Origin of the sequence: Pseudomonas grandcourensis (assembly GCF_039909015.1) — a bacterium.
Taxonomy (GTDB): Bacteria; Pseudomonadota; Gammaproteobacteria; order Pseudomonadales; family Pseudomonadaceae; genus Aquipseudomonas; species Aquipseudomonas grandcourensis.
Window position 1 is genome coordinate 2677948 of sequence record NZ_CP150919.1, and the last position, 111587, is coordinate 2789534.

General features: G+C 61.4%; 109 protein-coding genes and 1 pseudogene (2 of these 110 only partly in view). 54 read left to right on the top strand and 56 right to left on the bottom strand.

Features of this window, described 5'->3' with window-relative positions:
* The 11 genes and pseudogenes from AABM52_RS12045 to AABM52_RS12095 form a co-directional block, all read left to right on the top strand.
* Positions 1 to 240 carry the end of a spermidine/putrescine ABC transporter substrate-binding protein gene (locus AABM52_RS12045; RefSeq protein ID WP_347911961.1) on the top strand. 816 nt of this gene lie to the left of the window's left edge, so only the last 240 of its 1056 coding nucleotides appear in the window; its start codon lies off the left edge, out of view; it ends in the stop codon at positions 238 to 240.
* Positions 241 to 322: 82 nt separating this feature from the next.
* On the top strand, positions 323 to 1183 hold the full coding sequence (locus tag AABM52_RS12050) for an ABC transporter permease (RefSeq protein WP_046042463.1): 861 nt from the start codon (positions 323 to 325) through the stop codon (positions 1181 to 1183).
* On the top strand, positions 1180 to 1986 hold the full coding sequence (locus tag AABM52_RS12055; RefSeq protein WP_347911963.1) for an ABC transporter permease: 807 nt from the start codon (positions 1180 to 1182) through the stop codon (positions 1984 to 1986). Before AABM52_RS12050 ends, AABM52_RS12055 begins: the two co-directional genes overlap by 4 nt.
* On the top strand, positions 1979 to 3058 hold the full coding sequence (locus tag AABM52_RS12060; protein WP_347911964.1) for an ABC transporter ATP-binding protein: 1080 nt from the start codon (positions 1979 to 1981) through the stop codon (positions 3056 to 3058). The genes AABM52_RS12055 and AABM52_RS12060 overlap by 8 nt, the downstream gene beginning before the upstream one ends.
* Positions 3059 to 3090: 32 nt before the next feature.
* Complete coding sequence (locus tag AABM52_RS12065) at positions 3091 to 4374, top strand: glycosyltransferase (RefSeq protein ID WP_347911965.1); 1284 nt, start codon at positions 3091 to 3093, stop codon at positions 4372 to 4374.
* Positions 4367 to 4735 (top strand): cupin domain-containing protein, encoded by a 369-nt coding sequence (locus tag AABM52_RS12070; protein WP_347911966.1) that lies wholly within the window; start codon positions 4367 to 4369, stop codon positions 4733 to 4735. The genes AABM52_RS12065 and AABM52_RS12070 overlap by 8 nt, the downstream gene beginning before the upstream one ends.
* A gap of 24 nt (positions 4736 to 4759) precedes the next feature.
* Positions 4760 to 5104: a cupin domain-containing protein gene (locus tag AABM52_RS12075; RefSeq protein ID WP_007976122.1), complete on the top strand. Its 345-nt coding sequence runs from the start codon at positions 4760 to 4762 to the stop codon at positions 5102 to 5104.
* Between the two features lie 5 nt (positions 5105 to 5109).
* Positions 5110 to 6183 (top strand): phosphotransferase, encoded by a 1074-nt coding sequence (locus AABM52_RS12080; protein WP_347911967.1) that lies wholly within the window; start codon positions 5110 to 5112, stop codon positions 6181 to 6183.
* Positions 6164 to 7672 carry an aldehyde dehydrogenase family protein gene (locus AABM52_RS12085; RefSeq protein WP_347911968.1) on the top strand — a complete coding sequence of 503 codons (1509 nt, stop codon included), beginning with the start codon at positions 6164 to 6166 and terminating at the stop codon, positions 7670 to 7672. The genes AABM52_RS12080 and AABM52_RS12085 overlap by 20 nt, the downstream gene beginning before the upstream one ends.
* 27 nt (positions 7673 to 7699) lie before the next feature.
* A pseudogene (locus AABM52_RS12090) lies at positions 7700 to 8176 on the top strand (NTP transferase domain-containing protein); the annotation flags it as partial.
* A gap of 297 nt (positions 8177 to 8473) precedes the next feature.
* Positions 8474 to 9952: an aldehyde dehydrogenase family protein gene (locus tag AABM52_RS12095; protein WP_347912619.1), complete on the top strand. Its 1479-nt coding sequence runs from the start codon at positions 8474 to 8476 to the stop codon at positions 9950 to 9952.
* Between the two features lie 1048 nt (positions 9953 to 11000).
* On the opposite strand, the gene AABM52_RS12100 is transcribed toward AABM52_RS12095, so the two are convergent.
* A complete protein-coding gene (locus tag AABM52_RS12100; RefSeq protein ID WP_048392538.1) occupies positions 11001 to 12167 on the bottom strand; it encodes an MFS transporter in 1167 nt (388 codons plus the stop codon).
* Positions 12168 to 12261: 94 nt separating this feature from the next.
* On the opposite strand from AABM52_RS12100, the gene AABM52_RS12105 reads away from it, so the two are divergent.
* Positions 12262 to 13155, top strand: coding sequence for a LysR family transcriptional regulator (locus tag AABM52_RS12105; protein ID WP_347911969.1), 894 nt, complete (start codon positions 12262 to 12264; stop codon positions 13153 to 13155).
* A 781-nt stretch (positions 13156 to 13936) separates the two neighbouring features.
* On the opposite strand, the gene AABM52_RS12110 is transcribed toward AABM52_RS12105, so the two are convergent.
* Both AABM52_RS12110 and AABM52_RS12115 read right to left on the bottom strand, forming a co-directional pair.
* Positions 13937 to 14896 (bottom strand): biotin/lipoyl-binding protein, encoded by a 960-nt coding sequence (locus AABM52_RS12110; protein ID WP_347911970.1) that lies wholly within the window; start codon positions 14894 to 14896, stop codon positions 13937 to 13939.
* 3 nt (positions 14897 to 14899) lie between these two features.
* Positions 14900 to 15271 carry a DUF3302 domain-containing protein gene (locus AABM52_RS12115; RefSeq protein WP_347911971.1) on the bottom strand — a complete coding sequence of 124 codons (372 nt, stop codon included), beginning with the start codon at positions 15269 to 15271 and terminating at the stop codon, positions 14900 to 14902.
* A gap of 151 nt (positions 15272 to 15422) precedes the next feature.
* Here AABM52_RS12115 and AABM52_RS12120 point away from each other — a divergent pair, with 151 nt between their 5' ends.
* Together AABM52_RS12120 and AABM52_RS12125 are read left to right on the top strand one after the other, a co-directional pair.
* Positions 15423 to 16085, top strand: coding sequence for a hypothetical protein (locus AABM52_RS12120; RefSeq protein WP_347911972.1), 663 nt, complete (start codon positions 15423 to 15425; stop codon positions 16083 to 16085).
* Positions 16086 to 16162: 77 nt separating this feature from the next.
* Positions 16163 to 17245, top strand: a complete 1083-nt coding sequence (locus AABM52_RS12125) for a sterol desaturase family protein (protein ID WP_347911973.1) — start codon at positions 16163 to 16165, stop codon at positions 17243 to 17245.
* A 144-nt stretch (positions 17246 to 17389) separates the two neighbouring features.
* On the opposite strand, the gene mug is transcribed toward AABM52_RS12125, so the two are convergent.
* The gene (mug, locus tag AABM52_RS12130; protein WP_347911974.1) at positions 17390 to 17911 is read right to left on the bottom strand and encodes a G/U mismatch-specific DNA glycosylase; all 522 of its coding nucleotides are present in this window, start codon (positions 17909 to 17911) and stop codon (positions 17390 to 17392) included.
* Positions 17904 to 18530, bottom strand: a complete 627-nt coding sequence (locus AABM52_RS12135; protein ID WP_347911975.1) for a TetR/AcrR family transcriptional regulator — start codon at positions 18528 to 18530, stop codon at positions 17904 to 17906. Before AABM52_RS12135 ends, mug begins: the two co-directional genes overlap by 8 nt.
* Before the next feature lie 260 nt (positions 18531 to 18790).
* On the opposite strand from AABM52_RS12135, the gene AABM52_RS12140 reads away from it, so the two are divergent.
* The 5 genes from AABM52_RS12140 to AABM52_RS12160 all read left to right on the top strand — a co-directional run bounded on the left by AABM52_RS12140 (position 18791) and on the right by AABM52_RS12160 (position 24892).
* On the top strand, positions 18791 to 19927 hold the full coding sequence (locus AABM52_RS12140; RefSeq protein WP_347911976.1) for an HlyD family secretion protein: 1137 nt from the start codon (positions 18791 to 18793) through the stop codon (positions 19925 to 19927).
* Positions 19927 to 21423 carry a DHA2 family efflux MFS transporter permease subunit gene (locus tag AABM52_RS12145; RefSeq protein WP_347911977.1) on the top strand — a complete coding sequence of 499 codons (1497 nt, stop codon included), beginning with the start codon at positions 19927 to 19929 and terminating at the stop codon, positions 21421 to 21423. The genes AABM52_RS12140 and AABM52_RS12145 overlap by 1 nt, the downstream gene beginning before the upstream one ends.
* Before the next feature lie 19 nt (positions 21424 to 21442).
* Positions 21443 to 22921: an efflux transporter outer membrane subunit gene (locus AABM52_RS12150; protein WP_347911979.1), complete on the top strand. Its 1479-nt coding sequence runs from the start codon at positions 21443 to 21445 to the stop codon at positions 22919 to 22921.
* Between the two features lie 23 nt (positions 22922 to 22944).
* Entirely contained in the window at positions 22945 to 23895 is a 951-nt protein-coding gene (locus tag AABM52_RS12155) for an aldo/keto reductase (RefSeq protein ID WP_347911980.1), read from the top strand.
* A gap of 64 nt (positions 23896 to 23959) precedes the next feature.
* On the top strand, positions 23960 to 24892 hold the full coding sequence (locus AABM52_RS12160) for a LysR family transcriptional regulator (protein ID WP_347911981.1): 933 nt from the start codon (positions 23960 to 23962) through the stop codon (positions 24890 to 24892).
* 56 nt (positions 24893 to 24948) lie between these two features.
* Here the strand turns inward: AABM52_RS12160 and AABM52_RS12165 are convergent, their stop codons facing one another.
* Positions 24949 to 25221, bottom strand: a complete 273-nt coding sequence (locus AABM52_RS12165) for a DUF2790 domain-containing protein (protein WP_347911982.1) — start codon at positions 25219 to 25221, stop codon at positions 24949 to 24951.
* A gap of 475 nt (positions 25222 to 25696) precedes the next feature.
* On the opposite strand from AABM52_RS12165, the gene AABM52_RS12170 reads away from it, so the two are divergent.
* The 3 genes from AABM52_RS12170 to AABM52_RS12180 all read left to right on the top strand — a co-directional run bounded on the left by AABM52_RS12170 (position 25697) and on the right by AABM52_RS12180 (position 28003).
* Positions 25697 to 27061, top strand: coding sequence for an OprD family porin (locus tag AABM52_RS12170; RefSeq protein ID WP_347911983.1), 1365 nt, complete (start codon positions 25697 to 25699; stop codon positions 27059 to 27061).
* Positions 27062 to 27139: 78 nt separating this feature from the next.
* Positions 27140 to 27673, top strand: a complete 534-nt coding sequence (locus AABM52_RS12175; protein ID WP_347911984.1) for a molybdopterin-dependent oxidoreductase — start codon at positions 27140 to 27142, stop codon at positions 27671 to 27673.
* A gap of 33 nt (positions 27674 to 27706) precedes the next feature.
* Entirely contained in the window at positions 27707 to 28003 is a 297-nt protein-coding gene (locus tag AABM52_RS12180; protein ID WP_347911985.1) for a hypothetical protein, read from the top strand.
* A 12-nt stretch (positions 28004 to 28015) separates the two neighbouring features.
* On the opposite strand, the gene AABM52_RS12185 is transcribed toward AABM52_RS12180, so the two are convergent.
* The gene (locus AABM52_RS12185) at positions 28016 to 28774 is read right to left on the bottom strand and encodes a DUF899 domain-containing protein (protein ID WP_347911986.1); all 759 of its coding nucleotides are present in this window, start codon (positions 28772 to 28774) and stop codon (positions 28016 to 28018) included.
* A gap of 84 nt (positions 28775 to 28858) precedes the next feature.
* Here AABM52_RS12185 and AABM52_RS12190 point away from each other — a divergent pair, with 84 nt between their 5' ends.
* Complete coding sequence (locus AABM52_RS12190) at positions 28859 to 30079, top strand: helix-turn-helix domain-containing protein (RefSeq protein ID WP_347911987.1); 1221 nt, start codon at positions 28859 to 28861, stop codon at positions 30077 to 30079.
* A 35-nt stretch (positions 30080 to 30114) separates the two neighbouring features.
* Entirely contained in the window at positions 30115 to 30747 is a 633-nt protein-coding gene (locus AABM52_RS12195) for a PQQ-binding-like beta-propeller repeat protein (RefSeq protein WP_347911988.1), read from the top strand.
* A gap of 493 nt (positions 30748 to 31240) precedes the next feature.
* Here the strand turns inward: AABM52_RS12195 and AABM52_RS12200 are convergent, their stop codons facing one another.
* Positions 31241 to 32101, bottom strand: coding sequence for a CAP domain-containing protein (locus tag AABM52_RS12200; protein ID WP_347911989.1), 861 nt, complete (start codon positions 32099 to 32101; stop codon positions 31241 to 31243).
* A 183-nt stretch (positions 32102 to 32284) separates the two neighbouring features.
* Here AABM52_RS12200 and AABM52_RS12205 point away from each other — a divergent pair, with 183 nt between their 5' ends.
* Positions 32285 to 32644, top strand: coding sequence for a hypothetical protein (locus AABM52_RS12205; protein WP_347911991.1), 360 nt, complete (start codon positions 32285 to 32287; stop codon positions 32642 to 32644).
* Here AABM52_RS12205 and AABM52_RS12210 read toward each other — a convergent pair.
* The 3 genes from AABM52_RS12210 to AABM52_RS12220 all read right to left on the bottom strand — a co-directional run bounded on the left by AABM52_RS12210 (position 32641) and on the right by AABM52_RS12220 (position 34866).
* The gene (locus AABM52_RS12210) at positions 32641 to 33306 is read right to left on the bottom strand and encodes a MarR family transcriptional regulator (RefSeq protein ID WP_347911992.1); all 666 of its coding nucleotides are present in this window, start codon (positions 33304 to 33306) and stop codon (positions 32641 to 32643) included. The genes AABM52_RS12205 and AABM52_RS12210 overlap by 4 nt on opposite strands.
* 19 nt (positions 33307 to 33325) lie before the next feature.
* Positions 33326 to 33955 (bottom strand): hypothetical protein, encoded by a 630-nt coding sequence (locus AABM52_RS12215; RefSeq protein ID WP_347911993.1) that lies wholly within the window; start codon positions 33953 to 33955, stop codon positions 33326 to 33328.
* Positions 33956 to 34077: 122 nt separating this feature from the next.
* A complete protein-coding gene (locus tag AABM52_RS12220) occupies positions 34078 to 34866 on the bottom strand; it encodes an alpha/beta fold hydrolase (RefSeq protein WP_347911994.1) in 789 nt (262 codons plus the stop codon).
* Positions 34867 to 34991: 125 nt separating this feature from the next.
* Between AABM52_RS12220 and AABM52_RS12225 the strand changes: the two genes are divergently transcribed.
* Both AABM52_RS12225 and AABM52_RS12230 read left to right on the top strand, forming a co-directional pair.
* Positions 34992 to 35936 (top strand): aldo/keto reductase, encoded by a 945-nt coding sequence (locus AABM52_RS12225; RefSeq protein ID WP_347911995.1) that lies wholly within the window; start codon positions 34992 to 34994, stop codon positions 35934 to 35936.
* Positions 35937 to 36059: 123 nt separating this feature from the next.
* On the top strand, positions 36060 to 36713 hold the full coding sequence (locus AABM52_RS12230) for a peroxiredoxin (protein WP_056727305.1): 654 nt from the start codon (positions 36060 to 36062) through the stop codon (positions 36711 to 36713).
* A gap of 142 nt (positions 36714 to 36855) precedes the next feature.
* Here AABM52_RS12230 and yghX read toward each other — a convergent pair whose 3' ends face one another.
* From yghX to AABM52_RS12260, 6 genes are all read right to left on the bottom strand, one after another.
* Positions 36856 to 37743 carry a YghX family hydrolase gene (yghX, locus tag AABM52_RS12235; protein WP_347911996.1) on the bottom strand — a complete coding sequence of 296 codons (888 nt, stop codon included), beginning with the start codon at positions 37741 to 37743 and terminating at the stop codon, positions 36856 to 36858.
* A 54-nt stretch (positions 37744 to 37797) separates the two neighbouring features.
* Entirely contained in the window at positions 37798 to 38199 is a 402-nt protein-coding gene (locus AABM52_RS12240; protein WP_347911997.1) for a heme-binding protein, read from the bottom strand.
* 19 nt (positions 38200 to 38218) lie between these two features.
* Positions 38219 to 39436 carry a glycolate oxidase subunit GlcF gene (glcF, locus tag AABM52_RS12245; protein WP_347911998.1) on the bottom strand — a complete coding sequence of 406 codons (1218 nt, stop codon included), beginning with the start codon at positions 39434 to 39436 and terminating at the stop codon, positions 38219 to 38221.
* Between the two features lie 2 nt (positions 39437 to 39438).
* A complete protein-coding gene (glcE, locus tag AABM52_RS12250; protein ID WP_347911999.1) occupies positions 39439 to 40503 on the bottom strand; it encodes a glycolate oxidase subunit GlcE in 1065 nt (354 codons plus the stop codon).
* Complete coding sequence (glcD, locus tag AABM52_RS12255) at positions 40503 to 42002, bottom strand: glycolate oxidase subunit GlcD (protein WP_347912000.1); 1500 nt, start codon at positions 42000 to 42002, stop codon at positions 40503 to 40505. The genes glcE and glcD overlap by 1 nt, the downstream gene beginning before the upstream one ends.
* A gap of 226 nt (positions 42003 to 42228) precedes the next feature.
* A complete protein-coding gene (locus AABM52_RS12260; protein WP_347912001.1) occupies positions 42229 to 43992 on the bottom strand; it encodes an L-lactate permease in 1764 nt (587 codons plus the stop codon).
* A gap of 180 nt (positions 43993 to 44172) precedes the next feature.
* Here AABM52_RS12260 and AABM52_RS12265 point away from each other — a divergent pair, with 180 nt between their 5' ends.
* Positions 44173 to 44409 (top strand): hypothetical protein, encoded by a 237-nt coding sequence (locus tag AABM52_RS12265; protein ID WP_347912002.1) that lies wholly within the window; start codon positions 44173 to 44175, stop codon positions 44407 to 44409.
* A 38-nt stretch (positions 44410 to 44447) separates the two neighbouring features.
* Here AABM52_RS12265 and AABM52_RS12270 read toward each other — a convergent pair whose 3' ends face one another.
* Positions 44448 to 44708, bottom strand: coding sequence for a hypothetical protein (locus tag AABM52_RS12270; RefSeq protein WP_347912004.1), 261 nt, complete (start codon positions 44706 to 44708; stop codon positions 44448 to 44450).
* 332 nt (positions 44709 to 45040) lie between these two features.
* Here AABM52_RS12270 and AABM52_RS12275 point away from each other — a divergent pair, with 332 nt between their 5' ends.
* Both AABM52_RS12275 and AABM52_RS12280 read left to right on the top strand, forming a co-directional pair.
* Positions 45041 to 46105 carry a hypothetical protein gene (locus tag AABM52_RS12275; protein WP_347912005.1) on the top strand — a complete coding sequence of 355 codons (1065 nt, stop codon included), beginning with the start codon at positions 45041 to 45043 and terminating at the stop codon, positions 46103 to 46105.
* A gap of 17 nt (positions 46106 to 46122) precedes the next feature.
* Positions 46123 to 46476, top strand: a complete 354-nt coding sequence (locus AABM52_RS12280) for a DUF1428 domain-containing protein (protein WP_347912006.1) — start codon at positions 46123 to 46125, stop codon at positions 46474 to 46476.
* A 13-nt stretch (positions 46477 to 46489) separates the two neighbouring features.
* On the opposite strand, the gene AABM52_RS12285 is transcribed toward AABM52_RS12280, so the two are convergent.
* A complete protein-coding gene (locus AABM52_RS12285) occupies positions 46490 to 46684 on the bottom strand; it encodes a hypothetical protein (RefSeq protein WP_056727280.1) in 195 nt (64 codons plus the stop codon).
* Positions 46685 to 46806: 122 nt separating this feature from the next.
* Between AABM52_RS12285 and thpR the strand changes: the two genes are divergently transcribed.
* Positions 46807 to 47355 carry an RNA 2',3'-cyclic phosphodiesterase gene (gene thpR / locus AABM52_RS12290; protein ID WP_347912007.1) on the top strand — a complete coding sequence of 183 codons (549 nt, stop codon included), beginning with the start codon at positions 46807 to 46809 and terminating at the stop codon, positions 47353 to 47355.
* Positions 47356 to 47614: 259 nt separating this feature from the next.
* Here the strand turns inward: thpR and AABM52_RS12295 are convergent, their stop codons facing one another.
* The 5 genes from AABM52_RS12295 to AABM52_RS12315 all read right to left on the bottom strand — a co-directional run bounded on the left by AABM52_RS12295 (position 47615) and on the right by AABM52_RS12315 (position 52851).
* Entirely contained in the window at positions 47615 to 48712 is a 1098-nt protein-coding gene (locus AABM52_RS12295) for a polyamine ABC transporter substrate-binding protein (protein WP_347912008.1), read from the bottom strand.
* 224 nt (positions 48713 to 48936) lie between these two features.
* Positions 48937 to 49821, bottom strand: coding sequence for an ABC transporter permease subunit (locus AABM52_RS12300; protein WP_347912010.1), 885 nt, complete (start codon positions 49819 to 49821; stop codon positions 48937 to 48939).
* On the bottom strand, positions 49818 to 50732 hold the full coding sequence (locus tag AABM52_RS12305; RefSeq protein WP_347912011.1) for an ABC transporter permease subunit: 915 nt from the start codon (positions 50730 to 50732) through the stop codon (positions 49818 to 49820). Before AABM52_RS12305 ends, AABM52_RS12300 begins: the two co-directional genes overlap by 4 nt.
* Complete coding sequence (potA, locus tag AABM52_RS12310; protein ID WP_056727964.1) at positions 50729 to 51871, bottom strand: polyamine ABC transporter ATP-binding protein; 1143 nt, start codon at positions 51869 to 51871, stop codon at positions 50729 to 50731. Before potA ends, AABM52_RS12305 begins: the two co-directional genes overlap by 4 nt.
* 218 nt (positions 51872 to 52089) lie before the next feature.
* Positions 52090 to 52851: a gamma-glutamyl-gamma-aminobutyrate hydrolase family protein gene (locus tag AABM52_RS12315; RefSeq protein WP_223448666.1), complete on the bottom strand. Its 762-nt coding sequence runs from the start codon at positions 52849 to 52851 to the stop codon at positions 52090 to 52092.
* 281 nt (positions 52852 to 53132) lie between these two features.
* Between AABM52_RS12315 and AABM52_RS12320 the strand changes: the two genes are divergently transcribed.
* The 4 genes from AABM52_RS12320 to AABM52_RS12335 all read left to right on the top strand — a co-directional run bounded on the left by AABM52_RS12320 (position 53133) and on the right by AABM52_RS12335 (position 58349).
* On the top strand, positions 53133 to 54509 hold the full coding sequence (locus tag AABM52_RS12320) for a glutamine synthetase family protein (RefSeq protein WP_347912012.1): 1377 nt from the start codon (positions 53133 to 53135) through the stop codon (positions 54507 to 54509).
* Positions 54510 to 54710: 201 nt separating this feature from the next.
* Positions 54711 to 56201 carry an aldehyde dehydrogenase gene (locus AABM52_RS12325; protein ID WP_347912013.1) on the top strand — a complete coding sequence of 497 codons (1491 nt, stop codon included), beginning with the start codon at positions 54711 to 54713 and terminating at the stop codon, positions 56199 to 56201.
* Between the two features lie 52 nt (positions 56202 to 56253).
* Positions 56254 to 57552: an FAD-binding oxidoreductase gene (locus tag AABM52_RS12330; protein ID WP_347912014.1), complete on the top strand. Its 1299-nt coding sequence runs from the start codon at positions 56254 to 56256 to the stop codon at positions 57550 to 57552.
* 248 nt (positions 57553 to 57800) lie between these two features.
* A complete protein-coding gene (locus AABM52_RS12335) occupies positions 57801 to 58349 on the top strand; it encodes a cupin domain-containing protein (RefSeq protein WP_046042404.1) in 549 nt (182 codons plus the stop codon).
* Positions 58350 to 58445: 96 nt separating this feature from the next.
* Here the strand turns inward: AABM52_RS12335 and AABM52_RS12340 are convergent, their stop codons facing one another.
* Positions 58446 to 59153: a CatB-related O-acetyltransferase gene (locus AABM52_RS12340; RefSeq protein ID WP_347912016.1), complete on the bottom strand. Its 708-nt coding sequence runs from the start codon at positions 59151 to 59153 to the stop codon at positions 58446 to 58448.
* Between the two features lie 338 nt (positions 59154 to 59491).
* Here AABM52_RS12340 and yecR point away from each other — a divergent pair, with 338 nt between their 5' ends.
* The gene (gene yecR / locus AABM52_RS12345) at positions 59492 to 59962 is read left to right on the top strand and encodes a YecR family lipoprotein (protein WP_347912017.1); all 471 of its coding nucleotides are present in this window, start codon (positions 59492 to 59494) and stop codon (positions 59960 to 59962) included.
* A gap of 135 nt (positions 59963 to 60097) precedes the next feature.
* Here yecR and AABM52_RS12350 read toward each other — a convergent pair whose 3' ends face one another.
* Positions 60098 to 60391 (bottom strand): hypothetical protein, encoded by a 294-nt coding sequence (locus AABM52_RS12350; RefSeq protein ID WP_056727952.1) that lies wholly within the window; start codon positions 60389 to 60391, stop codon positions 60098 to 60100.
* A 471-nt stretch (positions 60392 to 60862) separates the two neighbouring features.
* Positions 60863 to 61771, bottom strand: coding sequence for an alpha/beta hydrolase (locus tag AABM52_RS12355; RefSeq protein ID WP_347912018.1), 909 nt, complete (start codon positions 61769 to 61771; stop codon positions 60863 to 60865).
* 216 nt (positions 61772 to 61987) lie between these two features.
* Here AABM52_RS12355 and AABM52_RS12360 point away from each other — a divergent pair, with 216 nt between their 5' ends.
* The 3 genes from AABM52_RS12360 to AABM52_RS12370 all read left to right on the top strand — a co-directional run bounded on the left by AABM52_RS12360 (position 61988) and on the right by AABM52_RS12370 (position 65236).
* Positions 61988 to 62434 (top strand): anti-virulence regulator CigR family protein, encoded by a 447-nt coding sequence (locus AABM52_RS12360; RefSeq protein ID WP_347912020.1) that lies wholly within the window; start codon positions 61988 to 61990, stop codon positions 62432 to 62434.
* Between the two features lie 120 nt (positions 62435 to 62554).
* Positions 62555 to 63067 (top strand): hypothetical protein, encoded by a 513-nt coding sequence (locus AABM52_RS12365; protein WP_347912022.1) that lies wholly within the window; start codon positions 62555 to 62557, stop codon positions 63065 to 63067.
* Positions 63068 to 63316: 249 nt separating this feature from the next.
* Entirely contained in the window at positions 63317 to 65236 is a 1920-nt protein-coding gene (locus AABM52_RS12370; RefSeq protein ID WP_347912023.1) for a tyrosine-protein phosphatase, read from the top strand.
* A 48-nt stretch (positions 65237 to 65284) separates the two neighbouring features.
* On the opposite strand, the gene AABM52_RS12375 is transcribed toward AABM52_RS12370, so the two are convergent.
* The 7 genes from AABM52_RS12375 to AABM52_RS12405 all read right to left on the bottom strand — a co-directional run bounded on the left by AABM52_RS12375 (position 65285) and on the right by AABM52_RS12405 (position 72623).
* Positions 65285 to 66232: an AraC family transcriptional regulator gene (locus AABM52_RS12375; protein WP_347912024.1), complete on the bottom strand. Its 948-nt coding sequence runs from the start codon at positions 66230 to 66232 to the stop codon at positions 65285 to 65287.
* A gap of 279 nt (positions 66233 to 66511) precedes the next feature.
* The gene (locus tag AABM52_RS12380) at positions 66512 to 66964 is read right to left on the bottom strand and encodes a hypothetical protein (protein ID WP_347912025.1); all 453 of its coding nucleotides are present in this window, start codon (positions 66962 to 66964) and stop codon (positions 66512 to 66514) included.
* Positions 66965 to 67174: 210 nt separating this feature from the next.
* Entirely contained in the window at positions 67175 to 68554 is a 1380-nt protein-coding gene (locus AABM52_RS12385; protein WP_347912026.1) for a DUF1329 domain-containing protein, read from the bottom strand.
* Between the two features lie 34 nt (positions 68555 to 68588).
* Positions 68589 to 69002, bottom strand: a complete 414-nt coding sequence (locus AABM52_RS12390) for a GFA family protein (RefSeq protein WP_347912027.1) — start codon at positions 69000 to 69002, stop codon at positions 68589 to 68591.
* 30 nt (positions 69003 to 69032) lie between these two features.
* Positions 69033 to 70421, bottom strand: a complete 1389-nt coding sequence (locus AABM52_RS12395) for an MFS transporter (protein ID WP_347912028.1) — start codon at positions 70419 to 70421, stop codon at positions 69033 to 69035.
* Positions 70422 to 70476: 55 nt separating this feature from the next.
* Positions 70477 to 71469, bottom strand: coding sequence for a flavin reductase family protein (locus tag AABM52_RS12400; RefSeq protein ID WP_347912029.1), 993 nt, complete (start codon positions 71467 to 71469; stop codon positions 70477 to 70479).
* A gap of 86 nt (positions 71470 to 71555) precedes the next feature.
* Positions 71556 to 72623 carry an LLM class flavin-dependent oxidoreductase gene (locus AABM52_RS12405; RefSeq protein WP_347912030.1) on the bottom strand — a complete coding sequence of 356 codons (1068 nt, stop codon included), beginning with the start codon at positions 72621 to 72623 and terminating at the stop codon, positions 71556 to 71558.
* Positions 72624 to 72706: 83 nt separating this feature from the next.
* On the opposite strand from AABM52_RS12405, the gene AABM52_RS12410 reads away from it, so the two are divergent.
* From AABM52_RS12410 to ppk2, 3 genes are read left to right on the top strand one after another with little or no spacing between them, the layout of a single operon-like run.
* Positions 72707 to 73621: a LysR family transcriptional regulator gene (locus tag AABM52_RS12410; protein WP_347912031.1), complete on the top strand. Its 915-nt coding sequence runs from the start codon at positions 72707 to 72709 to the stop codon at positions 73619 to 73621.
* Positions 73622 to 73665: 44 nt separating this feature from the next.
* Positions 73666 to 75387 carry a SulP family inorganic anion transporter gene (locus AABM52_RS12415; RefSeq protein ID WP_347912032.1) on the top strand — a complete coding sequence of 574 codons (1722 nt, stop codon included), beginning with the start codon at positions 73666 to 73668 and terminating at the stop codon, positions 75385 to 75387.
* A gap of 58 nt (positions 75388 to 75445) precedes the next feature.
* Positions 75446 to 76264 (top strand): polyphosphate kinase 2, encoded by an 819-nt coding sequence (gene ppk2 / locus AABM52_RS12420; RefSeq protein ID WP_347912033.1) that lies wholly within the window; start codon positions 75446 to 75448, stop codon positions 76262 to 76264.
* Between the two features lie 50 nt (positions 76265 to 76314).
* On the opposite strand, the gene speF is transcribed toward ppk2, so the two are convergent.
* Entirely contained in the window at positions 76315 to 78498 is a 2184-nt protein-coding gene (gene speF, locus AABM52_RS12425; RefSeq protein ID WP_347912034.1) for an ornithine decarboxylase SpeF, read from the bottom strand.
* Positions 78499 to 78926: 428 nt separating this feature from the next.
* Here speF and AABM52_RS12430 point away from each other — a divergent pair, with 428 nt between their 5' ends.
* Positions 78927 to 79709 carry a DeoR/GlpR family DNA-binding transcription regulator gene (locus AABM52_RS12430; protein ID WP_347912035.1) on the top strand — a complete coding sequence of 261 codons (783 nt, stop codon included), beginning with the start codon at positions 78927 to 78929 and terminating at the stop codon, positions 79707 to 79709.
* Positions 79710 to 79887: 178 nt separating this feature from the next.
* On the opposite strand, the gene AABM52_RS12435 is transcribed toward AABM52_RS12430, so the two are convergent.
* The 6 genes from AABM52_RS12435 to AABM52_RS12460 all read right to left on the bottom strand — a co-directional run bounded on the left by AABM52_RS12435 (position 79888) and on the right by AABM52_RS12460 (position 85222).
* Complete coding sequence (locus tag AABM52_RS12435) at positions 79888 to 81171, bottom strand: FAD-binding oxidoreductase (RefSeq protein WP_347912036.1); 1284 nt, start codon at positions 81169 to 81171, stop codon at positions 79888 to 79890.
* Positions 81172 to 81643: 472 nt separating this feature from the next.
* Complete coding sequence (chrA, locus tag AABM52_RS12440) at positions 81644 to 83002, bottom strand: chromate efflux transporter (RefSeq protein ID WP_347912037.1); 1359 nt, start codon at positions 83000 to 83002, stop codon at positions 81644 to 81646.
* 43 nt (positions 83003 to 83045) lie between these two features.
* A complete protein-coding gene (gene moaE, locus AABM52_RS12445) occupies positions 83046 to 83534 on the bottom strand; it encodes a molybdopterin synthase catalytic subunit MoaE (RefSeq protein ID WP_347912039.1) in 489 nt (162 codons plus the stop codon).
* A 3-nt stretch (positions 83535 to 83537) separates the two neighbouring features.
* The gene (gene moaD / locus AABM52_RS12450) at positions 83538 to 83789 is read right to left on the bottom strand and encodes a molybdopterin converting factor subunit 1 (RefSeq protein ID WP_046044028.1); all 252 of its coding nucleotides are present in this window, start codon (positions 83787 to 83789) and stop codon (positions 83538 to 83540) included.
* Positions 83790 to 83953: 164 nt separating this feature from the next.
* Positions 83954 to 84334, bottom strand: a complete 381-nt coding sequence (locus AABM52_RS12455) for a hypothetical protein (protein WP_347912041.1) — start codon at positions 84332 to 84334, stop codon at positions 83954 to 83956.
* A 36-nt stretch (positions 84335 to 84370) separates the two neighbouring features.
* On the bottom strand, positions 84371 to 85222 hold the full coding sequence (locus tag AABM52_RS12460; protein WP_347912042.1) for a CAP domain-containing protein: 852 nt from the start codon (positions 85220 to 85222) through the stop codon (positions 84371 to 84373).
* A 141-nt stretch (positions 85223 to 85363) separates the two neighbouring features.
* On the opposite strand from AABM52_RS12460, the gene AABM52_RS12465 reads away from it, so the two are divergent.
* The 5 genes from AABM52_RS12465 to AABM52_RS12485 all read left to right on the top strand — a co-directional run bounded on the left by AABM52_RS12465 (position 85364) and on the right by AABM52_RS12485 (position 89779).
* On the top strand, positions 85364 to 85984 hold the full coding sequence (locus AABM52_RS12465) for a cell wall hydrolase (protein ID WP_347912043.1): 621 nt from the start codon (positions 85364 to 85366) through the stop codon (positions 85982 to 85984).
* Between the two features lie 199 nt (positions 85985 to 86183).
* Positions 86184 to 87161 (top strand): NAD-dependent epimerase, encoded by a 978-nt coding sequence (locus tag AABM52_RS12470; protein ID WP_347912044.1) that lies wholly within the window; start codon positions 86184 to 86186, stop codon positions 87159 to 87161.
* A 49-nt stretch (positions 87162 to 87210) separates the two neighbouring features.
* Complete coding sequence (locus AABM52_RS12475; protein WP_347912045.1) at positions 87211 to 87951, top strand: glycosyltransferase family 2 protein; 741 nt, start codon at positions 87211 to 87213, stop codon at positions 87949 to 87951.
* A complete protein-coding gene (locus AABM52_RS12480) occupies positions 87948 to 88226 on the top strand; it encodes a lipid-A-disaccharide synthase N-terminal domain-containing protein (protein WP_347912046.1) in 279 nt (92 codons plus the stop codon). Before AABM52_RS12475 ends, AABM52_RS12480 begins: the two co-directional genes overlap by 4 nt.
* A 2-nt stretch (positions 88227 to 88228) precedes the next feature.
* A complete protein-coding gene (locus AABM52_RS12485; RefSeq protein WP_347912047.1) occupies positions 88229 to 89779 on the top strand; it encodes a glycosyltransferase family 39 protein in 1551 nt (516 codons plus the stop codon).
* Positions 89780 to 89833: 54 nt separating this feature from the next.
* Here the strand turns inward: AABM52_RS12485 and AABM52_RS12490 are convergent, their stop codons facing one another.
* The 9 genes from AABM52_RS12490 to AABM52_RS12530 form a co-directional block, all read right to left on the bottom strand.
* Positions 89834 to 90865 (bottom strand): NAD(P)-dependent alcohol dehydrogenase, encoded by a 1032-nt coding sequence (locus tag AABM52_RS12490; protein ID WP_347912048.1) that lies wholly within the window; start codon positions 90863 to 90865, stop codon positions 89834 to 89836.
* Between the two features lie 133 nt (positions 90866 to 90998).
* Positions 90999 to 91760, bottom strand: a complete 762-nt coding sequence (locus tag AABM52_RS12495) for a metallophosphoesterase (RefSeq protein WP_347912049.1) — start codon at positions 91758 to 91760, stop codon at positions 90999 to 91001.
* Between the two features lie 223 nt (positions 91761 to 91983).
* Positions 91984 to 93456 carry an aldehyde dehydrogenase family protein gene (locus AABM52_RS12500; RefSeq protein ID WP_347912050.1) on the bottom strand — a complete coding sequence of 491 codons (1473 nt, stop codon included), beginning with the start codon at positions 93454 to 93456 and terminating at the stop codon, positions 91984 to 91986.
* Positions 93449 to 94276 carry an ABC transporter permease gene (locus AABM52_RS12505; protein ID WP_015095519.1) on the bottom strand — a complete coding sequence of 276 codons (828 nt, stop codon included), beginning with the start codon at positions 94274 to 94276 and terminating at the stop codon, positions 93449 to 93451. Before AABM52_RS12505 ends, AABM52_RS12500 begins: the two co-directional genes overlap by 8 nt.
* A 1-nt stretch (position 94277) precedes the next feature.
* On the bottom strand, positions 94278 to 95195 hold the full coding sequence (locus AABM52_RS12510; protein WP_057715264.1) for an ABC transporter permease: 918 nt from the start codon (positions 95193 to 95195) through the stop codon (positions 94278 to 94280).
* Positions 95196 to 95226: 31 nt separating this feature from the next.
* Positions 95227 to 96369, bottom strand: a complete 1143-nt coding sequence (locus AABM52_RS12515; protein ID WP_347912051.1) for a spermidine/putrescine ABC transporter substrate-binding protein — start codon at positions 96367 to 96369, stop codon at positions 95227 to 95229.
* A 39-nt stretch (positions 96370 to 96408) separates the two neighbouring features.
* Positions 96409 to 97524 (bottom strand): ABC transporter ATP-binding protein, encoded by a 1116-nt coding sequence (locus AABM52_RS12520; RefSeq protein ID WP_347912052.1) that lies wholly within the window; start codon positions 97522 to 97524, stop codon positions 96409 to 96411.
* Between the two features lie 110 nt (positions 97525 to 97634).
* Positions 97635 to 98198 (bottom strand): RES family NAD+ phosphorylase, encoded by a 564-nt coding sequence (locus AABM52_RS12525; RefSeq protein WP_347912053.1) that lies wholly within the window; start codon positions 98196 to 98198, stop codon positions 97635 to 97637.
* Positions 98195 to 98671, bottom strand: a complete 477-nt coding sequence (locus AABM52_RS12530) for an antitoxin Xre/MbcA/ParS toxin-binding domain-containing protein (RefSeq protein WP_347912055.1) — start codon at positions 98669 to 98671, stop codon at positions 98195 to 98197. Before AABM52_RS12530 ends, AABM52_RS12525 begins: the two co-directional genes overlap by 4 nt.
* Positions 98672 to 98895: 224 nt before the next feature.
* Between AABM52_RS12530 and AABM52_RS12535 the strand changes: the two genes are divergently transcribed.
* Both AABM52_RS12535 and AABM52_RS12540 read left to right on the top strand, forming a co-directional pair.
* Positions 98896 to 100200, top strand: coding sequence for an IS4 family transposase (locus tag AABM52_RS12535; protein WP_347907447.1), 1305 nt, complete (start codon positions 98896 to 98898; stop codon positions 100198 to 100200).
* A 528-nt stretch (positions 100201 to 100728) separates the two neighbouring features.
* Positions 100729 to 101043 (top strand): DUF6124 family protein, encoded by a 315-nt coding sequence (locus AABM52_RS12540; RefSeq protein ID WP_347912056.1) that lies wholly within the window; start codon positions 100729 to 100731, stop codon positions 101041 to 101043.
* 79 nt (positions 101044 to 101122) lie between these two features.
* Here the strand turns inward: AABM52_RS12540 and AABM52_RS12545 are convergent, their stop codons facing one another.
* Positions 101123 to 101947 carry a LuxR C-terminal-related transcriptional regulator gene (locus AABM52_RS12545; RefSeq protein ID WP_347912058.1) on the bottom strand — a complete coding sequence of 275 codons (825 nt, stop codon included), beginning with the start codon at positions 101945 to 101947 and terminating at the stop codon, positions 101123 to 101125.
* 170 nt (positions 101948 to 102117) lie between these two features.
* On the bottom strand, positions 102118 to 103338 hold the full coding sequence (locus AABM52_RS12550) for an MFS transporter (protein WP_347912060.1): 1221 nt from the start codon (positions 103336 to 103338) through the stop codon (positions 102118 to 102120).
* Positions 103339 to 103472: 134 nt separating this feature from the next.
* Here AABM52_RS12550 and AABM52_RS12555 point away from each other — a divergent pair, with 134 nt between their 5' ends.
* On the top strand, positions 103473 to 104246 hold the full coding sequence (locus AABM52_RS12555) for a helix-turn-helix transcriptional regulator (RefSeq protein WP_347912061.1): 774 nt from the start codon (positions 103473 to 103475) through the stop codon (positions 104244 to 104246).
* Between the two features lie 41 nt (positions 104247 to 104287).
* Here the strand turns inward: AABM52_RS12555 and phnX are convergent, their stop codons facing one another.
* The 4 genes from phnX to psrA all read right to left on the bottom strand — a co-directional run bounded on the left by phnX (position 104288) and on the right by psrA (position 108647).
* Positions 104288 to 105115, bottom strand: a complete 828-nt coding sequence (gene phnX, locus AABM52_RS12560) for a phosphonoacetaldehyde hydrolase (RefSeq protein ID WP_347912062.1) — start codon at positions 105113 to 105115, stop codon at positions 104288 to 104290.
* 86 nt (positions 105116 to 105201) lie between these two features.
* The gene (locus AABM52_RS12565; RefSeq protein WP_347912063.1) at positions 105202 to 106074 is read right to left on the bottom strand and encodes a LysR substrate-binding domain-containing protein; all 873 of its coding nucleotides are present in this window, start codon (positions 106072 to 106074) and stop codon (positions 105202 to 105204) included.
* A gap of 54 nt (positions 106075 to 106128) precedes the next feature.
* A complete protein-coding gene (locus AABM52_RS12570) occupies positions 106129 to 107424 on the bottom strand; it encodes an MFS transporter (protein ID WP_347912064.1) in 1296 nt (431 codons plus the stop codon).
* Between the two features lie 131 nt (positions 107425 to 107555).
* Positions 107556 to 108647 carry an iron-containing alcohol dehydrogenase PsrA gene (gene psrA, locus AABM52_RS12575; RefSeq protein ID WP_347912066.1) on the bottom strand — a complete coding sequence of 364 codons (1092 nt, stop codon included), beginning with the start codon at positions 108645 to 108647 and terminating at the stop codon, positions 107556 to 107558.
* Positions 108648 to 108915: 268 nt separating this feature from the next.
* On the opposite strand from psrA, the gene AABM52_RS12580 reads away from it, so the two are divergent.
* The 3 genes from AABM52_RS12580 to AABM52_RS12590 all read left to right on the top strand — a co-directional run.
* A complete protein-coding gene (locus AABM52_RS12580; protein ID WP_347912067.1) occupies positions 108916 to 109539 on the top strand; it encodes an NIPSNAP family protein in 624 nt (207 codons plus the stop codon).
* A 231-nt stretch (positions 109540 to 109770) separates the two neighbouring features.
* Positions 109771 to 110151: a RidA family protein gene (locus tag AABM52_RS12585; protein ID WP_008021538.1), complete on the top strand. Its 381-nt coding sequence runs from the start codon at positions 109771 to 109773 to the stop codon at positions 110149 to 110151.
* Between the two features lie 231 nt (positions 110152 to 110382).
* Positions 110383 to 111587: the 5' portion of a U32 family peptidase gene (locus tag AABM52_RS12590; RefSeq protein WP_347912068.1), read on the top strand. Its footprint extends 784 nt past the window's final position; the window shows 1205 of its 1989 coding nt (coding positions 1-1205); it begins with the start codon at positions 110383 to 110385; its stop codon lies off the right edge, out of view.

Sequence of the window (111587 nt, forward strand, 5' to 3'; positions counted from 1 at the left end):
AAGTTCATCAACTTCATGCTGGCCAAGGAAAACCACGCCTGGGTCGCTGAAAACATCCTCTACAAAGTTCCCAACCAGGCGGCCATGGCCGGGTTGTCCGCGGACCTGCTCAAGCAATACCCCAACCTGACCATCGCCCCCGCCGAGCTGCTGAAAATGGAGCAATTGCGCGACCTGGGCGGCACCACGCAAAAGGCCTACACCCGCGCCGTCACCGAAATCATGGCGGCGCAGAACTAACGCCACGTCGATCCGAGGCATGCCCTGCATGCCTCGCCACGCTCGCAAGCCGCCTCTGTCCTGAGGCGGGAGGATAGGGTTAATGAGTGCTTTGCATGCTGACAGGCGTCTGTCGGCCTGGCTTCTTGCGCCCGGCTTCGGCTGGCTGCTGATGTTCCTGGTGATTCCGTGCCTGCTGGTGCTGGTCTACAGCTTCGTCGAACGTGGCGCCTATGGCGGCATCGACTGGTTGTTCACCTGGGAAAACTACCAGCGCGCGTTCGATCCGCTGTACCTGGGCATCCTGCTCAAGTCGGCGAAGATCGCCGGGCTGGCCACGGTGTTTGCGGTGTTGATCGGCTACCCGGCAGCCTATGCGATTGCCCGGGCGCCACGGCGGCGTCAGGCGGTGTATCTGTTCCTGGTGATGCTGCCGTTCTGGAGCAACTACCTGATCCGCACCTACGCCTGGATCGTCCTGCTCAACCGCGAAGGCCTGATCAACCGCCTGCTGCAATTGTTCGGCTACAGCGGCGAACCCATCAGCTTGCTGTACACCGAATCGTCCGTGGTGCTGGGGCTGGTCTACAACTACATCCCCTTTGTGATCCTCGCGATTTTCTCGTCGCTGTCGCGGATCAACAACGAACTGTGGGACGCCTCGAAAGACCTCGGCGCCTCGGGCTGGATGACCTTCCGCCGGATCATCCTGCCGCTGAGCGTGCCGGGTATCGCGGCGGGCGCGGTGTTTGTCTTCGTGCTGAGCATCGGCAACTTCATCACTGCCGACCTGCTGGGCGGCAAGCAGGTGCAGATGGTCGGCAACCTGATCTATTCGCAATTCCTCACGGCGCGCGACTGGCCGTTCGGTGCGGCGCTGAGCTTCTTCCTGATCGCGATCATGTTGATCCTGCTGTTCATCCAGGCACTGGTGGCCCGTCGTGCAGAAGGGGCGCGCTCATGAGTCAGTCTCGTTCTGTCAGCGGCACCGTGCTGGGTTCGCACCTGGGGCTGGTGTACGCCTTCCTTTATATACCGATCCTGGTGTTGATCCTGCTGTCGTTCAATAAGTCCGGATTGCCCACCGCCTGGGGCGGCGTATCGCTGAAGTGGTACGCGGCACTGGCGCACAACACGGCGATTCTGTCGGCGGCGCTCAACACCCTGATCGTTGCCTTGTCGGCGACCTTCATTGCCTGCGTGTTCGGGACGTTCCTGGCGCTGGGCATCGAGTTGCGCCGCAAGGGCAACGACAAGGGCCAGGTGGTCGATACCTTGCTGATGGCGCCGATGATCATCCCCGACATCGTGCTGGCGATTGCGCTGCTCAGCTTCTTCAACCTGCTCAAGGTCGGCCTGGGCCTGCACTCGATCATCATCAGCCACGCGGTGTTCAACATCGCCTTCGTCTGCGCGGTGGTGCGCACGCGGCTCAAGCACTTCGACTATTCGATCCTCGAAGCCTCGATCGACCTCGGTGCGAGCTGGTTCACCACCTTCCGCCGGGTGCTGTTGCCGGTGATCTTTCCCGGTGTGCTGGCGGGCGGTTTGCTCTCGTTCACCCTGTCGGTGGACGAATTCATCATCGCCTTTTTCAACTCAGGCTCCGGCCAGGCTTCGACCACGTTGCCCATGCAGATCTACGCCATGATCCGCTTCGGCGTCACCCCGGAAATCAACGCTCTGGCGACGCTGGTGATGCTGGTCAGCATCACCGCGCTGCTGGCTTCGCAGCGTCTCAACAAGGCTCCTCGCACCCATGAATAACTCTTCCGCGGTACTGATCCTGGATAAGGTCAGCAAGTCTTATGGCAACGGTCTGGCGGTCAACGAGGTGTCGTTGAGCATCCGCGAGAACGAGTTCTTCGCGCTGCTCGGGCCGTCCGGTTGCGGCAAGACCACGCTGCTGCGCATGCTCGCCGGTTTCGAGACCCCCAGCGGTGGCTGCATCTACCTGGACGGCAATGACATCTCGCCGCTGCCGGCGAACAAGCGTCCGCTGAACCTGATGTTCCAGTCCTACGCGCTGTTTCCCAACATGACCGTGCGCAAGAACATCGCCTACGGCCTGGAAATGGAACGCCTGCCGGAAAGCGAAATCCGTCGCCGGGTCGATGAAGTGCTGAGCACCGCGCAACTGGGTGAGCTGGCCGAGCGCAAGCCCGATCAGCTTTCCGGTGGCCAGCGTCAGCGGGTGGCTTTGGCCCGGGCGCTGGTCAAACGTCCGCGGGTGCTGTTGCTCGACGAACCTTTGGGTGCCCTCGACAAGAAGCTGCGGGAAAAGATGCAGCTGGAACTCAAGCGCCTGCAACACGAGAGCGGCATCACCTTCATCATCGTCACCCACGACCAGGAAGAAGCCCTGGTGATGTCCGACCGCATGGCGGTGCTCGATGGCGGCAAGGTGTGCCAGTGCGGCAGCCCGACCGAGCTCTACGAAAACCCCAACAGCCGTTTTGTCGCCAACTTCATCGGCGTCAGCAACCTGTTCGAAGGCGTGCGCTCGGGCCAGCACTCGGTGCGGGTCAACGGCCAGGAGCTGAGCGTTGAAACTGACGCGCCGCTGGTGACCGGCCAAGCCGTCGCCGTGGTGGTCCGCCCCGAACGCCTGCAAGTTCTGACGGAGCAGGGCGGCGATTGCGCCAATCAGGTCAGCGGCAAGATCGTCGAAGTCGCCTACCACGGCCTCGACACCAACCTGCACGTGCAGACCCCCCTCAGCGACAAACCGCTGATCGTGCGCGTGCCGTCCTCACAGTTTGAATTCGCCCATTTTGCAATCGACACGACCATCCGGCTGGGCTGGCAGGCCCGGCATGCCCGCGTATTGACGCGCTGAACAATAAAAAGACCAGGCAGGAGCAGCACTCGATGAAACAGAAAGTGATCGCATTCTTCCCCGAAGCCGCCTACGGCCCGGCCCTGAACTCAGTGGGTATCGCCCAGGCCTGTGAAGCCCTGGGGCACAAAGCGGTGTTCCTCACCGACCCGGGCATGAGCGGTGTCTACGCCGGTTATGGTTTTGAAGAGCACATGGTCAACATGTCGGCGCCGATGCCGGCCGAAGAGATGGCCCGCTACTGGGTGGATTTCATCAACGGCCACATTCCGAACTTCCGCAAGTCGCCGCTCGACCAGATCGACAACTACGTCAAGGAATGCTGGGCCGCCATTGTCGAAACCGCCAAGTGGGCGCAAAAGGACCTGCCGGCGGTGCTGGACAAGGTCAAGCCCGACCTGATCTGCGTCGACAACGTGATCCTGTTCCCGGCGATCAAGCAGTACGGCAAGCCGTGGGTGCGGATCATTTCCTGCTCGGAAAACGAGATCGAAGACCCGGATATCCCGCCGCACCTGTCGGGCATGAGCATCGACGACAAGGCCGGCCACGCGCAATTCCGCCAGCGTTTCGAGGAAGTGGTCGGGCCGATCCACGACGACTTCAACCAGTTCCTGAAGGCCCATGGCGAGCAGCCGTATCCGCTGGGCACCTTCTTTGAAGCCTCGCCGTTCATGAACCTGTTGCTGTACCCGGATGCGGTCAAGTTCGACCGCCGCCATCCGCTGCCGGCCGAGCGCTTCCATTACCTGCAGGGTTGCGTGCGCCACGACACGGCCTACGAGGTTCCCCAGTTTCGAGCGAACAACGACAAGCCGCTGCTGTACGCCAGTTTCGGCAGCCTCGGTTCCGGCGATGTCGAGCTGCTCAAGCGCCTGATCGAGGCGGTGGGCAAGCTGCCGTACCGGGCGCTGTTCAACGTCGGCGAGCACCTCGACGAATACCCGGACCTGCCGGACAACGTGCAGATTTCCAACTGGTTCCCGCAGCCGTCGGTGATTGCCCAGGTCGACGCGGTGATCCACCACGGCGGCAACAACAGCTTCACCGAGTGCCTGTTCTTCGGCAAACCGGCGATCGTCATGTCCTACGTCTGGGACGGCCACGACAACGCCATGCGCGCCGAAGAAAGCGGCCACGGCTTCAAGCTCGACCGCTATGAGTGGAGCGAAGAACAGTTCGCGGAAAAACTCCACGCGTGCCTCAACGACGAGGCGATGCGCCAACGCCTGCAGCGCACCAGCGCGCAGATGCAATCCCGCAAGGGGCCGCAAGACGCGGCCGCGATTCTCGACAAGGTGCTTAACGATGCCTGATTCATCCACCACGGCGGGTATCACGCCGTACCTCGAAGGCGTCAGCAGCCGCACCGACCTGGTGGACTGGGGCGTGCAGAGCGATGCCGTCGAAGGCGTCTCGCATTCCAGCGGCCGCTTGCTGTTCAAGGGCCCGAACAACAGCCCGGAAAGCGGATTGTGGGTGTGCACCCCCGGGCGCTGGCGGCTGTCGATTCCCCGGGACGAGCTGTGCCATTTCCTCGCGGGACTCGCCACTTACCGTAACGACAACGGCGAAGTGATCGAAGTGCGCCCCAACACCCTGGTGCTGTTCCCGGCCGGCTGGACCGGTGAATGCCACGTCCGGGAGACCCTGCGCAACGTTTACATGCTGGCTTGAGCCTGACTTTTTGGAGAGCAACACATGACTACCCCGTTTCTGTACGACCCGCTGAGCATCACCGACGTCAAGGATTGGGGCGTGATCCCGACCATGCTCGAAGGTGAATCCCGTGTTTCCGGCGTGGTGCTGCACAAAGGCCCCGAAGGCCAGTCCGAATGCGGTATCTGGATCTGCACCCCGGGCAAGTGGTTCTGCCATGTGACCAGCGACGAGTTCTGTCACTTTCTCGAAGGTCGCTGCACTTACGTCCACGAGTCCGGCGAGGTGATCGAGATCAAGCCGGACACCGCCGCCTTCTTCGGCAAGGACTGGAAGGGTGTGTGCACCGTCCACGAGACCATCAAAAAGGTCTACATGATCCGGTGACTGCCATGACAGATGCACTGGCGTCATTGCCAACCCGTGAGGACCAGCGCGCCGCCTTTCTGGCCCGCGCCGGTTTCGCCGGGGCCTTGCTGGTCGCCTTGCCGGCGGATGCTTCGACCCGTCGTTATTTCCGCCTGGAGGGCGCGGGCCTGTTGCTGATGGATTCGCCCCCCGACAGTGAGCCCATCGGCCCGTTCGTGCGGATCGCCCGGCAGTTGCAGGGACTGGGCCTGTCTGCGCCGGCCTTGCTGGAAGTGGACGAGGCGGCGGGGCTGGCGTTGATCGAGGATTTCGGCCACGACACCTACACCCGGCTGCTGCTGGCCGGGCATTCGGAGTCGGCGTTGTATCACCTGGCGGTCGATACGCTGGTGGCGTTGCATCGCGCAGCGCCAGCCACGGAACTGGCGCCTTACGACGGGCAGCGACTGGCGGACGAGTACGCGCTGTTTATCGACTGGTACGTGCCGCTGCTGATCGGCAAGGACGCGGCGCAGAACGTGCGCGATGAGTATCTGGCGTTGTTCGCCGACGCCTGCCGCGATGTCGCAAAACGCCGCGAAACCCTGGTGCTGCGCGACTTTCATGTCGACAACCTGATGCTGCTGCAAGGCCGTGAAGGCGTGGCGGCCTGCGGCTTGCTGGATTTCCAGGACGCCATGGTCGGGGCGGCGGCCTATGACCTGATGTCGCTGCTCGAAGACGCCCGGCGCGATGTGCCCGAAGCGCTGCGCAAGGCACTGATCAGCCATTACCTGTTGCAGCGCCCGGAGCTGGATGCGCCGGGTTTTCTCGAAGACTACCGACGCCTGGCCGCCCAGCGTCACGCCAAGGTGCTGGGGATTTTCGTGCGCTTGGCCGGCCGTGACGGCAAGCACGGTTACCTGGCGCACCTGCCGCGCACTCTCGGGTTGTTTGTCCGCGCCCTGGACGCCGAGGCCTTTGCGCCGCTGCGTCAGTGGCTCGACCGGCAGGTGCCGGGCTGGCGTGAAGAATTGCCCGCCGAGACCCTGGCGACGTTACGTGAAACCCCTTATCGATTGGTTCAAGGATCATCCCATGGCCACGTTCAACACTGACACCGCATTGCGTTTCATCAATTCCGAGTTCCTGCCGCTGACCGATGGCCGGGTGCGCGAAGTGCTCGACCCGGCGACCCTGCAAGCGGTCGGGCAAGTCGGCGTGTGTGGCGAAGCCGATGTGCAAGCCGCCACCGATGCCGCCACCGCCGCGCAAAAACAATGGCGCGTAGTGGATGCCAAAAGCCGCGCCGCGCGCCTGCATCAACTGGCCAATGCCATCGAGCAGAATGTGGCCTGCAACCGTGAAGTCGCCCGCCTGATGACCCTGGAAATGGGCAAGCCGTTTCCCGAAGCCATGGGCGAGCTGGCCAACTGCGCGCCGATCTTTCGCTACTACGCGGAAATGGCCCGGGACGATGCCGGCAAGGTCGCCGGCACCACGCAGATCGGCTCGTTCCAGCATGTACGTTACGAGCCGTACGGCGTCAGCGTGCACATCATGCCGTTCAACTTTCCGATCCTGCTGATGTGCTGGACGGTCGCCGCGTCGCTGGCGGCGGGCAATGCCTGCATCATCAAGCCGGCGGAAGCCACGACCCTGTGCACCCTCAAGTTCATGGAGCATTTCACCGCATTGCTGTCGGGGCTGGTGTCTTGTGTGCCGGGCGATGCGGTCACCGCGCAGTTGCTTGTGCAATCGGCGCAGACCCACGCAGTGGCGTTCACCGGCAGTGTGGCGGCGGGCAAGGCGGTGGCCGTGGCCTGTGCCGAGCGGATGAAACCATGTGTGATCGAGGCCGGTGGCAGCGATCCGTTGATCATCTCCCGACATGCGCCGCTGGAAGTGGCGGCGGCGGGTGCGGTGACGGCTGCGTTTCACTTGAGCGGGCAAATCTGCACGTCGGCCGAGCGTTTGTATGTGGTTGACGAGATCCATGACGAATTTGTCGCCAGGTTCGCCGAGCGTACCCGTGCGTTGCGCATCGGCCATGGCCTGGAACGCTCGGAGATCGGGCCGATGGTCAGCGAGGCGGCGCGCAACAAGGTCATGCGCCTGGTCGATGACGCCGTGGCCAAGGGCGCGAAAGTGATCTGCGGCGGACGGATTCCACCCGAGCACAGCATCGGCTGGTTCTATGAGCCGACCATCCTCACCGGCGTGACCGGCGACATGGCGATTGTGCAGGAAGAGTGCTTCGGCCCGGTGGCGGCGATCTGCCGGGTCAGCGATTTCGATGAGGCGGTGCGCTTGGCCAACGACTCGCCGTTCGGCCTTGGCGCCTCGCTGTTTTCCACCGACTTGGCCGAAGCCATGGAAGCCGCCGAGCGTCTGGAGGCGGGGATGGTCTGGGTCAACAATCCGCTGATCGACAACGATGCGCTGCCGTTCGGTGGCTGGAAGATGTCCGGTCTTGGACGCGAACTCGGGCGTCAGGGGCTGGAAGCGTTCCGTCGCTCGAAAATGGTCATCATCGACCACCAGCCGAAGATTCAGGACTGGTGGTATCCCTACGCCGACGACGTGTTCTATCGCGATCCGGCCTGAAGCCGGGATGCACACAGGAGGATCGCGATGAGCGACAACATTGGCTGGCCGACCCTGGCGGTGATTCTCGCAGCCGGGCAGGGCACGCGCATGCGTTCGCCGCTGCCCAAGGTCTTGCACCCGGTGGGCAACCAGCCGCTGCTCGGCCATGTGCTGGCGGCGGTGGAGGCGGCGGGCATCGAGCAACGGGCGGTGGTGGTGGGCGCCGGCGGCGGGCAGGTGGCCGGGTATCTGCAACAGGTGGCACCGACGGCGCAGGTGTTTACCCAGCACGAACAACTGGGCACTGCCCATGCGTTGCTGACGGCCCGGCCTGCACTGGAGGCTCACGAGCAGGGTTGTGTGTTGGTGCTGTTTGGCGATTCGCCGTTGATCACCCCGCAGACCTTGAACCGTTTGCGTCGGGCGCTGATAGACGGCGCAGCGGTGGCGGTGGCGGGTTTCCATACCCAGCAACCGGGCCCCTATGGGCGATTGCTGGTGAAGGACGGTCGTTTGCGGGCCATCCGCGAAGCCAAAGACGCCAGCCCGCAGGAACTGGACATCAACTTCTGCAACGGCGGCGTCATGGGCCTGCGCGCCGACACCTGCCTGTGGCTGCTGGAACGTATCGGCAACCGCAACGCCCAGGGTGAGTACTACCTCACCGACGCGGTGGCGGTGGCCAATGAAGCGGGGCTAACGGTGACGGCCGTGGAAGTGGATGAAATCGACGTGCTCGGGGTCAATGACCGCGAGCAACTGCAGGTCGCCGAGCAGCTGTACCAGCAGCGTCGAAACCGCAGGATCAAGGAGTGTCCCATGGGTGACTATCAACGGTTGTACATCGGCGGTGAGTGGGTCTCCCCCGTCCAGCGCGGTGTTTTTGAAACCCTCGATCCGAGTGACGAGTCGGTGCTGGCGCGGGTTGCCTCGGCGACCGCAGAGGACATCGAGCTGGCCGTGACGGCGGCGCGCAGGGCGTTTGACGAAGGTGACTGGCCACGCTGGTCCGGCAAACGGCGGGCGCAAGTGCTGAGGAACATCGCCGAGGGCATCCGCGCTCGCCAGGACGAACTGGCCGCCATCGAAGTGCGCGATAACGGTAAACCGCTACCGGAAGCGTTGTGGGACATTGCCGATACTGCCGGGTGCTTCGACTTCTATGCGGGACTTGCCGAGCAGTCGGACCAAGACAATGAGCAGTCGATCGAGTTGCCGGATACGCGCTTCACCTCGTCGGTGATCAAGGAACCGGTGGGTGTGGTCGCGGCGATCATCCCGTGGAATTTCCCGATGCTGATGGCCGCGTGGAAAGTCGCCCCGGCACTCGCGGCGGGTTGCACCCTGGTACTCAAGCCTTCCGAACTGACTCCGCTGACCGCCCTTGAACTGGCCGGCATCGCCGACAAGGCCGGGTTGCCGGCCGGGGTGCTGAATGTGGTCACCGGCCTGGGGCGCGAGGCGGGAGCGCCGTTGGCCGAACACCCGCAGGTCGACAAGATCGCCTTCACCGGCAGCGTGCCGACCGGACGCAAGATCATGCAGGCCGCCGCCGGCGAGATCAAAAACATCAGCCTGGAACTGGGCGGCAAATCACCTTTCGTGATCTTCGCCGACAGTGATCTGGAAGCGGCGGTGGAGTGGATTCTGTTCGGGATCTTCTGGAACCAGGGCCAGGTCTGTTCAGCCACTTCGCGGGTGCTGGTGGAACGCGGGTTGTACCCGGCACTGCTGGAACGCCTGATTGCGGCTACCGAGCAGATTCAGATTGGCCAGGGCTTCGAGGAAGGGGTGAAGCTCGGGCCGCTGGTCAGCCAGGGGCAACTGGACAAGGTGCTGGCGGCCATTGCAGCCGGTCAGCAAGAGGGGGCGCGGCTGGTTTCGGGCGGTGTGCGGCCGGGTCATCTGGAAAAGGGTTATTACCTGACGCCGGCGATTTTCGCCGATGTCCCCGAGGACAGCGCCGTGTGGCGCGAGGAGATTTTCGGCCCGGTGGTGTGCCTGCGCACCTTCGACACCGAAGCCGAGGCGATCCGCCTGGCCAATGACTCGCCGTTCGGGTTGGCGGCGGCCGTCATGTCCCGGGATATCCCGCGCTGCGAACGGGTCGCTCGCGGTTTTCGCGCGGGCATCGTGTGGGTCAACTGCTCGCAACCGACCTTCGTCGAGGCACCCTGGGGTGGCTACAAGCAAAGCGGCATTGGTCGCGAACTGGGTGAGTGGGGCTACAACAGCTACCTGGAAACCAAGCAGATCACCCGATACAACGGCAAACCCTGGGGGTGGTATCTGAAGTGACGGGAGCGCCAGAGCGGCCTGCCTCCGGACAGGGGGCAGGTCATTTTTCCCGATCTGTTTGCCTATGTGTGCAATTGCATCGAATTGACCACCCGTTTGCACGCGACCTGACCACCAATTGCATCGGATTTGACCAGCACGCTTTGTCACCATGATCGGCAGAGAACGGCCCTGGCTGTGTAAAAACGCGGACACTGTTTTGATGTCTGCGTCGCTACGTAAAATCTGCCAAAGATTGGTGAATCAGCGGACCTGAAATTTGCGTAGGAACGCGACTTTCGTTCCGGTTCTGACTGTCAAACCTGCTCTAAACCGTTTTTACACAGCCTCGGCCAGTAGCTGCCGTTTGCCAAAGGCAGAAGCCGGCCCGAAGCGGTCAGTCGCAAGACAAGCGTCTGCCTCAACTCGGCTTTTTTCGCGCTTCAGTCCCCCGCAGCCGTTTGAGAGGGTGCTCCTGGCAAACGCCCCCTCTCAATCTGTTTTGACCACGGCTGGCTGAATCAGACAATGCCGACAAACGACAGGATAAACAGGACGATCACGACGGCGCCAACGAGGTAAATAATATTGTTCATGACTTCACCGCTTCATTTGGATTGAGGGAAGAAACAGGGGGTGTTTAAACAGCTGACACCCTCGTTCGCGTTTACGTTCCGTTACCCTTGCAGCAAGAGCGATCCTGAGGCTATCGGCTAAAGCGCGTGGCCAGGCTGTGCAGGTAATCGGCCATGGCTTCGAGATCCTGGCTGATTGCCGCGCCTGGCCTGTCCGGCACTGTGATCAAAGAGTTGAGCGATACGTGTGATCTGTTGATTGGGCTTTCTAACTGAGCATGCCCATATCTAGTCGCCCTTGGGGGCCGTGGTTGTCGCTAAAGGTGAGCGCCACCAACGGATCGTTTTCTGCCTGTCACGAAGGGCAGAAGTCGACCCAAAGCTGCCGGTCAGCAATGGCTAAAATTGACCGATTGCCGCCCCTCGCCAAGGGCAGCAATTCTACTACTTGCCGCCACTCATCGATGGTAACGAACCACTCCCCCCCATCTTCGTCACACCACTGCTGCTTCAATCGTTCTGGAACGCCAGGCATAAGCCAACACCATCAGCAGCCCCAGAGCAGCCATCGCCGCTCCGGCCAGGGAAATCGCCGGATAACCCAGACCAGCGTTGATCACCGCTCCGCCCAACGCTGCGCCAATCGCGTTGCCAAAATTGAAGGCGCCAATGTTCACCGCAGAGGCAAGATTGGGCGCGTCCTTCGCTGCTTCCATGACGCGCATCTGTAGCGGCGGCACCAGGGCGAAACTGGCGATACCCCATATCAGGATGGCCAGAGCAGCCGGCACCGTCCAACGCATCAGCAGGGTGAACGCCAGCAAGACGAGAATCAGAACGCTTAGCGAGACGATCAAGGTGCGATCTATCGAGCGGTCGGCGGCCTTGCCGCCCCACATATTGCCCAGCGTCAACCCCACACCAAAAAGCACCAGCATGGCGGTGATGTAGGCGGTGGAACTATTGGTCTCGCTGCTGAGGATCGGCGCGATGTAGGTGAAGACGGTAAACATTGCACTCGATCCGACTACGGTCAGGGCCAACGCGCCCAGCACCGGACCACGCCCCAGTACCCGAATTTCGGCCATTACACCGACGCTTTGCGGCGTCTTCAGGTTAGGCAGGGCGAACCACAACGCGGCCATGGTCACCACGCCGAGGCCGGTAATTCCCCAGAAAGCGGTGCGCCAACCGAACAGTTCACCAAACCAGGCGGCCAGCGGCACACCGCCGATGGTCGCCAGGGTCAGGCCCATGAACATCGCCGCAACCGCCCCGGCACGTTTCTCCGGGGCGACCACGCTGGCGGCGACGATGGAGCCAACGCCAAAAAATGCACCATGGTTCAGTGAGGTCACCACCCTGGCGACCATGAGGCTGTAGTAATCGGTGGCCAGGGCTGACATCAGATTACCCAGGGTGAAAATCGCCATAAGCCCGATCAGCAGATAGCGCCGGGGAATCCTGCCGGTGGTCAGGGTCATCAGCGGTGCGCCGAGCAATACGCCCAGCGCATAAGCACTGACCAGCAAACCGGCGGCGGGAATGGAAACGCCCAGATCCGCAGCGATACCCGGCAACATGCCCATGGGGGCGAATTCTGTTACGCCGATGCCAAAGGCACCGATGGCGAGCGCGACAAGTGGTGGGTTGATACGCATGGAAGGCTCCTTATCTATGCCGCTAATGCTACGATCCAGTCTTTTCAGGCGGTAGATAGCATTTTTGGCAATCACCTTTGCGCAGGAGGCACAAGTGGATTTCAACGGCAGGTCAGGTGAAATGAGCGTGTTCACCACCGTGGCGCAGGAAGGCAGCCTGTCGGCCGCCGCGCGTGCACTGGGCCTGACACCCTCGGCAGTCAGTCGGATCATCGCGCGTACCGAGCAACGTCTTGGCACCCGCCTGCTGTTGCGCACCACCCGAGCGATCACCTTCACTGCCGAGGGCGAAGCGTTCCTGCGCGGCGCCCGGCGTATCCTGGCCGACATGGACGAGGTCGAAGAAGCCATCGCCGACCAGGGCGTACCCAGGGGGCGATTGCGGGTCAGTGCCGCCCTTGGCCATGGGCGGCTGGCCATCGTTCCCTTGGTCGCAGCATTCAGCGCCCGTTACCCGAACATCGTCGTCGACCTCACCCTCGGCGACGAAGTGGTCGACATTCTCGGCGGGCAGGCCGACGTCGCGGTCCGCTTTGGCCATCTGCCCGACAGCCCGCTGACCGCGCGCAGGATCGGCGACACCGGCCAGGTAGTGGTGGCATCGCCCGAGTATCTGCAGCGCCACGGCATCCCCCAGGAACCGGAAGACCTGCTACAGCACAACTGCCTGCGCTTCAACTTCCGGCGTGCCGAACCCAACTGGCCGTTCATCCGCGATGGAAAAGAGTTTTCCCTAAAGGTCAGCGGCAACATCGAATGCAGCAGTGGTGAAGCGCTGGCACAACTCGCACGAGTAGGTGCCGGCATTGCACGTATCGGTGAGTTCAGCGTGAGCGAGGATCTGCAGCGAGGCGACCTGATTCCGCTGTTGGAAGCCTGGAACCCCGGGGACCAGGAACCGATTCATGCGGTGTTCGTCGGCGGGGCGGCAATGCCGGCGCGGGTGCGATTGTTCGTGGACTTCTTGCTGGAACATCACCGGATGTAAACGGAGGCGTAAGCTGATATTTCCGGGTACTCGTGATGTTGAAGTGACCAAAACATTTTTGGGTGCACTATCAATAGGTGGTTTACCTTACTGGAACAATCGTGAGCTCTGGCATTGATGGGTCGTCCGCACGTCTTAAATGGCCGTCGTGAAAGACCGCTTTTGGCCGATTACTGCCTATGGCGAAGGGCAAAAATCGACTGTGGATTCAACCGGTCGATGCAACACAACTAAATTCTGCGCAGCATTGATCAATGTTTCGTCTGAGCGTTCTCTACCGGTTATGGTCACGAAGCGTGGTGGTCAAATCCGATGCAAATGACGGATCAGGTCGAATGCAAATGGGTGGGCAAGTCTGTGCAATTACCCAGCCTATGGAACTGCAAAGCATTCTGGCAATCGAAACCTATACGGGCGAGACGGACGTCGTAATGGTTACGCGTTGGCATTGAACGCCCTGTTTGGCTGTAAAGCCGGGAGGGTTGCATGGAAAGGGACGCGATGTTCAAGTTCCTTGCGGGCTACCTGTTGATGTGTGCCCTGTTGGCATGGGGGGTGATCCTGGCGTCTCACTGGATTGCTTCTCGCCTGCTGCTGTATTGGATTATTTAGCGCCGACCCTCGCTGCCACGCTCCTACATGTCGATTCTTCCAGCACCACAACGGTGCGACCCGCTGTCTGGCCTTCTTCCTCCGCTCCTTAGCCTGCGAAATCAGTCCGGTTCGCTGAACCGGCAACTGACCCAATTCAAGGATTGAGTCAGTTGCCGATGCTACCCGGTTAGTGGAACGGGAAGATGTAGTTCATCCAGGCGGCCATGCGCAGAAGGATTTTGCGCATCATCGCGATGTGATGGAAATGCTGGCTGTACAACGCCGCCTGGCCGTAGGCGCCGCCCGGCATCTGGCCGGCGTACTGGGCATAGTCGGGGTCGGTGATTTCAATGATCACCGGGACCCGGCCGGCCGGTGGTGAACCGGTGAAGCCGATCAGCGTGCCCGACGGTTGAATCTGGCCTTCGGCGATGACCGAAACGACGGTCTTGACCTTGCCTTCGAACACCTTGCCGGGAATGCCGTCGAATGCGACCTCGGCCTCGTCGCCCTCGGTCAGGCGCAACAGGCTGTTCTGGCGCATCCACGCCGAGAAGTAGTGCCCTTCGGCGGGAATGAAGACCATCGAAGGGCGCAGCGGCAACTTGGTCGCCATCATGCCCGGACGCAGCGACACATGGGTGACGAAGCCTTTGCTCGGCGCGCGGACCGTGGTGTTGTCGAGTTCGTACTGCGCGCTGTCCAGTTGTGCCTTCAGGTCATCACTGCGCGCGACCACCATGTCCAGTTCCCGTTGGGTACTGAAATTACGCTTGATCAGCTCGGTGATCCGCGCGCGATCGGCCTGGGCGGCAACCAGCTGTGCCTTGAGGGATCTGAGCCGGTATTCGAAAGGCGCGGGGTCGATGCGAAACAGCACATCGCCTTTTTCCAGGGGCTGGTTGGTCTTCACCGGCACATCGATCACTTGGCCGCTGACCACGGGTATCACCGGAACCGATACGAAATAGGAACGCGCCACCTCGGAGTAAGGGTGGTTGTAGTTCATGGTGAAAATCAGCGCGCCGATAATCACGATCCCGCCCAGCACCGCCGTGGGCACCGTCCATTTGTTCAGGGGGATGCGGAAGATCTTGAAGATGGCTACGCACAGAGCGGCATACGTCAGAATGAGTAAGAGATCCATGGCTCAAATGCCCTCGCCGAGATTGTCCGTTGGCACCCGGTTCTGTGCCGTGCCCGTCGCTGCCTCCAGGCGCTCGATCCGGCCTTGCAGCTCGGCGACCTGTTGTTCGAGGTGAACCACATGACTTTTGGGTGAATGTCCGTCACTGAATCCCCAGCCCCGATCCTCTCGATAGGCCATCGCCCAGATCCACAGGAACGGCCACAGCGCGTGCAGGGTGAACAGGCTGACCCAGCCGGTGGCGTGGATCGCATCCTGGTGAGGGTGGTTGCGGTGGACGGCAATTTCATAGGGGATGTCGTGAAGCAGGATGATCCCGTAAAACAGAATAAGCCCGACAAAAACGAGCAGGCCCAGGGCGAAGTAATCAAGCATGAACCACTCCTTTTGAAGCAGATAACGTGTGCGCATGAGTGTAGCCGTTCAATCTACACTTGACGGGGATGCGGATATCCAGCCTGGGCAACCGGTGCCTGGCCGAAGCGTGGACCGATATCGTGCAAGCACACTGCGACGGGGTGAATTCATGCCAAGCAATGGTCAGTTCGAGAGGGCGCCTGTCCTTGACCCTGTCGAGCGCATTACCGAGGTGATCTTCGGCCTGCTGATGGCCATGACGTTCACCGGCACCATCAGCGTGGCCACGGCAGACCAGGCAGCCGAACGCACGATGATGATTGCCGCACTCGGCTGCAATCTCGCCTGGGGACTGGCCGATGCGGTCATGTACCTGTTGCGCGCACTGGTCGAGCGCACGCGCAGGATCAAGTTGTACATGGCCTTGCGCAATGGCACGGACGCCGCGGCCGGTCAGGCGCTCGTTGCGCAGGTGTTGCCGTTGCAATTGGCGACGGCGGCCGGCAGCGAAGGCCTGGAGTTGTTGCGCCGTCGGCTGCTCGATCAGCCCTCCTTGCCGATCAGGGCGGGCCTGGGCTGGAGCGACTTCAGGGGCGCCCTCGGTGTTTTCCTGTTGGTCGTGGGCTCGACATTTCCGCTGGTGGTGCCGTTCATATTGCTCGATCAGACGGCACTCGCCATTCGCCTGTCCAACCTGATCGGACTCGTGGTGCTGTTCATCGCAGGCTGGATGCTCGCCAGATACGCTGGCGCCACGCAATGGCAGGGTGGGGTGATCATGGCCGCCTCGGGGGGTGTGCTGATCCTTGCGATCATTGCGCTGGGCGGCTGACAGCCGGTCATAAATCAACACACTAAAGACTCATTCTCATTTACAATTGCCCTTCCATTTACGTTGGGCAGCCCGGTATGGATGTTCTTGCCGCAATCCATCTTTATTTATCCCAGTGGGTGTTTGAGCCGGTCACCCGGCAGTTCCTGGGCATTTTCGACTTCAACGGCAGACTCGGTCTAGCCTTTCTCTGCATGTCTTACGGCGTCGCCTATTGCCTGTTCCGCCACCGAAAATCCCGGGGTCTGACCGATGCGCGCTCGTTCGGCCAGTTCATCGGCGGCCGCCGGGTGTACCTGCATCGCTCGGCGCTGCTCGACTACCGCTACTACTTCGTACTCGCCGTCCTCAAGGTTGCCCTGGTGCTGCCCATCGTCGGCCTGGTGGATCCGTACGTCTTGCGTTCAGCAGACTACATCGCGTTCTTCACCCAGCTGTGGGGCGCACGTACACAAGTGGAGGAGCACCTGGCGCTGACCCTGCTCTATGGGCTGGGGGTATTTCTGGTCAAGGACTTCAGCCATTACTGGGGCCATCGCGCTTTTCATTCGCGGTATCTGTGGGCCTTCCACAAGGTCCATCATTCGGCGCCCGTGCTGGTGCCGGCGACCGCCAGCCGCGTGCACTTTCTGGAAGAAGTGGTCGAAAAGCTCACGGACATCATCTGCGTCGGCGCGTTTGCCGGTGTTTTCTGGTACGTCTGTGGCGGGGAGATCAGCCGCTATACCTTGTTTGGCGTGACCTACATCGTATTCGTCTTCAATGCCCTGGCGGCCAACCTGCGTCACAGCCACGTCTGGTTTTCCTTCGGGCCGGTGCTGGAGCGGGTGCTGAGCAGCCCGGCGCAACACCAGATTCATCACAGCGACGCACCGCGACACTTCAACAAGAACTTCGGCATCAATCTGTCACTGTGGGACTGGATGTTCGGCACGCTCTACGTCACCCGGTCCAGACCCGAGTCCATTCACTTCGGCACCGGTGAGAACGATCACGAGCGTTACCTGACGCTGCAGGGGTTGATCGTCACGCCTTTCGTGGATATCGCCCGCAAATTCTGGCCTGTAAAACCCCGGAAAGCACAGCCTCAAAGCGGATCTGATCCGTATTTTTCAACGCAATCTGCCTCTGTAACGGATGCAGTCGCCAGCCCACAATAAGTCTTCGGTACAGCAACCCTCGGCACCGCTGTACCGCCAATTCATAGTGTGGGAGGCCCCATGGCCAAGATGACGATTTTTCTCGGCGGTTTTCTGCTGTTGACCATCCTGATCGGTATGCTCGCGACGATTCCGCCGACGTGATTACACCCGTTGCTGCGCGTCGACGGCCAGGCGCAGTTCACGGTAGGCCGTGACCAGTTGCTCGAGGCTGAACCCTCGATTTCTCCCGCTGGGGTTGGGCAGGACCCAGACCGAGGCATTGCCGAACGTCTTGGGCTGCAAGCCCCAGGCAATCTCCCGCTGACCGGTCAGCGCGCTCCACGCCGCCTTGCCCAGGAACGCCACGAAACGCGGCGCATGGCGGGCGATTTTCTGTTCGAAGTCGGCAGCGGCGGCGGTGAACTCGTGCAAGGACAACTGATCGGCACTGGCCGTCGGGCGTTCCACCACCGCGGTCAATCCGCAGTGATAACTCAAGATCGTCCGATCGTTTTCCGGTTGCACAAGCTCTGGGGTAAACCCGGCAAGATGCAGCGTGCGCCAGAAACGATTGCCGCGCCCGGCAAAATGGTGCCCCTGGGCGGCGGCCGTCATGCCGGGGTTGATGCCGCAAAAGATCACGGCCAATTGCCCGGCGAGGATATCTTCGAGCTTTTCACTCACCGCAGATCACTCTGATTGCATTGCGTGCCAGCTCCGTCAGGTCGGCTCGGGATTTACCGGCCCGGGCACGTATCGAAATGCTGTGCAGCAGGGACGAGGCGAGCACGGCCAGGGCGGCCGGATCTGCATTGTCTTTCAACTCGCCGGCCTCTTTCGCCGCTTGCAATCGAACTTCCAGATCGGCATCCAGCCGGCTCAACCGGTCGGACAGCACCTCGCGAATCTGCGGGTCCTCGACGGCTTCAGTAGTTGCCGTGCCGATGGCGAAGCAGCCGCGGGGCTGGCCGTCGCCCGAGAAGTAAATCGATAACTGCCCCTCGTAGAAACGCTGCAAGGCCTCGGCCAACGGCAGGTCCAGGTCTGTCAGCGCCTCGTGCATGGACGCCGCGGCAAACTCCCAATACTGCTCCAGCGCTTTGATATAGAGCGCGTGCTTGTCGCCGAATGCCGCATAGAGGCTGGGGCGATTCATGCCGGCGGCGGTGGCGATGCTGTCCAGCGACGCGCCGGAATAGCCGGTGTTCCAGAACACACCGAGTGCCTGCTGCAACGCTGTCTGCGGGTCGTAGGCCCGAGGGCGGCCGCGGCCTTTGCCCTCTGTCGATTTATTTTGTGCCATGTCGTACAAAATCCTTGTGGGAGGGTGGGTCGAGGGATATTCTTACAGAATGGCACAAAATTAAGGAATCAGAAATTCCTTGTTCCAGGGTTTGTGGTAGCCGAGCGCGAACTGAGTGTTGCGGCGACGAAACCGACGCGCCGGGAGCGATCCTCCCGGCCGCGCACGGGCTTGCTTCCTTACAGCAGTTATTGACTTCCGGGCCGCTGGCGCTTGCTGCCGATGCCGACCCGATTACCCGGCTAAAGGTGAACTCGATCATGACCAAACAGTTCGATATCCCCGCTTCGCAGACCTTCGAGCACCCTGGCCCAAACCCGGCTGACTCGCGTAACAGCAAACCACTGCAACAGAGGTTGCGTCCCTGGCTGATGGTGGGTGTTCCCATCCTCTTCGCGGCACTGGGCTATGCCCACTTTGTGTCGGGGCAGGCTTATGTTTCGACCGATAACGCTTACGCCCGGGTGGCGAAGGCCTCGATCAATGCGCGGATCTCCGGGCAAGTGGCAGAGATCGCCGTCGAGGACAATCAGCAGGTCCGCAAGGGCCAGGTGTTGTTCCGGATCGACCCGAAGCCGTTCCAGATCGCGGTCGACCGCGCGCAAGCACAACTGAGCGTGGCGCGGCTGCGTATCGACGGGCTCAAGGCCAGCTACCGCCAGCAACAGGCGGAACTGCAATCGGCGAAAGAGTCGGCTGACTTCGACCAAAAGGATTTTGCCCGCAAGAAGGCCCTGGTCGCTTCGGCGTTCGTGTCGAAGTCCATCTACGAACGCGCCGACACCGACGTGAAGGTGGCGCGGCAGCGGATCGCGTCCATCGAGCAACAGATCGCCAGCACCGTGGTCGCCTTGAACGGCAATCCGGACATCGATGCCGACAGTCACCCGACGGTGCGCGAGGCCAGGGCGCAGCTCGACGAGGCGCAGTTGTACCTTTCGTACACCACGGTGTATGCGCCGCAGGATGGCATCGTGGCCAAGGTCGACGACCTGCAGGTGGGCAACCATCTCAACAGCGGCGCGCCGGCCTTTGCCTTGTTGTCCGGTCACGAGATCTGGATCGAGGCCAACTTCCGCGAGACCGACGTGACCCACATGCGTCCGGGTCAGGAAGCCACCATCCGCATCGATACCTACCCGGATCGCGTGTTCAAGGCCCACGTCACCAGCATGAGCCCGGGGGCCGGGTCGGATTTCGCGCTGCTGCCGCCGGAGAATGCCACCGGCAACTGGGTCAAGGTGACGCAACGGGTGCCGGTACGGCTTGAGCTCGACGAAGTGGACCCGACGCTGCCGCTGTTCTCCGGGACCAGCGCCACGGTGCGGATCGACACCCGGTTTCAAAGCCCCTGGTGGCATCCGCTCAAGGCGTTGCTGAGCGCAGGTAACTCCTGATGAATACCCAATCGATGGTAAGTCCCGGTGGGGAGGGTGCGCGCTCGCTCAGGTTCGCCGCTTTGCTGGCGACCTATATGCAGTCGGCGAACCTGCCGCTGCCGAACTCGGCACTCAGGTTGATTCAGGGCAGCCTGTCGATGAGCGACGATCAGGCGGGCTGGATTTTCACCTCGTACCTGGCCGCGAGTGCGATCAGCATGCCGCTCGCGAATTGGCTGGCCGGGCGCTTTGGCTTGAAGTGGGTGTATCAGGCGGCGCTGGCGTTGTTTGTCCTTGGCTTGCTGCTTGCCACGTCGGCGACGACGCCACTGGAATTCGTCGGCGCGCGCATCGCTCAAGGCATCGCCAGCGGCGTGCTGGCGCCGTTGTCGATGGCGATCGCCATGGAAACCTTGCCGCAGGACAAGCGTGGGAAATTTGGCGCGAGCTGGACCGCCATCGTGCTGTTCGGCATCGTCAGCGGCCCGAGTATCGGTGGCTGGATCGCCGAGCATTTTGGCTGGCGGCCGATGTTCTACCTCAGCGTGCCACTGTCGGCGTTTATCTTCCTGGTGGCGGCGCTGTTGCTGACCGAGAAGAAGGCCGAGAAACCGCCGGCGTTCGATTTTTTCGGTTTCGGCACCTTCACCCTCGGCATGATCAGCCTGCAAATGCTGCTCGACCGGGGTGAGCGCCTGGACTGGTTCGCTTCGCCCGAGATCTGGCTGGAGGCCGTGGCGTCTGCGCTGGGGATCTACCTGTTCGTGGTGCATGTGCTGACCTCGAAGGTGCATTTCCTCAACAAGCGCCTGTTCAAGGACCGCAACTTCGTGTTGTCGACGGTGATCTTTTTCGCCCTCGGTTTCGTGCTGTTGTCGACCATGGCCCTGACCTCGCCGATGCTGGACGAGATTCTCGGCTACCCGCCTGACACCACCGGTGCCTTGACGATTCCCCGTGGCATGGGCCTGGTTGGCGCTTTTCTGCTGATGGGGCGGCTGCCCGAGCGTTTCGACCGTCGTCCCTTCGTGGCGGCAGGCGTGGCGGTGGTGGTTTATGCCAACTGGCTGATGCTCGGCTATTCGCCGCTGATGGACGAGTGGCCCGTGGCCGTCGCCGGTGCGATCCAGGGCGTGGGCCTGGGCATCCTGATGCCGGCGGTGAGCAAGGTCGCGTTCAGCACGCTCGACCCCACGCTGCGCCCCGAAGGCACCGGCCTGTTCAATCTGGCCCGGGTCTACGGCAGCACGCTGGGCGTGGCGATCGTGCAGCTGTTTTTCTTCAACAACACCCAGGCGATGCACATGGCGCTGGTCAGCAACCTGACGCCGTTCCGCGCCGCTGCGCATTCGCTGACCTCGGCGCCCTTGCAGGTGCTCGACGGGCTCAACGAAATGATCACCGGCCAGGCCGCGTTCATCGCCGTTATCGACCAGTTCAAGATCCTGATGGTGGTGATGCTGGTGGTGAGCCCGCTGGTGTTGTTTCTTCGCAAGCCCGTTGCGGCCAATTAGTTTTCGTGGAGTTTGCCTGATGAATGCTTATGCGCTGGTCCTCAACCGCTATCTGCTGCAAACGAAGTTCGCGGGGTTGTCGCTGCTTGCCTTCCTGACCGCCTGCACCGTTGGCCCCGACTATCAACCGCCGGCGGCGAGTGCGTCACAGCACTATGACCCACAGGCCGAGCAGCGTCTTGCCCAGGGTGATAACCCTCGCATCGACCTCGGCAACAAGGTCAATGGCGACTGGTGGTCGGCCTTTGGCTCGCCGAAACTCGACCGCGTGGTGCGGCGTGCCATCGACGGCAACCTGGATCTGGTGGCTGCCGATGCGACGATCCGGCAAGCCGCTTCTTCTGTTGCGGCGGCGCAGGGTACGCTGTATCCGCAGGTCGATTTCGCTGCCGTGGCCGGTCGTCAACGGCTGCACAACGCCAGGGAACCCGCCATCGCCAATTTCTACGCGATAGGACCGCGAGTGGGGTTCGACCTTGATGTGTTCGGCGGCAACCAGCGGCTGGTTGAACAACAGCAGGCGTTTACCGACCTGCAACGGCACCGCTACGAAGCGGCGTACCTGACCCTGACCGGCAACGTTGCCAGCCAGGCGCTGCTGGTGGCTTCCGCCAACGCGCAGATACAGGCCGTGGAAAAACTGCTGGCCAATGACGCGAAAAACCTTGAACTGGTGCGCATGGCCCAACTCAACGGCAGCACCACGCAGATCGATGTGTCACTGGCCGAGACCCGTCTCGCCCAGGACCGCACCTTGTTGCCGCCCCTCGCTCAGCAACGTGACGCGGCACGCCACGCATTGTCGATTCTGACGGGGACGGGGCCGGCGGACTGGATCGCTCCCGACTTCGATTTGAGCGAGTTTGCCCTGCCGTCGAACATGCCGGTGAGTCTGCCTTCGGAGATGGCCCACGACCGGCCGGATGTGCTGCAAGCCGAGGCGCAACTGCACATGGCCAGCGCGGCGGTGGGCGTGGCGACGGCCAACCTCTATCCCCACGTCACGCTGTCGGCGTCCCTGGCGCAGGCGGCTTCCGGCAATGGCGGCGCGGCACTCTGGGGTTTCGCTGCGGGGTTGGCCGGGCCGCTCTTCGATGGGGGCACGCTCAAGGCGCAGCAGCAGGCCGCCGTCGACGGTTACAAGGCGACGCTCGCCGGTTACCAGCAAACGGTCATTACCTCGTTCGGGCAGGTCGCCGACACCTTGCAGGCGATCAACCATGACGCCGAGGAACACCAGGCCCAAACCGATGCCTTGCGCGCGGCCGAATCCAGTTTGCAGTTGAACCAGCAAGCCTTTGCACAAGGCGAGAACAGCATCCTCCAGGTCCTGGAAGCGGAGCGTGCCTTTGAGCAGGCGCTGCTGGGACAGATCCGCGTGAACACCGCGCAGTACCTCGACACCGTGCAGCTGTTCGTTGCCCTGGGTGGCAATGCAGTCGGTGCGTTCGAGCAACGCGTGGCGTCCGGCGACGGGCAGAAACCTTCGTATCAATAACGGCTGCGGCCTGGAGTAATCACATGACTTATGAAGCCTTTCACGACGGACTGCGCGATACCGGATTCCTGCTCAACCATGGGGCGGTCGAGATGCCGGCGGTTGGATTCGGCACCTTGTTCCGTGATCTCGCCACCACGACTGAAGCGGTGAAGGAAGCGCTGGCCGCCGGTTTCCGCCACTTCGATTGTGCCGAGCGCTACAGCAACGAAGCGCAGGTGGGTGTTGCGCTGATGGAAGTGCTCAAGGCGGGCAAGATTCGCCGCGAGGAGCTGTTCATCACCACCAAACTGTGGAACACCAACCACCGCCCCGAGCGCGTCGAGCCCGCGTTCGAAGCCAGTTGCCAGCGCCTGCAAGTGGACTACATCGACTGCTACCTGATCCACACGCCGTTTGCCTTTCAACCCGGTGACAACCAGGACCCGCGGGACGAGCAGGGCAATGTCATCTACGACGACGGCGTGACGCTGATCGAGACGTGGCGGGCGCTTGAGCGGTTGGTGGATGAGGGGCGGGCGAGGTCCATCGGTGTGTCCGATATCACGCTGCAGGCGCTGAAAGCGCTGGTCGCCGTCGCCCGGATAAAACCCGCGGTGGTGCAGGTCGAGGCCCACCCTTATTTACCGGAGTGGGAGTTGCTCGAGTTCTGTAAGGAGCACGGGATCATCGTGCTGGCGTTTGCGCCACTGGGGCACGGCATGGAACCGAATGTGCTGGCAGACCCGGTGCTTGTCGGCATCGCCCGGCGCCTGCAGAAAACCCCGGCCCAGGTGGCACTGGCCTGGTCGGTACAACGTGGGGTGGCGTTCCTGACCACCTCGGCAACGCCGAGCCATATCCGGGAAAACATCGATATATCGACCTTGCCGCACAGGGCCATGATGGAGATTCAACAAGACATCACAACCCGTATACGCTTCAACTCGGTGGTTGAAACCGGTGTCCCCGGGTTCATTCCGCGCAAGCAGTAGTTGCCGACGCCAGGGCGGTCCGTCACGGGGCCGTCCTGCTTGCCTATCCCTTGAGGTGAAAACGATGGATGTGTTCCAGACCCTGCGCTGTTTCGCGGCGGTGGCCCAAAGCGGCAGCTTCACCGCGGCAGCCGCGATGTTGGACACCACCACGACCAACGTTTCAAAAGCCGTTTCCAGCCTGGAGGCCCGGCTGCAAACGCGGCTGATCAACCGCACCACCCGGCGCCTGGCACTGACCGAAGCCGGTGTGCGCTATTTGCAGCGCTGCGAGCGGATTCTGCAGGACATGCGCGAGGCCGACGAAGAGGCGGGCACCGCTCAGGTCATGCCCGCCGGCCGGCTGAAAATCCATGCCATGTCGGCCATCGGCAACCATTACGTGATCGGCGCCATTGCCCGCTACAGGGAAACCTATCCTTCGGTTCTGTTTGACCTGACCGTGACCAATCGGCTGCCGGATTTGCTCGAGGAAGGCTATGACATGTCGATTGTGTTGGCGCGGGACCTGCCCGATTCCGGGTTTGTCGCCCAGCGGTTGGGCATCACCTACAGCATTCTCTGCGCCTCGCCGGCCTACCTGAGCAAACGCGGGACTCCCGCGTCGCCGAGTGAGCTTGGCGGCCATGATTGCCTGCGAATCGTCAACACGGTCATGCCGGTCGAAAACTGGGTATTCGAAGGTCCGCAGGGGATAGAAACGTTCAGCACACCGGCGTCGCCCTTTCACGTCAACACGGCCGACGCCATGACATTCGCGATCAAGAACGGGATGGGGATCGGCATTCAACCGATTGCTTCGGCCGTCGAAGGCCTGAGGGCGGGGACTTTGGTGCGGGTATTGCCGGGGTATCGGCTGGAGGAGCTGAACCTGTTTGCGATCTACCCGTCACGCAAGTTCGTGGATGCAAAAATAAAAACCTGGGTGGAATTCCTGAAGCATTCCATTCCGGGGTTGCTGGCGTCTGATGAAAAAATTGTCGGTGCATCTGTGTAGCGATGTGGCTGGCGCTGTACCCATGGAGTGTCGACCCTCCATCGTCCATACAGTGCTCAACCGTTCGAGCACCCGCTGCCCATGACTTGATATTCGATGGTGCGGCGTTGACCCTGGGAATCTTCATAGGTCATGCGCGCCGGGACCGGTCCGCATTCATTGGCGATTTCCGAGACTTCGATGACGCGTTTGATATCCAGCCTGGTGCCATAGGTATAGGTTTCGACGGGTGTTTGGCTGGTGGCGGCAGTCGAGTGGCTGTCGTCTGCAAAGGCCTGGGTGCCAGCGGCGCCGAGGGCAACAAAGAGTGCGATGTTCAACAGTTTCATGGTCTTCACCTCGTGGTTTGGAATGTTGTCCTGCAAGGGGTGTTCAGCCTTGTGAGCGGGTTGCATCTGATTGGGTTTGCTCACTCGGGTAGAGCCGATATTAGGCGTTTGGAGGGGGCGCAAAAATCGGTCGGGGGGATAAACACTGTTGCCGGATTGCTCATGAATCGAGGGGAATTCCTAGACTCTTTCGGCCAAACAGAGCGTGTAGCAAGCGTGATCAAACGCTCTATACGCTTTTGTTAAATTTATTGACTTAAAAGTCAGCTTCTAGAAAGATGCAGGCCGCCAGACCTGTTTCGATCTTTTCCGAGCCTCAATCACGTTTCACTGACGGCGCTTGCAGACTTGCAGGCCTTAAATTTCGCCAATCGCTATATACAAAAATATATAGCGATTGGCGAAAACGTCAGGTCATGAGGGGATCAGGACCCTGGACGCCAAAAAACAAGAGACCCGCACCGGAGTAAACACAATGAAGCTGCAACCCCTGGCCCTGGCCATCACCCTGGGTGGTTTGACCCACCAGGCCATCGCCGCCGGTTTTATCGAAGACAGCAAGGCCTCGCTGAACCTGCGCAATTTCTATTTCAATTCTGACAACCGGGAAAGCCAGGGCAAGGTGGGCAATGCCGCCTACGCCAGCCAGGCCAAGGAGTGGGGGCAGGGGTTGCAACTCAATGTGATCTCCGGATTCACCCAGGGCACCGTCGGCTTTGGCCTGGACGCTATCGCCATGACGGGGCTGAAACTGGACAGCGGCGGTCGCGTGGGTAAGGCCGGTATCGACCGCACGCCGGGGGCGCTGTTTCCCACAGACAGCGACGGCCATGCGGTCGATGAGTATTCCAAGGGCGGCGTGACCGGCAAAGTGCGCATTTCCAAGACCGAAGCACGCCTGGGCACCCTGCAGCCCAAGCTGCCGGTGATCAACTTCAACGACGGTCGGCTGCTGCCGCAAACCTTCGAAGGCGGGCAGATCACCTCAAGCGAAATCAACGGCCTGACCCTCACCGCCGGTCAACTGCAGAGCACCAAGACCCGCAGCTCCACCGACGATATCGACCTGCGCATCGCCGGCGCGACACGTCCCGCCCGCACTCCGGCCAGCACGCCGCTGGCCGACTCGGACAACTTTGTCTTCGCCGGTGGCGACTACAAGATCACCAAGGACCTGACCGCCCAGTACTACTACGGCAGCCTCGAAGATTTCTACCAACAGCACTTCCTCGGCCTGATCCACACAATGGCCATCGGCCCCGGCGCGCTGAAGACTGACCTGCGCTATTTCAACAGCAGCGCCGATGGCAAGAACGGTAACGCCGCCGGGCGGGCCCTGGGCTACAAAAGCAGCGGTTTCTGGAAAGCGGGCGACACCCATGCCGGCGAGGTGGACAACAACACCTGGAGTGCCCTGTTCACCTATAGCCTGAGTGGTCATGCCTTCAGCGCGGGCTACCAGCAAGTCTCCGGTGACAGCGCGTTCCCGTTCGTCAACCAGGGTGACGGCGCCACTGCGTACCTGATCACCGACCGGCAGATCGGCAAGTTCCTCAGCGCCGGCGAGCGCACCTGGCTGGCCGAGTACGGGTATGACTTCGTCGCGCTTGGCGTGCCGGGGCTCAAGACCGTGGTCACTTATTTGAGCGGCGACAACATCGACTCCGCCGCCGGTGATCGCAAAGAGTGGGAGCGCGACCTGCGGATCGACTATGCGCTGCAAAGCGGTCCACTCAAGGGGGTGGGCATTTCCTGGCGTAACGCCAGCTTGCGTGGCAATGCCAGCAGCGACCTGGATGAAAACCGCCTGATCCTCAGCTACAGCCTGCCGCTGCTTTAAGCACGGGACCGGTCCTGGCTTGCCGGTGGGCAGCCCAGGACCGTCAGGTGATTGGTCAACCCCGACAGGAGCATCGCCATGCGTTCAATTTTTTCGACTGTGCAAAGCCTTGTTCGCCCCGGCGCCAAACCCGTGTTGTTGTCACGCCCGGTCATCAATGTGGCTGAGCAGACACTGGAGGTGGTCGGGCAAGTGCAGAACCCGCTGTGCCTGAGCGTGGCCGACCTGCACGCCATGCCGGGCTATGACTGGGTGAGACTGACCAGCAATACCTGCGAGGGCAATGCGCAAAAAGCACAAAAAAAGGGCTATCGCGGGGTGCTGCTGCGGGAAATTGTCCTCAAGGCCGGGTTGAAGAGTGATGACCCCAAAGGCTGGAAACGCGCCTATGTGGTGGCGCGTGCCAGTGACGGCTATGTCGCGTTGTTCAGTTGGAACGAACTGATCAATACCGACGTGGGCGATGCGGTTCTGGTGGTGTACCGACAACATTCCCACGAGCAGACGGAGCTCGGCGAGCATCTTTCATTGGTCTCGGGAAGCGATCGTCATTCCGGGGCCCGTCAGGTGAAGTGGTTGCGCAGCATTGAGCTGTGCAGCATCTTTGGCTGACTTCATCCACAACGCCTACCGAGGAATATGCCAATGCCAGTGTGCAATTCGCTTGGCTTTGATCGCCATTCTACGGTCGAGCAAGTGTTGGCCGGCGAACAATGGCCACCGGAATTCGAAGTGGCCCTGAGGGATCTGCTGGAGCAGATGGCCAACGCCGGCCATGACGTCACCCTGCACAACCTCGGCCGGTTCCTTGGCGACTTTGTGCCGCGCTACACCCTGGACCGTGCCGAGGAATGGCAGGAATGGTCGACCCGACGCTGGGTCTCGCAGACCAAGCCGGCGCTGGTGGACAAGCTGGCGGATGTCTTCATCGGCGGTCAGTGATACCGCTGGCGCTCACCGGTACTCATCATGCCGGCGCCACCAGGGCCCGGTCTCATTGCGGCCCTTCGGCGCGCGGTCGAGCCATTGGTACATGCTCCACAATCCGTCCAGGCCCCGCGCGTAGGTGGAGTAGGTGTGATAGATCTCGCCGTCTTCCAACACGAACGTACTCAACCCCGGCCTGTCGCGGGTGTAGGTCGGTGCATCGGTGCCACAGGTCGCGGCGAACTGTTTCACCGGTTCCGGGATCTGGCTGGCGTCCATGGCATGCCCGCCGCGCTGATAGTTGTACTCGACCAGCCCTTCACGCTGCTGCGCTTCGGTGAAGTAAACGTTGAAGTCGGCGGTGAAGTCGCTATCGGCGGCCGAAGCCCAGGGGAAAGTCCAACCCATTCGGCGCTTGTAGGCCTGCAGTTTCGCCAACGGCGCGCGGGATATCGCCATCAAGGTAACGTCGTGGTTCGCCAGGTGGACGACGATGGGGTCGAAGCCATCGGCGATGGCTGAGCAGGAAGGGCAGCCGGCCGTGTAGTCGGGGCCGAACATGAAGTGGTAGACCAGCAGTTGCGAGCGCCCTTGAAAGAGTTCGGCCAGGGTGGCGCTGCCGTTGTCGGTATCGAAGCGGTACGCCTTGTCGAGGCGAACCCAAGGCAATGCCTGGCGTTGCCTGGCCACTTCATCGCTGCGTCGGGTCAGGGCCTTTTCCGCTTCGAGCAGTTGCAGGCGTGCCGCCAGCCATTGGTCCCGGGACGCGGTTTTGTGGGTGTTCATCGTTGTACGCTCCTGGTGAAAGGTCGTGATTTAGACTAAACCCGGGTATCGAATGATGGGAGTGACAAGCGTGGCGGGATTTCGATGGACTCGATGATCGCGGCCGCCGCACAGGCGCTGGCGGCGGGCAATCCGCTGGGCGCACTGGACCGCGTGGCCTTGCGCGACGACGCACCGGCACTGGCCCTGCGCGGTATCGCTATGGCGCAACTGGGCGATCTGTTGCGGGCCAGGGCGCTGGTCAAGCGTGCGCAACGGGCCTTTGCACCCAGGGAAGTACTGGCCCGGGCGCGCTGTGTGGTGGCCGAGGCCGAAATTGCCCTGGCTTCCCGGGAGCTCGGCTGGCCGGTCAAGGCGCTCGAAACGGCGCGGGTCACCCTTGAACACCACGGTGACCGGGTCAATGCCGCCCATGCGCGTTATCTGCAAATCCGCCGTTTGCTGCTGATCGGGCAGCTCGACGAGGCGCAGCAGCTATTGGCTGAACTCGACCCCAACCCGTTGCCGCCAGCCTTGCGCGCAACCCATGAACTGGTGCTGGCGGGGATCGCCATTCGCCGCCTGCAATCGCACGAAGCGCGGGAGGCTTTGAACAGGGCCGGGCAGGCTGCCGGTCAAACCGGGATTGCCGCGCTGATGGCTGAGGTGGAACACGCTGCGCATCTGCTGGATGCCCCAGCGGCACGCCTGATTGCCCAGGGTGAAGCACGGCCGTTGTTGCTCGATGACGTTGAAGCGTTGTTCTGTTCAACGTCACTGGTGGTGGATGCCTGCCGGTACGTTGTGCACGGCTGTGGCATGTCGGTGCCGCTGGCGACGCGGCCGATCCTGTTCGTGCTCGCCCGTGCGTTGGCCGAGGCCTGGCCCGTCGATGTTGCGCGGGAAGTGCTGATCGCCCGGGCATTCCGTCTGAAGCTTTCGGATGAATCCCATCGCGCCCGGCTTCGCGTGGAAATCGGCAGGCTGCGCAAGGCGCTCAAGCCGTTGGCCGACGTCATCGCGACGGCCCGCGGTTATGCCCTGCAATCGTCGGTGTGCACGGAGGTGGTGGTGCTGGCGCAACCGGTCGAGGAGAAATTTGCCGGGGTATTGGCCTGCCTCGCCGATGGCGAGTCGTGGTCCAGTTCCGCCCTGGCACTGGCGCTGGGTACCAGCCAGCGCACGGTGCAACGGGCGCTCGATACATTGGCGGAGCAGGGCAAGGTGCAGTGGTTTGGCCGTGGTCGCGCACGGCGCTGGATGACGCCGCCCGTGCCGGGATTCGCGACGACCTTGTTACTCCCGGCACCGCTGCCCGGTGGCTAGGATGAACGCCACCAACCCCCATCGAGGAATGCCAGATGAAACACGCAACTGCTGAAATCATTCGTGAATATGGCCCGTTTACCGATGTCGACCACGTGTGCGGCGTCACCTGGGACGGCGAAAAGGTCTGGTTCGCAAGTAACAGCAAAATCAACGCCCTGGACCCGGAAAGCGGCAAGGTGCTGAGCTCAATCGATGTCGCTGCCCATGCCGGCACCGCGTTTGACGGAGAACACCTGTTCCAGATCGCCGAAGACCGCATCCACAAGATCGACCCCCGCAGCGGCCGTATCCTCTCGACCATTCCTGCCCCCGGCGCAGGCACCGATTCGGGGCTGACCTGGGCCGAAGGGACGTTGTGGGTGGGCCAGTACCGCGAACGCAAGATTCACCAGATTGACCCCGAGACCGGCAAGATCCTGCGCACCATCGAGTCCAACCGTTTCGTCACCGGCGTGACCTGGGTGGACGGTGCGCTGTGGCACGGTACGTGGGAAGGCGATGAAAGCGAGCTGCGCCGGATCGATCCGCAATCGGGCAAAGTGCTGCAGAGCCTGACAATGCCCGAAGGCGTGGGCGTGTCGGGGCTCGAGTCCGATGGCGGCGAGCGGTTGTTCTGCGGTGGCGGCGATAGCGGCAAGGTGAGGGTGGTGCGCCGGCCTTCGTGAGGCGCGTGGGAGCGGTGTGTCAGGCAGCATCAATGATGTCTGGCACACCGCCTTCGCGAGTAAGCCCGCTCCCACAAAGGCAACTGCCTTGGCGAAACTCATCCATTACAGTCATTTGCGTACCGATAGTATTTTTCCGTCCTGCCATGTTTTCTGCTGGTCGAAATCGGTCTAAAAGCCTGGTTGGCAATCGCTCCTGTTTTGCTATCCTCAAACCTGTAGGTGAAGACGCAGACTGATGCGCAAAAGGATAGCAAGGAGACGTGGGGCGCGTTCCGAAGGGTACACGGTTAGAAAGATCCCCGCGCTGGGATCCAGCCCTTATGCCGTGTGAAGCAGAAGAGTTCCATTACAGTTTTACGGCTCTTTTGTGGGAGGCCTGATAAACCTTGTAAGCCGGAGACCAGCGCCGGCCACCTACTTGTTACATTCACCCACGAAGCCCGCTCAGTGCGGGCTTTTTAATGCCCGCAAGGTGGGTCCGGCCGGCGGCTCAAGGCGCGCCAAACAGCATCGTCCAGTAAACACCGTTGTCGCTGCGCGCGTTGGCGGCGTACGCGGCGCCGACCTGGGTGAACATCGGGTTCATCAGGTTGGCGCAGTGCCCGGGGCTCGCGAGCCAGCCGGCCATGGCCTTGCTGGGGGAACCTTGTCCGGCGGCGATGTTTTCACCGATCTGCCGGCCACGGTAGCCGGCGGCCTTGGCGCGGTCATAGGGCATGTCTCCGTCGGGGTCCTGGTGGGCGAAATAGTTACCGTAGGCCATATCCTTGCTGTGGTTTTGTGCTGCGGAGCCCAAGGCTGTACTCCAGGACAGCGGCCGCGCGGCGGCGAACCGCTGGCGACCGCACAGGCGCGGCTTGGCCCGGGCTGCATTGACCTGCGCCAGCAACGCCTGTGCGGCACTGCGTGGATCGCCGGTTTTCCCGTCGAGTACCGGCTTGGCGAGTACCACTTGCCACTCACTCCCGGCGCGGCTGACGCCGATGTCGGCGTATTGGGTGTCGAGCAGCGCGGCGCAGTGCTCGTCCTGGAACATGTCGAAGGCTTCTTCGGCGTCCCGTGCACCCACCACGCGGATGGACCGCACCATGGTGGCCTGATAGCCGGAAGCCTTTAATCGGTCCCGCAATCCACCGCCATAGCCAACGGGCAGGGCCAGGTTCGACTTGAATGTCAGGGGGGATAAGCGTTGCGTCGGCCGCCGGTCGCAGCGTTGCGGATGGGCGCGATAGTCGTTGATGGCGTCTGCCAGTTGCCGTTGCCCATCGGCTTGGGCGGGGCTTGCAAAAACCGGGAGCAGGGAAAACAGGCACAGCGAAGAAAAGCGCAAGGCAACGACAGTTTGGCGCATGGACGGACAACTCTGATGAGATGACGACGAAGAAAGAGGGGAAAAGCGCTGGGCTATGACTGGCGCCTTGGAACAAGGTTCACGGCGGGCACCTGTCTATTTTCGGGCGAAGCCATGAGTCCGACGAAGGGTGTCGGCAGGTCTGTATGATGGGACTTTTTCGCCCCAGACAAGGATCAATCCATGGGTTTGAGCAAACGCGATCAGGCGCACATCGAGCGGCGCCTGGTCGCCACCCTGACCGAAGCGTGCGAGACGGCCAAAGCGGAAATCGTCGGGTTTCAGTGGTTGACCCATATCGCCGACTACGCCCTGTTTCCGGCCAGCCTCAAGGTGGTTTGGGTTTTCGATACCCAGGTCAACAGGGAGCAGGCGCTGGCCAAAGGGCAGGGCGAACGCATGGTCGAATTCACCGCCATTGCCTTGGGTGAGGCGCAGATTCAGCTCAGCCCGGTGGCGGCCCATGTGCTGTTCGATTCTGAAGAAGCCTGCCAGCGCGACAACGCCGGAAACTGGCAGCAACGGCTGTCACGCAAGCGTTAGGCTGGCCGATCGGTATCGGCTGGAGCAGCGTCAGTCGCGACGTCCGGAGTTTCACTCGGACGCAGCCTGAAGCGACAGACATGCCCGCCGCGTACCATGCACTCGCTGTGCTCGACTTCACCGCCGCCCAACGCGCCGATCAAGGCCAGGTCCAGTTCGCAGACCACCGGATGCTCGGCGGCCAGCCGATGGAACACGCAGTTATGCGCGACGATTTCCGGTGTGTCGCCTGAGCGGAAAAATACCTCGGCTTCGTAGCCCGCCTGGTTCATGTGCTGGACGATCCTGGCTTCATCCACGACCTGTTGCTCACGGTCCAAAGCCAGTTTGCGGCCCATGCTGCGCATCAGTGAAGTCAGGGCTTCAGGACCGATGATGCCCGCCACTTCATCAATCAATACGCTGGCCAGTAGCTGATAGTGGCGAGGGAACTGCTCCCGCGCGTGGTCGGTGAGCCGATACAGCTGCTCCGGACGACGGCCCGTCGGACGGGTGTCGCCGCGCAGCACCAGACCGTCACGCTCCAGCGCCGCCAGGTGTTGGCGGATCGCCGTGCGCGTGATGGCCAGGTGTTCAGCCAACTCGTCAATGCTCATGCCGCCCCCATGGTGCAGCAGTGCATTGAGCAGGTCCTGCTGTGTTCGGCCCAGTCCTTCCAGCATGGTGTGCCCTCGCGCGATATCAGAACTTGTCCGGGAATTGCTTGACCAGCGCGCCGGTCAAGGCGTCGGCCAGGGCCAGGATGTGCGTGCGCATCATCGTCCAGGTGCGGGCTTCGCCGGCGTAATCGTGCGCGGCAAACTCATCGATCTGGGCTACGTGGTGACCGCCATGGGCCGACAACATGTTGACCAGTGTGGCTTCAGGCAGATTGGGGTTGGCGGTGGCCAGAAACGCCGCAATCGCCTTGGCATTGCCGGTCAACTCGGTGACGGCGGCCTGCTTGCCTTTCGCGTCTTTGGCGACCGTGGCGTCACTGTAGTGTTTCACCGCGCCCCAATGGCCGGCAAGCAGCTTGAGCAGTTGATCCGCCGCCGGTTGGCCGTAGAGCGGGGCGATGCTGTTGGCGATTTTGGTGGCGTTGTCGACCACCTGGTCCGCCGCGACTTTGGCTTGCTTTTTGTCGGCGGATTGATTGGCCAGCGCGTAGTTTCTGATCCAGAAAATGTGTTCGACCCAAAGGTCACGCTCGGCCAGGCGCGTGGTCAGCGCGGGGCTGTCGGCAGCGGTAGGAGAGGCGGCAGGCGTCTGGCTCCAGACCGGTTGCGCACACAAAGCCAGCAGGAGCAAAGCCAGGGTTTTGATATTCATGACGGCACCCTCTGAGAATGGAAACGTTCGACAATATCAATATAGGCATAAAAATATGTTTTTATTGGGCGTGGACGTAATCTCGGACCAATGGTCGTCACAGGTAGGTTCTACTTTGCTGGCTACAACCCATCCCCCAGCGCCTTTAAGTATTCAGGGCTTTCGCCGATCGAGTTATGCCCCGTCCCCGGTATCACCTGCAGTGACGCCACGCCTTTGGCTAAGTGTGTGTACAAACGTTCAGTACTCGAACGCGGAATCACCTCGTCATGCTCCGCCGCGATCAACAATGTCGGCACCGTGATGCGGGCGGCGTACTGCCAGGACGGGTACTTGTCCTTCAACAACCAGCGCACCGGAAACCAGCGGAACTGACGGGCGGCGAGCCCTTCGAGGCTGTTGTAGGGCGTGATCAGCACCAGTCGCGCGGCCGGGCGTTCGCTGGCCAGGCGCACGGCCACCCCCGAGCCCAGGCTGCGGCCGACCACCGCCACATGCGGATGGCTGACATGTACCTGGTCGAACAACGTTATCGCGTCGCGGGCAATGGCCTCTTCGGAAGGCGAGCCGGAACTCCCGCCATAACCCCGGTAATGCAGCAGGTACAGGGCGTATTCAGGGAACGCTTGGGTGAACTCGGGCAGGTTGCGCGAGACGTCTTCGGCATTGCCGCCGAAATAGATCAGCGCATTCGGGCCATCGTGAGGACGGACGGAGACCAGCACCTGTGCGTCGGCGACCGGCAGGGTGAGCAGCGTTGCGGCTGTCCCGACGGTGCGCGGTTGCGGGTAATAGATCAGCGCCCGTTGAAACACGAACAGCGCGACGCACAGCGCCAGGTACAGCGCAGCGACGATGACAACGAGTAACACCAGGGTGCGTGACATTCGACTAACGTTAGTGGGCGGCATGACTGCTCGGGGTTTGAAAGTGGCTGGCGCAAGGCTTTTTGAGTGTAGTCAATCGACCCTTGGCGCGGGTTATCCGGGTTGTCGGCGCAAGGGGCCGGACCCGAACGACTGGTGAGAAGCGTTTTATGAGCCATCCTGAGGGTTACACCCGTAGAGAAATACTCACGCTGGCTGCCGGTGCTTCGGCGGTCTTCACCTTCGGTCCGGTGGGTGCACAACCCGAGCCGTCGACGGGAACAGGAGGCAAGACCATGCAGACCCGCGCCATTCCCTCCAGCAACGAGTCCTTGCCGATCGTAGGGTTGGGCACTTACCGCGGATTCGATGTCGAGCCGTCGCAACCGGCCTACAAGGACTTGCCCGCGGTGCTGGATGCGTTGTTCGACAAGGGTGGCAAGCTGATCGACAGCTCGCCGATGTACGGTCGCGCTGAACAGACCATCGGCGAACTGCTGTCGATCCATGAGCCGCGCTCGCCGGCCTTCCTGGCCACCAAAGTGTGGACACGGGGCCGCGAAGAAGGCATCGCGCAGATGGAACAGTCCTTCGCGCTGTTGCAGACCGACCGGATCGACCTGATGCAGATCCACAACCTGCTGGACTGGCAGACGCACCTGCCGACCCTGCGCCACTGGAAGGAAGCAGGACGCATCCGCTACATCGGCATCACCCATTACACGGCGTCTGCCTATGAAGAAGTGGAAGCGGTTCTCAAGGCCGAGCCAGTGGATTTCTTGCAGATCAACTACGCCCTGGATGATCGCGGCGCAGAGAAACGCCTGCTGCCGTTATGCCGCGAGCGGGGGGTGGCGGTGATCTGCAACCGGCCGTTTGGCGGTGGCGGCTTGCTGGCCAAACTGAAAGACAAACCTCTGCCAGGCTGGGCGGCGCAAGTCGGGGTCAAGAGCTGGCCGCAACTGGCGCTCAAGTTCCTGCTGTCACATTCGGCGGTGACCTGCGTGATTCCCGGCACCGGTAACCCGCGCTACATGGCGGAAAATTCCCGGGCCGGTTTCGGCCCGATGCTGACCGATGCCCAGCGTCAACAACTGATTGCGCTGTTGGGCTAGCGACGAGTTCAACCCGTTGCGGCGAGTCGTCGAACCTCTCCTATACTGATTCGCGTCCATGCCGTTGAAAGCGCATTCGTGGGCCTGACGGCGTCCCTGTCCATCACTGCAAGGAGATCGAACATGGCTATCCGCATTGGCGACGAAGCACCGGATTTTACTGCCGACACCACCGAAGGCACCCTCAACTTTCACCAATGGATCGGCGATGGCTGGGCCATCCTGTTTTCCCATCCCAAGGATTTCACCCCGGTGTGCACCACTGAACTGGGTTACCTGGCCAAACTCAAGCCGGAATTCGACAAGCGCAACACCAAGGTCCTCGGTCTCAGCGTCGACCCGGTCAGTGACCATAACCGCTGGGTCGGTGACATCGCCGAGACCCAGGGCACGGCGGTCAACTATCCGCTGATCGGCGACGAAAACCTGGTGGTGGCCAAGCTCTACGACATGATCCACCCCAATGCCAGCGGCGGCGCGCGCACGGCGGTGGACAACGCCACGGTGCGTTCGGTGTTCATTGTCGGCCCGGACAAGAAGGTCAAGGCCATGCTGATCTACCCGATGAGCGCCGGGCGCAATTTCGATGAAGTGCTGCGTCTGCTCGATTCTCTGCAACTCAATGCCAAACACACCGTCGCCACACCGGTTAACTGGCGGCCAGGTGAAGACGTGATCATCCCGACCTCGGTGTCTGACGAAGACGCGAAGAAGAAATACCCGGATGGCTTCAAGACCCTGAAGCCGTATCTGCGGACTGTGGCTCAGCCGAAGTAGTTGCCAGTAGTGATGCCGCCATCGCGAGCAAGCTCTCTCCCACATTGGATCTCTGTCGTACACAGCTCTTGTGTTCGCTGGAGATCCCTGTGGGAGCGAGCTTGCTCGCGATGAGGCCGGAATTGCTGGCCTCAATTTCTGGTCAAACCAGATACTTTTTAAACCACCCCAACGTCCGCTCCCACGCCAGCTTCGCCGCCGCCTCGTCATAACGCGGCGTGGAGTCGTTGTGGAAACCATGATTGCAGCCCGGATAAATGTAGGCCTCATAGGTCTTGCCCCCGGCCTTCAACGCTTTCTCATAGGCCGGCCAGCCTTCGTTGATCCGCGTATCCAGTTCGCCGTAGTGCAGCATCACCGGGGCCTTGATCCGGGGCACTTCCTCGGCTGCCGGCTGGCGGCCATAAAACGACACGGCGGCCCCCAGTTCCGGATAGGCCACGGCCGCGGCATTGGTCACGCCACCGCCGTAGCAGAACCCGGTGATGCCGACTTTTCCAGTGGCGGCAGGGTGTTTCATCATCCACTCGACGGCGGCGAAAAAGTCGTTCATGAGCTTTTCCGGGTTGACCGTGGCTTGAAGCTCGCGGCCCTTGTCGTCGTTGCCGGGATAGCCGCCGACCGAACTCAGGCCATCCGGGGCCAGGGCGATGAAACCGGCCTTGGCCAGACGCCGGGCCACGTCTTCGATGTAGGGGTTGAGCCCACGGTTTTCGTGCACGACCACCACTGCCGGCACTTTGCCGGTGGCCTTGGCCGGACGCACCAGATAACCGCGAACCTGGCCGTGGCCCTTGGGCGACGGGTAGGTGATGTACTCGGCAACAATGTCCGGATCGGTGAACTCGACCTGCTCGGCCAGCGCATAGTTTGGGCTTAGCGCGGCGAGCAGGGCCCCAGCGGTCAAGCCGCCGAAGGTAAACAGCGCCGCACGGTCGAGAAATTCCCGGCGGTTGATCTTGCCGTGGGCGTAGTAGTCGTACAGTTCCAGCAGTTGCGGGGAAAAGTCTTTGGCAGTGAGGCGGGTCATCGCTGCAACTCCTCTCGGCTGGTTTAACAGGGGGTAAATGGTGATGCCAAAATCTCATTTCAGGCACTGCGCCCCAGCCTTCGCCACTTGCGCATCCTGCCCGGGCTTGACGCCCGACACGCCGATGGCACCAATCACCTGCCCATCGAAAACAATCGGCACGCCACCCTCCAGCGAAGTCAGCAAGGGTGCTGACAGGAACGCGTAGCGCCCGGCGTTGACCATGTCCTCATAGCTTTTCGATTCGCGCCGCCCGAGGGCCGAGGTGCGCGCCTTTTCGGTGGCGATGTAGGCACTGCCGGGCGCGCAGCCGTCGAGGCGTTCGAGGGCCAGGGGGTGGCCGCCGTCATCGACCACCACTATGGTCACGGCCCATTGATTGGCCTGTGCCTCGGCGCGAGCGGCAGCGAGGATCTGGCCGACTTCGGCCTGGCTCAGGACGGCTTTGCTGTTCATGGGCATCTCCAGGGTTCGGTTAAGACAGGGCGGCTTCGACCAGTTCGATCCAGTGCCGCACCGGGGTTCGGCCCGCGCCGTCGAGGTGCGACTGGCAACCGATGTTGGCCGTGACAATGACCTCGGGATGGCCGCTTTCCAGGGCGTTGAGCTTGTTGTCGCGCAGTTGTCGCGACAGTTCGGGCTGGGTCAGCGAATAGGTGCCCGCCGAACCGCAGCACAGGTGTCCGTCGGGAACGGCCGTCAGGTTGAAACCGAGTCCGGTCAGCAGCGCTTCCACGGCACCACCGAGTTTCTGCCCGTGCTGCAAGGTGCAGGGGCAATGGAAAGCCAGACGTTGCGAGGTGTGGATGCCGAGCTTTTCCAGCGGCTCGTCGCGCAACACCTCCACCAGGTCCCGGGCCAGCGCACTGACCTTTTTCGCCTTGTCGGCATAGGCCGGGTCGCTGGCGAGCAGGTGGCCGTAATCCTTGATGAAGGCGCCGCACCCGCTGGCCGTCTGCACAATCGCCTCGGCGCCTTTTTCGATGCCCGGCCACCACGCGTCGATGTTGCGCCGGGCGCGATCGAGGCCGGCGGCCTGGGCGTCCAGATGGTAGTCCACGGCGCCGCAGCAACCGGCTTCGCGGCTCGCGATGACGCTGATCCCCAACCGGTCCAGCACCCGCGCCGCCGCGGCATTGGTGTTGGGTGACAGGCTGGGCTGCACGCAACCTTCGAGCATCAGTACCTGACGCTCACGCAGGGTAATGGGTCGCGGCTTGGCCGGGTAGACATTGCGCGGCAACTTGCTTTGCAGGGTGCCGGGCAGCAGCGCACGGAACACCTGACCGCTTTTGACCAAGTTTTTAAACAAGTCCGGATGTGGCACGGTCTGCCGCAGCCCCTCGCGCAACAGGCGCTGACCGAGGGGGCGAGGCACCGCCGCATCCACCACCGCGCGACCGATGTCCAGCAGGTTGTGATAATCGACGCCCGACGGGCAGGTGGTTTCGCAGTTGCGGCACGACAGGCAGCGGTCCAGGTGCTGTTGGGTCTTTTGCGTGACGTCGTTGCCTTCCAGCACCTGCTTGATCAGGTAGATGCGGCCCCGTGGCCCGTCCAGTTCATCGCCGAGCAATTGATAGGTCGGGCACGTGGCATTGCAGAAGCCGCAGTGCACGCAGGTGCGCAGGATGCTTTCGGCTTCCGCGGCGCGGGGCAAATGGCTGGCGCGTTCACTCAAGGTCGTCTGCATGGTCAAAGCTCCGCGTACAGGCGTCCGGGGTTGAAGATGCCCCGTGGATCGAGTTGTTGTTTGAGGTTGCGGTGATAACGCATCAGCGCCGGGGGCAGTGGGTGGAAGGGGCTGTCGGTCAGGCCGTGGCTGAAGCAGGTGACATGGCCGCCGACCTCGTCGACGACCTTGCGGATGTACGCTGCTTCGGCATCGGATTTCAGCCAGCGCTGGGCGCCGCCCCAGTCGATCAACTGGCGCCCCGGCAGCGCCAGGAGCGGCGTGTTGTTTGGCAGTGACAGGCGCCAAAGCGGTTGGTCTTCATCGAAGAAACTCAAGCGCTGTTCGTTGAGATCGCCCCACCAGCAAGCCTCCAGCCGTTCACCCCCGAGGCGCTCATGGGCCGCCGCTACCGAACCTTCACCGCCCTCAAGCCGCAGGTGCAGGCGTGAACCGTCGTGACAGGCCGCGCTGATCGGCAACGGCTGCTGGCCCCATTCCGCCAGGCGCAACAAGGCCCGTTCGGCGTCCATTTCCAGGCTGATACTTAAGGCTTGCCGGGGTTTTGGCAGCACTTTGAGCGAGACTTCGGTGATCAGCCCGAGGTTGCCGTAACTGCCGGTCATCAGGCGCGACAGGTCGTAGCCGGCGACGTTTTTCATCACCTCGCCACCGAAGCGCAAAAGCTTGCCTTGCCCTGTGATGACCCGCGTGCCGAGCACGAAATCCCGCACCGAACCGACCCATGGGCGCCGTGGCCCGGACAGCCCGCAGGCGATCATGCCGCCGACGGTGGCGCCGTCGCCGAAGGACGGTGGCTCGCAGGGCAGCATCTGTTGCGCGGCGTCCAGCACCTGCGCCAGCTGCGACAACGGTGTTCCGCAACGGGCAGTGATCACCAGTTCAGTCGGGTCGTAACTGACGATGCCCCGGTGCGAGCGGGTATCGAGAATTTCCCCGGCCGTGGTACGCCCGAGGAAGGCCTTGCTGTTGGAACCCTGGATGCGCAACGGCGTGGCGTTTTCCAGCGCCTGATTGACCTGTTCCAGCAGCGACTGGCTGTCATCGAAATCTTCAGGGCCACGCATCAGAAACGCTCCAGCTCAGGGAAGGGCAATTGACCGCCATGTATGTGCATGGCGCCGAATTCGGCGCAGCGGTGCAGGGTCGGAATGTTCTTGCCGGGGTTGAGCAGGCCGCGGGGGTCGAAGGCCGCCTTGACGGCATGGAACAGGGTCAGCTCGTCGCTGTTGAACTGCGCGCACATCTGGTTGATCTTCTCGCGGCCCACGCCGTGTTCACCGGTGATGCTGCCGCCGACTTTCACGCACAACTCCAGAATCTTGCCGCCCAGAGCTTCGGCTCGATCAAGTTCACCGGGTTGATTGGCGTCGAACAGGATCAGCGGGTGCATGTTGCCGTCGCCGGCATGGAACACGTTGGCTACCCGCAGGCCGTATTCCTTCGAGAGTTCGGCGATGGCATGCAACACGCCGGGCAGTTCGCGGCGGGGGATGGTGCCGTCCATGCAGTAGTAATCCGAGGAGAGGCGGCCCACCGCCGGGAAGGCATTCTTGCGCCCGGCCCAGAAAAGCACGCGCTCGGCTTCGTCTTTGGCCTGGCGCAACTCGATGGCGCCGGCCTGTTGCAGCACCTGGCGCACCCGCTCGCAGTCATCAGCGACATCGGCTTCAACGCCATCGAGTTCGCACAGCAGAATGGCCTGGGCATCGACCGGATAACCGGCGTGGATGAAGTCCTCGGCGGCACGGATGGCCAGGTTGTCCATCATTTCCAGGCCACCGGGGATGATGCCGGCGGCAATGATGTCGCCGACGGCGCGCCCGGCTTTTTCCACGGAATCGAACGCCGCCAGCAGCACTTTGGCGGTCTGCGGTTTGGGCAGCAGCTTGACCGTGACCTCGGTGATCACCCCGAGCAGGCCTTCGGACCCGGTGAACAGCGCCAGCAGGTCGAAACCGGGGGCGTCGAGGGCGTTGGAGCCCAGGCTCAGGTGCTCGCCGTCGACGGTGAGGATGTCGACCTTGAGCACGTTGTGCACGGTCAGGCCGTACTTGAGGCAGTGCACGCCACCGGCATTTTCCGCGACGTTGCCGCCGATGGAGCAGGCGATTTGCGAGGACGGATCCGGCGCGTAATACAGGCCGAAGGGTGCCGCCGCCTGGGAGATCGCCAGATTGCGTACGCCGGGCTGAACCCGTGCAGTACGGGCGGCGGGATCGATGTGCAGGATGTTGTTGAAGCGCGCCATCACCAGCAGCACGCCTTTCTCCAGGGGCAGCGCACCGCCGGACAAACCGGTGCCCGCGCCACGGGCCACGACGGGGACGTGCAGTTCATGGCAGACCCGCAGCACCCCCTGGACTTCCTCGATGTATCGGGGCAGCACCACCAGCATCGGCGTGGTGCGATAGGCCGACAGTCCGTCGCATTCGTAGGGCTTGAGTTCCTCGCGCTGATGCAGGACTTCCAGATTCGGCAAGCGGGTGTGCAGGGCCTGCAACAGCGCCTGTTTGTCGACGTCGGGGAGGGCGCCGTCAACGCGTTCATCGTAGAGAATGTTCATCGCTTCATGACTCCCGCTGGAGGCCACTGACCTTCATCATTGGCCCGTCAGGCTCCGCTGTCCATGGGATCGTTGTCTGCTCGACGTACCACCGTCCACTGTGGGAGCGAGCTTGCTCGCGATAGCGGCAGACCATTCGACATCTATGTTGAATGACACTCCGCCATCGCGAGCAAGCTCGCTCCCACAGGAATCAGGTATACGCAGAATTACGCTGGTGTTTGATTCAATGCCCACCCACCACCATATGGCTGAACGGTGCGACGTAGGCCTGCAGCGTCACCAGGCCGCCGACCAGGATCGCCAGCACAATCGAGTGGAAGAACACATAGCGCAGGATTTCCCCTTCATGGCCGTACCAGCGGGTGGCGGTGGAGGCGACCACGATCGACTGGGCGTCGACCATCTTGCCCATGACCCCGCCGGAACTGTTGGCGGCGGCCATCAACACCGGGCTGATGCCCAACTGCTCGGATGTCACCCGTTGCAAGCCGCCGAACAGCACGTTGGACGCGGTGTCCGAGCCGGTCAATGCCACGCCGAGCCAGCCGAGCAGAGTGCCGAACATCGGGTAGAAAATGCCCGTCGCGGCGAAGGCCAGGCCCATGGTCGCATCCAGTCCCGAGTAGCGCGTGAGAAAGCCCAGGGCGAGCATCGCCGCAATAGTGATCAGCGAGTAGCGCACCACCCACAGGGTGCGCAGGTATTGGCGAATCAGTTGCGGGATCGAGTAGCCCATCAGCAGGCCGCCGACAATCGCCGCCAGCAGAATGCCGCTACCGGTGGCGGTGAACCAGGTGAACTTGTACACCGCTTCTTCGGGTTTCGGCGCCGCCACCACCGGCGGGACTTTTACCACCTGCAAGTGCAGGGTGCTGAAGGTCAAGACCGGCGCAAACACCGGGTTCGCCTCGCGCATCGGCTTGCCTTGCGGATCGAGCTTGGCGGCACTGGTTTGCGGATCGATGGCGGGGCGGGTGTCGAAGGTGTTCTTGAAGCCCTGGGTGCCCCAGATGAACACGAAGACCGTCAGGATGATCCATGGCATCCACGCCCGCATCACCGCCGGTTTTGCCTCGTTGGCAAAGGTTGCAGTGGGTACGGGCTTTTCGTCGTGCTCGGCGTCGATCTTCGAGTTGTCGACCCGGCCGGACAGGGCGGCGGACGTGTGTACGGTGGCCGGTTTCCACACCCTGAGGAAACCGGTCAGGCAGGCCATGGAAATCAGTGCGGCGATCACGTCCACCAGCATCGGCCCGTGATAATTGGACACCAGGAACTGCGGCACGGCAAAGCTGACCCCGGCCACCAGGATCGCCGGCCAGATTTCCAGCATCTTGCGCCAGCCTGCAAAAGCCCAGATCAACCAGAACGGCACCAGCACCGAAAAGAACGGCAACTGCCGGCCGACCATCATCGACAATTCCATTTCATCCAGCCCGGTGACCTTGGCCAGGGTGATGATTGGCGTGCCGAGGGCGCCGAACGCCACGGGGGCGGTGTTGGCGATCAGCGCCAGCCCCGAGGCGGCGAGCGGCGAGAAACCCAACCCGATCAGAATCGCCCCGGTCACCGCCACCGGCGTACCGAAACCGGCCGCGCCTTCGAAAAACGCCCCGAAGCAGAAGGCGATCAGCAGCAATTGCAGACGCCGGTCATCGGTGATGCGCGCCAGGGAGTCTTGCAACACCTTAAACGAACCGTTCTCGGTGGTCAGGCGGTGCAGGAAGATGATGTTCAACACGATCCAGCCAATCGGCAGCAGGCCGTTGGCCGCACCGAACAACGCCGCCGAACCTGCCATGTTCGCCGGCATGCCGAAGGCGAAGATCGCGATCAGCAAGGCCGAGGCCAGGGCGAGCAACGCGGCCAGGTGCGCCTTGACATGAAAAAACGCGAGGGACGCCAGCATCACCACCACCGGTACGGCGGCCATGAGCGTTGAAAGCACCGGGTTACCGAATGGATCGTAGACTTGCTGCCAGACCATGTTCCACCTCTGCATTTTATTGTTGGACGTGCAGATCCCCTGGGGGGAGGTGGTTTTCAGTATAGGTGGCATTGCGCCGCTGTCAGGGCAGGCCCTCCGGTCCAGTGGGTCGGCGCAGTTCCGGGGGCTGAGCTAGCATGGCCAGTAGGGTTTGAATTCAGTCAGGGGAGCAATGCCGTCATGACCGAGCGCCATATGGAGCACAAGGAAACGCTATCGAACGGATGCAACATCAAAGTCACAGCCGAGATATTGAAAGACGGTTCGTTGGGCATGTTCATCGGCATCTATCGGCCGGACGGCACGGCCATCGATGAAAACCACGACCCACGCCCGCATCTGCTGGACATGGAAGCGGCGATGGATTGGGGGATCGATATTGCGAAGGGGATCGGCAACAGCCAGCGAACGTTGTGAGCGGTTGCCGTCCGTGCCCGGGCGACCGGCGGTCGCTGTCAGAACCCGAACGAACGGGCCGAGCCTTTTGCCAGTTCGACATCCAGCAGATGCTCGACCAGCACGTCATTCAAAAAACGGAACTGATCATTGAGCCCGACCACTTCGTTGCTGAAGTGATGATCGGCTGCCGGGATCAGCAACGCCTCGAAATTTTTGTCGAACATCAGAGTCAACTCTTTACGTGACTCGAATTCCTGAGCGTAGAAATTGTTGCCGAACACCGGAAAACGTACGGCGAAGGTGACAGTGTGAATCATGATGTTAGCTCCTCGCTCAGGACGTACCAGGCAAACACACCCAATGTGAACGCCGTCAGGGCCAGGCAGGTCAGCAGATGGATCAGCATGAGATTCCCCTCCGATTCAGGGTTTCGTGTTGGCTTGGGATCAATCCTACGCTGACGGCGTTCAAGCGGAAGGCAATCGCGGCGATGGTGAATATCGACGCAAGTGATGGTGGTTTTTGTGCTGTTGATGCGGGCCCCATCGCGAGCAGGCTCGCTCCCACAGGGTCACCGCAACCTATACTTAAACCGAGGGTTTCGAGTGTCGGGCATTTCGCCCGGTGCACACTGCAGGAAGTCGCAATCTTGAGCCTGCGTTCGCTGATCGTCGCCGTGCTGGTGGTGTTGGCAGGCTGCGCCACGCCGCCGCGTGCGCCGGTGGAAGTGGCGCCGGTCAACGTTTCAGCGAGCACCTGGCAACAAGTGGACGGGGAGATCGTCGCTGCGTCGCAGTCGGCCACCGATCAGACCCGAATCTACTCCCGCGGTGCCATGGATTACTGGCGCACCCGGGTCTATGAATTGACCGAACAGAACTTCATTCCATGGTTCAGCAGTTACTGGACCCAGGAATGGCTGTCGATGAAGGTCAGCTGGTACACCATCAGCGCCAAGGGCGAGCAGGACGCAGCGGAAAAACGTCTGGCGACCTACCTGCTCGAAGCCTATCAGGAGAAGGTGCTGGTCCCGGTGGCGCAGGAAGTCGATCCCGATTCGATTCTCAGACTGTCAGTGGCGTTCTACGTCGACATCCTCAAGGAAGAACTGCAGAAGATCTCAACCCGCCACGGCGTGCCGATGGCCCAGCTCAACGGGCGCATCCAGAAAATCCCGGCCATCGCCCTCGGGCCGCCGCCGGCGCGGAACGCCTCGTTGTACCAGATCGTGCACACCGAACCGCTGAACACCTTGCCGGCCTACGCCGCGCTGATAGACAAAGTCCACAAGGCCGGCGGCGACAAGGGGGTGGGTTCGACCGACACCGCGATGGCGCCGGTGGCCAGGCGCGCCAGCCGGCGGATGGAAGCCGAGATGGCCCCGCGCGGAGCCGCCAGCGCCGTAGCCGCGGCCGCCGGGAAACTTGCCGGGGGCTTGATCACTGTAGGGGTGGCGGGCATTCGCGCACTGATTCAGGCCAATGACCGGCCCGACAGCGAAGCGCTGATCCGCAGCAGCCTGGGCAATACCTTCGACAAGGCCTGGCTCAAGCTGGTGCAGAACCCGACCAGCGGCGTCATGGCCGGCACGCTTTACGTGGCGGGGCAGATCGAAGGCAACCTGGCGGATCGCACTGCACCGCCGGTCGGTTTGAGCGCCGGGACTGTCGATTTGACGCCAGCGCAACCGACTACCCAGCAGAACACCCCATGACCCAAGGATAAATACTCATGTCTTATGTCGATGGTTTTATCGCTGCCGTACCCACCGCCAACCGTGAGCAATACCTCCAGCACGCCAAAATCGCCGCCTCGGTCTTCAAGGAAAACGGTGCCTTGAGCGTGGTCGAATGCTGGGGCGAGGATGTCCCGGAAGGCAAGGTCACCTCGTTCCCCATGTCGGTGAAGCTCAAGCAAGACGAAACCGTCGCCTTTGGCTGGATCGTCTGGCCGGACAAGGCCACCCGCAATGCCGGGATGGACAAGATGATGCAGGACCCGCGCATGAAGCCGGACGTCAATCCGATGCCCTTCGATGGTCAACGCATGGTCTACGGTGGGTTCGAAGTACTGCTCCAGGCCTGACGTGGCAGCGGGATCACTCCGGCGTCGGGGTGATCCTGCAACTCTTGCGCTGGCGGATCTCGTCGTCTGTCGGCCGCTCGCGGATGAACTCGAAGCGCGGCTCACCTTCGCTGTAATGCACCAGCCAGCCCCATTCCAGCTTGAGTTCATCCTGGCCGGGCTCGGGCGGTCTGGCCCACCATGGTTCCTTGCTGATGATCTGTCGCATGGCCCCCTCCGTTTTTTCGCGATGCTAAAACTATAACGCGCGTGCCCCACGATGCCAGAAATGCGCTGGCCGGTACGCGGGTGTTGAGTACACTCAAGCAGTCTTCCCAAGAGGTGCCCGGCATGAGCGACGAATCCCGCGAGCCGTTCAAGCGTCTGTTCTTTGCGCTGAACTGCGCCCCGGCCCAGCGCCGGGAGATAGCGCAGTGGCGCAGTGCGCTGCAACTGCGCAACGGACGGCCGGTGCCGGCGGAAAACTTTCACCTGACGCTGAAATTTTTGGGGGCGGTGGGCGTGGCGCAGATTGCCGAGATCTTCACCGCAGCGGCGTCGATTCGTACACCGGGCGAACGCCTGACGGTGGTGCTGGACCGGCTGGACGTGTGGCGCAGGGCAGGGGCGCTGGTACTCGCGCCAGAGCAGGCGCCCCCGGCATTGTTGCGCCTGGTGTATGCCCTGGAACAGGCGATGTTGCCGTTCGGCCTGGAGCAGGCCCCAAAGGAATACCGTCCGCACCTGACCCTGGCGCGGGACTATCGGGCGCCGGTGCCGGAGTCCGCAACGGCGCCGGAGTTCTTCCTGCGGGCCGACCGGTTCACCCTTTTCGAATCCCACAAGGGGCGCTATCGGGCACTGGCCGAATGGCCGCTGCTTGATTTTGACCGCTCATAAAAAAAGCGCCCGAGGGCGCCGAAATTCACCTGAACCGAGGGAGCCAGGTGAGGCCGTTCTACTTGCAGGAGAGGCAGCGGTGGTAAGGCGCTGCGTGAACGGAAATGGGTAAAGCTCAAATGTGTGCTGGCTGTTCTGGCCTCATCGCGAGCAAGCTCGCTCCCACAGGTACGGCATGTACCTTGAAGTTAGCACTATCCCTGTGGGAGCGAGCTTGCTCGCGATGGCAATGTCAGACTCAGCAGATCAATTGAGTGAATTACTGGCCCAGCTTCACCTTGGTCCAGCCACGGGTCATGATCCGCTGTACGGCAATCGGCTGGTCCGGCACGGCATAGAGCGTGGCCATCACCGCTTCCGGCGGGTAGGAGCCCGGATCGTTGCGGATCGCCTCATCGACCAGTGGCGTAGCCGCCGCGTTGGCGTTGCTGTAGCCGATGCTGTTGGTGATATCGGCAATCACGTCGGGGCGCATCAGGAAGTTCATGAACAGGTACGCATTCTCGACGTTGGCGGCATCGCGGGGGATGGCGAGCATGTCGTAGAAACTGGCGGCGCCTTCTTTCGGGATGCTGTAGTTGATCTTCACCTTGTCCCCGGCTTCCTGGGCGCGGGCCTTGGCCTGCAGCACGTCGCCGGAGTAACCGACGGCCACGCAGATGTTGCCGTTGGCCAGGTCGGAGATGTATTTCGATGAATGGAAGTACGCCACGTTCGGGCGAATCTTCATGAACAGCGCCTCGGCTTCGGCGATGTGCTGTTTGTTCTGATCGTTCACCGGGTAACCCAGGTAATGCAGGGCGGTCGGGATCATTTCAGTCGGCGAATCGAGGAAACTGATGCCGCAGGCTTTGAGCTTCTCGGCGTTTTCCGGTTTGAACAGCAGGTCCCAGGAGTTGGTCGGGGCATTGGCGCCGAGCACTTCCTTGACCTTCTGCGGGTTGAAGCCGATGCCGATCGAGCCCCACATGTACGGGATGGCGTGGGCGTTATCGGGATCGCTCGCGGAGGCGTTTTTCAGCAGCACCGGGTTGAGGTTTTTCCAGTTCGACAGCTTCGACTTGTCCAGTTCCTGATAGACGCCGGCCTTGATCTGCTTGGCCAGGAAGCTGTTGGACGGCACGACGATGTCGTAGCCGGATTTGCCCGCCAGCAGGCGTGCCTCAAGGGTTTCGTTGCTGTCGAAGACATCGTAGGTCACCTGGATGCCAGTCTCGTCCTCGAACTTCTTGACGGTATCCGGGCCAATGTAATCCGACCAGTTATAGACGCGCAGAACCTTGTCATTGGCCTGGGCGCCAGTGGCGATTGCGCCCAATAAGGACAGTGTCAGCAGAGTCCTGCCAAACATTTTCATCGGTACAACTCCATTTCTTTTTATACAAAACACAAAACCTGTGGCGAGCGAGCTTTTGTGGCGAGGGGGCTTGCCCCCGTTGGGTCGCGAAGCGGCCCCAAAGCCAGAGTTCGGGGTGTTTCAGTTACACCGAACTCACTGGTTTTACGGCTGCTGCGCAGCCGAACGGGGGCAAGCCCCCTCGCCACAAAGCCCCCTAGCCACAGTTAACTGAGCAGCGACGATTACGCCGTCGCTCCCGCCATTTGCTTTTCAGGTTGCTGCCAGGATTCGCTGGCGGTCTGGTCCATGGCTTCCTGGATCGCGCGCTTGCGGGTGGCTTCGGCGCGGCGGCTGAAGTACCAGACCATGAAGGTCACGATCGACACGGCCAACAGGATCAGGCTGGCCACGGCGTTGATCTCGGGCTTGACCCCAAGGCGCACCGCCGAGAACACTTCCATCGGCAGGGTCGTGGAACCCGGGCCGGACACGAAGCTCGCCAGCACCAGGTCATCGAGCGACAGGGCGAACGACATCATGCCGCCGGCCGCCAGTGACGGCGCGATCATCGGAATGGTGATCAGGAAAAACACCTTCAACGGCTTCGCACCCAGGTCCATGGCCGCTTCTTCGATGGACAGGTCCAGTTCGCGAAGGCGGGCGGAGACTACCACCGCCACATAGGCGGCACAAAACGTGGTGTGGGCGATCCAGATGGTGACGATGCCACGCTCCATCGGCCAGCCGATCAACTGCGCCATGGCCACGAACAGCAGCAACAGCGACAGACCGGTGATCACTTCAGGCATCACCAGCGGCGCGGTGACCAGGCCACCGAACAGCGTGCGGCCTTTGAAGCGCGTAACGCGAGTCAGGACGAACGCGGCTAACGTCCCTAGTGCGACTGCCGCAATCGCGGTGTAGCAGGCGATTTCCAGCGAGCGCAGCACCGAACCCATCAACTGGCTGTTGTCGAGCAAACCGGCGTACCACTTGATCGACCAGCCACCCCACACCGTCACCAGCTTGGAGGCGTTGAAGGAGTAGATCACCAGAATCAGCATCGGCAGGTAGATAAACGACAGGCCGAAAATCAGCATGAACTTTGAAAATCCGAAGCGTTTCATCCTCGTGCCTCCATCTCTTTGGCCTGGCTGCGGTTGAACAGCAGAATCGGCACAATCAGGATCAACAGCATTACCACCGCCAGGGCAGACGCCACCGGCCAGTCGCGGTTGTTGAAGAACTCTTGCCACAACACACGGCCGATCATCAGGGTTTCCGGGCCGCCCAGCAGTTCCGGAATCACGAACTCACCGACCACCGGAATGAACACCAGCATGCAACCGGCGATGATGCCGTTCTTGGCCAGCGGCACGGTGATTTTCCAGAAGCTGTTGAAGGTGCTCGAACCCAGGTCCGATGCGGCTTCCAGCAGGCTCTGGTCATGCTTGACCAGGTTGGCGTACAGCGGCAACACCATGAACGGCAGATACGCATACACCACGCCGATGTAGACGGCGATGTTGGTGTTGAGGATCTCGACCGGCTGCGACGTCAGCCCGGTCCACATCAGGAAGGCGTTGAGCAGACCGTTGTTGCTGAGGATGCCCATCCACGCATAAACGCGGATCAGGATCGCGGTCCAGGTCGGCATCATGATCAGCAGCATCAGCACGTTCTGCGCTTCCTTGCTGGCCTTGGTGATGGCGTAGGCCATCGGAAAACCGATCACCAGGCACATCACGGTGCTGAAAAACGCCACCTTCAACGAACCCAGGTAGGCGGACAGGTACAGCTCATCCTGGCCCAGCAGGGTGTAGTTGCCGATGTTGAGCATCAGCTGGAATTTCTGCTCGGCGTAGGTGTAGATCTCCGAGTAGGGCGGAATGGCCAGGGCCGCTTCCGAGAAGCTGATCTTCATCACCAAAAAGAACGGCAACATGAAGAACAGGAACAGCCAGATGAACGGAATCCCGATGACGAACTTGCGTCCGCTGGGGACCCACCTCAGGAATTGCTGATTGAAGGTTTTCATGCGCGCAGTACCACGCCGCTGTCGTCTTCCCACCACACGTAGACCTGATCGTCCCAGGTCGGACGCGCACCACGGCGTTCGGCGTTGGCCATGAACGACTGGACGATCTTGCCGCCAGGCAGCTCCACGTAGAACACCGAGTGGCCACCGAGGTAGGCGATGTCATGCACCTTGCCGGCGGACCAGTTGTAGCGGTTCTCCGGCTTGACGGTGCTGACCAGCAGTTTTTCCGGGCGTATCGCGTAGGTGATCGACTTGTCCTGCACCGACGTGCTGACGCCGTGACCGACGTAGATCTTCTGCTCAAGGTCCGGGCTGTGGATGATCGCGTGACCTTCCAGGTCCTCGACCACAGTGCCGTCGAAGGCGTTCACGTTGCCGATGAATTCGCAGACCATGCGGCTGACCGGTGCTTCATAGATGTCCACCGGGCTGCCGATCTGGGCGATCCAGCCCAGGTGCATGATCGCGATGCGCTCGGCCATGGTCATGGCCTCTTCCTGGTCGTGGGTCACCATCACGCAGGTCACGCCCACGCGCTCGATGATCTCGACAAGTTCAAGCTGCATCTGCGAACGCAGCTTTTTATCCAGTGCACCCATCGGTTCGTCGAGCAACAGCAGCTTCGGACGCTTGGCCAGGGAGCGGGCCAGGGCCACACGCTGACGCTGGCCGCCGGACAGTTGGTGCGGCTTGCGCTTGGCGTATTGAGTCATGTGCACCAGGCGCAGCATCTCCTGCACCCGGGCGTCGATTTCGGCGGCTGGCAAACGGTCCTGCTTGAGGCCGAAGGCGATGTTCTGCGCCACCGTCATGTGCGGGAACAGCGCGTAGGACTGGAACATCATGTTGATCGGTCGTTCGTACGGCGGCATGTCGGTGATGTCGACACCGTCGAGCAGAATCCGGCCTTCGGTCGGGCGCTCGAAACCGGCGAGCATGCGCAGCAGGGTCGATTTGCCGGAACCGGAACCACCGAGCAGGGCGAAGATTTCGCCCTGGTGGATTTCCAGGGACACATCGTCCACGGCGGTGGTTTCGTCGAACTTCTTGGTGACGCGATCGATTTTCACCAACACCTTTTTCGGTGCCTGGTGACCCTCAAGAGCCTTCCTGTAGATGCTGGAGGCGTTTGCCATGTGAAACTCCCAACAGGTTTCAGTCGCCCGGCCAACACGGCCCGGCTTAATAGTGGATTGCAAACCCGTATCGGCGGGTTTATTCGGCGCCGCCATCCTGGCTGCCTGGTCGTACTTGTTGTTATTGCAGTGTGTTGTTATCGCGAGCGGGGCACGCACAAGTGCCTGCCTGCCCGCTCGCGTTGGGCAGTTAATCGTTGAATGTGGGTATCAGTTCGTCAGCTCGAGTGACGCAGTGCCGCCCGTTGCCGGCAGGCTTCGCCGAACGCCTGGAAAATACTCAGATAAGGAGGGTTGTTCAGCACCTGCCATTCCGGGTGCCATTGCACGCCGAGGGCAAACGCCTGGCTGTGCTCGACCGAGATCGCCTCGATCAGGCCATCGGGCGCGACGGCTTCGGCGCGCAGGCCGGGAGCGAGGCGGTCGATGCCCTGGCTGTGAATCGAATTGACCTGGAACACCGCAGGCAGGTCCAGCGCTTCGAACACACCGCCAGGCTGCACATTCACCCCGTGAGCGGGAGCGTATTGCACGGCCAGGTCCGGATGGTCGGCCTCGCGATGGTCGAGGAAACCAGGCAGTTCATGGACCTTCTGATGCAGGCTGCCACCGAACGCCACGTTCATTTCCTGGAAGCCACGGCAGATGCCGAGCACCGGAACGCCCGCTGCAATAGCGGCGCGGATCAGGGGAAGGGTGGTGGCATCCCGCGCCGGATCATGATCCGTGCCGGGGGCGCTGTCGGGGCCTTGATAGTGGAAGGGTTCCACGTTCGATGGCGAGCCGGTCAGCAACAGACCGTCGAGCTGCGGCAGCAGGTCATCGATTTCGGTCAGGTCGCCTAAGGAAGGAATAACGACAGGCAGCCCCAACGCGGCAACGCTGACAGCACGCAAGTACTTGTCACCGCTGATGTGGTAGGGGTGCAGGCCAATCTGTTTGACGCATGCAGTAACGCCGATCAATGGCTTGAATGCCATTTTTATCACCTCGAAGTTTCACACTTGAACGAGCTTTTCCGGAGCTTAGCCTTGTTGATTTTAATTAACAACTCTCATGTAAAAAATTCTAAACGCCACACGTCCGATCTTTAGGATTAACGGGTGTTTTTGGGGGTATCTGGCACTCTCGTGTCTCTGAAGCGCCCGAAAATAAACGCTGAACGGCCAGGTGTTCGCTATTGACTTCACTTTGCCTTTCGGATTGACTGGGCTCGTGAAAGGGCAGTGAACATAATAATTAACAGCTAAATAGGTGCAACATGTCGGTCCCTCTGCGTACCGTTCAACTCAACGAAGCAAACGCATTCCTTAAGAAATATCCTGAGGTTTTGTACGTCGACCTTCTGATTGCTGATATGAACGGTGTGGTGCGCGGCAAGCGCATCGAGCGCACCAGTCTTCATAAGGTTTACGAGAAAGGCATTAACCTGCCGGCGTCCCTGTTTGCTCTGGACATCAATGGCTCCACGGTGGAAAGCACCGGCCTGGGTCTGGACATCGGCGACTCCGACCGGATCTGCTACCCGATCCCCGGAACCCTGAGCATCGAGCCTTGGCAGAAGCGCCCAACCGCGCAACTGTTGATGACCATGCACGAACTCGAAGGCCAGCCATTCTTCGCCGACCCGCGTGAAGTGCTGGCCAATATCGTGCGCAAGTTCGACGACATGGGCCTGACCATCTGCGCCGCGTTCGAACTGGAGTTCTACCTGATCGACCAGGACAACGTGAACGGTCGTCCGCAATCGCCACGTTCGCCGGTATCCGGCAAGCGTCCGATGTCGACCCAGGTGTACCTGATCGACGATCTCGACGAATACGTCGATTGCCTGCAAGACATCCTCGAAGGCGCGAAAGAGCAGGGCATCCCGGCTGACGCCATCGTCAAGGAAAGCGCCCCGGCGCAGTTCGAAGTCAACCTGCATCACGTGGCTGACCCGATCAAGGCGTGCGACTACGCGGTCCTGCTCAAGCGTCTGGTGAAGAACATCGCCTACGACCACGAGATGGACACCACCTTCATGGCCAAGCCGTATCCGGGCCAGGCAGGTAACGGTCTGCACGTGCACATTTCGATTCTCGACAAAGAAGGCAACAACATCTTTGCCAGCGAGGATCCCGAGCAGAACGCCGCGCTGCGACACGCGATCGGCGGTGTGCTCGAGACCCTGCCGGCGCAGATGGCGTTCCTTTGCCCGAACGTCAACTCTTACCGTCGTTTCGGCGCGCAGTTCTATGTACCGAACTCGCCGAGCTGGGGCATCGACAACCGTACCGTAGCGGTACGTGTGCCGACCGGTTCGCCAGACTCGGTGCGCATCGAACACCGCGTGGCCGGTGCCGACGCCAACCCGTACCTGCTGATGGCTTCCGTTTTGGCGGGCGTGCACCACGGCCTGACCAACCAGATCGAACCGGGCGCCCCGGTGGAAGGCAACAGCTACGAGCAAAACGAGCAGAGCCTGCCGAACAACCTGCGCGATGCACTGCGCGAGCTGGACGACAGCGAAGTCATGGCCAAGTACATCGACCCGCTGTACATCGACGTGTTTGTGGCGTGCAAGGAAAGCGAGCTGGCCGAGTTCGAGAACTCCATCTCGGACCTTGAGTACAACTGGTACTTGCACACGGTCTGACGGCGTTGGCGGCATACACAAAACCTGTGTACGCCGCCAACACCTGTGGGAGCGAGCTTGCTCGCGATGAGGCCGTCACATTCAGCATTAATAGTGACTGTTCCACCGCTATCGCGAGCAAGCTCGCTCCCACAGGTACTGCGGCATTCTGATCCATCACCGAATGGCATCAGTCCGACGATCACTTATCGAGTCACAACCATGACAAACACTCGCAGCGATTGGGAGCAGCGCTTCCAGTCTCTAACCATCGAAGGTCGCGCATTCATTGACGGCCAATACTGCGCAGCCGCCAGCGGTGCGACGTTCGAATGCATCAGCCCCGTGGACGGTCGTTTCCTGGCGAACGTCGCCAGCACCGACGAAGCCGACGCCAATGCAGCGGTCGCCGTGGCGCGCCGCACCTTCGAATCCGGCGTGTGGGCCAACCTGGCCCCGGCCGAGCGCAAGCGCATCCTGATCCGTTTCGCCGACCTGATCCTGGCCAACCAGGAAGAACTGGCCCTGCTCGAAACCCTCGACATGGGCAAGCCGATCAGCGATTCCATGAGCATCGACATTCCGGCGACCGCCAACGCGATCCGCTGGACCGCCGAAGCCGTCGACAAGATCTACGACGAAGTCGCCGCCACGCCCAAGGATCAGCTTGGTCTAGTGACCCGCGAAGCCGTCGGTGTGGTCGCGGCCATCGTGCCGTGGAACTTCCCGCTGATCATGGCCAGCTGGAAATTCGCCCCGGCCCTGGCGATGGGCAACTCGTTCATCCTCAAGCCTTCGGAAAAATCCCCGCTGACCGCGATCCGCATCGCCCAGCTGGCACTCGATGCCGGCATCCCGAAAGGCGTGTTCAACGTCCTGCCGGGCTACGGCCACACCGTGGGCAAGGCGCTGGCGTTGCACATGGACGTCGACGTGCTGGCTTTCACCGGCTCCACGGCGATTGCCAAGCAGCTGATGATCTACGCCGGGCAGAGCAACATGAAACGCGTCTGGGCCGAAGCCGGGGGCAAGAGCCCGAACGTGGTGTTCGCCGACGCGCCGGATCTGCGCGCGGCAGCACAGGCTGCGGCCAGCGGCATCGCCTTCAACCAGGGCGAAGTCTGCACCGCCGGTTCGCGCCTGCTGGTGGAGCGTTCGATCCGCGAGCAGTTCATTCCACTGCTGGTGGAAGCCCTGCAAGCCTGGAAACCAGGCCACGCCCTCGATCCTGCGACCACCGTCGGCGCGGTCGTCGACCAGCGTCAACTGGACAATGTGCTGCGCTACATCGGCATCGGCAAAGAGCAGGGCGCCCAACTGATCGCCGGCGGCAGCCGCACCCTCGAAGACACCGGTGGCCAATACGTGGAACCGACGATTTTCGACGGCGTGACCAACGCCATGACCATCGCCCAGGAAGAAATCTTCGGCCCGGTGCTGTCGGTCATCACCTTCGACACTGCTGAAGAAGCCCTGGCGATTGCCAATGACAGCATCTTCGGCCTGGCCGCCGGTGTGTGGACCAGCAACCTGAGCAAGGCCCACACCTTCGCCCGTGGCCTGCGTGCCGGCAGCGTCTGGGTCAACCAGTACGACGGCGGCGACATGACCGCGCCGTTCGGCGGGTTCAAGCAGTCGGGTAACGGTCGGGACAAATCGCTGCACGCGTTCGACAAGTACACCGAACTCAAGGCGACCTGGATCAAGCTCTAATAACAATAAAGCGGCGGTCGCCGGCAACCTGCAGCGGCCATCGGAGAAATTTATGAAACACAGCACTACTAATCAACAGCATGTAAACAGCTACTACGCCGCCACCCGCAACTTCACCGGCGATTTCCCGGTGCTGGAAGGGGCGGTGGACTGCGACGTCTGCGTGATCGGCGCCGGCTACACCGGCCTGTCCTCGGCCCTGTTCCTCGCTGAAGCGGGCTACAGCGTGACCGTGCTCGAAGCGGCCAAGGTCGGCTTCGGCGCCAGCGGTCGTAACGGCGGCCAACTGGTCAACTCCTATAGCCGCGACGTCGATGTCATCGAAGAGCGCTACGGCGACAAGACTGCCGAAATCCTCGGCAGCATGATTTTCGAAGGCGCCGACATCATCCGTCAGCGCATACAGCACTACGACATCCAGTGCGACTACCGTCCCGGCGGCATCTTCGCGGCGATGAACAAGAAGCAACTCAAGGGCCTGGCCGAGCAGAAGAAAAGCTGGGAGCGCTACGGCAACAAGAACCTGAAAATGCTCGACGCGGCCGACATCAAGCGCGAAGTGGGTTCCGACGCCTACGTCGGCGGCCTGCTGGACATGCAGGGCGGCCACATTCACCCGCTGAACCTGGCCCTCGGTGAGGCTTCGGCGATCATCGGCCTGGGCGGCAAGATCTACGAGCAATCGGCGGCGGTGGAAATCACCTACGGCGAGCCCATCACCGTGCGCACTGCAAAAGGCCTGGTGAAGGCCAAGTACCTGCTGATCGCCGGTAACGCCTACCTGCCGCAGGGCCTGGACAACCGCGTGACCAGCAAGAGCATGCCGTGCGGTTCGCAGATCGTCGTCACCGAACCGTTGTCGGAACAGCAAGCGCGCAGCCTGATCAAGAACAACTACTGCGTCGAAGACTGCAACTACCTGCTCGACTACTACCGCCTGACCGCCGACAACCGCCTGCTGTACGGCGGTGGCGTGGTCTACGGTGCCCGCGAGCCGGACGACATCGAACAACTGATCCGCCCGAAGATCCTCAAGACCTTCCCGCAATTGAAGGACGTGAAGATCGACTACCGCTGGACCGGCAACTTCCTGCTGACCATGTCGCGCATGCCGCAATTCGGCCGTATCGAGAAGAACGCCTACTACATGCAGGGCTACAGCGGCCACGGCGTCACCTGTTCGCACCTGGCCGGCAAACTGATCTCGGAAATGATCCGTGGCGACGCCGAGCGTTTCGACGCTTTTGCCTCGCTGCCGCACATGCCGATGATCGGCGGGCGTACTTTCTCGGCCCCGTTGACCGCCCTGGGCGCCGTGTACTACTCGCTGCGCGACCGTTTCGGCATCTAAGCTTTACCTCGCCGGTGGCATCTCCCCAAAGGGTGCCGTCGGCTTTTTAATACCAGAAACACCGCTCCCACAGGTTGTGCAACTTCATGGCAAATGGCTATTTTTCCAGCCGTTTATCGAACCTGCTGAGCATTACGAACAAACGTGATTTAATAGCCGCCTTTCACGTTTCCGGGACCGGAAAACGGCGTGATCCGCGCCTGTACTCCACCCCCATTACCCTTAAGTAGCACGCACATAAGGCTGTCATGGACACGGGCTCACGACTCAAATTAGTACGCGAAAGCTACAAAATGTCCCAGCGCGAGCTGGCCCGGCGTAGCGGCGTCACCAATGCAACCATCTCCCTGATCGAACAGAATCGGGTCAGTCCTTCCGTCAGCTCCCTGAAGAAATTGCTGGAGGGCATCCCCATGTCCCTGGCCGACTTCTTCACCTTCGATCAGCCACCGCGCGAACACCAGTACGTCTTCCGCGCCAACGAGCAGCCCGACCTCGGCCGCCATGGCCTGCGCCTGCTGCTGATCGGCGCGTCCGTGCCAAGCCGGCAGATGCGCTTGCTGCGCGAGCAATACGCACCGGGCGCCAGCTCCGGCGAAGAGCCGATCGTGCACTCCGAAGGCGAGGAGTGTGGGTTGGTGACACGTGGCACCGTGGAATTGACCGTGGATGGCCAGGTGAGTGTGCTCAATGCCGGGGATGGCTATTACTTTCCGACGACCTTGCCGCACCGGTTTCGCAATATCGGGGCGGATGAGGCGGAAATCATCAGCGCCAACACACCGGCGAACTTCTGATAACCGCTTTGCGGGCAGGGTTCATCAGGGACCAGTCGTCAAAACCCGCATCTGATGCGGGTTTTTTTTAACATTCGAATCGGTCATTCCCGCTGCTCAAGACAAAACACTGCACCCTTTGCGGGTTATCTCGATCTGTTGGTAGTCGGCGCGGTTTTCTTTCGGCAGGGTGGCCAACAAAGACAAAGTGGCTTGCGGATCATTGAGCGGCAATGTCTTGAGTACCTCGACATCGACATCCCACCACTTGCTGTTGATCAGCGCCTCGATCAACTCGGGTGTGTGCCGATACTTGACGACTTTTGCCGGGGTGCCGGCAACAATGGCGTACGGTGGCACGTCATGGGCAACCAGGGCGCGGGTTGCGATGACAGCGCCAGTGCCAATGGTCACGCCTTCCAGGATCATCGCGCTATGGCCGATCCAGACGTCATGCCCAATCGTGATGTCCGCAACCACCGGGTCGTAAACCAGCGCCGTGTCGGTATATTGAAAGGGATGTGAACTGAGCCAGTCCAACGGATGCGAGCTCTTTTGCTGGCCGATAAAACAGCTGCTACTGATGGAGCAAAACCTGCCAATGGAGGAGACCGCCGAAAGGAAGCAGTCACTGCGGATATAGGTATGCGCACCGATTTCCAGCTTTTTCGACTCTATGACCACATTCCCGAGCGTCACGCCTTCTTCCAGGGTCAGTGCCGTTCTTTTGTGCAGTGACAATAGACCGCCCGCCACTTTGCATTTGTGTTTGCGAATCCATCTTTTCCAGTAACTATTTCGCAAATAACTGATTATTTTTTTCATGAAAAGCTGTCTTGGATATCCGTTATAGGGCTTGGCCTGGCCCCATGAGCCAACAGTCGAGTCTAAATGAATCGGCTGGAGAGATGAATTTTTTAGACGTTTGTCAAAAACCGCTTTTGTGCGCTTCAGTCGCTGATCAGTGCTGGACCTGCGCCGAATGCGGGTTGCGAGCAATGCGCTGCGAATAGACCGCGAATTTCTGATCAAGGATTCAACGGTCATTGATTGGCCGCAGTTTTCTGTCGTTATTGATCGTCCATCCAAAAATCGTTTTTGTGGACAGAAAGAAGGCGCATTGCCATCATTGCGCTTCTTGTTCCTCAAAAGGATTTCTTCTCATGCGTAAGCTAATTCTTCTGGTCATGTTAGCCGTTGTAGTAACGGGTTGTTCCAGTCGTAAAGAATTTTACGCAACCGGCGGGAGCCGGGCGGATGGCTCGATTGATATGGCTTACGACTTCAAAGCTTTCGAGACTCCGATCGTTGATTTAAAGCAGGCTGAGTCAATTGCAAACAACAAATGCGCAGTGTGGGGTTACGAGCGCGCAGAACCCTTCGGTGGTAAAACCGAGTATTGTCAGTCAAGGGATGGCTTTGGTAACTGCAACGCCGGGCAGATGATCGTCAAGTATCAATGCATTGGAAATATCACGCCATCAAACCAGGCATCAGCGGCTGCGGAGTCGTCTGTACCGGTTGGAATGCTGACGCCTGCTCAGTACAAGGAAGCGCGAGTAAAGGCTCTGATGGACAAAAAACTCCCTTACGGTGAGTACCAGAAGGAATATCAGGCGATCATGGCTGAATAGTTCAGTCGATATCGTTTACGCTGCCCGGTTTCATTTCTTCGTGGAAGTGCGGTTGTCGGTTGAAAAGCGAAAAGCGAGATATTGAGCGAGCAACAAAAACCCGTAGAAATACGGGTTTTTTGTGCTTGAAAAATGTCACTGCTTCTTCGGCCCCTCAAACCCCCGCTGTTCGATCACGCCAAACACATCCCGTACATCCTGAAGCAGAATCCGCGAAATGTTGGTGACGGTGTTGATGTCGTTTTCGGCGTAGTCGGGGAGGCTGGTGCAGGCCATGAGGTTGAGGTATTGCAGGACGGCATTGAGGCGTTCGGCGGCGCAGTTGTGGAGTTCGCGCAGCGGGGCGTCGCTGTCGATGAGGAGGACGGGGTAGCTGGTGGCGATTTGTTTCATGGGGGTGAAGCGGCGAGGCGGATTTTGCATTGTCATAAGGTAGAACTCTTCAAAGGATCATGGAGTGCCACCTTTTGCTGCGAAACAAATGGGTGGCAGCTATGTGCGGGTTCGCAGACCGGAGAAGAGTCAAGCCGGCAGACCCGAAGGTCTCCCACACACAGCCGCCATAAAACGAAACGGCGGCAAATTTTGCCACAGTTGTCATTTAGCTGTGTTCCATCTTCTACAGGGCTGCGAAACCCAACCGCCAACTCAAGTCAGCGACGGGCGCACATTAGGCATCGATTTCGACGGCTGCAACCGGCCTGTAGGACGCCCAAAGCCCCCTGTGGCGAGGGAGCTTGCTCCCGTTCGGCGGCTCTGCCGCCGTAAAACCGGGCACTGCGGTGTGTCTGAGGAAATGAGTTGCAAGGGATGAGGGCCGCTTCGCAGCCCAGCGGGAGCAAGCTCCCTCGCCACGGGGGGTAAATTCCTACATGTTTTTCGGATGCCAAGGTGGTGCCGTCACTGCGCCATAAACCCGCGAATCGCCGCAATCGTCTGCGTCGGTGCTTCCTCCATCAGCCAATGCCCGGCTCCCGGAATCACCACTTCCGTCACCTTGTCCGCGGCATTGCGCATCACGATGGCTTCATTGGCCCCGAAGGATTTTTCGCCGCCAACCGCCAGCACCGGCATGCTCAGTTTCCTGGCCATCGACGCCTCGTTGTCCACGGCGTCCTGGCGAATGCTGCGGAACTGGGAGAAGGCGGCGTGCATGGCGCCGGGGCGGGCGTAGAGTTTGGCGTAGTGCTGGCGGGTGCCTTCGTCGACCTTGGCGGGGGTGCCGGCGAACTCGTTCCAGAAGCGGTCCAGGTAAATGCGTTCACGCCCGGCGACCAGGCGTTCCATGTCCGGCCCGCCGAAGTCGAAGTGCCACAGCATCGGCGAGCGCACGATGTCGTTCCACGGTGGAATGCCCGGCACCGGTGCATCCATGACCACCAAACGGTCGGTGCGCTCCGGGTAATGCGAGGCATAGGCGAAGGCGACCATGGTGCCGATGTCGTGGCCGATGACCACCGAGTGCTCGATCTTCAACGCGTTCAACACGCCACGAATGTCGGCGGCTTGAGTCTTCTTGTCGTAGCCGCTTTGCGGGATTGATGACAATCCCATGCCGCGCAGGTCCGGCACCACTACGGTGTGGTCCCGCGCCAGTTCGGCCGCCAGCGGTGCCCACATGTCGCCGGTGTCACCAAAGCCATGCAACAGCACCACCGCCGGCCCCTTGCCGCCGACGCGCACGTGCATCGTGACGCCGTCGACGGGGATGTCCTGGGTGTGGAACGACGCCGGGAACGGCGTGACATCGGCGTGGGCGGCGGCGCTCAGGGCAAGCAAGGTGAGGGCGGTCAGCAGGGGGCGGATCATGGCGATGTCTCCAGGGAAGGGCTGGCGTGCGCTTCACCTGGCGATGAGGAGGCGCGGTGAGATGCAAATAATCGACAAGCCCCAGCCATCGGCAAACGCCTGCAGGGCTTCGATCGGATGAGCGTAGACGGTTTGGCGCCTGGTGACTCGATGGAACCAACTTCGTCTATAACGTCTAAATTTCAGGGACTATTCCCCACCACGAAGGAATGAATCATGTTCAGGACTCGATCATTGATTGCAGCTGTTACCTGTTTGACGCTGGTCTGCGGCTCGGTGACGGCACTGGCTGATCCCGGTAACGGCCAGGGCAACGGAAAGGCCAACCATGGCAACCAGGGCAGTCATGGCAACAAGAACAAGAATTCCGGTGGCGGGGACTGGAGCAATGGCCCGAGCATCAACCGGGGCAGCGTGCTCGAGATCATTGGCGTGAATACCGGCTACTGGAGCCCCGGGCCTGATTTGCCACCGGGTATTCAAAAGAACCTTGCCCGAGGCAAGCCGCTTCCACCTGGCATCGCCAAAAAACTGGATGGTCGACTGGTCGGCAGGCTGCCCCACTATGATGGCTACGAATGGCAGCAAGTCGGCACGGACCTGATCCTGGTTGCGCTGGCCACCGGGCTTGTCTATGAAATTCTCGACGGTGCGTTTGATTGACCTGTGGAAGGTAGTCTTCGTGTTGATTCAAGGTGCTCCAGCCGTCTGTCGTGGTACTTGAACTGTTGGAGGGATGTCGCGTCATAACCCACGCGATATCAACCTCCTACGGAAGCAATCATGCTTTTTAAAAACAAGAGTCTCGTTGCTGTAATGTCATGCGCCATGATGCTTGCAGCCGCCCCTTTGCTGCCTAGTGGCCTGTCGATCATGGGTTCCGCCTACGCGAAGGACGGCGGTGGTGGCGGTGGTGGCGGAAACGGCGGCGGTGGCGGCGGTGGAAATGGCGGCGGAAACGGCGGTGGTAATGGTGGCGGAAATGGCGCAGGCCACGGCGGCGGCATGGGTGGCGGGCACGCCGGTACAGGCCACTCCGGCAGTAACGACCGCGGCAACGGGCTGGACAGCGACCATACCGGCAAGTCCGTGCGCGACCATGGCCTGAGCGGGAACCACTACGGTAGTGAGCGCAACGATGACAATGGTCATGGCACCACGACCTCAGGCATCGCCCATTCCAAGGATACTCGCGGCATCTCCAAGGCCAGGGCCATTTCGGCCTCGACGCCGGGTGAGCACAACACCAAAGGCTTGAGTAAAGCCGGGCTGTCGACCTCGAAAAAAACCCATTGAGTTCGCGGCCACAGATCAGTTTCTGAAAAAGCAAAAAGCCCGCTGCAAGGCGGGTTTTTAATGCCTGGAAATTGATCAACGACCACAGCGCATCTCGTTTCCCACCAGCACAACGGGCATTACACGGACAGAAAACGAGCCAGCCGGACACATCGCGCAGTGATTTGCGTTTGCAGGCGATTTGTCATGTTCAGCGCCATTTCAATGTAGATATTAGTCAGCCCAACGCGATTTCAATGAGGCTGCACTGTGTTCCAACGACTTGTGTGTTCGCTGTCTGTTTTGAGCCTGTCCATCGCTGCCGCCCAGGCTGCCGAGACGGTCCCCCTCAACACTCCACGCCTGAAGAGCATCGATAACTTCCGCGATGTCGCCGGTCTCACCACCGCGTACACCACGGCCAATGACGGCACGATGCGTGGCGGGGTGTTTTACCGCTCCAACGCGCTGACGCCGTCGACGGCGGATCTGGCAACCCTCAACGGCCTGGGCATCAAGGCGGTCTACGACCTGCGCACGCCCAGCGAGATCTCCGCCACGCCCGACAAGATGCTCACGGGCGCGACCTACACCAACATCGACATCATCGGCGGCTCCACGTCGGGGGCGAACGTCACCAACGTCGCGTTCCACAGCGCCGCCGAAGCCACTGCCATGATGCAGGCCACCAACCGGGATTTCGTCCGGAACGCTGGGATGCGCAGCGAGTTCAACCAGCTGTTCAATGAGCTGGCCACGGTCGACGGCGCCGCGCTGTTCCATTGCACCGCCGGCAAGGACCGCACGGGCTGGACCGCCGCTGTGCTGCAAAGCATCGCCGGGGTCGACGATGCCACCATCATGAGCAACTATCTGGCGACCAACGACTACACCGCCGCGCGCATCAAGGCGACCCTGGCGGCCTTGCCACCGAGCCTGGCGACCATCTATGGGCCGCTGATCGGTGTGGAGGCCAGTTACCTGCAAGCCGGCCTGGATCAGGTGACCGCGCAATACGGCACGATGGACAACTACCTCAAGGAAGGCCTCGGTCTGTCCCAGGAAACCATCTACGTGCTGCGCGGCAAGATGGTGTTCTACAACAGCCTGCCGGGCGCAGCGGACCTGGCGGGCAATGCCGCGGCCGGTGCGCAGCTGTTGCAACAACTGCAGAACAGCAACCTGTCGGGCACCTACAGTGCCTACAACTACTACCTGCAATCGGCCATCGATGCCCGCAGTCTTGGCGGAGTCGAGTCCACCGTCGGCGGTCAGGTGCACGCCGACGCCGCGAGCTACTTGCTGCGCCAGGGCGCGATGATCGAACAGGCCGCCGCGCCGTTCACCAGCGGCATCGACCTCAAGGCCGGGCAATATCGCCTGTGGAGCGCCGCGCTGGCGGGGTATCTGGGCACCGATGGTTCGTCCCAGGCCTCCAGCAGCAACGAGCATAGCCAGGGCATGATGATTGGCCTGACCCAGCGTTTTTCCGAGCAGCTCAGCGCCCATGCCGGCTTCGGCTACAGCAGCGGCAATGTCGGTGGCGCAGGTGGCGAGGCCGATACCGACCTGACCTTCTTCAGCGTCGGCGCACGCTTTGCCCCGAATGGCCTGGAGCGCGGCCTGTTTGTGGATGCCGATGCCAGCGCCGGCTACCTCGATTACGAGAGCAAACGCGAACTGGGCGGCGGTCTGGGCACGGCCAAGGGCGACAGCCATGGCAACCTCACCGGCGCGACCCTGGCCCTGGGTTACCGTGTTCCGGTGAACGGCGTGACCCTCGAGCCGAGCCTCGGCGTGCGGATCAGCCACGTCAACCTGTCGGGCTTCCAGGAAAAAGGCAGCGAACTGGCCCTGGACGTCGACGGCATCCACGAGACCCGCAAGAGCGCGGTGGCCAACCTCAACGCATCCTTTGCACCTGTCAGCCTCGGTGCCTGGCAAGTGGTGCCGGGTGTGCAAGTGGGCTACGAGCATGTGTTGGGCGACCATGAAGTCGACAGCGAAGGGCAGCTGCTGGGCCTGGACATCGAACAGCAAGCCGCCTTCGACAACCGTGACCAGTTCACCGGTGGCGTCAACGTCATGGCCAACCTTGGCCCGTGGAGCGTGGGTGCGGAAGTCGGCGCCAGCGGTGGCGGCGACAGTCACGGCTTCAATGGCGGGCTGAAGGCCAGCTATCTGTTCTGACAATTAGTTAAGGCAATCTGTGGGAGCGAGCCCTGCTCCCACAGTGTCTCAATTGATCGCCATCGGCCGCGTTCGCAGGCCCTTTCTCACGTCTGCGGGGCTGATGCCGTAGGCACTCTGGAAATACTGGCAAAACCGCCCGACATTGCTGAAACCATGTTGCAAGGCCACGTCTGTCACCGACGGCGATACCCCCTGGGACAGCGCGGCAAAGGCGCGCTCCAGGCGGACCTGGCGCTGATAGGCAACGATCGAAGTGCCCATGAAACGCTGAAAACCTTCCTGCAATGCGCGCAGGCTGACGTTGGTCAATTGCGCCAGTTCCGTGCCGCTGGCAAGGTGGTCGGGGTGCTCCTGAATGTACTCGACGGCCAGTTTCACATGCCGTGGCGCAATCAGTGGGGAAGGGCGCCGGAGGGCTTCGGTGAAGTTGTGCGGCCAGGCCTCGAGCACTGCATCGACCAGCATTTCGCGAAGGCGCGAAGGCATCAGCGAACCGGTGTTGATCAGCAGGTCGAACTCGGTGCCCGTGGCCAGTTCAATCAACGCCCGGATGCCCTGCAAGGCCGACACATTCAGGTCCACTACCGGTTCGAAATGGACCTTTTGCAGGATGGGTTTGCCCAGCAGCGTCGACAGGCGCTCGGTGATCAGCCGGCGGCTGATCGAAATCCCGTGCTGTGCGTGGTTGTCGACAAAGCGCGCCGAGCGGACTTCGGCCTTGTCGATCGCCAGGCCTATCTGCGCGAAACCGACCGACTCGGTAACGTGGTTGAAGATGATCTTGCCGGCGGTGGGGATGACGAAGGTGATTTCATCAAGGGGGGCGGGAAAAGCCACCGTGAAGTCACCGCGATAGTGCATGCGACGAAAACTGACACCTTCATGCCGGCCGTAGACCCCGCCAATGATGATGTTTTTCGGCGGCGGCGGAGAGTCGGAATAGAGGTTGCCGAACAGGTTCGAGAACAACGCGCCAAAGTCGTCGCAGCTCATGTCGTTGGACCTGATGATGATTTGCTTGCGCGTCGTGCTTGCGTACACCTGAAGTGGCACCTTGAGCGGATGGGCAAAACCCTGGTACAGGGAACTGGGCGATCGGGGATCGAGCAGATGCGGTTCGGGAAAGCGCTTGGACGTTATCAGTGAGTAATGACAGGTTTGTTACCGGTTGTTGCCACCGGCCCGGTTCCGTTCACCCGACGCCACCGCTCGCACCGGACAACCGGTGGCACGAGCGGTACCGGGGCGTGGACCGACCTGAATCGGCCGGAGCTATTTCACCGGCTCTGTTGCCTTGATATCCCCGCAAAAGATATCGACGTTGCCATCGGTCGCAGCCGTTCGCACGACCACCGAATACTTGCCGTCAACCAGGGTTTGCAAGGGCACAGGCGCGGTCCTGGTAAAAGACCAGCCGCGCACGGGTTGGCGTTCGGTGTTGACGGTGTCGTTCATCGCGTAGGCGACTGACCCGGGTTGCTCGCAGCTGCCGTTATTGATGAACGAGTAAAGACGCAGGGGCAGGGTCACCCCCATTGGAGCACCGCTGATGAAGAAGCTGAGACCGGTTTTCTTGTCCCAGTCGGTCAAGGTGACGGTGCCGATCTGACCGGCGTTTTGCCGGGTGGCGACCAGGTTGACGTTCACGCCGTGGTTCGAGGAAGTGGTGCAGCCGAAAAGGCTTGCCGCAACCATGAGTGCTGCCAGTGAGGTTCTGAGCTTCATTGCCAAACTCCTGAGTTGAAGAACTGCAATGGGGGGAATTAGCGGGTATAGCTCATTTATCGCTTTCATGACGTCGTCCATACGAGGCTTCCCCTTTGAGCAGGGACGTGATGGACGCTTGTCACCGGATAAAACGGTTGGCCCCCGCAAGGCGACAGTGCAGCGCTGCGGGGGCAAGAGGTCATGTGCTGCGAGGTTTTCAGGCCTGAATCAACGAATCCCTTCCTGACGCAGCGCCGCCGGGGTGTAGTTGGCGGCGGAGGCCGTTGCGCCAAACTCGATGCTGCGTTTTTCTTCGTTTTTCAACCCCAGCACCGAGTAACGACCCGATTGCAGGTCGTAGAGGGCTTCGGCGGTATAGCCGGGGACTTGCTTGTGATAGTACTGCTGGGCATGCCCTTCGCCGACGCGCCACAGTTGGCCGCGCCCGTCGTAATGGTCCACTTCTGCCAGTTGCCAGGTGTCTTCATCGAAGTACAGGTGGCGCGTCGCATAGATGTGGCGTTCGCCCGGCTTGAGTTTGGCGACCACCTCCCAGACCCGGTGCAGTTCATAGCGGGTCAGGTCCGGGTTGATGTGCCCGGCCTTGAGGATGTCGGCGTACTTGAGGCTTGGCGAGTCGAGCTTGTAGCTGTTGTAGGGGATGTACAGCTCTTTCTTGCCGACCAGTTCCCAGGTGTAGCGATCCGGCGCGCCGTTGAACATGTCGTAGTTGTCGGTGGTGGCCAGGCCATCGGCGGCGGTCGCCGGGCCGTCATAGGCCACTTGCGGCGCCCGGCGTACGCGGCGCTGGCCGGCGTTGTACAGCCAGGCCTCGCGGGGCTCCTTCACCTGGTCGATGGTTTCGTGGACCAGCAGTACGTTGCCGGCCAGGCGCGCAGGCCCGGTCACCCGCTGGATGAAATAGAACAGGATGTTGTCGGCCTTGTCCTTGTCCTTGTCCAGGTCTGGCAGCTCTCTCGGGTAGGCAATTTCGTCCTCCAGCTCAACCATGCTGAACGAGCCGTCCGCCTGGGGCTGGACGCGGGTGGCCAAGCGATTGAGGTTGCCGCCGCGATAGCGGGTCAGGTGGTTCCAGAGCACTTCAACGCCGCTCTTGGGAATCGGAAACGCGTAGTAGCGGGTATCGGCAAACCCGCTCAGGCCATTGCCGCCATCCACCGCCTGGGTGTTCAACGCACTGGCCTTGATCAGCGTCTGGATGTCCCCCGGGACTGCCGCTGTACGATGGGTGGGGTAGACCGGAATCCTGTAGGTGTTCGGGTAGCGTTTGAACATGGCCAGTTGGCCTTCGGACAGCTTGCCCTTGTACTGCTCGGCGGTGGCCGCCGTGATGACGAACAGGGGTTTTTCGCTGGCAAAGGGGTCACTCAGGAAACCTCTGCTGTCGACGGCGCCGGCATTGGCGGGCAAGCCGCCGGTCCAGGCTGGAATGCTGCCGTCGGTATTACCGGATTTTACTGCGCCCATGGGCGTCAGGGTCGCGCCCAGCTGCGCAGCCTCGTCAGGAGAGACCTTGGCCATGACGGCGGTAGTCATCAGCGACAGTGCCAGGGCACCGGTTTGCAACATCGTTTTTGTTGTTTTCATGTGCAGGTTCACTCGCAGGATTCGAGGGGCGGGTTTACTCGGTGACGGCCTGCTCATGACAGGACAGGGTGCGATCAATGGCCACCCACGGTTGTGCCGATGCGCAAAACATGTGCAGGGCAGGCGTGGGTGCCGAGGTATCGCTGAGGGTGCCGGCCTTGACCGCGAACAACCCGGGCATCGTGGTGATCGCGCTATACAGCGCTGAACCGCAGGTGCTGCAGAAAAACCGCCGTACTGGCAGACCGCTGCCGCCATTGCTGGCGTAGCTGCTCAGGCTCCTGCCCTCGACCTCGAACCCTTCTGTGGGTACCAGCACGTTGACGGAAAAGGCACTGCCCGATTGCTTCTGGCAATCGCTGCAGTGGCACACAGCGGTCATCAGCGGCGCTGCAAGGGTGGAATACTGAACGTTGCCGCACAGGCAACTGCCATTGAGGGTGCTCATGGATGTTTTCTCGTTGGGGGGATGAAGGGGTTACGGTTGGAGGAGGCGATCAGCTTCCCATTGCAAGGCTTTTTGCGTGGTACGTCGAAAGCTGTTCCAGGCGCTTGAAAAGAACAGGGCGGCAAGACAGCAACCGGCCAGGACCACGTAAAGGATCGAGAACCTGATCGCGTTCGGATTCTTGAATACGTAGTCGGTCAGCACCCCGACCAGCACCGGGCCGCAACCGGCACCGAGCAGGCTCAGCGCTCCGGTGAACATCGCCATGAACTGGCCGCGCATGGGGGCGGGGGCGACTTCGACGACCAGCGCCGCGCCGACGCCGAACAGGCAGGTCCAGAGGGTGGCGGCCACGGCCAGGAATGGAAGTGCATGCTCGACGCTAGAGGCCATCAACAGCGGAACACTCACCAGCGCCAACAGCACGCTGGCCAGCAAGGCGATGCGCAGATTGCCGTTGGCCACCCCGCGATTGCGCCAGTATTCGCCCAGCCAGCTGGCGATGATCACGCCGAGGGGACCGCAGACGCACATGATTGCGCCCATCAGGGCGCCGACCCGGGCGTAGGTCCAGCCGAATTCACGTACGAAGTAGGTCGGCACCCAACTGCCACTGCCATAAACCGCGGTATAGAAGCAGCCGGCACCGACAAAAATCGCCACGAAGGTACGGGCGTTTTCCCGCAGGTATGCCCACACTTCGCGCATCGGTACGTCCGCCCGGGGTGCCGGTTTCAGCCCTTGGGCGTTTTTGCGCAGGCGCGGTTCAGGGACGCCGGTCATCAGCACCAGCACCAGCAGCCCCGGCAGGCCGATCGACATCAGGGTGGTCTGCCACGGTTGCAGCAACCCCAGCCCGGGCAAGGTCAACGGGTGCGCGGTGAAGTAGCCCAGCACCAGCCCGGTGGCGAGCAACCCGGCACCGGCACCGAACGACGCTCCGGTGCCAAACACGCCAAGGGCGCGGCCACGCTTGTGAGCCGGGAACAGATCGCTGATCAGCGACACCGCCCCCGGCAGCAGCACCGCTTCACCGACCGCCACCCCGATGCGTGCCAGCAATAAATGCCAGAACTCGGTGGCCAACCCGCCGGCCGCCGTGGCCAGGCACCACAATCCGATACCGATGGTGAGCACCAGGCGGCGATTGCCACGGTCGATCAGTCGCGCAATCGGCAAACCGACCAGGGAATAGAACGCCGCAAACGTGAAACCGTGAAGAACACCCATCCAGCTGTCGTTGACGTGCAACGACTGCTGAATCGGGCCGACCAGCAACGTCAGGATCTGCCGGTCCATGATGGAAAAGATGTAGGCAATCAGCAGCACGCTGACCGTGTAATACGCCTGCCCGCGATTGGGCAGATCCATCACCGCAGGTGCGGCAGTGGTGGCCTGGATACCGGTTGTACTCGACATCACGTGTTGACCTCATGGCATGGGATTATTCTTGTTGTCGGGTGCCAAAAATCGTTCAGCCAGGTTGTTGCCAGAGGTTGTTGTCCTGCCAGATGTTTTCCTTGCGCCAGTGCGCCGGCAGCGTTTCGCCGGTGTGCTGGATCACTCGACCGATCAGCAGTTTCAACTGCTGGGCCTCTTCGTAATCGAGGGATTCCAGCGCCGTCATTTCCGCCGCCTTGGCGAATGCCAGCCACTCAATGGTCAGTTGCCGCCCGGGGTCGGTGAAGTAAATCCGTTGCGCGCCATCAACCGGCGTTTCCAGGGAGAGCAAGCCTTTGTTCACCCAGGTGTCCAGCTGTTCCTGGCGCAGATCCTTGCCGACGAATTCAAACAGCCGGCGCAACTCGGTCAAGGTTTTGCCTTCACCGAAACTGAGCATGCCCAGCAATTCGAAATCGAGGTCACTCATGCCCATGGCCTTGAGTTGCTGGCGAATTGGCAATTGCATCTGGTAGTAGGCGCGCCCGAGCAGGAAGCCCAGCCAGTTGTCGCCGTAGACGCTTTGGTCCACAGCGACGGCAGGTTCCAGCAGACGCCGATAGTCGCCGCCATGGAACACCAGCGGTGAGCTATCGAAGCGATCGAACGCCAGCACTTCGCCGACCAGGATAATGTGGTCGCCACCCTCATACTGGTAGGTCGTGCGGCACTGGAAGCGTGCCGAGCAGCCATCGAGCAACGGGATCTCATCGTGGCCGCGGGTAGTGGTCAGGTCCGCGAATTTGTCCGTGCCACGTTTGGCGAACCGGTTGGACAAGTGTTCTTGATCGGTGGCCAGGATGTGCACGGCAAAGTGTTCGGAACCGGTGAAGGCGTGGGCCGACGACGAGTCCTTGTTCAAGCTCCAGAGCACCATCGGCGGGTCGATCGAGACCGAGTTGAAGCTGTTGGCGGTCAGGCCATAGTCTTGCCCGTCGGCGCCACGGGTGGTGACGATGGTGACGCCGGTGGTAAAGGCACCGAGCGCCTGGCGGAACTGCCGCGGATCGAAGTTCGAAGGGTTCATGCAAGGAGACTCCATCGCCGCGCTGGGTGCGCGGCGAATTTATTGTTGTTTTTGTTTTTGCTTTTTTTGCTGGGTCAGGCGGCGATTCAGGGGCAGAGCAAGGGCATGACCAAGCGGCCAAAACGCTTGGCTTCTTCGTGATGCGGATAACCCGACAGGCAGAAACCCGTGCAGCCGGCCTCGACGAACTCCATCAGTTGCGCAGCGACCTGTTGCGGGTTGCCCACCACCGCGATGCCCGCGCCCGGACGCACTTCGGTGATCCCGGTCCACAGGTGCGGCGTCATCTTGCGACCGACGGTTTTGGAGAGTTCGGCGGCGCGCTGGCTGGCGACGGAATTGCTCTTGGCCGCCAGTTGCACGGCGGCGGCCAGTGCGGAATTCTCCGCTCCGGCGATCAGCGCCTCGGCGGCAGCCCAGGCGTCCGCTTCGTTTTCGCGGCAGATGATTTGCAGGCGCATGGCGAAGCGGATCTCATCCTCGCGCCCGTACTTGGCCGCGCGGGCACGCATCTCGACGATCTGCCCGGCGATGCGCTCCGGGTAGTCACCCCAGAACAGGTGGACCGACGAATGCTTGGCCGAAATCTCGGCGGCCTGCTCTGAACCGCCGCCGAGGAAGAAGGGCGGGTGTGGCTGCTGGACCGTGGCCGGCATGATTTTCGGGCCATGGACCTGGAAGTATTTGCCGTTGTGTTCGACGTCTTGCTCGGTCCACAGGCGCTTCATCAACTCGACTTCTTCGAGCAACTGATCGTAGCGATCTTCTTTCGCCGTGCGTTGGCCTTCGGCATAGGCGTCCTTGTCGCTGACGCCGGCGATCAGGTTGAGGTAGATGCGGCCCTGAGACATCTGATCAAAGGTCGCGATCATCTTGGCCTGGGTGACCGGGTGGATATAGCCGGGTTTGAGCGCCGCGAGCATTTTCAGGCGGGTGGTGCGCGATGCCAGGTATGAGGCAACGACCCAGGCGTCCCAGCAAATGGAGCTGACAGGGAGCAGCATGTAGTCAAACCCGGCAGTCTCCGCTGCGATGGCCACGCGCTCGAAGTGCTCCAGGGAACGTGGAATGTCCTGGCCGGGATCACCGAAGGCACTGGTGTCACCCAGGGTTGGACAGAACCAGCCCATGCTCAGGGGGATATTCTTATTCATTGTGAGGCTCCCGCCGTGTGAACGATGGGTGCACTAAATCAAAGGCCTTACAATGAGTAAAATGAATAGGTAACATTCCAAGAATGCACAGTATTAATATCCGTACCCTCGATCTGAACTTGCTGGTGGTGTTCATCACCCTGTGGGAAACCCAGAACGTCACCCGCGCCAGTGAGCGCCTGGCCTTGAGCCAGTCAGCCGTCAGCCATGCCTTGCGCCGATTGCGTGAACGCCTGGGCGACGAATTGTTCGTGCTCGGGCGTTCAGGGCTGGTGCCGACCTCACGGGCCACGGCACTGATTGGCCCGGTGCGTGAGGCCCTGGAAAAGATCGACCAGGTGCTGCAGGGCGGCGAGTCGTTCTCGCCAGCCACGGCTCAACGCACGTTCCGCATCGCGGCAGGCGACTTCGTCGAATTCCTGATCCTGCCCAAATTGCTCCAGCTCATTTCCGTGGTCGCGCCCGGGGTCGTCATTGAAATCGTACCGCTGCCTGAACCCGGTACCTTGTCGTTGATGCTCGAGAGCGGGGCTATCGACCTGATGCTCAACACGCCCGCCGCCCTCGGCGCAGGCGTGCGTTGCGAGTCATTGACGACCGTGCAGTTGCTGACCCTGATCTGGCAACGCGAAGGCCTGACGGCCGGGCGCTTCCCGCTGGACTTGTACCTTGAGCGGCCGCACGTGGTGATCAGCATGCACGAGCGCGGCGGCAACATCATCGACCGCACACTCGCCGCGCAGTCCTTGAGCCGAAGAATTGGCGCGGTCGTGCAAAACTTCATGGCAATGCCGATCATCGCCGCGCAAACCGGCTACATTTGTAATCTACCGAGCCCGATTGCCCGGACGTTTGCTGGTGTTTTCAACCTCAGTTGCCATGCCCCACCCTTTGAATTTCCCGAGCCTGAGCTGATTGCCTGCTGGCACACGCGCTTCGATGCCGATGAGGGTTTGCAATGGTTGCGCGTGCAGTTAAAGGATTGTGCGGTCAGTTGAGCCCACTCATCATCCGCATGGACGATTTGCGATTGGAGTGACTGATGAATCAGCAAGGCAGCCATCCGCAAGAGCGGACTCCAGGCACTCCACAGCGGGGAACCTTGCGCAGCCTGTTGATCCCGGAATGGCTCGACAGCTACCGGCCGGACTGGCTGCGAGGCGATGTGGTCGCCGGGCTGACGGCAGCGGCCGTGGTCATTCCCAAGGCGCTGGCGTACGCCACCATTGCCGGCCTGCCGGTGCAGGTCGGGCTGTATACGGCGTTGGTGCCGATGGTGATCTATGCCGTGCTCGGTACGTCGCGCCCGCTTAGCGTCAGCACCACGACCACCCTGGCCATTCTCGCCGGCTCCGCGTTGGGCCAGCTCAGCCCCGATGGCGATGCGGCGACCTTGCTCGCCGGTTCCGCCACGCTGGCCCTGATGGTGGGCGCGATCTTGATTGTCGCGGGGCTGCTGCGCCTGGGTTTCGTCGCCAACTTCATTTCCGAACCGGTGCTGGTGGGTTTCAAGGCCGGCATCGGCGTGGTCATCGTGCTCGACCAGTTGCCCAAACTGCTGGGCACGCACATCGACAAAGGCGGCTTCCTGCACAACCTGGTGGCGACGGTCCAGAGCGTCGGCCATGCCTCGCTGCCGACCGTGGCGGTCGGTGTGTTCATGGTTTTGCTGCTGGTGGGCATGAAACGTTTTACACCCCGACTGCCCGCACCCTTGATTGCGGTGGCGCTTGGCATCATCGGCATGAGCCTGTTTGGCCTGGAGCGCTTTGGTGTGTCCGCCGTCGGTGTGGTGCCGATCGGGTTGCCCGCGCCGACCCTGCCGGTATGGTCGATGGCCGAGACCCTGTGGTCCTCGGCGATGGGTATCGCGCTGATGAGTTTCACCGAAACCATCGCGGCGGGGCGCGCGTTCGCCCGCAGTGACGAGCCCGCGCCACAACCGAACCGGGAGCTGCTGGCCACCGGCGTTGCCAACATCGGCGGTGCGTTTCTCGGGGCCATGGTCGCCGGTGGCGGGACCACCCAGACGGCGGTGAACCGCCTGGCCGGCGCCCGTTCGCAACTGGCTGCACTGGTCACCGCCGCACTGGCGCTGGGCACGTGCCTGCTGCTGGCACCGCTCATTGGCCTGATGCCCAATGCCACGCTCGCCGCCGTGGTGATCGTGTATTCGGTAGGCCTGATCGAGCCGGCGGAATTTCGCGAAATCCTGTCGGTTCGCCGTACCGAATTTGCCTGGGCCGTGGTGGCCATGATCGGCGTGATACTGCTGGGCACTCTGCAAGGGATCGTCGTGGCGATCATCGTCTCGTTGCTGGCCCTGGCCTATCAGGTTTCGGACCCGCCCGTGCATGTCCTGGGGCGCAAGCCCGGCACCAATGTGTACCGACCGCAGTCCGCCGAACACATCGATGACGAACACTTTGACGGGTTGCTGTTGCTCAGGCCCGAAGGGCGGGTGTTCTTCGCCAATGCCGAGCGCATCGCCGACAAGATCCGGCCGCTGATTGACGTGGCGAACCCCAAGGTCGTGGTCCTGGACCTGCGCAGCGTGTTCGACCTGGAATACACCGCGCTGAAAATGCTCACCGGGGCGGAACAGCAACTGCAGGAAAAAGGCATTTCATTGTGGCTGGTGGGCATGAGCCCGAGCGTATGGGAGATGGTCATCAAGGCTCCCCTGGGCCACGCGCTGGGCGAGGCGCGCATGTTCCTGAACCTGGAACTGGCGGTTGAACATTATCAGCGCAGTCGACACTGAATGAACGCGGCCGGGGGCACTCCGGACGCTATGTGACGCATTGAAGGAGGTAACGGGCATGGCGAAGAAGAAGGCCGCAACCAAAGGCAAACCGGTTGAAAGCGGCAAGCTCAAGAGCAAGGTGTATCTCGAGGAACTGGCGCAGCTGCATGTCGAGATGGTCAAGCTGCAGGAGTGGGTGCAGCACACCGGCGCCAAGGTCTGCATCATCTTCGAGGGCCGCGATGGCGCCGGCAAGGGCGGGACCATCAAGGCGCTCACCGAACGGGTCAGCCCGCGGGTGTTCCGGGTAATGGCGCTGCCGGCGCCGACCGAGCGGGAAAAAAGCCAGATGTATGTGCAGCGTTATCTGCCGCACCTGCCGGCGGCCGGTGAAGTGGTGATCTTCGATCGCAGCTGGTACAACCGCGCCGGAGTCGAGCGGGTCATGGGCTTTTGCACCGAAGAGCAGGTGCGCAGTTTTCTCACCGTGGTGCCGCGCGTCGAGCAGGCGCTGGTGGAATCGGGAATCATCCTGATCAAGTACTGGCTGGAAGTGAGCCAGGAGGAACAGACCCGGCGCCTCAAGGAACGTATCACCGACGGGCGCAAGATCTGGAAGCTGTCACCCATGGACCTCAAGTCCTATAACCGCTGGTACGACTACTCCCGTGCCCGGGACGACATGTTCGAGGCCACCGACACCGAGTTCGCCCCGTGGCGGGTCGCCAACTCGAATGACAAACGACGGGCGCGACTGAACATCATCAGCGATGTGCTCAACAGCATTCCCTACGAGGAAGTACCGCGGGCGAAAGTGAAACTGCCCAAGCGCCAAAGTCCCGGCAACTATCGGGATCCGAACTATCCGTTCAAGTACATCGCGGAAAAATTCTAGAACGATGCATTGGGCAGGCGCCGGCCCACACCGGCTCCTGCTGCATGCCATCAGGCCTTGATCACGTACCCATACGCCCGGGTACGACCGCCTTCCTGCTTCAGGTACACCCCTTGCAACTCCGGCGTGAAGCCGGGCAAGCGGTTGATGCCTTCTTCCAGGGCCAGGAAGTACTTCAATACCGCGCCGCCCCAGATTTCACCCGGCACCACGCACAAGACGCCCGGCGGGTAAGGCAACGCACCTTCGGCGGCAATGCGCCCGTCGGCATCCGCCAGCGCCACCAGTTCGACGTTGCCGCGGATGTACTCGATTTGCGCTTGCTGCGGGTTCATGGCCTTTTTCGGGAAGTGCTCCTTGCGGAACATGTCCTTCTGCAACTGCTGCACGTTGTGGTGGCGATACAGGTCGTGCATTTCCTGGCAGAGCTGGCGAATGCTGTAGTTGCGATAGCGTTCCTGATGCTGCGCGTAGATCGCCGGCAGCACCCGGCTCATCGGCGCGTCATCGCTGATGAAGCGTTCGAAACGGGCGATTTGCGCGGCCAGGTGGGTCATCTTCGCCCAGTCTTCGGCCGGGGTGAGCAGGAACAGGATCGAGTTGAGGTCGCACTTTTCCGGGACGATGCCGTTCTCGCGCAGGAAGTTGGCCAGGATGCCGGCGTGAATGCCGAAGTCGGTGTAGCTGCCGTCCACCGGGTCGATGCCCGGCGTGGTGAACAGCAACTTGCACGGGTCGATGAAGTACTGCTTCTCGGCGTAGCCGGCAAAGGCGTGCCAGCGGTCCTTGGGGTGGAACTCGAAGAAGCGGATGTCGTTGGCGATTTCTTCCGTCGGATAGTCTTCCCAGGCGCGCCCTTCAATGGTGTGCGGCACGAACGGGCGAACCATGGTGCAGGCTTCGAGGATCAACTTGCGCGCCTCGATGCCGAACTTCACGCAGTCTTCCCACAGGCGCAGGCCGCTGCGGCCCGAATGAATGCGCGCGTTCACATCCAGCGAGGCGAACAGCGGGTAGAACGGGCTGGTGGAGGCCTGGGCCATGAACGCGTTGTTGAGCCGGTGGTGGTTGCAATAGCGCGCCTGGCCTTTGATGTGACGGTCTTTCTTGTGCACCTGGGAGGCCTGGGAAAAACCGGCCTGCTGCTTGTGCACCGACTGGGTGACGAAGATGCCCGGATCGTTCTCGTCGAGATCCAGCAACAGCGGCGAGCAGTCCTTCATCATCGGGATGAACTGCTCGTAGCCGACCCACGCTGAGTCGAACAGGATGTAGTCACACAGCTTGCCGATGCGGTCGACCACTTGCCGGGCGTTGTAGATGGTGCCGTCGTAGGTGCCCAGTTGAATGATCGCCAGGCGGAACGGCCGCGGCAGTTGCGCCTTGTCCGGGGCGACCTCGGCAATCAGTTCGCGCAGGTAGTCCTCTTCGAAACAGTGGGCGTCGATGCCGCCGATAAAACCGTAGGGGTTGCGTGCGGTCTCCAGATAGACCGGCGTGGCGCCGGCCTGCAACAGCGCGCCCTGGTGGTTGGACTTGTGGTTGTTGCGGTCGAACAGCACCAGGTCGCCGGGGGTCAACAAGGCGTTGGTCACCACCTTGTTCGAGGCCGAGGTGCCGTTGAGTACGAAGTAGGTCTTGTCCGCATTGAACACCTGCGCGGCGTGTTTCTGCGCCAGCAGTGCCGGGCCTTCGTGGATCAGCAGGTCGCCGAGCTTGACGTCGGCGTTGCACATGTCGGCGCGAAACAGCGTCTCGCCGAAGAAGTCGAAAAACTGCCGGCCCGCCGGGTGCTTGCGAAAGAACTGGCCGCCCTGGTGGCCGGGGCAGGCAAAGGTCGCGTTGGCCGCCTCGGTGTAGTGTTTGAGCGCGTCGAAGAACGGTGGCAGCAGGCTTTCTTCATAGGCCTTGGCGGCGGTTTCCAGTTGGTTGCCGTGGTATTCGACGTTGCTGGGGGACAGGTCGAAGATGCCGTTCACTTGCAGCAGCACGTCATTGAGGTGTTTGTAGACTTCCCGGGGGTGGGTGCTGGTGCCGGGGGACGCCACCAGGAAGATCGGGATATCAAAACCGGTGCGCTGAATGACGTCGAGGGATCCGGCCAGCACATCATTGACCGACACCACGGCCACGGCGACGTCGGTGAAGTCGGTGTGACCGAGCGGGACCACCTCCCGGGCATTCAGGAAACAGGCGGATGCGCCTTCACTGGCGGCGATTTTCAGGGCTTTCATAGAGTGGTGTCTCCTGGCGGGCACTCAATTGTCCGCAGCTTTTTTAGAGATCAACTTCCGGGGGAGCCTTCCAGTTCCCCTGCTCGGAAATCGTGTCACCACTGGTTATAGAGCATATTCCTGATCTGTCAGGCTTTTTACCGCGACCTTGCACATCTTGACGCCCCGCGACCTGTCGGTCAGGCGTGAACCAGCGCAATGGTGAACGAGACCACGATCATGCACGCAAAAGCAAAATTGATATTCATGAGGTTTCCATCCAAAACATGAGTGACGGCGCCATCTTGAACAGGTCACGGGAAAATAAAAAATTCGGCGTAATGATTTGAAAGATCGAAAAAAATGATACTTGGCCGGTTCGTTGTTTTTGCTCCGGGTTGCGGATACTCTCGTGTAACGCGCAACTACATGCATAAGCGGGCAAAAACATGCACGACAACCATTCCGCTGCCGAACTTCCATCGGTACGCCGGCAAAAAATCCTGTTGATCCTCGAGCGTGACGGCAAGGTCATGGCCTCGGAGTTGAGCCAGCATTTCGTGGTGTCCGAAGACACCATCCGCCGGGATCTGGCGGAGCTGGCCAGTGCCGGCCTGGTGCAGCGGGTGCACGGCGGGGCGTTGCCGCGGCCCAAAGACACCGGCAAGGACTACTTCACCCGGATCAGCGAAACCGACGAGGTGAAAACCCATCTGGCGCAACTTGCCGCGCAACGGGTGCAGGACGGTCAGATCGTGGTGTTCGATTCCGGCACCACCACCTTGCAGATCGCGCGTTCGCTGCCGCTGGAGATCGCCATTACCGCGATCACCGCGTCGCCGATGACGGCCATCACCTTGTCCGAATACAAAGGCATCAAGGTGATTCTGGCGGGCGGCCAGCTCAACCCGGCGACGATGTCCGCCAGCGGCCACGAAACCCTGCGGCTGCTGGCGGGTATCAAGGCCGATCTGCTGTTTACCGGGGTCTGCGCGATTCACCCGCAAGTGGGTTTGAGCTCACTGCATTTCGATGAAGTGCCGGTGAAACAGGCGATGCTCGACAGTGCCTCCCACGTGATTGCCGTCACCACGGCGGATAAGCTCGGGGCGGTGGAACCCTTTGTCGTCGCGCCTTGCAACCGCGTGCATACGCTGATCACCGAGCGGCATGTGGCGTCAGGCAATGTCGAGGACTACCGGGCGTTGGGGATTGAGGTGGTGCAGGCTTGAGGATTTTTTGCTGGCAGGTGTATTGAATGTTCCGGCCCCTTCGCGGGCAAGCCCGCTCCCACAGGGATTGATGTCGACCACAAATATCGAGGCCGGCAAACAAACCTTGTGGGAGCGGGCTTGCCCGCGAAGAGGCCGGTACAAACAACATCCATGTTGAATGTATTGGCCAGTAACCTCAGCGCAATCGCTCAAGCATCTGGTAGTACCACATGCCGGCGGCGAGCATCGGGTTGCCGAGCAGGTCGCCCATGGGCACGCGGATGTGCTGGCAGGCGGCGAAGGTGTCGAACTGTTCCAGTTGCCCGGTAATCGCCCGGCCCATGATTTCGCCCATGATGTGGGTGGTGGCGATGCCGTGGCCGGAGTAGCCCTGGCAATACCAGACGTTGTCCGACAGCTTGCCCAGTTGCGGGATGCGGTTGATCACGATGCCCATCGCGCAGCTCCACTGGTAGTCGATGGCCACGCCTTTGAGCGCCGGGAAGGTCTGCTCGATGCACGGACGCAGCTCGGCGGCGATGTCCCGCGAATCCTTGCCGCTGTAGTTGGCGCCGCCACCGAACAACAGGCGACCGTCGGCGGTGAGGCGGTAGTAGTCGAGCACGAAACGGCAGTCGTAGACCGCCAGGTCTTCGGAGTTGATCTGTCTGGCCAGATCGCCCAGCGGCGCGGTGGTAACGATGCCGCCCATGGCCGGGAAAATCTTGCCCTTGAGCTTGCCCGGTTCCAGCTTGTGGTAGACGTCGCCGGCCAGCAGTACCTGGTTGGCGTCGATCTGTCCTTGGGCCGTGCGTACACCCGGCGTGTCTCCATGGATGATCTCCAGCACTTCGCTGTTCTCGAAGATCAACGCACCGAGGCTCTCGGCTGCGCGGGCCTCGCCGATGCACAGGTTGAGCGGGTGCAGGTGCATGTTGCGGGTGTTCTTGATCGCGCCGTGGTAGAGGTCGCTTTGCAGCAGGTCGCGCACCTGGCTGCGGTCGAGCAGGCTGACCTCGTCGCCCATGCCACGGTGCACCGCCTCTTCGTAATCCTTGCGCAAGCCGACCATGTGCGCGGGTTTGTACGCCGCGTGCAGATGGCCGTGCTTGAGGTCGCAGGCGATGCCGTACTTTTCCACGCGCTGCTGGATGATCTGGTGCCCGCGCCAGCGCAGGTTCCAGATGAAATCGTCGACTTCATCACCGATGGTGCGGCGCATCTGTTTGCGCATGGCCTCGTCGCCCGACAGGCTGCCGGTGACCTGGCCGCCGTTGCGCCCGGTGGCGCCCCAGCCGATCTTGTGGCTTTCGACGATGGCGACCTTCAGGCCTTTTTCCGCCAGCTCGACGGCGGTGGCCACGCCGGTGAAACCGCCGCCGATGATCACCACGTCAACCCGGTGCCGGCCTTGCAGCGTCGGGTAATCGGTGTCCTGGTTGAGGGTGGCGGTGTAATAGGAATTGCAACGTTGAGTCATGTCGGTGTCCACGCAAATTTGGGAGAACCCAATGTCAGCCAGTCGAAGTGCGCAACCTGTAGGAGCGAGCCTGCTCGCGAATGGGGAATGTCATTCGACATCAACGGTCAATGACACACCGCATTCGCGAGCAGGCTCGCTCCCACAGGGAACGCATACGCTGGGCAAACGCAGGGATAGCGAAGGAGGGAGCTCGCCGATCAGGCGAGCAGGGTGCTATCCGGCGGACGTGCGGAATGACGCAATTTGGAGCGGCGCAGGGCCATGGGCAGGTTGACGATGCGCTTCATGCAATGCCGTCCGCGGCCAGCAGCGAGGTGGCCAGGTTCGAGAGGTTCAGCAGGTGCTGTTCTGACGGCAAAGTACGCATGGCGCAGGTTTCCGGCGGTGGAAATCGTCGGTGGCGAGTGGAACAAGCCATCCGGGGATGGCTGGATACTAGGGAGGATTGGGTCGCGTGTAAACGTTTGATTCAGAACATCAGGTGCACACCGAGGCCGATCAACCCGCAGCCGATCAAAACCTCGATCACTCCGCGCTTGAAACGAAGCAATGCAACGCCCGCCACCATCGCGATCAGCAGCGAAGGCCAGTCCAGTGCTCCCTCGAAGCCTTTGGGCCACAGCACGTGGTAGGCAAAGAAACAGGCCAGATTGAGAATCACGCCGACCACGGCGGCTGTAATGGCCGTCAGCGGCGCAGTGAACTTGAGTTCGTTGTGCGTCGATTCCACCAGCGGCCCGCCGGCGAGGATGAACAGGAACGAAGGCAGGAAGGTGAACCAGGTCACCAGCGTGGCGGCCACGGCACCGGCGACAAACGCCTGATCCGGCCCGAAGACCTGAAGCACGTAGGCGCCGATAAAACCAACGAAGGCGACGACCATGATCAACGGACCAGGCGTAGTTTCACCGAGCGCCAGGCCGTCGATCATCTGCGTCGGCGTCAGCCATGCGTAGTGACCGACCGCGCCTTGGTAGACATACGGCAGCACCGCGTAGGCGCCGCCAAAGGTCAGCAGCGCGGCCTTGGTGAAGAACCAGGCCATTTGCGTCAGCGTGCCTTCCCAGCCGAACAGCGCAGTGAGCATGGCCATGGGCAACGTCCACAAGATCGCACCGATCACGGCCAGGCGCGCCAGTTTCCAGCCGCTGAAACGGGCGTGTTCAGGGGTTGGGGTGTCATCGTCGATCACGGCCGGGCCGAAGGACTTTTTCGCCGCACTGTGGCCACCGGTCCTGAATTTTTCCGGTGCCAGGCGTCCGCCGAAAAAACCGATGACTGCTGCGCCGAGCACGATCAGCGGAAACGGCATATTGAGCACGAAGATGGCCACGAAGGACGCAGCGGCGATGCCCCATAACCAGCCATTCTTCAACGCCCGCGAGCCGATCCGGTGAGCCGCCTGCACCACGATTGCCGTGACCGCAGGCTTGATCCCGTAGAACAATCCGGCGACCACGGGCACCTCGCCAAAGGCGATGTACACCCAGGACAGCGCAATCAGGATGAACAGCGACGGCAACACAAACAGCACGCCAGCGATCACGCCGCCCCAGGTCCGGTGCATCAGCCAGCCGATGTAGGTTGCCAACTGCTGAGCCTCAGGCCCGGGCAGCAACATGCAATAGTTGAGGGCATGCAGAAAGCGCCGCTCGGAGATCCAGCGCCGGCGCTCGACCAGCTCCTGGTGCATGATCGAAATCTGCCCGGCCGGCCCGCCGAAACTGATGAAGCCAAGCTTGAGCCAGAACAGGAAGGCTTCGCGCAGGCTGATGGACCGGGGTTGCGGCACATCCTGTTGGGTGATCGGGGAGGGCGTGGGGCTCAAGCGGGAATTCCTTGTGCAGAAAGCTTGGAGCCAATGACTGTAGCTACGCCGACGCGCGTTGCATAGCCGGCTGATGCGGCGTATCTGCCCAGCGCTCGACGGCTGAACGGTCGATTTCACGGGCATCGACCCAGCGTGCGCCACTCGCCACGTCTTCGCGTTTCCAGAACGGCGCGTCGGTTTTCAGGAAGTCCATGATGAACGCACAGGCTTCGAAAGCGGCTTGACGATGGGGGCTGCTGACGCCGACAAACACGATCGGCTCGCTGACCGACAACGGGCCGATCCGATGCACAATCTCCATGGCCCGGAGTGGCCATCGGGCCCTGGCGTTGTCGATGATGTTCTGCAGCGAGCGTTCGGTCATGCCCGGGTAGTGCTCCAGAAACATCCCGGTGACCGCCTCGCCCTGATTGATGTCGCGCACGTAGCCGACGAAGTTGACCACGGCACCCACCCCCGGATCGTTCGCCTGCAGGCTGTCGATCAAGCGGCCGACGTCGAACAATTCACGCTGGACCCGAACCGTCATGCCTCAACCCCCGGTGACCGGTGGAAAAAAGGCGATCTCGTCATAATCCTCGATCACCCGGTCGGGATGGCACAGCTCCTGGTTCAGCGCACACATCAGGTTGTTTTCACCCAACACATGGCTCCACAGTTCACCGCGAGCCATCAACAGTCGGCGCACGTCCTCGATGGTCTTGAGGCTGTCGGTCAGGGGCAGTTTTTCGCCGCCCAGGTTGAGCTGCTCGCGGTAACGGGCGAAGTAGTTGATCAGGATCATTGTGGTGGCGGGGGCGTTGCGGATGTTGATGCACGCGGCCGGGATGAGTAGCCACTGAGGTTCACTGCGAAAAAAGAAACCCGGAGCCCATGACAGGGCTTCGGGTTTTTTGTTGGATAGGCGGTGTGACTTCTTCCAAAACGAACTTGATTCTTTAGTCCTTTTCAATGGCTCTCTATGAAGTAGGCCGAAACCCTGAGTGCGATCAGGGAAAAAAACAAAACGAACAAAATAATCACCGGAATAATCAAAAGATTTTTGTAGTGCCTTGGAAGGTTTTTCACTTCTTTGGCATCAACAACACCTCTTCGAGCGCAGAGTGCTGGCATCATCAATACCATGGCAATAGCGCCACCGCGCATGACCTTGCCGACCAGGCCGCCAACCGAAAATGCGTCTCTGGTGGTTTTTATAAAAGAGCAATTGGGTAGACGTTCTTCGATTGCGTCAACGTACTTGTGTGCGATGAAGGCGACAGCGAAACAAGTCAGTATCATCGGCGCCAGTATCAATCCGGCAATCAAACCTATCGGGATGCTTGTCATTTTGTCATCTCGCCGTAAAGAAACTCGCCAAGTTGTTCACTGCGCCCCAAACATCGCTGTCCAGTAAATCCCCGCATCGCTCTTCGGATCGGTCGCATACGCCGCGCCCAGTTCGCGGAACTGTGGGTTCATCAGGTTGGCGCAATGGCCGGGGCTGGTCAGCCAGCCTTCGACCACCTTGCGTACGCTGTCCTGTCCGGCGGCGATGTTTTCGCCGATCTGCTGGAAGTCGTAGCCGGCCAGTTCCGCGCGGTCACCCGGGGTGCGGCCATCGCGGTCCTTGTGATCGAAGTAGTTGTTGTTGGCCATGGAGCGTGAGTTGCCTTCGGCGGCGGTGGCCAGCGTGGCGTTCCAGGCCAGCGGCGCGGTCGCATTGAAAGACTGGGTGCCGCATTGACGCGGCTTGGCCCGTGCGGCGTTGAGTTCGATGAGCAGCTTCTGGCCCTCGGTCTGCCAGTCGCCCAGGTGTGAACTCAGCAGTGGCCGCGCCACGACGATGCGCCACTGATTGTCCTGGCGGCTGACGCCGATGTCGACGAATTGCGGGTCGAGGACGATCTGGCAAAAACTCTCCTGAATCGCCTTCATCGCCGAGGCGGCATCGCGAGGCCCGGACAGGCTGATGGCCTGCACATTCTTCATGGGGTAACCGGCAGTGGCCATGGCCTGCTGCAGATTGCCGATGCTCGGGCCGGACAGCACCAGACGCGGGTCGGCCGACAGCGGCGGCAGCTCCGATGAGACCTGGCCTGCACAGCGCTGCAGTTGGCTGCGGTAGACGTTGATCGATTCGACCAATTGCGCTTCGTCGGCCGCCACGGCGTGGGCGGCGAATACCAGGCCCAGAGACAAACCGGTCAAACGCATTGCGGATGAGATGAAACCCATGAATATCCCCTTGAGCAGATTGCGCCCATGATGCGCGAAGTTGGTCCATCCAAGACAACGGATTTATCCAGAGTGTAGTGGGGTGGGCGAAATCATTTCACTACTAGTCTGAATCGAACCACTCACCGAGTGACACCGACCATGCGCTTCGACTGGATCGCCACCTGCTTCGCCCTGACGTTGCTTGCCGGCCCGGTATCCGCTGCGGATCAAGCGCAAAAGCAGCAAGCGGCCGAGAACAAGGCCGAGGTGCTGGAACAGAAAGCCGCCGAAAACAACAACCCCGCACCTGCGCCCAAGGCAGAAGCCATTACCCCGTCCGAAGTCCAGGCCGTCGACCCGGCCGGTGCCGCGCCGCTGGACGATGCGATCACCTGCCTGGCCCGGTCCATTTACTGGGAAGCCAAGGGCAAGGACGCCGCCGATATGGAGGCGGTGGCCAACGTGGTCATGAATCGCCTGGGCCACGAGGGCTTTCCGGACACGGTGTGCAAAGTGGTCAAGCAGGGTTCGGAGACCAGGAGTTGCCAGTTCTCCTGGTGGTGCGACGGCAAATCCGATTCGGTCCAGGAAGAGGTGCCTTACACGATGGCCAAGGAAATCGCGCGCAAGGCCCTGAACAAGGAACTGCCGGATCGCACCCAGGGTGCCCTGTATTTCCATGATCGTACCGTCAAGCCGGATTGGGCCCGGGAATACATCAGGACCGTGGATATCGGCTTGTTCCGGTTTTACAAACCCCATGACGGATCGGCCAGATAGCAGCGGTGATTTCGGCCAAATATTTTATTTTTGCTGGGGTTGGGCGAGGGGTTATCGAAACTGAAATGTTTCTGTTTTATAAGCTTCATAACGCAACCGTGGGCGAATGACGCCCTAAGCAGGAACGACACATGAAGCTGATGAGGGTCTGGATCAGTAATCTCGCGCCGATCACGGTGCATTCGCCGGCGTACGCTCTATGACCGTCCTGGTCACCGGTGCGGCCGGTTTCATCGGTTTTCATACGGTCCAGCGCTTGTGCCGCGAGGGTCAGGAGGTCGTCGGTATCGACAACCTCAACGACTACTACGACGTGGAACTCAAGCAGGCACGCCTCAAGGTGCTGGAGACTCTGCCGGGTTTTCGTTTCCGGAAAATGGACATCGTCGACAAACCGGCCCTGATCAGCCTGTTTCGAGAACACGCTTTTACCGAGGTGGTGCACCTGGCTGCTCAAGCCGGGGTGCGTTACTCGCTGGACAACCCGGATGTTTATGGGCAATCGAACCTGGTGGGTTTCCTCAATGTGCTCGAAGCCTGTCGGCACCACCGCCCCGAGCATCTGATCTACGCCTCGAGCAGCTCGGTGTACGGCACCAACAGCAAGATGCCGTTCTGTGTCGAAGACCCTGTCGAACATCCCATCTCGTTGTACGCCGCCAGCAAGCGCGCCAATGAACTGCTGGCTGAAAGTTACTGCCACCTGTATGGCCTGAAAGCCAGTGGCCTGCGCTTTTTCACCGTTTACGGCCCGTGGGGTCGCCCGGACATGGCGCTGTTCAAGTTCACCGACGCCATCCTCAAAGGCCTGCCCATCGACATTTACAACCAGGGGCAGATGTCCCGCGACTTCACCTATGTCGACGACATTGTCGAAGGTATCGCCCGACTGCGCCCAAGGCCTCCGGTGCCGGAAGGCTCTGCCGCCGGGGTCAACCGGCTCTTCAACATCGGTCGCGGCATGCCGGTGGCGTTGCTGGATTTCGTCGAGTGCCTGGAATCAGCCCTGGACCTGGAGGCCCGGCGCAACTATATGCCGATGCAGGCCGGTGATGTGGTCAAGACCTGGGCCGATGTCTCGGCACTGGCCGAGTGGGTGGGTTTCAGCCCGCAGGTGACGCTGGAAACCGGCGTAAGAGAATTTGTGAAGTGGTATCGGCAGTTCTATCGGATTTGAAGCGTTCGCCTCCGATCTCGAAAAAATCAAAAAAGGCGAGAGAGACCCCATGAGCCAAGACATTTTTGTATCCGTACTGATTCCCGCCAAGAACGAATCAAACAACCTCAAGCCGCTGCTTGAGGAAATCCGCGTGGCACTGGCCGATGAGTCTTACGAAATCATTGTGGTCGACGATGGCAGCACCGATTCGACCCTGCAGGAACTGCGGCAGATTCGCCAAAACGGCTTGAGCACCTTGCGTATCCTGCATCACGAGCGGTCGCTGGGGCAGAGCACTTCGTTGTACCACGCGGCCCGCGAGGCCCGCGGGCAGTGGCTGGCGACTCTCGATGGCGACGGCCAGAACGACCCGGCGGACATTCCCGGCATGCTCGCGCTGGTGCGCGGCGAACCGGGCAAGATCGACGTGCAACTGGTGGCCGGGCACCGGGTCAATCGCCGCGACACCGCGAGCAAACGTTATGCCTCGCGGTTCGCCAACAACCTGCGCCGTCGCCTGCTCAAGGACGCCACCCCGGACACCGGCTGCGGCCTGAAGCTGATCGAGCGCGCGGCGTTCTTGCGCCTGCCGTACTTCGACCACATGCATCGCTATATTCCGGCGCTGATCCAGCGTCATAACGGGCGCATGATCGTGCACCCGGTCAACCACCGTCCGCGCACGGCCGGGGTCTCGAAATATGGCAACCTCGACCGCGCGCTGGTGGGCATTCTTGACCTGATCGGCGTCTGGTGGCTGATCAAACGCACGCGCCTGAACACCCAGGCCCAGGAGCTCGAAGGATGACTCTGACCCGTGAAACCCTGTGGCTGGTGGTCGGCTTTGCGGGACAGGTTGCCTTTACCGGGCGGTTTGTCCTGCAGTGGTTGTACAGCGAGTACAAGAAACGCAGCGTGATCCCGACCAACTTCTGGTACCTGAGCATCGTAGGCAGCACCTTGTTGCTCGCCTACGCCATTTACCGTCAGGACCCGGTGTTCATCGTCGGGCAGGCGTTTGGCTCCATCGTCTATTTCCGCAACCTGCAATTGATTGCCAAAAGCAGAAGCGTGAAGGAATAACCATGCGTAGATCGTTGTCGCCCAGGGTCGAATGCCTGGGCCTGATGCTGCTTGCCCTGTTGCTGATCGGCGCGGGCATGGGCCTGCGTCAGGCGCAGAATGTGGATGAGGAGCGTTTCCTCGGCGTCGCGCTGGAGATGCTGCAAAACGGCTCGTGGCTGATCCCGCACCGGGCCGCCGAGATCTACGGCGACAAGCCGCCGATTTTCATGTGGACGGTGGCGTTCTTCACCTGGCTGACCGGCAAACCCAACATCGCCCTGTATATCCCGGGGCTGTTTTCGGCGGTGACGGTCACGGCGATGGTCTATGACCTGGGCCGGCGCCTGTGGACCCAGCGTATCGGGCGCAATGCCGCGTTGTTGTACCTGGCGACCTACCAGACCTACAGCATTTTGCGCACCGGTCAGATCGACAGCTTCCTGATTCTGTTCACCTCCCTGGGCCTGTACGGCCTGGCGCGGCACCTGCTGCTCGGCCCTGCGTGGCGCTGGTTCTACGCGGGCTGTGCGGCCATGGGCATTGGCGTGATCACCAAGGGCGTGGGTTTCCTACCGGCGCTGTTGCTGATTCCTTATGCCTATGCAGTGCGCAAAGGCTGGCCCGGCGTGGTGGCCATGCCCGGTGAGGCACGCAAGTGGTTGCTCGGGTTAGCAGTGATGCTCGCGGCGATCGCGATCTGGCTGCTGCCCCTGGCCTTGTCCATCATCGTCAATGGCAACGCCGACGAAGTAGCCTATGCGCGGGAGATCCTGCTGCATCAGACGGCGGGCCGTTATGCCGCCGCGTGGCATCACCGCGAACCGTTCTGGTACTTCTTCACCAACGTGATTCCGCAGTACTGGCTGCCGTTGGTGCTGGTGCTGCCATGGCTGGTGCCCGCCTGGCGCCGGCAGTTGCAAAAACGTGACGGCCGGGTCCTGGTATTGCTCGGTTGGGTGGTGCTGGTGGTGCTGTTTTTCTGCATCAGCACGGGCAAGCGCAAGTTGTACATCTACCCGGCGCTGCCCGGGCTGGTGCTGGTCGCCGCACCGTTGATCCCGTGGCTGCTCAAGCGCTGGTTCAAACGGCACCCGCGTTTGCGCCGGGTGTTCCCGGCACTGGTGGCAACCTGGTTCGCGTTGTGGTTCGCCCGTGGTTTCATCGAACCGCTCAAGGAAGGCACCAACATCGATCAGGTGCTCATGATCCAGGCGGCATCCATGACCCAGGGCGCCGATCTGGTGCTGGTCAACTGGGAGGAGGGACACTGGTTGTTCGCCCGGCAGCCGATCGTGCATTTCGGCATGGACAATTCGACCATCGAAAAGGCCGCGCTTTACTTGCGTGAACACCCCAAGGCCTACGCTTTGGTGCCGGATGACGTGCTCAACCAGTGCTTCAAGCCCGAAGCGGCCCATGAACTGGGCGAAAACTCCCGGGCGAACTGGTCGATCGTGGGCGCGGACGCCGACAACGGCAAATGCCTGCCGCAAGAGGCCGGCAAAGCTTATCGGTTCACCTGGAATGACCCGCACATGCCGGCGGCACCTGCGCAGGTGGCTAATCCCTGAGGGCAAAAAAAGGGCCGCTTGAATAAGCGGCCCTTTTTCTTCGTTCGTCGCCTGTCACTGACTGGCGTCCAGCACCACGCGGTAGCGTGCCTTGCCACTGCGCAAATGATCGATGGCCTCGTTAATCCGGCTCATGGGGAACATCTCGACCTGCGGCACGATCTGGTGGCGTGCGCAGAACTCCAGCATGGTCGCGGTGTTGGCGGGCGAGCCGACGGGTGAGGCGGACATGGTTTTTTGCTGGGGAATCAGCTCGAACACATGCATGGGAATGGCATCAGGCACGACGCCGACAAAGTGCAGGCGACCCTTGCCGCGCAGGGTGGCGAGCATGGCGCTCCAGTCGAGGTTGGCGTTGGCGGTGACCAGGAGAAAGTCCAGGGTGCCGGCAATGGCATTGAGCGCATTGGTATCGGTCGAGGCGACCACCTTGTGCGCGCCCAGGCGCCTGGCTTCGTCCTGCTTGCTCAGCGATGAGGTGAACGCCGTGACTTCGCAGCCCCAGGCGTTGAGGAAGCGCAGCGCCAGGTGACCGAGACCGCCGATGCCCACCACGCCGACCCGGTCGGTGGGCTTGATGCCGAATTCCACCAGTGGGTTGAACACGGTCGAACCTGCACAGAACAACGGCCCGGCCATCGCCGGATCGAGCCCGGCGGGGATCGGCAAGGCCCAGGCCCAGTGCGAGCGAATGCGGTCGGCAAAGCCGCCGTTGCTGCCGATGATGGTCGGCTGCACGGTGCGACACAGGTTATGGGAGCCTTCGATGCACGACGTGCAATGCATGCAACTGCCCTTGTACCAACCGATGCCCACCCGTTGCCCCATTTCCAGGCCGCGCACCTGGTCGCCCAGGCGCACGATACGGCCAACCACCTCATGGCCGGGAATGAACGGGTAGTGGCTGATGCCCCAGTCGTTGTCGATCAGCGACTGGTCGGAGTGGCAGACGCCGCAATATTCCACGGCGACTTCCACCTCATCGTTGCCCAACGGACCGGGATCGTAGCTGTAGCGCTCCAGTGGCGCGCCCGCTGCCGTGGCGGCCCAGCCGGTAAAGGTGGTGAGTTCGCTGCTGTCGCTCATGGGATACCTCCAGATCAGAAGTCAGGGGTTTGGGCCGCTTTGGTGCAGCGGCGGAGCGAGGAAAGTGTAGCGGGTTGCCGGCGTTCCATCGGGCACGAGTCTGGAGACTGTTGATTTCAGCGCGACCTCACATCTACAGATCGATCACGAACGCCTCATCGAAATCAGGATTCTCATTGATGCCATTCCTGGCATAGCCCCGGGGGTTGCAGACCACGCGGGTGTTGCCCACCCGATAATCAAAGCTGCCATGGGTGTGGCCATGCAGCCACAGTGCCGGCTGCCAGTCTTTGATCCGCGCTTCGAGGTCCGAGACAAAGCTTGAGTTGATCGGCGAATCGGCAAAGGTCGGGCTGATGCTCGACCGCGTCGGGGCGAAATGCGAGACCACCACCGTGGGCGTGCTGCTGTCGCGGGTGAAACAGTCTTGCAGCCAGGCGACCGTCTGCAGAAACACCAGCTGGGAAATGGCCGGCGTGAGCAGGTCAGGGAAATCGGGGGCGATTTTGATGTGACTGAAGTCACGGATCAGCTGGGTCGCCAGATCAATGCCCAGCGCCCGATCCTCAGGGCTGTCGAGAAGGCGATAGTCGGACCACAGCGTGCAGCCAAGAAAACGCACGCCGTCGTGGACGTACTCCGAACGTTCCAGAATATGGATCTGCGTGCCTTGCGCCAGGCTGTTGAGTTGCTCGTAGGTGGAGACCAGGTCACTGCCATAGAACTCGTGATTGCCCGCCACGTACAGCAGCGGAACCGGGCAGGCCGTGGCCCACTCGATGGCCTTGGCCGGCCGTGCGATATCCCCGGCGAGCACGACAATATCGGCATCCACGGCGGGAAAGGGGATCGCGTTGACGGACAGGTGCATGTCAGACAGCAAGGCGATACGCATGGATCAACTCCGGCGTGTGTTGAAGGGCAGGCCGTTCAAGTTACGCGTTGATAACCCGTTGTCACAAGCCTGCTGGTCAGCGCGAATCCCGCGGCCAGCCACAACCCCTGTGGGAGCGGGCTTGCCCGCGAAAGGGGCCAGCACATCCAACAGAGATATTGGCTGACCTACCGCTATCGTCGGATCGCCGTCCGGAGCAAGCCCGCTCCTACAGTTGACCTGTTTACTTCAAATACCAACCCCAAGGCTGGTCACTGACGTACTCGGTCACCTGCTTGACCTCAAGATAATTGTGCAACCCCCATTGCCCCAGCTCCCGGCCAATGCCGCTGTGTTTCATCCCGCCCCAGGGCGCTTCGACGAAGGTCGGTTGCGAGCAGTTGACCCAGACGATCCCGGCGCGCAACTGGTTGGCGACCCGGGCGGTGCGTTGCAAATCGGCGCTCATTACGGCGGCGGCGAGGCCGAAGCGGCTGGCGTTGGCCATTTGCACTGCTTGCTCTTCGGTTTTGAAGCGCTTGATACACAGCACCGGGCCGAACACTTCTTCGCGCCACAAGATGCTGCTGTGCCCCGGCTCATCGAAGATCGCAGGTTCGACGAAATAACCCTCGGCCAGATGCGCCGGTCGCCGTCCGCCGGTGAGCAAACGGGCGCCACTGGCCAGGCCCTGGTCGATGAAACCGAGCACCTTGTCGTACTGGCCCTGGCTGACCAGCGGCCCGAGCAGCACGCCGGGCTGCATGCCTGGGCCAATGCTGATCTTGCGGGTTTCTTCCACCAGCCGTTCGATCAGGCGCGGGGCGATGCTTTCCTGCACCAACAGGCGCGACGTGGCGCTGCACACCTGGCCCTGGTTCCAGAAAATCCCGAACAGAATCCACTCCACGGCGGCGTCGACATCGGCGTCGTCGAACACGATGAAGGCGGATTTTCCGCCCAGTTCCAGGCTGATGCTCTTGATGTCCCGCGCCGCCGCCGACATGATTTTCGCCCCGGTGGGCACGCTGCCGGTGAAGGCCAGTTTGTCCACCCCCGGATGTTCGGTGAGGGGGCTGCCGGCGTCGGCGCCGAGGCCAGTGACCAGGTTCAGCACCCCGGCCGGCAAGCCGATGCGGTCGGCGGCGGCGGCCAGTTCCAGGGCGGTCAGCGGCGTCAGTTCGGACGGTTTCAATACCACTGTGGCCCCGGCGGCCAAGGCTGGGGCGACCTTCCACGCGGCCATCAGCAGCGGGTAGTTCCAGGGAATGATCTGCCCGGCCACGCCAATCGGCTCGTGGCGGATGCGGCAGTGGAAACGCGCGTCCGGTAAGGCCAGCGGCTGATCCTGCTGCTGGTCCAGTTCGCGGGCCAAACCGGCGTAGTAACGGAAGCAACCGATAGCGTCGCCAATGTCCCACTGCGCTTCGGGCAAGGGCTTGCCGTTGTCGCGCACTTCCAGTTCCGCCAGTGCTTGCTGGCCACTTTCCAGCTCATCGGCCAGCGCCTCCAGCCACTGCGCACGCTCGGCGCCGCTGGTCTGGCCCCAGCCATTGTCGAAGGCGCGACGGGCCGCACGCACGGCATGGTCGACATCCTCTTCAGTGCCTGCCGCCACGCGGTGGAAGACTTGCTCGGTGGCCGGATCGATCACATCCAGATAGCCGCCCAGGTCCGGGCTGACCCATTCGCCGTTGATGTAGAGCTGATCACGCATGGTGCGACTCCTGGACGCCGGTACGGCGGTTTTGCAGATGGCGGGAAGTGAACAGCAGGGCCAGCGACACGCAGATGATCACCGTGGAAATCGCGTTGATCTCTGGCGTCACACCGCGGCGGATGGAGGAAAAGATGTAGATCGGCAACGTCGTTTCCGAGCCTGCAACGAAGAACGCGATGATGAAATCGTCGAAGCTGAAGGTGAACGCCAGCAGGAACCCCGCCATGATCGCCGGGCTGATCTGCGGCAGGGTCACCCGCCAGAAGGTGTCCATCGGTGGCGCGTACAGGTCGGCAGAAGCTTCGAGCAAGGCCTTGTCCAGCGAGTCGACACGGCTGCGCACGATCACCATCACCAGGGCCATGGTGAACAACGAATGCGCGGCGATCACCGTAAAGAAGCCCATGTTCAGCTTCGGCACCGTCGGCAGCCAACTCGCCAGCAGCGGGTTGATCAGGTCGAACAGGCTGATGAAGGCGATCAGTGTTGAAATGCCGATGACGATGCCCGGCACGATGATCGCGCAATAGGTCAGCGCATCGAACAGCAAGCGCACTTTTGCGCCGCAGCGCTGCAAGCCGAACACCGCGAGGGTGCCGAACAGCGTGGCAATCACCGCTGAACTGAAGGCGATCAGCGCGCTGTTGCCCAGGGCTTCCATGATGAAGGGGTTGCCGAACGCGGTGCCGAACCACTGCACCGAGCAGCACTGGAACGCCAGGCCACTGCGCCCGGCGTTGAAGCTGAACAGCACGATCAAGGCAATCGGTGCGTAGAGAAACAGGTACAGCGAGGTCGAATAGCTGCGCAGCCACATGTCACAGGCCTCCGTCGGCAGGGCGGCCGCCGTAGCGCGCCACCAGTTTCAAGTACACGCCGATGATCAGCAGCATCATCGCCACCAGCGTCATGGCCAGTGCACTGCCGAACGGCCAGTTGCGCGATTGCAGGAACAGGTCGACCAGCGCGTTGCCGACAAAGAACACCTTGCCGCCGCCGAGAATGGCCGGGATCAGGAACTCGCCCATCAACAGGATGAACACCAGCATCACCCCGGTGATGATCCCCGGCGCGGACAGCGGCAGGGTGATCCGGCGGAAGCTTTCGAAGGCACTGGCGCCCAGGTCCGCCGAGGCTTCGAGCAGGCGCTTGTCGAGCTTTTCCAGGCTGACGTAGATCGGGAACACCATCAGCGGCAGGTAGCCGTAAACGATGCCGATCAGCACCGCCCACGGCGTGTTGATCAGCCGCACATCCTCAAGCCCCAGGCTGGCCAGCAGCGCCGGAATGCCCTTGCCGCTGAGGATGAAAATCCACGCATAGGTGCGGATCAGGAAACTGGTCCAGAACGGCACGATCACCAGGGTCAGCAACAGCGAGCGGTTCCTGGTGACTTTGACCGCCAGGAAGTACGCCAACGGATACGCCGCCACCAGGCACACCAGGGTGCCCAGCGGCGCTAGCATCAGCGTGTTGCTGAAGGCCGCGCCGCGAGAACCGAGGTTGAGGTAGTTGGCCAGGGTGAAGCCACCGGCGTAACCGCCCACGGCGCTGCGCTCGCCGAAACTGAAGACCAGGATGATCACCAGCGGCATCAACAACAGCAGCAGGAACCACAGGGTCGAAGGCAAGAGCATCAGAAGGGTGATGCGCCGGCCGAGGCTGCGCCGTTGGCGAACCTCGACCGACAGGGCATGGCCCGGCTGCACCGTTTGCGGGTGGGCGGCGGCATTCATGGGTGACTCCTCATTGGCCATGGTCAAGCGATCAGGCGGACTTGAAACGCGCCATCAGTTCGGCGCGCGCCGGGCTGGTCAGCGTCGCGGCGGCACCGAACTCCAGCGGGCTCAGGGCCTCGGCGGCCGGGTACATGATCGGATCGTCGAGCATTGCCACAGGCAGCAGCGCGTCGACACGCTTGTCACCGCTCGGGTAGCCGTGGCTCAGCACTTCGAGCTTGTTGTGCTGCGGGTCGAGCAGGTAATTGATGAACGCGTAGGCGGCGTCCTTGTGTTCCGAGCTTTTGGGGATAGCGAAGAAGTCGCTCCACAGTTCGCCACCTTCCTTGCCCAGTTCGAACTGCATTTGCGCGTTGTCGCGGTGCAATTGCGAGGCGTCGCCGGTCCAGGACATCGCCAGCCAGGCATCGCCGCTGCGCATCGACGGCTGGATGTCGGAGTTGATCGCGAACAGGTGCGGCTTGACCTCGATCAGCAGCTTTTCCGCGTCGGCCAGTTCTTTCGGGTCCAGGGAGTTGAAGCTGTAGCCGAAGCTTTTCAGCGCGTTGCCGATGGCGGTCAACTGGTAGTCGTGGACCATCGTTCGGCCGCTGGCCGGGCCCTGGGCGGCGGCCCAGAATTCCTTCCAGCTGGCGGGGCCGTTTTTCAGCTTGCCGGTGTCGTAGAGCATGCCGGTGGTGCCCCAGTTTTTCGGCACCGCGTAGACCTTGCCGTCCACCGTGCCTTGGGCCATGAACTTCTGCTGGAACGCCGAGGCATCGAAGTTGGGAATGCGCGACAGGTCCAGCGGCTCGATCAGCCCCAAGCCGACGTAGGTGCTGATGGTGTAGTTGGTTGGCACCAGCACGTCCCAGCCACTGCCGCCGGCCTGCAATTTGGCGAGCATTTCTTCGTTGGAACCGAACACGCTCATCGACACCCGGGCGCCGGTGGTCTTGCCGAAGGCGTCGAGGTTTTCCTGGCTGTGGTAGTTCGGCCAGGTCGCCAGCGACAGGCGATCACCGAGTTTGGTTTGCTCGGCAGCCTCGGCGGTGGAGGTCAGCAGGCCGGGCATGTTGGTGGCGACCACGGCGGCGGCGATACCGAGGCCGGTGCGGCCAAGGAACTCGCGGCGGCTGATCGAGCCGTTCTGCCAGCTGCGCAGGGTTTTTATAAAAGTCTTCTGGTCCATAGCACGCTCCACATCCGGTTGATGAAACGAATCGATGATTTACAACGCCATGGCCAGGCCATTGGCGTGATCCCAGCCGACGCGCACTGCCGCGCCGTGTTCGAATGCATTGGCGCCGTGGTCCTGCTGGCGCGGCACCCGCACGCAGACCACGCCGAAGGCCTGGGTGCGCACGCGGTACTCGGTGGAATTGCCCAGGTAAATGCGGTCCTCGACGCAGCCTTGCAGCTTCACTTCACGGGCCATCTCGGCGTTGGCGCTGGCGATGCTGATCAGCTCCGGTCGCACCGCAATGCAACCGGCGGCGTTGGCGCTGAGGCCCTTGCCAGTGGGCGTGAGGGGGCTGGTCAGCTCCAGTCCTTGCTCGGTACGCAGCACCACCGAGTTGCCGTTGAGCTGGCGCACGGTGCCGTCGAACAGGTTGGACTCGCCGATAAAGTCAGCCACGTAACGGCTGGCCGGGGCTTCGTAGAGTTGTTCCGGGGTGGCGGTCTGGATGATCGAACCGTTGTGCATCACGCTGATGCTGTCGCTCATCGACAGGGCTTCTTCCTGATCGTGGGTGACCAGCACGAAGGTGATGCCGACCTCGCGCTGCAAACGCAGCAATTCCGACTGCATCTCCTTGCGCAGCTTGCGGTCCAGCGCGGCCAGCGGCTCGTCGAGCAGCAACACCGTCGGCTTGTTGACCAAGGCGCGGGCGAGGGCGACGCGCTGTTGCTGGCCGCCGGACAGTTCAGTCGGCTTGCGCTGGCCAAAGCCGCTCAGGCGCACCATCTCCAACGCCTCATCAGCCATGCGCATTTGCTGTTTTTTGTCCGGGCGTGGATTGCGATAACGCAGGCCGTAGGCAATGTTCTGCGCCACCGTCAGATGCGGGAACAGCGCGTAATGCTGGAACACCATGTTCACCGGCCGCTCGAACGCCGGCACACCGGCCACGCTTTTGCCGGCCAGACGAACCTCGCCGCTGGTGGGCTGCTCGAAGCCGGCGATCATGCGCAGGGTGGTGGTCTTGCCACAGCCCGAACCACCAAGAAAGGAATGAAACGAGCCACGCCGCACCGCGAAATCCAGACCGCTGACGGCCTGCACCTCGCCATAGCGTTTGACCACATTGCAGAATTCGATATCGCTTGGCGGGGTGTTGTTCACGAGGCGGGCTCCCTTGCAGTGATGAATCAGTGCGTCGGGGGCCAAACTAGCAATCGGGGTTTTGCGGTGTATATATCCCTTGGGGGATAGGAGGGGGGTGGAGCAGGTGTTCAGTAGGTGTGCAGCGTAGAGATCACACGCGACAGGCTGCATTTGAGGTTCTGGTGGGCAAGTTCGACATTCTCATTCATTTCAAAGCGGGTATCCAGTCCAAAACGCTCCTGCGAAACAAGCTTGAATTGATCCGCCGCCAAATCACAGCTAACGAGTAGGTTCCAAGAGTGGCGGGTAACTGCGGACGGGATAAGCACGAACGGGTGTTCGGCCAGTAGCTCATCAGCGAAATGCTGTTGATTGGGCGAAAGTTCAGATGGGATTAGCCAGTTAGGGTTCGGTACATCTTCAGGTTGAACAACTTTGATGACATTCGAATCCAGCACTTCGAAACACGTCAGCACATAAGGCACCCTGTCGAGAGTATCGAAGCCTGCGTGGGTGGCGACCTCTAAAATCGCCGTAGCCGGGTCGGCCGAAGCGTAAATAACCCGGCGGCCGGGAGGGTTCCATCGGCCACCGGATAGTTGCGCACCAATGCCGCTATCCCATGTGTCCTTGAAAACCGCACGGTCCAGACGCCAAGCGTGCCACTTCCCATCCCAAGGCAAAGGATTCATTGATAAACCCCGTGTTCAATTCGGGTCAGGTAGTCCTCTACCACCTGGAAACCCAGCGAGTTGTCGATCAGTTCCAGCGGAATATGACCCTCTAGGTACTTGCAGGGTTTCTTCAGCCAGTCCTCAGCCAACTGCTGATCGCCAAACACATTGATGGCGTGCTCAAGTACCTGTGCATACTGAAAGGCGACGGTGCTTTGTTGCTGGTTCAGCCGAACCGGCTGGGTTTCCTTTGCCAAGCGTTGCACGGTTCTGAGGGATTTCCCGGTAATGCGCTGAACAAGATCGTGCTCCATGTATAGGCCGGATATAGAAATCATGTCCCTGACGTCGCTCAGATCAAAGCCTTCCTGTGTGTATCGGATAATCAACATGCGCGTATCGCCACTACGGCCATGTAGCAGCACCTCAACAGGCTTGCGGGCGACACGCTTTGTCTGCGCCCCTACGACTTCATTTTTGACGGCGGGCATACCGATTACCTCCATGCGACATTTGACGTGATCATAACGCCAAATGTCGCGAGCCGGGTAATTGCCTTTGTCGACCCTTGTCTCGCGCATGTAATCGTTTCACCCTAAATGCCAGCCCTTTCAAGGTCTTCGTTTAAACTCCCCCCAAAACTCCAGTCAGGGTGACGAAAACGATGTGGGCAGAAGTTCTAGCGCGGTTTGAAAAAAAGACACCGGCCAGTGTCATGACTAAATTGATACTGGAGCAGGCTGTTCCTGCCGAATGGGTTGATCAGGTGTTTGAAGAACACCGTCAACGCCAATACCCGCGTGAGCTTTTGTTTTCGACCATCGTTGAGCTGATGTCCCTTGTTTCATTGGGTTTGCGCCCTTCTTTGCATGCCGCTGCCCGGCAAATGGAGGGGCTACCGGTTACCTTGGCGGCGCTCTATGACAAGGTCAGCCGCACAGAGCCCGCGTTGCTGCGGGCGTTGGTTACAGGAAGCGCCGAGCGCTTGGCTCCGACGATAAAAGAGTTGGGCTGTTCAGCCATTTTGCCCGGCTGGCAGCTGCGCATCGTTGACGGCAATCACCTGCCATCTACCGAAAAACGCTTGGGGGCCTTGCGGCGTGAGCGAGGTGCGGCGCGACCAGGGTTTTCAGTAGTGGTCTACGACCCGGACCGGGATCAGATTGTCGACTTGCAGCCATGCGAGGATGCCTACGCGAGTGAGCGCGTCAGCGTGCTGCCGTTGTTGGCCTGCGCCACTAAGGGCCAGCTGTGGATGGCTGATCGGTTGTACTGCACGCTGCCCGTCATGCAAGCCTGCGAGGAAGCGGGCGCTTCTTTCATTATTCGCCAGCAAAGCAAGCATCCACGGTTGATTGAGGAAGGCGGCTGGCAAGAATCTGTGGCCATCGAATCCGGAACGGTGCGCGAGCAAATCATCGAACTCAAAGGTGGTCACCGCTGGCGCCGAGTTGAACTGAACCTACAGGCACCTACTGACTCAGGCGACACTGTGATGTGGTTCTGGAGCAACTTGCCAGACACCGTCAGCGCCGGGCAGATCGCCGAGTTATACCGTCGTCGCTGGAGTATCGAAGGGATGTTCCAGCGCCTGGAATCGGTGCTGGACAGTGAAATCGAAAGCCTTGGCGCTCCGCGGGCGGCGTTGCTGGGTTTTGCTTCAGCGATCTTGGCCTACAACGTCCTGGCAGTGCTCAAACGCAGCGTGGAGCAGGCTCATCGCGAGACATTGCCCGAAGGCTGGGAAGCTTCGATCTTCCATCTGACGGTACAAGTACGCAGCGGTTATGAGGGCATGCAGATCGCGTTGCCCTCGGACTATCTATCACTCCAAACGACCTCGGAAACGCTGGCGGAGCGTCTGTTGGCGCTGGCCAGGAACATCAAGCCCAAACAGGTCGCCAAAAGCATACGTGGTCCCAAAATCGCCAAACCCAAGGAGTGGCTGGACGGCAAAGCTGCGCATGCTCATGTGTCGACCGACCGGGTGCTCAAAGCCCATAAAGGGAAAACACCTTGAAAGGGCTGACCCTAAATGCCTGAAAGAACGCCTGCATCAGGCGAGAAATCGTTATCCCTGATCAGAGCGGCCAAGTTAAACCTCACGCTTCCGGCCGCCAACCTTAAAAATACGTCAGATATTTCCTCTTCGGTCCTAGGAATTTCAACGTGGGCAAGCCACGTAAATTCAAGGCTGAGACGCGTATGTTTAAGCGCTGTAAGCGTTACTTCCCGCAAGCTACAACACCTTGCGTCGTTGCCTACAGGTACGCCAGAATCCGCCGGCTTGTGCGCCTTTGGGCTGGGTTTTATCGTTTGCCGGTCACTGAATAACAACAGTGATCGGGTTTGGTAGCCCGGCTATGTGAGGTGCAAAGCGTCATCATCTGCAGCGTTTTTCTACTCTGCTTTATGGTGGCCATGCACAGGGCGCTTTCGGGCGCGCCGGTCTCCTTGCATCCCGGTCTACCAACCTGCGTATGGCCACCACCCTTCGTTTGGTAGCGTGAGTGTGATGGCTCCTTTTTACGATGCGAGGAGTTTCACTATGTTCAAAGTCACACCCAATCCCCCGGACACTGATCCGGCATCTCCGTACGAAAGCCTCGATCTCAACCTCGGCCCCAACATCATGGCGACGCCGCGCAAGCCCAGCACCATGTTCATCGTCAATCCCGAACTCAATGTCGAGACCTTACTGGTGCATGCCTGCGAGTCGCTGGCCTCGGCCAATGTAATGGCCAACGATCTGGTGGATCACCTGGAAGGGACCAGCCGCAATGCACTGTTGGGTATCGCGCAAGTGATCATGTTCGGTGAACTGGCAGTGAACCGGGCGCTGGATCAGCTTGATCCGCCCTGACCACAATCTCCGGATCACCAGTAGACCTGTGGGAGCGAGCAAGCTCGCTCCCACAGGGATATGCGTATACCAACGGGCCTCAGGCTTGCAGCTTGAGGCCGGAAGCCTGCAACGGATCCTCCGTCAACTCCCGAATAAACAGCCCCAGCAATTCCGACTGGCTGCCAATGCCCAGCTTGGCGTAGATGTTCTTGCGGTGAATCTTCACCGTGCCGGGGCTGATGTTCAGTTGTTCGGCGACCGAGGCGCTGGAGTGGCCGCGCAACAGCAGCTGGACAATCTCCTGCTCGCGGCCGGTGAGGATGTGCGCGCCGAAATGGTCGAAGGCTTCGCGGATCTTGAAGTCCAGGTCCTGCGCCGGGCGCGGCTCCTGAGCCTGACGCAAGCGCCAGGCCTCATTGATGACTTGTTCGACCACCGCTTGCGCGCACTCGACCAGTTGCATTTCATCCCGGCTGAATGCACAGCTGGCGCTCGATCGCATCAACGACAACACCGCCGTGGCGCCACCGCCGAGGTCGACGAAAAACGCCACTTCCTCGGCCAGTCCGGTCTGCTGGTAATAGGTCAGGAAGTACTCGCCGAGGTAGAAGTGGTCGGGAGCGAACTGGCGCAGTCGCCACAGCCCCGGCGCCTGCCCGCGTGTACAGGCCAGGTAGAACGGGTCGAGCAGGTAAGGCCCGCACTGATAGTCGTCGACATACACCGCACGCTTGTCCGCCGAGAAGGTATCGAACAACGCCAGTGGCCGGTGATTGCCTTCGTAGACAAACAACACGAAATGATCGACCGGGCAGATTTGCCGAAGCCAGTGGCTCAACCCCGACAGCCGTCCATGCCCGGCAGGCAGGTCGAGCAGGTGGGCGACACCGGTGGTCCAGAGTTTCAGTTCCTTGGGGCGCATGGCGGCTACAGGCAGAAGAGGATGGCCATTGGATGCACAAAGTACGCCATGGCGGGTTTACCCGTGTGGCGCGGGCCAGTGGCGGTGCGTCGTGAAAAAGACGCACCGCAACAGGGCCGGGTGTTACCGAGTGCTACAAGGCTGGTAGCAAAAGTGATCGGCTGAGTCCTTCAGCGAGCACTCCGGGTCGAAGGCAACAGGATCGTCAAAATCCCCAGCAACGGCAGGTACGAACACAACGTGTACACGTACTCGATGCCATGAATATCCGCCAGATGCCCCAGCAGCGCAGCCCCGATCCCGCCAAAACCGAACATCAGGCCGAAGAACACCCCGGCGATCATGCCAACGTTACCCGGCACCAGTTCCTGGGCGAAGACCACGATGGCCGAGAACGCCGAGGCGAGAATGAAGCCGATGATCATGCTCAGCACGCCTGTCCAGAGCAGGTCGACGTAGGGCAGGGCGAGGGTGAAGGGCGCGGCGCCGAGGATCGAGAACCAGATCACCTGCTTGCGGCCGATCCGGTCGCCGATCGGGCCACCAAAGAAGGTGCCCGCCGCGACAGCGCCAAGAAACAGGAACAGGTACAGCTGCGAACTGGCCACCGACAGGTCGAACTTCTCGATCAGGTAGAAGGTGAAGTAACTGGTGAAGCTGGCCATGTAGAAGTATTTGGAGAACACCAGCAACGCCAGCACCACCAGGGCGAAGGTCACCCGCCGTTTCGACAGGCCGTGGGTGGCCTTGCTACCTTGCTTGAGCTTGAACAGGTTCAGGTGATTGCGGTACCAGCGGCTCAGGCCGTATTGCACGAGGATGGCGAACACCGCGAACAGGCCGAACCACGCGACGTTGCCCTGGCCGTAGGGAATGATGATCGCGGCGGCCAGCAAGGGGCCGAAGGCGCTACCGGCGTTGCCACCGACCTGAAAGGTCGACTGCGCCAGGCCGTAGCGCCCACCCGAGGCCAGCCGCGCCACCCGCGAGGTTTCCGGGTGAAAGGTCGACGAGCCAACCCCCACCAGCGCCGAGGCCACGAGAATCGCCGGGAAGCTGCCGACCATCGACAGCATCAGAATACCGATCAGGGTGCAGACCATGCCGGCCGGCAACAGCCACGGCTTGGGATGACGGTCGGTGTAGAACCCGATCCACGGTTGCAGCAGTGAAGCGGTGAGCTGGAAGGTCAGGGTGATCAGGCCGACCTGGGTGAAGCTCAGGCCATAGCTGGCCTTGAGCATCGGGTAGATCGACGGCAGCACGGCCTGGATCAGGTCGTTGATCAGGTGTGCAAGCGCGCAGGCGCCGATGACGCGCATGACCAGGGGGCTGGCCTGGCTGGCCACCGAAGCGGTGGGTGACGGTGAGCTGAGGGTGGTGGTCGACATGGGCGATCTTCCGGATAAATAACGCGAACTGCGAACGTAAGGCGCAGCCAATTTCAGGGTTCGGCGTTATCCTAGGGGCCTCAAGGGCGCCCGTCTCGCGCAACTCGGGCATGGACCATCGCAAAAAGGGCGTCATGATCAAACCATTGCAGACATTTCTTGCGGAGATCGACCAGGGCGGCTGGAGCGTTCGCAGCAGTGCGACCGACTACCCGGAAAACTGGAACATCGCGCCGCATTCCCATGAAAAGCATCAACTGATCTATGCCATCGAAGGCGTGATGGTGGTGCACACGGCCATCAGCCAATGGACGGTGCCGCCGAGCCGAGGCATCTGGATGCCCAGTGGCGAGGTGCACTCGATTCGCTGTGTGGGGGCGATCAAGATGCGCAGCGTTTTCGTGCGCCCTGACCAGAGCCTGGATTTGCCCACCGAAACCCGGGCGGTGAGTGTTTCTGCGTTGCTCAGTGAGCTGATCAAGGTCTCGGTCGATTTCGACTTTGCCTGTGAGCCGGACTCGCGGGAAGCCCGGGTGCTGCGGCTGATCCTGGATGAACTGACGATCCTGCCGACCTTGCCGTTGAACCTGCCGCAGCCCGCTGATCAGCGTATCAACCTGATCTGTAGCGCGTTGCAGCGTGATCCCGGGGATGGCTCGACGCTGTCGGACTGGAGCGCCCGCTTGAGCCTCGACGCCAAAACCATCCAGCGCAGGTTCCGCAAGGAAACCGGCATGACCTTCGGCCAATGGCGCCAGCAAGCGCGACTGCTGCTGGCGCTGGAACGCATCGCCGTCGGGGAGAAGATCATCGACATCGCCGGGGAGCTGGGATACGACAGCCCGAGCGCGTTCACGACCATGTTCAAGAAGCAGTTCGGCAAGACGCCGAGTGATTTTTTCAAGTGAGGCGGCCGCCCGTGGGACGGCCGCTTGACGCCTGAATCGGCTCAGGACCCTTGCGGTGTTTCACCCCGCGCCAGTCGCGCATTGATGTCTTCGATGACCGCCGGCAGGTCGACGATGGTGTCGATCAGGTAGTGCGGGCGTGAGCCTTCGAACATCTTGGCGATGCGTGTGCGCTCGCTGTTCAGTCGGTCCGATGGCATTGCCTGGAATTGCTCGTAGGTCAGGCCCAACGCGTTGCCGGAGCAGGTCAGCGCCACGGTCCACATCCCGGCGGCACGGCCTTCGAGAATGCCCGGCCAGGTGTCGTCGACCTTGACGCAGGCGGCGACGTCGCTGATCCCCAGGGCAATCACGTTGGCCAGGGCCTGGGCCGGGTAGGGGCGGCCGTTCGGCACCTCGTCGGTGGCCACCACGTGGTCCGCCACGTAGCCATTGTGTCGCGCCAGTTCAACCACCTTTTCCATGACCACGGCCGGGTAACCGGAGCAGGAACCGATTTTCAGGCCCTTGTCGCGCAAGGCGTCGATGGTGTTCAGCGCGCCGGGAATCAGAGCCGAGTGCAGGGCGATTTTCTCGATCTGCAGCGGCATGAACCGTTCGTACAGTGCGGTGACATCGTCATCGGTCGGCAGGCGATCAAACACCGCACGGTAGCGTTCGGCGATCTGCGGTTGATTGCACAGGGTGCGGATGTGATCCCACTTGCCCATGCCCATCGGACCCCGCGCTTCTTCCAGCGAAACGGCGACGCCGAACTCGGCAAACGCCTCGACGAAAATCTGCGTGGGGGCGAAGGAGCCGAAATCGACGACGGTGCCGGCCCAGTCCAGGACCACGGCTTGCAGTTGGGTCGGTTGTTGGTAGTTCATGGTATTTCTCCATTTTTTGTTGTGGGCAGGCCGTCCCTCCTGTCGCCAGGAAGTAGGCCTATGGATTGCTCAAGGGTGAGACGAAATCAGGTGGCCGGTGTCGGGCTCGAGTCGAACAGCTCCGCGATCATTGGCCGGTTTCGGCGAATGCCCAGGCAGCACAGGTGGTAGTCGATGGAAAACGGGTGATTGACGAAGGTGATCGGTTTGGTGCCGGGGGTTTCTGCGTACTCGACGGCCGAGACGAAACCGATGCCGATGCCCTTGGCGATGGCATGCACGATGGCCTCGCGGCTGTTCAACTGCATGACGCAGTTCAGCGCGACGCCCAGGTGCTTGCAGCTTTCCTCCACCAGTTGACGAGTGCGGGAGCTTTTTTCCCGCAGCACCCATTTCTCTTCGCTGATCTGCTCGACATGCACTTCTTTCTGCCGGGCCCAGGGGTGGTCGTCACGCACCACGGCAATGATTGGGTAGCGCCGGTAAAGCTGCGTGTCGAAACGCTGGTCGAATTCGGACAGGGCCAGGATCGCCACATCGATATCGAAGTTGAACAGGCGATCCAGGGTCTCTTTTTCCGGGGAGAACGAGGTTTCCAGTTCGATGTCCGGATGCCGTTGCATCAGTTCGTAGGTCAGGTTCATGGCAATCGGCGGCGACACCGCGCCCAGCCGCAGCATGCCGGTCTTGCGTTGCTTGAAACTTTGCAGCAATTGCACGGCTTCATCCTCCTGGCCGAACAGGCCCTGGGTAATCGAATAGAGCTGGTGCCCGGCGGCACTCATTTCGATAAAGCGGCCGCGGCGATGGAACAGCTCCACGGAAAACTTCTTCTCCAGGGCGTTGACCTGCTCACTGACCGTGGGCTGGCCGACGCTCAAATACTCGGCGGCGAGGGTGAAGCTGCCGGTCTTGGCCACCGCATGAAATGAACGTAGCCACTTGTGGTACTGGTACATAGACGATCCTGTTCCTGAGCCGCTGCCATTGATTCAATCTGTCCGGCCGGGTGTTCAACGCCTGATGAACAGCGCCACCGACGCGCTGCAGAGACAGGCAGCGGTGACCACGATGAAGATCAGCGAGGTGTTGCCGGTACTGTCGAGCATACTGCCGATCAGCGGTTCCGCCAGGCCGGCAAACAGGTAGGACGAGAAGTTCATCACCCCGGTCGCGGTGCCGGCACGCTTGGCGCCCACCAGGTCCGGGCACAGCGCCCAGAAGCTGGAAGCGGGGCCGTACACGAAGAAGCCGCAGAGGAACAACGCCACAAGGCCGGTTGCGCTGTGGGGGGCAAGGGTCCACATCCACAAACTGGTCGCCGCACCGAGGAACATGTAGAGCATGATCGCCAGGTAGCGTCTGGAGCCGAACAGCTTGTCCGAGATCCAGCCGTTGCTCAGCGCGCCGATGGCCATGCCGACGGGAAGGGCCACGGTGATCCACTTCGGATCGATCATGCTGTCGCCGGTCTTCCAGTTGGCGCCCAGGAAGTGCACCGGCACCCAGACGATCAAACCGTAGCGGGCGGCGTTCTGGAAACCCAGGGACACGGCGGCGATGATCAGGCGAAAGTTTTTCAGAACAGCTTTGTAACGCTGCGCGGACGTTTCGACTTCGCCATGGGCCACTTCATGGCTTTTGTCCTCGGCGTTGGCCACGCCAGTGTCGGCGAGCGGTTCGAAACCCAGGTCCTGCGGACGCTCCCGTGCCACGAGGTAGAAGATGATGCCGCCCGCCAGCATGAGCAGCACGGGCAGGCGGAAGATCCAGCGCCACTCCAGATGCATCACTTCCAGTACGACGATCGAGGTCACGTAGGACAGCACCGACGCGCAGCCGGCTGCGAACACATACAAACCGTAGACCTTGCCGCGCTCGCCCGCGCTCCACCAGTTGGAGATCAGCCGACTGCCCGGCGCCCAGCCCAATGCCTGGAAGTAGCCATTGATGCCCCAAGGCAAAATCAACGCGGCAAAGTTGCTGGCGAAACTGGTCACCCAGTTGGCGCCGCACGACAGCACCGCGCCCATGGTCATGATGCGTCGGCCACCGAACTTGTCGGCGAGGTTGCCGTTGATGGCCTGGCCAATCGCGTAGGCCCAGAGCATGGCGGCCGAGGCCCAGCCAAGGTGCTCTTTGGTAAAGCCGAACTCGGCCTGGATACCCGGGATGGCGAAACCGAACGTTTGTCGTCCGGTGTAGAAAAACAGATAGCAAAACATGGCTGCCAGCAGCATGCGCCACTGGGCGACGCGAAACGATGCGGTGTGTACGGCGAGACCTGGCATGGTTTGGGCACGATTCATGATCTTTTCCTTATTCTTGTTCGTTCCCTGCGAGTTGCATCGCAGGGTGCACTCTTTTTCAGGTGCAGCAGGAAATCGTCGCGGCTCGTTACGCCGCTGGCAGTGTAGTGACTTTGGGGGGCCGGCGAGCCCTAGGCCGCTCGTGAACCGATGAAGTTCTTGCCGCGTGCGCCCTGCAGGGCGAAATCGATCATGGTTTGGGCCTCTTCGGCCGTCACGCCGTAGTCGGCGAACTCGGTTTTCACCTCCAGGCTGTGCAGGAAGGCGCGCAATCGGGCCTGGGCCTTATCCAGGTCTGGCCCGAAAACCCGCTGCAGGGTCTTGTCGCGCGTCTCGTCGTGACCCCAGGCAAGGCCCAACACCAGTGGCAGGGTGAAGGAGCAGGCAATGCCATGGGGCAGGCCGTAGCGCAAGGTCATCTCATAGGAAATGGAGTGGGCCAGCGCGGTTTTGGTGTTGGAGAACGCCATGCCGGCCTTGAGTGCGGCGAGGGCCATCCGTGAACGCAGTTCCTGGCTCGACAGGTCACGCCGCAGCAAGGGCAGGCATTCGAGTATGTCCTCGATGGCGGAGATGGCGAAGGTGTCGGAAAGCGGGTTGGCGTTGATGTTCCAGATCGACTCCAGTGCGTGGGACAGTGCATCCAGCCCGGTGGAAACGGTGACGCTGGCCGGCACGGTGAGCATCAGTTGCGGATCGATGATCGCAACCTTTGGCCAGGTACAGTCCAGGTGCAGGGAATATTTCTTGTGGTTGGCTGCGTCCCAGATCGTCGCCCAGGGTGTGACTTCACTGCCGGTGCCTGCCGTGGTCGGGGCCGCGATCAGCTGTTTACTGCGAACCGGAACGAAGGGTTTACCGCTTGCCAGCAAGGCCAGCAGTTCATCGAAGCGGCCTGACTCGGTGCCGACAATCAGCGCCTTGGCGGTGTCGATCGCACTGCCGCCACCGACGGCAATCACGGCATGGCAATCGCCGGCCTCTTGCCAGAAACGTTCATAGGTCGCGCGAAGTTGCGCGACATCGGGATTGGGCTGGACATCCTCGATCACGTAGACCAGGCGTTCGCCCAACAGTGCTTGAAGGCGATCCACCAGCCCCAGGCCACGGGCTTCGGGAAAGGTCACGACGGCAACGTTCTGGTGTTCGGTGATAGCGGCAAGCTCTTGCAGGCTGCCCCAGCCGAAGCGGGTATCCACTGGATTGTGAAATCGGGCGGTCATGGCGGGTCCTTGGTTTTTGTTGTTGGAAGTGACGCCATGCTCGCGGTCCACGGACTACTGCACAAATCGATAATTCGCAGGTTTGAATCGGCTGGGCCGATAACGGCCGATTGGAAGGGCGTGGCTGATGCTTCGCTTTCAATCCCAATAAAGAAACTACCTAGCACACTGCGGCAAATGCCGTTGCCGATGGGGTTCGTCTCAATATCTCGCTGGCGGGGGCTGCCCTAGGCTGTGTGCTTTTGGCAAACCGGGGGGCGGAGTTGTTATGCGTTTATTTGAACTGATTACTTTCACTGTGCGGGTGCGCACGGTTGCGCAAGCGTTGGCGCAGATCGAGGCGGCGCTGGACGACCCGAAAGTCGGCGGCACGTTGATAGGCTGCTGGGCCTCGGAAATCGGCCAGTTGAATCAGATCGCGATGCTGCGCGGCTACGCCGACGAACACTCGAGGCAGGCGGAGCGCGAGCGTTTCCTGTTGGGGGGCGGGGCGTTTGGCGTCAACGAATTCATCACCGATCTGCGCATCGAAAACTACACGCTGTTTCCTTTCCTCGAACCCTTGAGCGCGGGACCGCACGGTCCATTCTACGAACTGCGCGTCTACGACCTGGTCAGCAGCGGCTTGCAGCCGACCCTCGACGGCTGGAGCAAAGCCATCGAGGCGCGAACCGCCGAACAGTATTCGCCGGTGTACGCAGCGTTCTACGCCACCGACGGTGCGCTGCCGCGCTATCTGCACATCTGGCCCTGGACCACCCTGGAACAGCGCCTGCAAGTACGCACCCAGGCGGTCGCCGACGGCGTCTGGCCGCCGGAAAACTCCGGCCCGCAACTGCGTGATATGCGCTCGACGATCTACCTGCCCGCGAAGTTCTCGCCCTTGCAATGACGAGGGCTCGGCTCGACCGGGGCCTCAGAAACGATCCAGCCGGTACGGCGCAGTCGCCGGCAGGTCGTGAGGCGGGGCGTCGGTCAGGGGCGAGGCCAATTGCGTGCCAGTACCGCCAGGCCACCGGTCACGAACAGCCGCCCGGGCTGGATTAGCGACGTGCCGCCAATGGCCCTGTAAACTGGCCGCGCACAAGGCGCCAGCCTCATCACTTCAAGCAAGAGAGTCCTCATGGCAAACCACGACCTGACCTTTACCCCCGATCCCGATGCGGATTCGATTTCCTCCGACGTCGTCGGTTTCGGTGGCGTGCTGGTCTCCACCCAGATCCCCACCCGCGCCGACGGCAGCCTGGAACTGGGCGACATCACCCTGCAAAGCGAATGCACCCTGCAAGCGCTGAAGGTCGCGCTGGAGCGTGCCGGCAGCTCCATGGACCGCGTGATGCACCTGACCATCTACCTCACCGACATGGCCGACCGCGCCGCGTTCAACGAGGTCTACAAGCGCTACTTCGCCAAGCCATGGCCGGTGCGCGCCGCTGTCGGGGTTGCCTCGTTGGCGGTTGAAGGCATGCGTGTGGAAGTGACCGCGATGGCGGCCAAGGCCTAAACACAGCAACACACGCAAAACCCCTGTAGGAGCGAGCCTGTTCGCGATGACGGCGTGTCAGTCGACAGCCATTTTGACTGACCTGCCGCTATCGCGAGCAGGCTCGCTCCTACAGGGGGGTAAGGCACGCCAGGCCTGCCCGAAACGCCACCTGGCAGCATACGGGTGCCGGTCAGGCGTTTCGCCGCTACAATGCACGCCTCGACCGTGACAAGCCTGACTAAAAAAATTATGTCTTTGCCCAAACATCACCTGGAATTGCTCAGTCCTGCCCGCGATGTGGCCATCGCCCGCGAGGCCATCCTGCATGGCGCCGATGCCATCTACATCGGTGGCCCGAGCTTCGGCGCCCGCCACAACGCCTGCAACGAAGTGAGCGATATCGCCCAATTGGTGGAGTTCGCCCGTCGCTACCACGCCCGGGTGTTCACCACCATCAACACCATCCTGCACGACAACGAACTGGAGCCGGCCCGCAAGCTGATCCACCAGTTGTACGACGCCGGCGTCGATGCGCTGATCGTCCAGGATCTGGGGGTGATGGAGCTGGACATTCCGCCGATCGAACTGCACGCCAGTACCCAGACGGATATCCGCACGCTGGAGCGGGCGAAGTTTCTCGACCAGGCCGGTTTCTCGCAACTGGTGCTGGCCCGCGAGCTGAATCTCCAGGAGATCCGCGCGATCGCCGATGAAACCGACGCGGCCATCGAGTTTTTTATCCATGGCGCGTTGTGCGTGGCGTTTTCCGGTCAGTGCAACATTTCCCACGCGCAAACCGGGCGCAGCGCCAACCGTGGCGACTGCTCCCAGGCCTGTCGTCTGCCGTACACCCTCAAGGACGAAAAGGGTGGGGTGATCGCCTACGAAAAGCACCTGCTGTCGATGAAGGACAACAACCAGAGCGCCAACATCCGTGCCCTGGTCGAGGCCGGCGTGCGTTCGTTCAAGATCGAAGGCCGCTACAAGGACATGGGCTATGTGAAAAACATCACTGCCTACTACCGCCAGCGCCTCGACGCCGTGCTCGAAGACCGCCCGGACCTGGCCCGAGCCTCCAGCGGCCGCACCGCGCACTTCTTCCTGCCCGACCCGGAAAAAACCTTCCACCGTGGCAGCACCGATTACTTCGTCACTGACCGCAAGATCGATATCGGCGCCTTTGACTCGCCGACCTTCACCGGTCTGCCGGTGGGTGTGGTCGAGAAAGTCGCCAAGCGTGACATGCAGGTCGTGACGCACGAGCCGCTGTCCAACGGCGACGGCCTCAACGTGCTGGTCAAGCGCGAAGTGGTGGGTTTCCGCGCCAACATCGCCGAACCCAAAGGCGAGTTCGAGGAGGACGGCGAGAAGCGCTATCGCTATCGCGTCGAGCCCAACGAGATGCCGGAGGGCATGTACAAGCTGCGCCCCAACCACCCGCTGAATCGCAATCT

What these genes read in the sequence shown, in the direction of transcription:
- AABM52_RS12050 (WP_046042463.1), top strand. Translation starts at nt 323, where the DNA reads ATGAGTGCTTTGCATGCTGACAGGCGTCTGTCGGCCTGGCTTCTTGCG.
- AABM52_RS12055 (WP_347911963.1), top strand. Translation starts at nt 1,180, where the DNA reads ATGAGTCAGTCTCGTTCTGTCAGCGGCACCGTGCTGGGTTCGCACCTG.
- AABM52_RS12060 (WP_347911964.1), top strand. Translation starts at nt 1,979, where the DNA reads ATGAATAACTCTTCCGCGGTACTGATCCTGGATAAGGTCAGCAAGTCT.
- AABM52_RS12065 (WP_347911965.1), top strand. Translation starts at nt 3,091, where the DNA reads ATGAAACAGAAAGTGATCGCATTCTTCCCCGAAGCCGCCTACGGCCCG.
- AABM52_RS12070 (WP_347911966.1), top strand. Translation starts at nt 4,367, where the DNA reads ATGCCTGATTCATCCACCACGGCGGGTATCACGCCGTACCTCGAAGGC.
- AABM52_RS12075 (WP_007976122.1), top strand. Translation starts at nt 4,760, where the DNA reads ATGACTACCCCGTTTCTGTACGACCCGCTGAGCATCACCGACGTCAAG.
- AABM52_RS12080 (WP_347911967.1), top strand. Translation starts at nt 5,110, where the DNA reads ATGACAGATGCACTGGCGTCATTGCCAACCCGTGAGGACCAGCGCGCC.
- AABM52_RS12085 (WP_347911968.1), top strand. Translation starts at nt 6,164, where the DNA reads ATGGCCACGTTCAACACTGACACCGCATTGCGTTTCATCAATTCCGAG.
- AABM52_RS12095 (WP_347912619.1), top strand. Translation starts at nt 8,474, where the DNA reads ATGGGTGACTATCAACGGTTGTACATCGGCGGTGAGTGGGTCTCCCCC.
- AABM52_RS12100 (WP_048392538.1), bottom strand. Translation starts at nt 12,167, where the DNA reads ATGCGTATCAACCCACCACTTGTCGCGCTCGCCATCGGTGCCTTTGGC.
- AABM52_RS12110 (WP_347911970.1), bottom strand. Translation starts at nt 14,896, where the DNA reads ATGGATCTCTTACTCATTCTGACGTATGCCGCTCTGTGCGTAGCCATC.
- AABM52_RS12115 (WP_347911971.1), bottom strand. Translation starts at nt 15,271, where the DNA reads ATGCTTGATTACTTCGCCCTGGGCCTGCTCGTTTTTGTCGGGCTTATT.
- AABM52_RS12120 (WP_347911972.1), top strand. Translation starts at nt 15,423, where the DNA reads ATGCCAAGCAATGGTCAGTTCGAGAGGGCGCCTGTCCTTGACCCTGTC.
- AABM52_RS12125 (WP_347911973.1), top strand. Translation starts at nt 16,163, where the DNA reads ATGGATGTTCTTGCCGCAATCCATCTTTATTTATCCCAGTGGGTGTTT.
- AABM52_RS12135 (WP_347911975.1), bottom strand. Translation starts at nt 18,530, where the DNA reads ATGGCACAAAATAAATCGACAGAGGGCAAAGGCCGCGGCCGCCCTCGG.
- AABM52_RS12140 (WP_347911976.1), top strand. Translation starts at nt 18,791, where the DNA reads ATGACCAAACAGTTCGATATCCCCGCTTCGCAGACCTTCGAGCACCCT.
- AABM52_RS12145 (WP_347911977.1), top strand. Translation starts at nt 19,927, where the DNA reads ATGAATACCCAATCGATGGTAAGTCCCGGTGGGGAGGGTGCGCGCTCG.
- AABM52_RS12150 (WP_347911979.1), top strand. Translation starts at nt 21,443, where the DNA reads ATGAATGCTTATGCGCTGGTCCTCAACCGCTATCTGCTGCAAACGAAG.
- AABM52_RS12155 (WP_347911980.1), top strand. Translation starts at nt 22,945, where the DNA reads ATGACTTATGAAGCCTTTCACGACGGACTGCGCGATACCGGATTCCTG.
- AABM52_RS12160 (WP_347911981.1), top strand. Translation starts at nt 23,960, where the DNA reads ATGGATGTGTTCCAGACCCTGCGCTGTTTCGCGGCGGTGGCCCAAAGC.
- AABM52_RS12165 (WP_347911982.1), bottom strand. Translation starts at nt 25,221, where the DNA reads ATGAAACTGTTGAACATCGCACTCTTTGTTGCCCTCGGCGCCGCTGGC.
- AABM52_RS12170 (WP_347911983.1), top strand. Translation starts at nt 25,697, where the DNA reads ATGAAGCTGCAACCCCTGGCCCTGGCCATCACCCTGGGTGGTTTGACC.
- AABM52_RS12175 (WP_347911984.1), top strand. Translation starts at nt 27,140, where the DNA reads ATGCGTTCAATTTTTTCGACTGTGCAAAGCCTTGTTCGCCCCGGCGCC.
- AABM52_RS12180 (WP_347911985.1), top strand. Translation starts at nt 27,707, where the DNA reads ATGCCAGTGTGCAATTCGCTTGGCTTTGATCGCCATTCTACGGTCGAG.
- AABM52_RS12185 (WP_347911986.1), bottom strand. Translation starts at nt 28,774, where the DNA reads ATGAACACCCACAAAACCGCGTCCCGGGACCAATGGCTGGCGGCACGC.
- AABM52_RS12190 (WP_347911987.1), top strand. Translation starts at nt 28,859, where the DNA reads ATGGACTCGATGATCGCGGCCGCCGCACAGGCGCTGGCGGCGGGCAAT.
- AABM52_RS12195 (WP_347911988.1), top strand. Translation starts at nt 30,115, where the DNA reads ATGAAACACGCAACTGCTGAAATCATTCGTGAATATGGCCCGTTTACC.
- AABM52_RS12200 (WP_347911989.1), bottom strand. Translation starts at nt 32,101, where the DNA reads ATGCGCCAAACTGTCGTTGCCTTGCGCTTTTCTTCGCTGTGCCTGTTT.
- AABM52_RS12205 (WP_347911991.1), top strand. Translation starts at nt 32,285, where the DNA reads ATGGGTTTGAGCAAACGCGATCAGGCGCACATCGAGCGGCGCCTGGTC.
- AABM52_RS12210 (WP_347911992.1), bottom strand. Translation starts at nt 33,306, where the DNA reads ATGCTGGAAGGACTGGGCCGAACACAGCAGGACCTGCTCAATGCACTG.
- AABM52_RS12215 (WP_347911993.1), bottom strand. Translation starts at nt 33,955, where the DNA reads ATGAATATCAAAACCCTGGCTTTGCTCCTGCTGGCTTTGTGTGCGCAA.
- AABM52_RS12220 (WP_347911994.1), bottom strand. Translation starts at nt 34,866, where the DNA reads ATGCCGCCCACTAACGTTAGTCGAATGTCACGCACCCTGGTGTTACTC.
- AABM52_RS12225 (WP_347911995.1), top strand. Translation starts at nt 34,992, where the DNA reads ATGAGCCATCCTGAGGGTTACACCCGTAGAGAAATACTCACGCTGGCT.
- AABM52_RS12230 (WP_056727305.1), top strand. Translation starts at nt 36,060, where the DNA reads ATGGCTATCCGCATTGGCGACGAAGCACCGGATTTTACTGCCGACACC.
- yghX (WP_347911996.1), bottom strand. Translation starts at nt 37,743, where the DNA reads ATGACCCGCCTCACTGCCAAAGACTTTTCCCCGCAACTGCTGGAACTG.
- AABM52_RS12240 (WP_347911997.1), bottom strand. Translation starts at nt 38,199, where the DNA reads ATGAACAGCAAAGCCGTCCTGAGCCAGGCCGAAGTCGGCCAGATCCTC.
- glcF (WP_347911998.1), bottom strand. Translation starts at nt 39,436, where the DNA reads ATGCAGACGACCTTGAGTGAACGCGCCAGCCATTTGCCCCGCGCCGCG.
- glcE (WP_347911999.1), bottom strand. Translation starts at nt 40,503, where the DNA reads ATGCGTGGCCCTGAAGATTTCGATGACAGCCAGTCGCTGCTGGAACAG.
- glcD (WP_347912000.1), bottom strand. Translation starts at nt 42,002, where the DNA reads ATGAACATTCTCTACGATGAACGCGTTGACGGCGCCCTCCCCGACGTC.
- AABM52_RS12260 (WP_347912001.1), bottom strand. Translation starts at nt 43,992, where the DNA reads ATGGTCTGGCAGCAAGTCTACGATCCATTCGGTAACCCGGTGCTTTCA.
- AABM52_RS12265 (WP_347912002.1), top strand. Translation starts at nt 44,173, where the DNA reads ATGACCGAGCGCCATATGGAGCACAAGGAAACGCTATCGAACGGATGC.
- AABM52_RS12270 (WP_347912004.1), bottom strand. Translation starts at nt 44,708, where the DNA reads ATGATTCACACTGTCACCTTCGCCGTACGTTTTCCGGTGTTCGGCAAC.
- AABM52_RS12280 (WP_347912006.1), top strand. Translation starts at nt 46,123, where the DNA reads ATGTCTTATGTCGATGGTTTTATCGCTGCCGTACCCACCGCCAACCGT.
- AABM52_RS12285 (WP_056727280.1), bottom strand. Translation starts at nt 46,684, where the DNA reads ATGCGACAGATCATCAGCAAGGAACCATGGTGGGCCAGACCGCCCGAG.
- thpR (WP_347912007.1), top strand. Translation starts at nt 46,807, where the DNA reads ATGAGCGACGAATCCCGCGAGCCGTTCAAGCGTCTGTTCTTTGCGCTG.
- AABM52_RS12295 (WP_347912008.1), bottom strand. Translation starts at nt 48,712, where the DNA reads ATGAAAATGTTTGGCAGGACTCTGCTGACACTGTCCTTATTGGGCGCA.
- AABM52_RS12300 (WP_347912010.1), bottom strand. Translation starts at nt 49,821, where the DNA reads ATGAAACGCTTCGGATTTTCAAAGTTCATGCTGATTTTCGGCCTGTCG.
- AABM52_RS12305 (WP_347912011.1), bottom strand. Translation starts at nt 50,732, where the DNA reads ATGAAAACCTTCAATCAGCAATTCCTGAGGTGGGTCCCCAGCGGACGC.
- potA (WP_056727964.1), bottom strand. Translation starts at nt 51,871, where the DNA reads ATGGCAAACGCCTCCAGCATCTACAGGAAGGCTCTTGAGGGTCACCAG.
- AABM52_RS12315 (WP_223448666.1), bottom strand. Translation starts at nt 52,851, where the DNA reads ATGGCATTCAAGCCATTGATCGGCGTTACTGCATGCGTCAAACAGATT.
- AABM52_RS12320 (WP_347912012.1), top strand. Translation starts at nt 53,133, where the DNA reads ATGTCGGTCCCTCTGCGTACCGTTCAACTCAACGAAGCAAACGCATTC.
- AABM52_RS12325 (WP_347912013.1), top strand. Translation starts at nt 54,711, where the DNA reads ATGACAAACACTCGCAGCGATTGGGAGCAGCGCTTCCAGTCTCTAACC.
- AABM52_RS12330 (WP_347912014.1), top strand. Translation starts at nt 56,254, where the DNA reads ATGAAACACAGCACTACTAATCAACAGCATGTAAACAGCTACTACGCC.
- AABM52_RS12335 (WP_046042404.1), top strand. Translation starts at nt 57,801, where the DNA reads ATGGACACGGGCTCACGACTCAAATTAGTACGCGAAAGCTACAAAATG.
- AABM52_RS12340 (WP_347912016.1), bottom strand. Translation starts at nt 59,153, where the DNA reads ATGAAAAAAATAATCAGTTATTTGCGAAATAGTTACTGGAAAAGATGG.
- yecR (WP_347912017.1), top strand. Translation starts at nt 59,492, where the DNA reads ATGCGTAAGCTAATTCTTCTGGTCATGTTAGCCGTTGTAGTAACGGGT.
- AABM52_RS12350 (WP_056727952.1), bottom strand. Translation starts at nt 60,391, where the DNA reads ATGACAATGCAAAATCCGCCTCGCCGCTTCACCCCCATGAAACAAATC.
- AABM52_RS12355 (WP_347912018.1), bottom strand. Translation starts at nt 61,771, where the DNA reads ATGATCCGCCCCCTGCTGACCGCCCTCACCTTGCTTGCCCTGAGCGCC.
- AABM52_RS12360 (WP_347912020.1), top strand. Translation starts at nt 61,988, where the DNA reads ATGTTCAGGACTCGATCATTGATTGCAGCTGTTACCTGTTTGACGCTG.
- AABM52_RS12365 (WP_347912022.1), top strand. Translation starts at nt 62,555, where the DNA reads ATGCTTTTTAAAAACAAGAGTCTCGTTGCTGTAATGTCATGCGCCATG.
- AABM52_RS12375 (WP_347912024.1), bottom strand. Translation starts at nt 66,232, where the DNA reads ATGAGCTGCGACGACTTTGGCGCGTTGTTCTCGAACCTGTTCGGCAAC.
- AABM52_RS12380 (WP_347912025.1), bottom strand. Translation starts at nt 66,964, where the DNA reads ATGAAGCTCAGAACCTCACTGGCAGCACTCATGGTTGCGGCAAGCCTT.
- AABM52_RS12385 (WP_347912026.1), bottom strand. Translation starts at nt 68,554, where the DNA reads ATGAAAACAACAAAAACGATGTTGCAAACCGGTGCCCTGGCACTGTCG.
- AABM52_RS12390 (WP_347912027.1), bottom strand. Translation starts at nt 69,002, where the DNA reads ATGAGCACCCTCAATGGCAGTTGCCTGTGCGGCAACGTTCAGTATTCC.
- AABM52_RS12395 (WP_347912028.1), bottom strand. Translation starts at nt 70,421, where the DNA reads ATGTCGAGTACAACCGGTATCCAGGCCACCACTGCCGCACCTGCGGTG.
- AABM52_RS12400 (WP_347912029.1), bottom strand. Translation starts at nt 71,469, where the DNA reads ATGAACCCTTCGAACTTCGATCCGCGGCAGTTCCGCCAGGCGCTCGGT.
- AABM52_RS12405 (WP_347912030.1), bottom strand. Translation starts at nt 72,623, where the DNA reads ATGAATAAGAATATCCCCCTGAGCATGGGCTGGTTCTGTCCAACCCTG.
- AABM52_RS12410 (WP_347912031.1), top strand. Translation starts at nt 72,707, where the DNA reads ATGCACAGTATTAATATCCGTACCCTCGATCTGAACTTGCTGGTGGTG.
- AABM52_RS12415 (WP_347912032.1), top strand. Translation starts at nt 73,666, where the DNA reads ATGAATCAGCAAGGCAGCCATCCGCAAGAGCGGACTCCAGGCACTCCA.
- ppk2 (WP_347912033.1), top strand. Translation starts at nt 75,446, where the DNA reads ATGGCGAAGAAGAAGGCCGCAACCAAAGGCAAACCGGTTGAAAGCGGC.
- speF (WP_347912034.1), bottom strand. Translation starts at nt 78,498, where the DNA reads ATGAAAGCCCTGAAAATCGCCGCCAGTGAAGGCGCATCCGCCTGTTTC.
- AABM52_RS12430 (WP_347912035.1), top strand. Translation starts at nt 78,927, where the DNA reads ATGCACGACAACCATTCCGCTGCCGAACTTCCATCGGTACGCCGGCAA.
- AABM52_RS12435 (WP_347912036.1), bottom strand. Translation starts at nt 81,171, where the DNA reads ATGACTCAACGTTGCAATTCCTATTACACCGCCACCCTCAACCAGGAC.
- moaE (WP_347912039.1), bottom strand. Translation starts at nt 83,534, where the DNA reads ATGACGGTTCGGGTCCAGCGTGAATTGTTCGACGTCGGCCGCTTGATC.
- moaD (WP_046044028.1), bottom strand. Translation starts at nt 83,789, where the DNA reads ATGATCCTGATCAACTACTTCGCCCGTTACCGCGAGCAGCTCAACCTG.
- AABM52_RS12455 (WP_347912041.1), bottom strand. Translation starts at nt 84,334, where the DNA reads ATGACAAGCATCCCGATAGGTTTGATTGCCGGATTGATACTGGCGCCG.
- AABM52_RS12460 (WP_347912042.1), bottom strand. Translation starts at nt 85,222, where the DNA reads ATGGGTTTCATCTCATCCGCAATGCGTTTGACCGGTTTGTCTCTGGGC.
- AABM52_RS12465 (WP_347912043.1), top strand. Translation starts at nt 85,364, where the DNA reads ATGCGCTTCGACTGGATCGCCACCTGCTTCGCCCTGACGTTGCTTGCC.
- AABM52_RS12470 (WP_347912044.1), top strand. Translation starts at nt 86,184, where the DNA reads ATGACCGTCCTGGTCACCGGTGCGGCCGGTTTCATCGGTTTTCATACG.
- AABM52_RS12475 (WP_347912045.1), top strand. Translation starts at nt 87,211, where the DNA reads ATGAGCCAAGACATTTTTGTATCCGTACTGATTCCCGCCAAGAACGAA.
- AABM52_RS12480 (WP_347912046.1), top strand. Translation starts at nt 87,948, where the DNA reads ATGACTCTGACCCGTGAAACCCTGTGGCTGGTGGTCGGCTTTGCGGGA.
- AABM52_RS12485 (WP_347912047.1), top strand. Translation starts at nt 88,229, where the DNA reads ATGCGTAGATCGTTGTCGCCCAGGGTCGAATGCCTGGGCCTGATGCTG.
- AABM52_RS12490 (WP_347912048.1), bottom strand. Translation starts at nt 90,865, where the DNA reads ATGAGCGACAGCAGCGAACTCACCACCTTTACCGGCTGGGCCGCCACG.
- AABM52_RS12495 (WP_347912049.1), bottom strand. Translation starts at nt 91,760, where the DNA reads ATGCGTATCGCCTTGCTGTCTGACATGCACCTGTCCGTCAACGCGATC.
- AABM52_RS12500 (WP_347912050.1), bottom strand. Translation starts at nt 93,456, where the DNA reads ATGCGTGATCAGCTCTACATCAACGGCGAATGGGTCAGCCCGGACCTG.
- AABM52_RS12505 (WP_015095519.1), bottom strand. Translation starts at nt 94,276, where the DNA reads ATGTGGCTGCGCAGCTATTCGACCTCGCTGTACCTGTTTCTCTACGCA.
- AABM52_RS12510 (WP_057715264.1), bottom strand. Translation starts at nt 95,195, where the DNA reads ATGAATGCCGCCGCCCACCCGCAAACGGTGCAGCCGGGCCATGCCCTG.
- AABM52_RS12515 (WP_347912051.1), bottom strand. Translation starts at nt 96,369, where the DNA reads ATGGACCAGAAGACTTTTATAAAAACCCTGCGCAGCTGGCAGAACGGC.
- AABM52_RS12525 (WP_347912053.1), bottom strand. Translation starts at nt 98,198, where the DNA reads ATGAATCCTTTGCCTTGGGATGGGAAGTGGCACGCTTGGCGTCTGGAC.
- AABM52_RS12530 (WP_347912055.1), bottom strand. Translation starts at nt 98,671, where the DNA reads ATGCCCGCCGTCAAAAATGAAGTCGTAGGGGCGCAGACAAAGCGTGTC.
- AABM52_RS12535 (WP_347907447.1), top strand. Translation starts at nt 98,896, where the DNA reads ATGACTAAATTGATACTGGAGCAGGCTGTTCCTGCCGAATGGGTTGAT.
- AABM52_RS12540 (WP_347912056.1), top strand. Translation starts at nt 100,729, where the DNA reads ATGTTCAAAGTCACACCCAATCCCCCGGACACTGATCCGGCATCTCCG.
- AABM52_RS12545 (WP_347912058.1), bottom strand. Translation starts at nt 101,947, where the DNA reads ATGCGCCCCAAGGAACTGAAACTCTGGACCACCGGTGTCGCCCACCTG.
- AABM52_RS12550 (WP_347912060.1), bottom strand. Translation starts at nt 103,338, where the DNA reads ATGTCGACCACCACCCTCAGCTCACCGTCACCCACCGCTTCGGTGGCC.
- AABM52_RS12555 (WP_347912061.1), top strand. Translation starts at nt 103,473, where the DNA reads ATGATCAAACCATTGCAGACATTTCTTGCGGAGATCGACCAGGGCGGC.
- phnX (WP_347912062.1), bottom strand. Translation starts at nt 105,115, where the DNA reads ATGAACTACCAACAACCGACCCAACTGCAAGCCGTGGTCCTGGACTGG.
- AABM52_RS12565 (WP_347912063.1), bottom strand. Translation starts at nt 106,074, where the DNA reads ATGTACCAGTACCACAAGTGGCTACGTTCATTTCATGCGGTGGCCAAG.
- AABM52_RS12570 (WP_347912064.1), bottom strand. Translation starts at nt 107,424, where the DNA reads ATGAATCGTGCCCAAACCATGCCAGGTCTCGCCGTACACACCGCATCG.
- psrA (WP_347912066.1), bottom strand. Translation starts at nt 108,647, where the DNA reads ATGACCGCCCGATTTCACAATCCAGTGGATACCCGCTTCGGCTGGGGC.
- AABM52_RS12580 (WP_347912067.1), top strand. Translation starts at nt 108,916, where the DNA reads ATGCGTTTATTTGAACTGATTACTTTCACTGTGCGGGTGCGCACGGTT.
- AABM52_RS12585 (WP_008021538.1), top strand. Translation starts at nt 109,771, where the DNA reads ATGGCAAACCACGACCTGACCTTTACCCCCGATCCCGATGCGGATTCG.